Genomic DNA, 112,872 nt, shown 5'->3' on the forward strand with positions numbered 1-112,872 from the left:
GGTCAGCAGGTTGTGCGCAACCATCAGCCTCAACGACAGCCATGCATCTTTGCGGCTCAGTCCATCAAAGGTCATCGCCATATCCTTGTCTCGACTTCGTATAAGTCGATAGAGCGTCAGATAACGAGCGTGAGCCGAGAGAGCACCGTTTTGAGCAACGGTTCTGGTCTCAGCCAAAACACCTTGGCAAAAACGGTCCAAAGCAAGTTTTCGTAATTCTTTGTACTTTTTCCAGTCACTTTCGGAAATCGACATGAACCTCACCTCTCCCATATTCAAGTGAGACCGGGTAACTGATTACTTCATTGAGATAATCAGCAGAACTACCGACAACAATCCAATATAGACCCACGCATGCACCCGATCCGGTATCCGCCCGATCCACGGCGTGGCCAGTCGAATCCCCAGCATCGAGCCCAGCGTCAGCACCGCAAACGCCAGCAGATCCACATACCCGATAAACCATGGCCCGAGTTCAGTCTCGCTGAACCCCGCCATCAGCATGTACGTCAGCGTCCCCGCCAGCGCCACCGGCACACTCAACGGGTTGGCCATGGATGTGGCTTGGGACATGCTCAACCCGCAACGCCGTAACAACGGCACGGTCATGACGCTTCCTCCTACACCGAGAAAGGTTGCGATGGCGCCAATGCCTACACCGCCGCCAGACGTTTCCAGTGTTCCCAATCGACGTGGGATGACGCCTTCGGACTGCGTAAGAAATCCGCGTCGCAGCAGGCAATCGACAATCGTCACGCCGAGGTAGGCGATGAAGGCATAACGGATGACTTCGCCGCTGACCCACACCGCTGCGATTGCGCCAACGACCGCGCCTAATCCGATGAACCCGCCCAAGGGCCACAGGTAAGCACGGATAAGGTTGCCGGCGCGGCGATGTTTGTCGGTGGCGACCAGGGCGTTGACGATCATCACGCAGGTCGAGGTGGCGACGGCGATATGCATCGAGGATTGGCTGATCGGGTCGTCGGCGCCGTGGCTGGCGGTGAGCATGCGGTACAGCAGCGGCACGACGACGAAGCCGCCGCCGAATCCGAAGAGCACGGCGGTGACGCCGGTCAGGCAGCCGAAGAGTGTCAGCAGGAGGTAGAACATGGTGCGTCGTCCGTTGTTTGGGAGCGGTCGACGATAGAGCGGCGGCGCTTGGCCTGCTTCAGCAAGTCAGTCAATAATGTTTGCGTTTACGCCAATTGCCGGGTGCCGCTCGATGCGCAATGTTTCGATCAATCTGCTGGATGACACGCCGCGCCCGGTGGTGGCGATCGGTACGGATTATTCCCACGGCTATCTGTTGCCACGTCATACGCATCGGCGGGCGCAATTGTTGTACGGCGCGACCGGGGTGATGCAGGTCAGCACGCATGATGGCAACTGGGTGGTGCCGCCGCAGCGGGCAGTGTGGATTCCGCCGGGGGTGGCGCATGAGGTGTTGATGCTGGGGGTCAGCACTCGCAGTTTGTATATCGAGCCGGGGGCGGTGGATCTGGGTGAGCGTTGTCAGGTGATCAGTGTGTCGCCGTTGATGCGGCACTTGCTGATGGAAGCCGTGGAGCTGCCGCTGACTTATGACCTGACCGGGCGTGACGGCGTGCTGATCGATCTGTTGCTGCATGAATTGGTGCGCAGCGCACCGTTGCCGTTGCATATCCCGCTGCCATCTGACGGAAGACTGCTCGAACTGTGTCAGACCTTTCTGCATCAGCCGAATGCCCACCAATCCCCCCAGCATTGGGCCGATCAGCTACACGTAAGCTTACGCACCTTCAACAGACTGTTTCGTCAGCAGACCGGCCTGAGTTTCAGTCAATGGCGCCAGCGCGCCTGCGTGGTATTGGCGCTGGCACGACTGGCGGCGGGTGAAGCGGTGACGCGGATTGCCCTGGATTTCGGCTATGACAGTCCGGCGGCGTTCTCGACGATGTTCCGTCGGATCCTCGGTCAGGCACCGTCCGTCTGGTTGGAGGCGGCGAACTAGGGCAAATCAAAAAATGCGTTTGATCGCGGCCGAAAACAACTGTACAAAAACACAGTGCATTTTCCATCAGCACTCTCGAGCCCGGAGCACACAATGGCCTCTTCAGCGATGAACCTCATCCTCGAACGTATCGCCCTCTTCCAGTTCACCCCGACGCATTGCGCCCAGGCCCGAGGGATGTTGGGCTGGAGCATTGAACAGTTGTCGCGAGAGGCCAAAGTTTCAGTAGACGACATTCAGCGGTTCGAAGCGCAACAGGACGTGGCGGATGAGGTGCGGCTGGCGTTGACCTATCGGTTTGAGGCGCAGGGGCTGGTGTTCTTTCCGGGGTTTGCGCCGGGGCGTGGGGGGAATATGAGGGAGTCGGGCTCTGTAGAAATACGCGGTGAATTGGCAATGGTCGAGTAATTCACCGCATAGGGTTGCCGGAGTGTGGTTGCTGCTGTGGATTGAGTTCGAAGGCTCCACTGCTCTTTGCAAGGGAGCCTTCGTGACCTGATTACTCCTTGAACCCTGGATGACGCAATTCCATCGAAGCCTGTTCGTAGCTGTATGCCATGGCAAACAACTGTGGTTCGCTCCGCTGCTGGCCGTAAAAGAACACGGAGGTCGGCGTGTCGTCATCGTTCATGCCCGAGGGCAAGGTGATTGCCGGGTAGCCTGCGGTGGCAGCGGAGAACTGGGAAAAGCCATCCGACTCGGCGAACAGGGCATCCAGATTGTGCTCACGCACCTGCTCATCAATGGCTTCCTTGAAGTTCTGGCTGATGGTTGTAATCAGCGCGCTTGCCTCCTGATGGGAAAGCGCAGACGCGTTGATGGCCTCAAGCATCTGCTGACCATACTGCTCCTCCCCGGGATTGGCTTGGTTAAAGTCGATCAGCGCCTGCAATGAATCGATTGGCAAGCCCTGGCGGCCGGCCAGATATTCGGGGAGTTCATGCTTCATCCCGCCCATCAGACCATCGAAGTAGCCACCGATGTCGGGAAAACGAACGGTCAGGGGGACGAGCGTAGCGCCTTGCTCCTCCAAAGTAGCCATGGCGGTGAGCATCTCCAGACTCGGGGTCAACACTCTACCGTTGGGGCCTACGTACGCCGTCGGATAACCAATCCGTTTGCCCAGCAGGGCTTCATTGGTGAGCAGTGCCGTGTAATCGATTCCCGTGGGGGCATCGGCGGTCGCACTGTCCGAAGCATCGATTCCTTGCAGGATGTTGAACAGCAGAGCCGCGTCCCGAACGGTTCGGGTCAGGGTGCCCGGAGTATCTTGCAGGCGGGTGATGGGCACGATCCCGGAACGGCTGAACAGCCCCAGTGACGGTTTGACGCCAACCACGCCATTGGCCGAAGCCGGGCAAGTAATAGATCCATTGGTTTCAGTACCCATGGCCAGCGGTGCAAACCCTACGGCAACTGCCGCTGCGGGGCCGGAACTGGAACCGCAGACCGTTTCGCTCAGGACATGAGGATTTTTCCCTTGGCCGCCTCGTCCGCTCCAGCCGAGTGGCAGGCTCATGTCCCGGACACCCGCCCACTCACTCATGTTGGCCTTGCCCAGCAGGATGGCACCGGAATCGCGCAGTTGTTTAACCAAAAATGCATCGTGAGCCGCCGGCTCCCCGACCATGGCCAGCGAGCCGGCACTGGTTTGCATGCTGTCGGCAGTATCGAAGTTGTCCTTCAACAGAACAGGAATGCCATGCAGCGGACCACGGAGTTTGCCTTGCGCACGCTCTTCATCCATCGCGGTCGCGATGTCGAGAGCCTGGGGGTTCATTTCGAGGATCGCGTTAAGCGTCGGGCCTTGCTTGTCCAGATCGGCAATGCGTGTGATGAGGTGTTGAACCAGTGCGACCGAGGTCAGTTCGTTGCTGACCATCATTGCACTCAGCTCGCTGGCGCTGGCGTATTCAAGTGTTGCACTGGAGGGCGCCGCGAAAGAGGCGCTGCTGGTCAGCGAAAGCAGGATGGCCTGCGCCAGCGTGTTCGCGCTGCGTTTAAAGCGGATTTTCATTTTCTAGTCCTTGTTTAAGCCAATCACGAGTGAGTCATTTCACTCGCGACCAAGCCTACCGAAGCCGCAGGAAACGGCTGTCAGCAACAAGAACCTGTTCTGGTAGGAAAACTCACCCAGCCTTGTAGCCGCTACAAACAACGCGCCCTTTTTCTGACATCTCTTGTTCCATTTCCAACCACCACGCGTCCCCACGTTGCGGTTGCATCAGGTTGAACGCCTCGCCCATTTGCGGCGTGGTAATGGAAACACTGCGCTCCCAGGCCAGCGCAAGAATGCGGTCGAACGGCTCATGCCAGGCATGCATCGCCAGGTCGAACGTGCCGTTGTGGATCGGGAACAGCCAGCGCCCCTTGAGGTCGATGTGGGCTTGCAGGGTTTCTTCCGGTTGCATGTGCACGTGGGGCCATTCGACGTTGTAGGCACCGGTTTCCATCAGCGTCAGATCGAACGGGCCGTATTGTTCGCCGATACGTTTAAAACCGTCGAAATAGCCGCTGTCACCGCTGAAGAAAATCCGCGTGTCGCCATCGATGATCACCCACGAAGCCCACAGGGTCTGGTTTCCATCGAACAGGCCCCGCCCGGAGAAGTGCTGCGACGGGGTGGCGATGAAGCGGATGCCGGCGACTTCGGTGCCCTGCCACCAGTCGAACTGGCGAATCTTGGCGGCATCGATACCCCATTTGACCAAGGTATCGCCGACGCCCAGCGGGGTAAGGAATACGTTGACCTTGTCCGCCAGTTTCAACACTGCTTCGTAGTCGAGGTGGTCGTAGTGGTTGTGCGACAGGATCACCGCTTCGATCGGCGGCAATTCATCGATGCTGATCGGTGGCTGGTGAAAGCGTTTCGGACCGGCCCATTGCACCGGCGAGGCTCGCTCGGCGAACACCGGGTCGGTGATCCAGAACTTGTCTTGCAGTTTGAGCAGCAAGGTTGAGTGACCGAGGCGATAGACGCTATGGTTGGGCGCCGCGATCAGGTCCGCGCGGGTCAACGGCTGCACCGGAATGGCCGCCGCCGGCCGGGTGTTGCGCGGCTTGTGGAAAATCATGTTCCACATGATCCGCAGCATCTTGCGCAGACCTTCGCGCTGCACTGGCGCGTGGTTGCGAAACGTCCCTTCTGACTGTCGCGAGGCTTCGGGGGATTGAATAACCGCAGAGGAAATCGATTTGGCCATGACTGAATGACTCCAGAAAAACCGCGAAATTCACGGTTTTCCACGGTGGGACGATAAAGGGCCAAAGCACGCACGCATCAGCCGGACATCTGGTTTTAGGATTCACCGATTAAGGCAACATTACACTCATCGGTGTAGTTTCTAGGTTGCATCAATCCGGATGGCAAGTAAACTGCCGAGTGTAATTTCATCCTTTTTCTGCCGAATCGAATTTATGACAGCTCCAACGCGCCTCACCGACCGCAAACGCGAAGCCATCATCCTGGCGGCCATTTCCGAATTCCGTGCCAACGGTTTCGAGGTCACCAGCATGGACAAGATCGCGGCCACCGCCGGGGTATCGAAGCGCACGGTGTACAACCATTTTCCGAGCAAGGAAGAGCTGTTCGCCGAAATTCTCAACCAGTTGTGGGCACGGATCAGCACCGAGCAAGCCGTGTCGTATCAGCCAGACCAGCCCTTGCGCGATCAATTGCGAGCAATGCTGCTGGCCAAACTGCAGATGATGGCGGACGACAATTTCATGAATCTGGCCCGCGTCGCCATTGCGGCCGCGATCCACTCGCCGGAGCGCGCGCAGAACATGGTGGCGCGCATGGGCGAACGTGAGGAAAGCGTGACCATGTGGATTCGCGCGGCTCAGGCGGACGGTCGGTTGAAACCGGTCGATCCTGAGTTCGCCGCGCATCAGGTGCAGGGGCTGTTGAAGACGTTTGCCTTCTGGCCACAGATTTCCATGGGCCAACCCTCCCTCGACAGCACTACGCAAAATGCCGTGGTCGATTCTGCGCTCGACATGTTCCTGGCCTGCTATCAGCTCTAGACAAGGCCTGCGCCACGGTAAATGGCTCACAAGGACACTGAATTTTCCCGCTGGAATAAATGACAATGTCTGTCATTGACCGATGAACGGTCGCTCTGAAGAATTACACTGCAAAGTGTTTCAGAATGAATCTGGCGCAGAACATCATGGAAAACCAACGCGGCAAAGGCTTGTCATTCGCCAGGCGCATTTACTTGCCACGGGCCATCGGATTGGGCGTCGGTTTCTTCAGTGTCGGTGCCGCGCTGTATCCGTTGAACATGCCGGGCTGGCTCTGGGCGCTGTTGCTGTTCAACGGTTTTTTCTGGCCGCACGTGGCCTATCAATGGTCGACCCGATCAGCCTTCCCCTATCACGCCGAACGCCGCAACCTGTTGTATGACTCGATGTGCGGCGGATTCTGGACGGCGTGTTTCCAGTTCAATCCACTGACCACCGTGACCATCCTGTCGATGATGACCATGAACAACGTGGCCGCCGGCGGTCAGCGTCTGTTCCTCCTCGGCGCCCTCGCCCAGGTGATCGGCGTGTTGCTGGGCTGGTCGGTGTTCGGGGTCCATTTCACCCTGACGGCCACGCAGACTCAGGTCTGGGCCTGCCTGCCGATGCTGACCCTTTACCCGCTGGCGCTGGGCATGGTCTGTTACCGGCTGGCGATCAAACTCGCCGAACACAAACGCACCTTGAGTGCACTGAGTCGCACCGACAGCCTGACTGGCCTGCTCAACCACGGTGCCTGGAAAGACCTGCTGCACCTCAAGTTCCAGCAGTGCCGCCAGCACAATTCATACGCCATTCTCGCGCTGATCGACATCGATCACTTCAAGTCGATCAACGACAGTTACGGACATATTGTCGGCGACGCCGTGTTGCAGTGTCTGAGCCGCGAACTGAAAAAGGTGCTGGATGACAGCGAGTTGGCCGGGCGATACGGCGGCGATGAATTCTGCGCAATCCTGCTCAACCTGCCGTTGAACAAGGCCGAAGCATTGATGGAGCAACTGCGCCAGGCGCTGGATCAGTACCGTCATTCCGACGTTCCCGAATTGCGGGTCAGCCTGAGTATCGGACTGGCGCGCTATCAAGCGTCCTACCCAGATGCCCTCGCCTGGTTCGACGACTCCGACAAGGCGTTGTACACCGCCAAACACACAGGACGTAACACAATCAGCGTAGCGTTGAACCGCTCCAGCGCCTGACAAAAACTTGTACAAAATGGCGAAACAATCGCCTCCTTGTACAAGTTTATGAAGTTTTGTATAAACGACTCCGTCAGCTGGATGCTGGCACACTGCTGTCAGCGATATCGGCCTGCCAGTGCGGGAACAGGGACACCTTCAAGCTTCCAGCCCTATTCCAGAGTGCAGCCAACATGTTCTTCAATCGCAATAAACCCGCCCTCGACAATCTACAGCAGACCCTCACCCAACAAGCCGGCTTGCTCGAAGCCATCGACCGCTCGATGGCGGTGATCGAATTCGATCTCGACGCCGTGGTGCTGCGCGCCAACGACAATTTCCTGAAGACCATGGGTTACACCGCCGAACAGGTGATTGGGCAGCCCCATCGCCGTTTCTGCCCGCCCGAGATTGCCCGTAGCAGCCAGTACACCGAGCTGTGGTCGAGACTCAAAAGCGGTCAGTTCCAGTCCGGCACCTTTGAACGCATCGACGCCCAGGGCCGGCCTATATGGCTTGAAGCCAGTTACAACCCGATCAAGGACGCCTCGGGCCGCGTGGTGAAAGTGGTCAAGTACGCCATGGACGTCACTGCCAAGGTGCAACAGGAAAGCGAAGCCAACGCCAAGTTGCAGGCCATCGACCGGGCCATGGCAGTAATCGAATTCGACCTGGACGGCAGCATTCTCACCGCCAATCAGAACTTTCTGACGCGCATGGGTTACACCCTTGCTGAACTCAAGGGCAAACATCACCGACTGTTCTGCACGGCGGAACTGGTCAACAGCAGTGCTTACCAGGACTTCTGGCGGCGGTTGAATCAGGGTGAGTTGTTCCAGGGTCAGTTCGAGCGCGTTGATAAACGCGGCCAAACGGTTTGGCTCGAAGCCAACTACAACCCGGTCTACGATGCCGCCGACCGCTTGTGCAAAGTGGTGAAGTTCGCCTCGGACGTCACCGCCCGCGTCGAGCAACACGAGCAGGATGCACGCAGCGCGAGCGCCGCTTATCACATCTCGGTGTCCACCCGAAAAGTCGCCGAGCAAGGCACGCAAGTGATTCAACAAGCGGCCAGTGAAATGCGCGACATCGCCGACGACATTGCCGAATCCTCGACCTTGATCGCGCAACTGGGCGAACGCTCCGAACAGATCACCGCCATCGTCAACACCATCCGCTCGATTGCCGATCAGACCAATCTGCTGGCCCTTAACGCTGCCATCGAAGCCGCCCGTGCCGGCGAGCAGGGTCGTGGCTTTGCCGTGGTAGCCGATGAAGTGCGACAGCTGGCGGCGCGCACCAGCGGTTCGACGGCAGAGATTTCCAACATGATCGGCCTGATCCAGAGTGAAACCCGTCAGGCGATCAAGAGCATGGAAGGCACCCGTGGACGCGCGGCGCAGGGCGTCGAACTGGCGGATCAGGCCGGCACGGTGATTTTGCAGATCCGCGACGGCGCCAGCGAAGCGGTAGATGCCGTGAGCATGTTCGCCAATGACCGGGCACCGGGTTAAACGCGATCACGGCAACGCCGCCACGCCCAGCCCCGCACGCACCAGCTCCGTCACGGACAGCATGCTGTTGCAGCGATAACTCGGCGTCACACCCGGCAACTGCTGGCGGCGCCAGGCGACGGTCGGGTGATCGGGCAGAAAGTCGTCCGGGGCTATCCAGGTCAGCGAGGACAAATCTGAAGCGTCGACCTTTTTCAGATAACCCGCACTGGCGCAAACCCGGTAGGAAATCTTCGCCAGCTCCCGTCCGACCAAATGCTCCGGCGGTGTACGTGTCAGGCGCAGGGCGATGTCGGCATCGCGGCGGCTGAGGTTGGCGAAGTCGTTGGAGGTGCTCAGCTCGATGGTCAGCGCCGGATAGTTCGGCATGAACTGCGCCAGCGCCGGCAGCAGCAGACCTTGCAGCACCGAGTCGGTACAAGTCAGACGCACCGTGCCGCTGACCACTTCCCCGCCCTGCTCCACTCCGACTCGCGCCGCTTCCAGTGCCTGCTCGGCACGTTCTGCCTGCTCAGCAAGGGTCTGTGCAAGGCTGGTGGGCAAATAACCGGCGCGGCTTTTTTCGAACAGTTGCTGACCGAGTGACGCTTCCAGTCGGCGTACGGCGCGAAACACCGTCGACACATCGACCTTCAACAGCTGCGCCGCCCGGGCCAGAGAGCCGCCGCGCACCAAAGCGAGGATCAGGGCCAGATCCGGAAAGTCGAGTCGATATTGCATGGCTGCATTGATCACTTGGGCAAACGCCAATTTAGAGTGCGTGAACGCCAATCTATAGTGAGCGTCATCCCTCAACAAGCACAGCGAGTACTCATGGAATCCAGAGCCCTGCGCATCGCCCTGATCGGTGATTTCGATCCGCAAGTCACCGCCCACCAGGCCATCCCGGTTGCCCTCGGACTGGCGGCGGAACACCTTCGCCGTCCGGTCGAATTCGAATGGTTGGCCACCGACCGAATCCTGCCCGAGACGCCGCTGCAAACATTCGACGGTTTCTGGTGTGTGCCGGCCAGCCCCTATAAAAGCGAAGACGGTGCCCTGCGGGCCATCCGCTTTGCCCGCGAGCAGCAGCGCCCTTTCCTCGGCACCTGCGGCGGTTTTCAGCATGCGGTGCTGGAGTTCTCCCGCAACGTGCTGGGTTGGGCCGACGCCGAACATGGCGAAACTTCGCCCGACTCCAGTCGCGCGGTGCTCTCGCCACTGACGTGTTCATTGGTGGAAGCGGTGGACAGCATTCATCTGGTGCCCGGTTCGTTGATCGCCAAGGCGTACGAAACGTCGGAGACTCACGAAGGCTACCGCTGCCGCTACGGTGTGAATCCGCAATTCGAACGGGAGTTGCTGACCCATGAACTACACGCCGTGGGTCACGATTCGGCAGGCGATCTGCGCGCCATCGAGCTGAAAAACCATGTGTTCTTTGTCGCCACGCTGTTCCAGCCGGAACGCGCGGCGCTCAAGGGGCAATTGCCGCCGCTGGTGCGGGCATTTGTTGAAGCCTGCTCGGAGCAATCTCGATGAAACCGAACACTGAGTGTTTCGCCGTGATCTTCACGTCGACCCGCACCGAGGGCGACAACGGCTATGCCGAGGCCTCCGAGCGCATGATGCAATTGGTGACCAAGCAACCGGGTTTTCTGGGCATCGATTCGATCCGGGGGGCGGACGGGGTGGGGATTACGGTTTCGTACTGGGAGAGTGAGGCGGCGATTCTCGCCTGGCGTGAGCATCCGGAGCACCGGGTGATCCAGGCGCGTGGGCGGGCCGAGTGGTATTCGGCGTTTCAGACGCGGGTGTGTCGGGTTGAGCGGGAGTATCGGTTCGGTCAGTGAGTATTGAGGTGTGCTCACTGGCCTCATCGCGAGCAAGCTCGCTCCCACAGGTAGTGCGTTGTTCTCAAGATCACGCGGTACCTGTGGGAGCGGGCTTGCCCGCGAAGAGGCCGGAACAGTCACAGCAGAACCTCAGCCCTTCACCAGACTACGCACCGCCTCAATCTCCGGCACTTCCCGTTTATTCATATAAACGCGCAACGGCTCGGTAATGTTGATCCGGTCATCGATGTTCTGGTCCAGCAGCAACTGGATCAGTTCGCGCTTGAGGGTCATGGTCTGTTCGGTGGTCGGTGCCCAGACGAATTCGCTGCACGGAATGATGCCGTCATCGGCCACGTCCATGCCGAACGAATCCTCACTGAAGCGCACGATGTACTGGCCGGTCTTGCGGTTGAGGCCGACGAAGCCTTTGAGGTCGTCGGCGGCCTGGCAGATGAGTTGCGATGTGATGCGCATGGTAAACCTCACGAAAGGATCGATGGTCTACACGCAGGGCAATGAGTGGCACGCCCTCTGCCGGGGCGGTTGCCGTGGCCAAGCGTACTGCAAACAAACGCACAAAAGTGCGGAAATTTTCGCTTTCAGTACGTTTATGTCGGTCTCGCGATAGCACGTTTTCGTTTGAGTTGCTAAAAGGTACATCTTCGAAAATACCTGCGAAAGGACCTCGACATGCCCGCCACGTTTACCAAAAGCGCACTGCTGCTGAGCCTGATGCTCGGCCTCGGTCAGGCTCACGCTGCCAGCCAGCCAACCCCTGTTGCGCTCGCTGCCTCCGAGGGCATTCCGCACCCGGCGGTGATCGCCCACCGTGGCGCGTCCTTCGATGCCCCGGAATCCACCGCCGCCTCCTACAAACTGGCGCGTGACCTGGGCGCCGATTACCTGGAAATGGACTTGCAGCGCAGCAAGGACGGCGTGCTGTTCGCCCTGCACGACGACAACCTGCAGCGCACCACCGACGTCGCCACCAAGTTCCCGGAGCGCAAGGACAGCCCGGCCAATGCCTTCACCATGGCCGAACTGAAAACCCTCGACGCCGGCAGCTGGTACAACGCCAAGTACCCGGATCGCGCGCGTCCGTCCTACGTCGGTCTGAAGATTCTGACCCTCGACGAAATCATCGACATCGCCCAGGCCAGCCCGCAGCACAAGCCGGGCCTGTACATCGAAACCAAGGAGCCGAAGCTGTTCCCGGGGATCGAGCATGACCTGAAGGAAAAACTCCAGGCCCGCGGCTGGCTGATCCCGGCTGGCGCCAAACCGGCTAAAAACGTCGCCAGCGTCGGCGAGAGCAACGGCAAGGTGATCCTGCAGACCTTCGAGAAGAGCAGCCTGGAAATGCTGCAAAAGGAAATGCCGCAGGTACCGAAAATTCTGTTGCTGTGGGTGGGCGAAGGCGGCATCGAGCCGAAATCCAAAGTGACCTTTGCCGAATCCGGCGAGAAGGACAAGAACGCGTTCTACGGCAAGCAGGAGCCGAAATCCGAAGCCGAGTTCAAGCAGTGGATCGACTACGCCAAGGCACAGGGTGCGATCGGCACCGGCCCTTCGGCGAAGCTGACCCACGGCGGCGATCAGAGCTATTCGGATCTGGTGCAGCCTTGGATGAACAAGTACACCCACGACAAGGGTCTGCTGGTGCACGTCTACACCGTGGATGAGCCGGTGGACTTCGAGAAAGTCATGGCCGCTGGTGTCGACGGCATCTTCACCAACCGCGCCAGCGAACTGCTGAAATTCTACAAACGCCCGGCCGCCGCCAGTGTGGATCAGGTGTTGAAGAACAACGGCTTCTGATGCAACCGGACACCCCGTGGACAGGCCGCCTCTGGCTGGGGCACGACCATGGCCTGATCCACGGGATGTCGGGGCGCACTGCGCCCCACTCCCACTATGCGCACCAACTGATTCTTGCCCCTGACCGCCCGGTGACTGTGCTGGTCGAGGACAAACCCGTCACCACTTCCCGCCTGCTGATTGCCTCGCAGACCAGGCATGCGATTGTCGAGGCGCAGGATCCTGTGTTCACCATTTATGCCGAACCCTTGCGGTTTGATGCCGAGACATTGCGCGATGCGCTGTTAGACATCGAGTGGTCGCTGCCGGCGCTGGATCTCGCCATAGGCCAATGCCCGCGTCGTCCTCTGAATGACCCGAGAATCGAACGGGCCCTCGCGACCGTCGACGCATCACTGTCGAGCAAGGTCGCCGCCAGCGCCGTGGCCGATTCCGCCCATGTGTCGCTGAGCCAGTTGCAGCGGTTGTTCGTCAGTCAGGTCGGTTTGCCGGTTCGGCGGCTAGTGCTGTGGCGCCGGTTACGACTGGCGATGGCTGCGATTCTGGCGGGCAGCCCGGTGACCGATGCCGCACACGCCGCCGGCTTTGCCGACTCGGCGCACTTCTCCCGCAGCCTGAAAAAACTCTTCGGCGTGACGGCGCGTCAGGCATTGCAGCGCATCGAATTGCGCCTGCTGGACTGACTCAACGCCGCAAGCCCTCCGGCGCTTTCGGTTCCTTGCCCAGCGCTGCCGGTTCGAACGGATCGAGCAACTGCGCCACGTAATCACGAGGAAAATCCGGACGACTGCCGATGCCCAGATCGCCCTCGCCGATCCGGTAATCCTCGGTGTAAAACCCAGTGCCCAACAGCCAGTCCCACAACGTGAAGAACAGCCCGAAATTGACGTCACCAGCGCGCCCGTACTTCATGTGATGGAACCGGTGCAGCGGTGCCCAGGCGAAGATCCAGCGCAACGGGCCAATACACATGTCGACGTTCGAATGCTGCAGCAACAGCTGGATCGCAATGGCGAATGCCAGCAACACCGCCACTTCGGACGGAATGCCCAACACCAGCAACGGCAACAGCCCCGCCGTCGCCTCCAGCAGTTGATGCAGCGGATGCTTCATTAAACCGTTGAACCCGTACAGCCGCTCGACACTGTGATGAATCGCGTGCAACCGCCACATCCACGGCACGCGATGGCTGGCGTAATGCATCAGGCTCACGCCCGCATCGGCGATGAAAATCGCCAGCAGCACTTGCAGCCACAACGGCCAGTTCGACGGCCACGCCCCGTCAATCGCCAGCAGCGCCACCAGCCCCGGCAATGCCAGCAGGCCGACGGCATTCAGCGCTTCGTTGATCAGCGCGTGCAGGATGTCGCGACGACGGTCACCGGCGGGGCGGTTCCAGTTCACCTCATAAGGCAGCAGCCATTCGGCGGCGAACGAGACCGCCAGCGCTAAAACGAAAAGCGGCAACAACCACAGCAACGAATACCCCGCCAACCCTATTGCGCTGCCAATAAATCCAACCCAGAACAACGGCGCATACAGCCCCGAAAAGATGCGTTTCATGTCCACCTCCATTAATCGAAGGCTGAGCATGAAAGTTGGCGCAAAACCGCAATTGAACAAACGACGCAAACCGCGTCTGGCGTTTTAAGGGTGAATTAAGTTGCGGTGATTAACCTGAACTCACTTAAACGAATCACCCAAAGGAATAACCGATGAAAACCCTGACTGCCCTGTTTACCGCTGCCGCCCTGACCCTCACCGCTGGCCTGGCCCAGGCTGACGTTCGCGTTGACCAGATCCCGCAACTGGTCAAGGAAGGAAAGATCAAGTCGTTGGAGTCGATGAACGAACAAGCGCTGAAACTGCACCCGGGCGCGACCATCACCGACACCGATCTGGATAACCACTTCAACGGTTATGAGTACGAAGTTGAACTGAAAACTGCTGATGGCAAAGAGTTCGATGTGGACTTCGACGCCACTACCGGCAAAGTGCTGAGCAACAAGCAAGACACTTGATTGACCCAACTCTCCCTGTGGGAGCGAGCTTGCTCGCGAAGGCGTCCGGTCGGCCAACCAAGAGGTTGACTGAACCACCGCCATCGCGAGCAAGCTCGCTCCCACATTTTTTATGTGTGAGTTCAGACTGAGGTGCTGACCAGCGAACCGGAAGTACTGCTGTCCGAATCCTGCAACGCCTGCAACAACGCCGCCGACGCCGTTTGCAACGACGCCGAGGTGCTGGTGACCTGAGCTTGCGCGGCGGCGACTTCGGTCATCTTGGCTTGATCACTTTCCTTTTTGGCCTGAGCCGCTTGAAGCGCCTGTTGCTCTTCCTGCAATTGCTTCTGCAGTTCGGCAATCTGCTTGCGCAGTTCTTTCACGGTATCCGATTCATCGCTGCTGGAACTGCTGTCCCCCGCTGGCGCCGCTCCACCGCCCGCCCCGACTTGGCTGGTGTCGGCCTTCACACCGGTGCTGGCCGCTGCTGTGGTTGAGGTGTCGTCGCCCGAGTCGGCAATCGAGGTTTTACTGGTGGGAGTGCTGACGGTCTGATTGATCGAAACAGACGTGATGCTGACCATGGGAAATCTCCAATGCCGGTTATAGATAACCGGGCATCGGCGGCGGTCTGCACGAATTGAGATCGACTGTGTACCGACTCGGTAACCGAACCGGTACACAGTCACTGGCCGGTCAGACGCTCAGGCGAGCAGTGACGTCGTTCAGTTGGCCGGACAGGCCGTGCAGGTTCTGGCTGGCACTTTCGGTGCGCTGCACGTTGTCGAGGTTGGTGCTGGCGATCGAGGTGATCTCGGTCAGGTTGCGCGAGATGTCTTCGGCGACCGAGGTCTGCTCTTCAGCCGCCGTGGCGATCTGACGGTTCATGTCGCGAATTGCCTCCACCGCATGGGTGATGCGCTCAAGCATCGCGCCGGCCTGGGTCACTTGCTCGACGCTTTCATCGCTGCGGGTCTGGCCGCTGTCGATGGCCTGGGCCGCGTCCACCGCACCGGTCTGCACACTGTGGATGATCTGGTTGATCTCGATGATCGACTCCGCCGTACGCTGCGCGAGGTTGCGAACTTCGTCGGCAACCACGGCAAAACCACGCCCGGCTTCACCGGCGCGGGCCGCTTCGATGGCGGCGTTGAGCGCCAGCAGGTTGGTCTGCTCGGCAATTCCGCGAATCACTTCCAGCACCTTGCCGATGCGGCCGCTGTCAGCTTCCAGGCGACGGATGACCGTGGCGGTGTTGGCGATTTCGCCACGCATCTGGGTGATGCTGTGGATGGTGCTCTGCATGACCTTTTCGCCCTGTTGCGCGGACTGGTCGGCATCGTCGGCCGCACGCGCAGCGTCAGCCGCATGACGGGCAACTTCCTGGGCGGTGGCGGACATTTCGTTCATCGCCGTGGCCACCTGATCGGTGCGGTTGAACTGCTCGTTGGTGCCGCCGGCCATCAGCGTGGCGATGGCGTTCAACTCGCCGCTGGCGCTGTCCAGATCCTTGGCGCTGCGTTGCAGATGATTGAAGGTTTCGGCGAGGAAATCGCGCAAGGTGTTGGCGGCGGCCGCCAGGTTACCCAGCTCGTCCTGACGGTCACTGGCCACGCGCTCGGCCAGCCGCCCCTTGCTCAACTGGGTGACGTAGTCGATGAGTTTGCGGATCGGCTCGACCAGGTTGCGGTTGACCAGCCACAGACTGAGCAAACCGATCAACAGACCGGACGCGAGCATCACCAGCAGCCCCAGCCATACGGTGCGATCGGCACTGGCGCTGATCTGTGCCGATTGCTCGGTGCCCTGCTTGCGCAGCTCGGCCACCAGCTCACTCATCTGGTCGCTTGCGGCACGGTCGACGCCTTTGACGGCGGCATCGCCCGCAGTCGGATCGGCACCGGCGGAGACGTAGGCATCACGCCCCTTCTGGTACGCAGCACCCAGCAGGCGGTGTTCTTCGCGCAGGCGATCAATGCGGGTTTTCAGCGCAGGCTCGAGGCCTTTCTGGTTGGCCAGCTCACCGAGGATGCCCTGCACATCACGCTGACGGTCTTCGAACTGGCCCCAGTACTTGGCCAGATCCGCCGGTTGCTTGCCGCGCAGCAGAACGTTTTTCCACTCCTGAACCTGCACCTTGAATTGCAGGTTGGCTTCGTCGATCAGTTGCGAGGTGTGCAAAGGGCCGGCGATCAACTGGCTGTAACTCTGCACGCCGTTGGACAGGAAGTGGAAGCAGGCCAGCGCGATCAACAGCATCGCCAGCAGGCTGCCGCTCAGCAGGGCGAGAATTTGCGCTCTCAGGGATTTTTGCAGCATCGCAGGTACTCGGGACAGGGATGAGGCACGTCCGTCAAGACGTGATTTTTTGGCCGGACATCCGTGTCGGCGGACCTCGGCTCTTGGCCGAAGGCGCGCAACCTAACTCATGCGTGATCGGCGTGCCAGAGCCCTTCTTGAGAAAAATCCGACCGCCGGTAACGCGTTGATTTGACGTCATTTTGCTGTCACAAAACGGTCATGTGACATTGCGATGATGCGGCTCAGGTGAATCTGCAAATCCCGCGACAGACGCCTCCTCGCAGCGAGCCTTCATGAACCACAGCCTCGATATCAGTCATCGTGATCCTGACCTGTTCGGCCTGCTTTACGGCTTTCGGTTTCGCCCCGGCGAACGCGGGCGCGAGGTGGATTCGGCAACCGCCCTGCGCTGCCTGCAAGACGAAAGCGAGGGCGATGAATTTCTCTGGCTGCACCTGAACCTGGCCCACGCCGCGTGCGAGCGCTGGATGAAAAGTCATCTGCAATTGCCCGAAGAGTTTTTCGAAGCGCTGCACGAAGGCTCGCGTTCGACCCGCATCGAGCATGTCGATTCGGCGTTGCTGGCAGTGGTCAACGACGTGGTGTTCAACCTCAGCAGCATGGTTTCTTCGGACGTATCGACGCTGTGGGTCTGCGTGCGCAGCAAACTGATCGTCAGTGCGCGTCTGCAACCGTTGCACTCGGTGGACAAGTTGCGTTCTTCGGTGAAGTCCGGCGAGTGCTTTCGTTCGCCGCTGGAACTGCTGGTGCACCTGCTGCGCGATCAGGGCGAAGTGCTGACCCAGATCGTGCGCAAGACCAGCATGAGCGTCGATCAGGTCGAGGACGAATTGCTCTCCTCGCGGCTGTCGACCAACCGCGCCGAACTCGGTGCCAACCGACGAGTGCTGGTGCGCCTGCAACGGCTGCTGGCATTGGAGCCGGGCTCGCTGCTGCGCCTGCTCAACCGGCCGCCGCCGTGGTTGCAGAAGGAAGACGTGAAGGAGTTGCGCAAGTCCACCGAGGAATTCGCGCTGATCATCAACGACCTCACGGCCCTCGGTGAGCGGATCAAGCTGTTGCAGGAAGAGATCGCCGCCAACCTCAACGAACAGAGCAACCGCACGCTGTTCACCCTGACAGTGGTGACGGTGCTGGCGCTGCCGATCAACATCATTGCCGGTTTCTTCGGCATGAACGTTGGCGGTGTGCCGCTGGCTACCGATCCGGAAGGGTTCTGGATTCTGGTGGCGCTGGTGGCGACGTTCACCGTGATTGCCGGACGCTGGGCGTTTCGCAAGCGGCGGGATTACTAAACTCCGATCTCCTGTGGGAGCGAGCTTGCTCGCGAATGCGGACACCCGGATGACATCTGCTTTGCTGACACACCGCAATCGCGAGCAAGCTCGCTCCCACAGTGTTACTGACTGAATTCGGATCAGTGGACCGGCTAAAACCCCAAACACTGATCTGTCGCAGCCTCTCTGTAATATTTAGCAACGATCATGGGCGACACTCCTTCCCCCGCTCAGGATTGTCCTCCCATGGCTACTCCCTCCCTGACCGCCAGCCCGGCCCCCGCTGCCAGTGGCAGGCCGGCCCTCTACAAGAAAACCGGCCCGTTCACCTACGTAGTGTTTTTCGCGGTGCTGGCGATGGGGCTGCTGTTCACCGCCTACAGCCTGATGCACGACATGCACGAACTCGGCACGGTGGTCACCACCTGGACGCCGTTTCTGCTGCTCGGCGTGGCGCTGTTGATTGCGCTGGGCTTCGAATTCGTCAACGGTTTCCACGACACCGCCAACGCGGTGGCGACGGTGATTTACACCCATTCGCTGCCGCCGCATTTCGCAGTGGTCTGGTCGGGCTTCTTCAACTTCCTCGGGGTGCTGCTGTCGAGTGGCGCGGTGGCGTTCGGCATCATCGCGTTGCTGCCGGTGGAGCTGATTCTGCAAGTCGGCTCGTCCGCCGGTTTCGCGATGATCTTCGCCCTGCTGATCGCGGCGATCCTGTGGAACCTCGGCACCTGGTGGCTGGGCCTGCCCGCCTCGTCATCACACACGCTGATCGGATCGATCATCGGCGTCGGCGTAGCGAATGCCCTGATGCACGGCCGCGACGGCACCAGCGGTGTGGACTGGGCGCAGGCGACCAAGATCGGTTACGCGCTGTTGCTGTCGCCGCTGGTGGGCTTCGGTTGCGCGGCGCTGTTGCTGCTGGCGCTGCGCGCGTTCGTGAAGAACCGTTCGCTGTACAAGGCGCCGGAAGGCAACACCCCGCCGCCGTGGTGGATTCGTGGTCTGCTGATCCTGACCTGCACCGGCGTGTCGTTCGCTCACGGCTCCAACGACGGCCAGAAAGGCATGGGCCTGATCATGCTGATTCTGGTCGGCACCCTACCGATGGCTTATGCGCTGAACCGCACCATGCCGGAAGAACAGTCGCTGCAATTCGCCGCTGTCGCCCAGGTGACCCAGCAAGCGCTGGTGAAAAGTGCGCCACTGCCGGCACCGACCGATCCACGCGCAGTGCTCTCCGACTACGTGCGCAGCAAGGAAGCCACGCCGCAACTGATCCCGGCCCTCGCCTCACTGACCGGACACATCGGTGAAGAAGTGAAGGGCTACGGCTCGCTGGCGAAAGTCCCGGCCGAGGCCATGGGCAACGTGCGCAACGACATGTACCTGGCCAGCGAAACCATTCGCCTGATGGACAAGAACAAGGTCGGCACCTTCGACGCCGACACCACCGGCAAGCTGCAACTGTTCAAACAACAGATCGACAACGCCACCCGGTTCATTCCGTTGTGGGTGAAGATCGCGGTGGCGATTGCGTTGGGGCTGGGCACCATGGTCGGCTGGAAGCGGATCGTGGTCACGGTCGGCGAGAAGATCGGCAAAACCCACCTGACCTACGCCCAAGGCGCTTCGGCTGAAACCGTGGCGATGCTGACCATCGGCGCCGCCGACATGTTCGGCCTGCCGGTGTCGACCACTCATGTGCTGTCCTCGGGCGTGGCCGGGACCATGGTTGCCAACGGCGGCGGCTTGCAGATGAAGACCATCCGCAATCTGCTGATGGCGTGGGTGCTGACGTTGCCGGCGGCGATTCTGCTGTCGGGCAGTCTGTATTGGCTGTTTACCCAGATCTTCTGACCCCATCAATCCTGTGGGAGCGAGCTTGCTCGCGATGGCAGCGTATCAGCCACCTCTGGGATGACTGTCCCGATGCTATCGCGAGCAAGCTCGCTCCCACATTGATTCGCTCAAGACCTTTAAAGGGTGGAGCGAATCAAATCCCCCAGCCAGTCCATGAACACCCGCACCCGCAACGGCAGATGCCGCTGCCTCGCGTACAGCAGTGAAATGCCCATCGCCGGCGCGGTGTATTGCGGCAGCACAGTGACGATCTCGCCGCTGTCCAGATAGGTGTTCATGCCGGTGCGCGGCACCTGGATCAGACCGAATCCTCCCAGGCACGCCGATTCGTAGGCATCGGTGCTGTTGACCGTCACACCGCCGGCCATCGGCACGCGGTGAACCTGCCCGTCCTGCTCGTAGACAAACCCCTCCGAACGCGAACCCAGCACACCGACGTAATGCACCAGCCGATGCTGCGCCAGATCCTCCAGAGTCTGCGGCACGCCATAGCGCTCCAGATAAGCAGGGCTGGCGCAGTTGATCATGCTGAAGTCCCCCAGATGCCGCGCCACCACCGACTGATCGGGCTGCGCGCCGATGCGCACCACGCAATCGAAACCTTCGGCGAGCAGGTCGACCCGGCGATCGGTGCTGCTGATTTCCAGTTCCAGGTTCGGATGGCGAGCCATGAATTCCGGCAGCTTCGGCATGATCAGCCGCCGCGACAGAATGTTCGGCATATCGACCCGAATCCGCCCGGTCAGCGACGTTTCGTCCTGGCGAAACAGGTTCTCGATTTCGTCCATGTGCGACAGCAGATCCTTGCTCCGCTCATACAGCGCGAGGCCGTCCTGAGTCGCCTGGACCTTGCGCGTGGTGCGTTGCAGCAGGCGCGTGCCGAGCAGGCTTTCCAGCGCCTGCACCTGCTCGGACACCGTCGAGCGCGGCAGCCCCAGACTCTCTCCCGCCATCGTGAAACTCGACAATTCACTGACCCGGACGAAGGTGCGCAGCAGTTCCAGTTTGTTCATGGGCCACCCGTTAATTGTTCGGACAATCCGACCAGTGATTCCGGTTTCAGTCTGTTTATCACCTCATGGCGGATAAATAAACTTTGCCCCATCAACCGTCACCGCCATCGAGGAAGACCCATGAACCGCAAAATCGCATTGATCACCGGTGCCAGCCGTGGCCTCGGCAAGAACGCCGCCCTGCACCTCGCCGCGCAAGGCGTGGACATCATCGGCACCTACAACAGCCGCGCCGATGAAGCCCAGGCGCTGGTGCAGGAACTGGAAACGCTCGGCGCCAAAGCCGTGATGCTGCAACTGGATGTCGGGCGCAGCGAAGGTTTTGCCGAGTTCGCCGTGCGGGTCGAGCAGGCGCTGCAACAGCTTGATCGTCCGCGCTTCGATTTCCTGATCAACAACGCCGGGATTGGTGTGCATGCCTCCTTCGCTGAAACCACGCCGGAGCAGTTCGACCTGCTGATGAACATACAGTTGAAAGGGCCGTTCTTCCTGACTCAACGACTGTTGCCGCTGATCAACGATGGCGGGCGGATCATCAACATTTCCAGCGGTCTGGCCCGTTTCACCCTGCCGGGTTATGCGGCCTACGCGGCGATGAAAGGCGCGATGGAAGTGCTGACCCGTTATCAGGCCAAGGAGCTGGGTGCACGGCAGATCGCCGTGAATATCCTGGCACCGGGCGCCATCGAAACCGACTTCGGCGGCGGCGCGGTGCGCGACAATTCGGCGCTGAACGCGATGGTCGCCAGCAACACCGCGCTGGGCCGTGCCGGGCAGCCGGATGACATTGGCGGTGCGCTGGCATTGTTGCTGTCGCCGGGCGCGCAGTGGATCAATGGTCAGCGGATTGAAGCGTCGGGCGGGATGTTTCTCTAAACCCTGCAAAATCCCGGACAAAAAAATCGCAGCCCTTACAGGCTGCGATTTTTTGTTTCAGCTCTGGCAGACGCTGCGCATCACCAGCCGCTCGCGCACCACGTCATACCCCCAGTGGTAGACGTAGGTGTACGGCAGGAAGAACAGCAGCACGCCGATGTCGAGCAGGAACGCCTGCCACAGGCTGACCGACAACCACCAGGCAATCAGCGGCACGCCCATCACGATCAACCCGCCCTCGAACAGCAGCGCGTGCAGAACCCGCACCCAGGCGTTGTGAGCGATGTTCCAGCGTTTGAGCATACGGTCGAAGAAGCCGTTGAACACCACGTTCCAGCCCAGGGCCAGCATCGCGATGGCGATCGTGACGGCGCCCATTTCAACCAGCGGTTTGCCCATGATCCACGCCAGCAACGGGGTACAGATCAGGATCGCCAGCAATTCGAAACCGATGGCCTGGAAGATACGTTCAGTGATGGATTTGTTGGCAGTCATGGCCGAACTCCTCTGTGAAGATGGTTGCCATGATCCAGCACCGCACCGATACTTCATAACCAATAACCATCGATCAAGGCGATAGTTCATGGCCTCTCAGGAAGTGTTGCTGGCGTTTGTCCAGGCGGCGACTCAAGGCTCGTTTTCAGCGGCAGCGCGCAAACTCGGGCGCAGTCAGTCGACGGTGAGCGCGGCGGTGGCCAGTTTGGAGATCGATCTGGATTTGATCCTGTTCGACCGCAGCAGCCGCAAACCGACGCTGACCCCGGCCGGCCACGTAATGCTGCAACGGGCCGAAGCGATTCTGTCCGCCACCAGCCGTCTGGAAATGACCGCCCGACAATTGGCCCAGGGCGTCGAGCCGAAACTCACGGTGGCGATTTCCGACACTTATCAGTCCGACCGTTTCGAAGCGGCACTGGTGGGGTTCGAGCAGCGCTATCCGGATCTGGAATTGGAATGCCTGATCGCCGAGTGCGATGACCTGGTCGAACTGGTACAGCGCGGTCGGGCGCATCTGGCATTCGCCGAGATGCAGGACAACTACCCGCCGGACCTGGCGACCGCGACCGTCGCCGAGCGCACTGAAATCGCCCTGTTCGTCGGCCGCAATCATCCGTTGGCGACTCAGGAATCCATCGATCAAACGGTTCTTGAACAGCATCGCGAGCTGCGCCTGGCCACCATCGTCAATCCCTATGACAGTCGCGGCAAAGGCCGGGTGTGGTCGGCGCCGAGTTATCTGATGTTGCTGGAGATGGCCGAAAAAGGCTTCGGCTGGGCACCGTTGCCGCGCTGGCTGGTGGAGCGTTTCGGCAATGACTTGCTGGTTGAACTGAAAGTGCGTGGCTGGCCGAAACCGGTGTTCGTCGATGCGCTGTGGTCGCGGCTGTACCCGCCGGGGCCGGCGGGGAGCTGGTTGCTCAGCAAAATGCTGGAATAGCGGCGCCGCCATCGCGAGCAAGCTCGCTCCCACAGGGATCTCTGCTGGAGCAAAAATTCGCGCCAGACACAGAAGACTGTAGAAGCCCGACTTGCCCGCCATCGCTCCAACTCTGTCAAGTCATGCCGCCGAGACTTCCTGCGGCCGATTGTGCTGGAAGTACTCGTGCAACCCGCGCATCGTCGGCAACTCCAGCGCCTGCGCCGCGTAACACAATCCCACCCGCCGGGTCGGCGCCGGCAAGTGCAGCGCTCGCACGACGATGCGTTCATGCCCGCTGACCAGCGACTGCGGCAACATCGCCACACCGACACCCGCGGCCACCATGTGCAACGCCTGTTGCAATGAACCGGCATGTCCCGCCACCGCTTCCGGCGAGCGTCCATACAACGCCATCAGCCGCTGATGAGACGGATGCTGCGGGCAGGTGATCCAGTCCTCGATCGGCGCCCAGCCGGCCTGCGCGTTGGCCATCGGATGATCGAGAGGCAGCGCCATCACATAGGGCTCTTCCCACAGCGGCAGGAACAGTTCGTCCTCGCAGCACATTTCCTCGACCGCCAATCGACCGTCGCCATGACAACCTTCCTCCAGAGTCAGCAGCAGATTGGGCAGCGCCTGATGAGCCATGCGCACAAAGGCCTCGATGTGGCTGGCGGCGATGTCGCCTTCGATGCCGAGGGTCAGCGGTGCACGGTTTTCGCGGCCGCGAAACATCCGGCTCAGCGCCTCGGATTCGGCCACCATTCGTCGTGCCTGCGGGTACAGCAAGCGCGCTTCGTCGCTGACTTCCACACCACGGGGCTGTCGCACGAACAGCGTCGCGCCGAGTTCTTCTTCCAACTGTTTGATGGTCACCGACAACGTGGGCTGACTGATGAACAGCCGTTGCGCGGCAGCGGTGATGTTGCGTTCCTCGAACACCGCGAGAAAGGCTTTGAGATGGCGGATATCCATAGGAGATTCCGATAGCAGACAGAGGAATAAGGCATTTTTCAGCCTCCAGCAGGCTAAATATACTGCGTCACGAATCTGGTTATTTGTTTTTCTTATCTCAGGAGTTCAACCATGAGCAAGCCACTGATCATCATCACCGGCGCCAGCTCGGGCATCGGCGAAGCCACCGCCCGCCGCTTGAGCGCTGCCGGCCATCCTCTGCTGTTGCTGGCTCGACGCATCGAACGCCTTGAAGCACTGGCCCTGCCGAACACCCTCAGCCGCCGCGTCGACATCACCGACCGCGCCGCCTTGCTGGCCGCTGTGGCCGAGGCGGAAGCGCAGTTCGGCCCGGCCGATGCGCTGATCAACAACGCCGGGGTGATGCTGCTGGGCGAGATGAGCAAACAGGACCCGGCGCAGTGGGACCAGATGCTCGACGTCAACGTGAAAGGCCTGCTCAACGGCGTGCACGCGGTGGTCGCCGGGATGATCGAGCGCAAGCACGGCACGATCATCAACGTCAGCTCGGTGGCCGGGCGCAAGACGTTCCCGAACCATGTGGCGTATGTCGGGACCAAGTTTGCGGTGCACGGGTTGTCCGAGAATCTGCGTGAAGAGTTGTCGCCGCATAACGTGCGGGTGACCACGATTGCACCGGGTGCGGTGGAGACCGAGTTGTTGAGCCATACCACGGATGAGGCGATCAAGACCGGGTATCAGGCGTGGAAGCAGGACATGGGTGGGACGGTGCTGAGTGCCGAGGATGTGGCGACGGCGATTGCCTATGCGTATGGGCAGCCGCAGGGGGTTTGTATTCGGGAGATTGTGATGGCTGCTACGCGCCAGCAAGCCTGATCCATTGTTACAGACCTTAATGGCCCCTTCGCGGGCAAGCCCGCTCCCACATTTGATCGCATTCCAATTGTGGGAGCGGGCTTGCCCGCGAAGAGGCCAATATTGCCAACGATCCTTTCGGATCAGTCCAGTGCTTCAAGCCGCCCCTCGATAAACCGCCGCTCCGGCTCCTGCCGCGTCAACTCCAGCGCCCGGGAATACGCTGTCCGCGCCTCTTCCACCCGCCCCAATTGCCGACAAAACTCCGCCCGCGCCGAATGCGCCAAGTGGTAATCCTGCAACTCCCCGCGCTGCAGAATCCCTTCGATCAAGGTCAATCCCGCCAACGCCCCATCACGCTTGGCCACCGCCACCGCCCGGTTCAACTCGATCACTGGCGACGGCACCGCCCGCAGCAACACGTCATACAGCCCGACGATCTGCTCCCAGTCCGTCTCCCCTGCCGTCGGCGCTTCGGCATGCACCGCCGCAATCGCTGCCTGCAGGCAGTAAGGCCCGAAACGTCCCGTGGTCAGCGCTTTTTCCACCAGATCGCAGCCTTCGGCAATCAGCTCGGCACTCCACAATCCGCGATCCTGATCATCCAGCAGAATCAGTTCTCCATCAGCCGTGGACCGCGCCGACCGCCGCGACTCATGCAACAACATCAACGCCAGCAGCCCCATGACCTCCGGATCCGGCAACAACTCCAGCAACAACCGCCCGAGACGGATCGCCTCGCGGGTCAGGTCTTCGCGGGTCACCTGGGCGCCACCGGACGCCGAATAACCCTCGTTGAACACCAGATAAATCACCCGCAACACACTGTCGAGGCGCTCGGGCAATTCGCTCAGGCTCGGGACTTGATAAGGGATTTTCGCGTCGCGAATCTTCGCCTTGGCGCGCACAATGCGCTGGGCAATTGCCGCCGGGGCCGAGAGGAATGCGCGGGCGATTTCTTCGGTGGTGAGGTCGCAGACTTCACGCAGGGTCAGCGGCACTTGCGCGTCCGCCGCCAGCGCCGGGTGGCAGCAGGTGAAGATCAGGCGCAGGCGATCGTCTTCCACGTCTTCAGCGTCCCATTCGGACTGTTCCAGTTCTTCCAGCTGCGCCAGCAATAACGGCTGCGAGGCCTTGAACCGTGCGCGACGGCGCAACACATCGATCGCCTTGAAGCGCCCGGTGGATACCAGCCAGGTTCGCGGATTGTCCGGCACGCCGTCGCGCTGCCAGCGTTCGACCGCGACGAAGAACGCCTCGTGCAAGGCTTCTTCGGCGAGGTCGAAATCGCCGAGCAGGCGGATCAGGGTCGCGAGGATCCGCCGCGAGTCTTCGCGATAGACCTGCTCGACCCGCGCCCTGACCTCAGACATTCAACTGGCGCACGGGACGCACTTCGACGCTGCCGACCCGGGCCGCCGGAATGTTGCCGGCGACCTGAATCGCTTCGTTGAGGTCCCGCGCGTCGATCAGGTAGAAACCGGCCAGTTGCTCCTTGGTCTCGGCGAACGGGCCGTCGGTGATCGACAGCTTGCCGTTGCGCATGCGCACCGTGGTGGCGGTCTGCACCGACTCCAGCGCCTCGGCGGCGACCATCCGGCCGCTGCCCTGGATCGACTCGGCGTAGGCCCAGCATTCCGCATCTTCCGGGCTGTCGGGCGACGAATGCAGCAGGCGCTCATCGCTGTAGACCAGGCATAAATACTTCATGGCGTTCTCCTGAATCGGACGGATCAACTATGGCTGAAGATCAGGGTTTCACATCAAACAGGGTCGCGCCGCTCATCGGGTCGAACGGTGCCGACCAGTGTTCGTGGGCGATCTTCCACGCCCCGCCAACCTGCCGGTAGCACGCGGTGACGCGCATCCAGCAACTCTGGGTTTCGCCCTTTTCATTGGTGCCGCCGCAGTTGGCGACCCAGTGGGCGAACGCGATGTTGTCGGCGGTCTCGATGGCGATTTCGTGGAATTCGAAGATGTGCGGGCCGGGGCACATTTCCATGCAATCCACCCAGTGCGCGCGGTAGGCCGGTTTGCCCTTGAATTGCAGGGCCTTGATCGCATCGAAGGAAACGATGTCGTCGGCGTACAGGGCCATGACCTTTTCCACGTCCTTGGTCATCACCGCCTCGCGGTAGGTGTCGATCAGGCTTTGAATCTGCGCTTGCGTACTCATGGGGTTTCTCCCTGGTTTTTTGTTGTGAAGACACCCTTAGTCGTTCGGCGATTTACCGGATCGACAACCGAAACAAAAAATTTCCGAAGAAGACAAACTCGCTAGAATCCGAGGCTCATCTTTGTAGGAAAAAGGAAATTCCCGTGTCAGCCCGACTCGTGCCTTACGAAAGCCTGAACGCCACCCAACGCCAACAGGTCGAGGCCATTGAAATCCACGCCGAGCAGATCAAGTTCTCCGGCGACATCCACGGTGCGTTGCATACCTTGCTGTCGAAACCCGGCCCCGGCGTGAAGGGTTTTGCGCTGCTGGCCGAGGAAGTACCGGTAGCGTTCCTGCTGCTCAAGCGCCCGCCGGTGTTGCCGGAATGGGCCGATCAACACAGCGCCACTCTGCATGCGTTGCAGGTCGATCACCGCGCACAGGGCAAGGGTTACGGCAGGGCCTGCCTGCTGGCGTTGCCGGAGGTTGCGCGTCAAGCCTGGCCGGAAATCAAAGGGCTGGAACTGTCGGTGGACGCCGACAACGACGCCGCGATTGCGCTGTACGCCAAGTACGGTTTCGTCGACAGCGGCGAAGCGTACAAGGGTCGCATCGGTTACGAGCGGCGCATGGGGCTGTTCTTCTAATCGTCGAGGGAGCAACGATGATCGATTCAATCGAAGCACTGGAAGCCATTTACGGACGGCCCCACGAGCGGGCGGTGCGCAAGCAGATCGATTTTCTCAACGAGGACTATCAGGCGATGGTCCGGGTCTCGCCGCTGGTGATTGTCAGCTCGGTCGGCGCCGACGGCATCGACGGTTCGCCGCGTGGCGATGCGCCGGGGTTTGTGCGGATCATCGACGAGCGCACCCTGGCCCTGCCGGATCGTCCGGGCAACAACCGCATCGATACCCTGCGCAACGTGCTGCACGATCCGCGGGTGTCGCTGCTGTTCATCATTCCGGGGATTGGAGAGACGTTGCGGGTCAACGGCACCGCGACCATCAGCGCTGATCCCGAGTTGCTGGAAAGCTTCGCGGTGAATGGCAAACCAGCGCGCACGGTGTTGCTGGTGACGGTGGAGGCGGCGTTTTTTCATTGCTCGAAAGCGTTTGTGCGTTCGGATGCGTGGAATCCGCAAACCCACCTGCCACGCTCGGCGCTGCCGACGGCGGGCGCGTTTCACAAGCGTCTGAATGATGGGCAGTTTGATGCCGAGGCCTATGATCGCGAGGCTCCGACGCGGGTGCTCGACACGCTGTACTGACCAAAACTTGCAAACACCATTCTCCCTTGTGGGAGCGGGCTTGCTCGCGAAGGCGGTGGGTCAGTCAAACTAAATATCGACTGACACGACGCCTTCGCGGGCAAGCCCGCTCCCACAGGGGATTTGCAGTGTTCTTCAGAGGGTCAGAATCATCTCGTGCCACGCCATCCCGCCGTGGTCGGACTCGGACGGTTTGATGTAGGCAAAACCGAATCCGGCGTACAGCGGGATGTGCCGTTCCTTGCACATCAGGTGAATCGTCGCCTTGCCCTGCTCGCGCATGCGCACGATGAATTCGCCCAGCAAGCACTTGGCCAGACCCTGGCCCTGATAGTCCGGATGCACCACCACCGACATGATCACCACGTTCGGCCCGGCCGGGTCGTGGCCGATCAGTTCCTTGAACGCCTCGTCCGACATCTGCACATCAAACGCCGCGCCGGAGTTGATGAAGCCGGCCACCTGCCCATCCACCTCGGCGACGATGAAACCGTCCGGCCAGGTGGCAATGCGCGTGGCGATCTTCTCGCGGGTCGCGGCTTCGTCACCCTCGTAAGCGAGGGTTTCGATGGCATAGCAGCGGTCCAGGTCGGCGGCGGTGACGTGGCGGATGACGGTGTTCATGGCGGCTCGAAATCAGTGGAAACAAGAGCGCCAAGGATAAAGGAATAAGGTGTTCATATCGATCCGCGCAGGGGGCGTAAAACCTGCGTATAAGCGCTTTTCTTCGGATTCGGGACGGTCTATTTCTGACGTCTGTCTCTGATCACCCGAGGAGGGAACCGTTTATGAGCAGCGTGGAAATCGGTTTGTTGATGGTGTTGGGCATCAGCTTCTTCGGCTTCATTACCCTGGGCATCGACCTGTTGCGGGCACGACGGATCAAGGGCAAGTAAGGCTCGACCGGCAGCGCGAAGCGGGTTCGCGCTGCCGGTTGCCGATCAGGTTTTCTTTTCCACCGGGACGCAGATTTCCAGCTTTCCGGTATTGGTTTTCGGATTGAAATCGGCGCTGTAGCGTTCCAGCTCCGGGGCGTTAAGGCCCTTGTATTCGGAGGCCGGCAGCCAGGTTTTGTAGATGTACTCAATGGTCTGCGGCAGAAGATCCAGCGAACCCTTGTGTTCGAACACCGCGTACTGGCGTGGCAGGATTTCGATCCACGGATATTTTTCCTGCGGGAAGTCATCCAGCTTGCGGATTTCGACTCCGGCCATGTAATCGAAGCCGCCGTTGCCGTCGAAATTGCTGCAAACGCCGTAGGTCACTTCGCCCTTCTGCCCCGGAATATTTCCGATGTGCGGGATCAGTTTTTCCCACAGCGCAGGGATGTCCTGAACGGTCTCTTGGGTGAAACGATCGCGAAATCCTGCAATCAGCAGGAAGTGTCCATGTTCGAAGCGAGGTTCAGCCACTTCGACGCGTTTTTGCTCATCCATGACTCGACTCCTTGAACGAAAAAAGTGGGTTCGGCTGGGAGTATAGAAGCCAAACCCGATTCGCACATTTACAGCGTATGCAGGGCTTCGGCGGCACCGGAACCGACGAACTCGTTATAGCCGGATACAATCACGTAGACCGCGAAATAGCAGAAGATCGCTGCAGATGCCATGTAGGAATAGCGCAACAGTTTGTCGCCCAGTAACTTGCCGCCATGGCTCGCGGCGAAACACAGGCCTGCCGACCACAACAGCCCGGCGCACAAGAAACCGCCGAGGAACAGCGCCGAGCTCACAGGACCGCCGCCACCGGAACGGGCGATCAACGTGCCGCCCACTGCCGCGAACCAGAGGATGGCGCTCGGCGACGACATGGCGAGAAAGATCCCACGGAAGAATTCCTTGCGATGGGAGTTCTGGCCGACCTCGGCGGTCGCCGCCAATTGCGCCTCGTGGTGGATCGCCGAATAGATCATCTTCGCCGCGAAGTAGATCAACAGCGCCGAACCGCCGATCCACAGCACCCAGCGCACGGTTTCGTATTGCAGCAGAACGGTCATCCCGGCCAGCGCCAGCACCGCGTAGATCAGGTCGCCGACGCAGGTGCCGAGGCCCAGCGCGAAGCCCTGAAAATAGCCGCGCTGCATCGCCAGGGTGATCATCGCGATGTTGGCCACGCCGATATCCAGGCACAGCGAAAGGCTCAACAAGAAGCCGCTGGTGAATTCCATCTACCGATTTCCTTGGGAAAAATTGTTTGTACTCAGGGGCTGGACAGTCCGCCATCGCTGCCCTTATCTTCCGCCACAGGTCACCGCAGTGACCAGCGTCGCTCGGACGGTTCCGGGCGCTTACGTTATCCGAGGCAACAATGGCTGAACAAGGTTCGCCGCGCCGCTTTGCGCGCATAGATCGACTCCCCCCTTACGTTTTCAACATCACTGCCGAGCTGAAGATGGCCGCCCGACGTCGTGGCGAAGACATCATCGACTTGAGCATGGGCAACCCCGACGGCGCCACGCCGCCGCACATCGTTGAAAAACTGGTGCAGGTTGCACAGCGCGAAGACACTCACGGTTACTCCACGTCCAAGGGCATTCCGCGCCTGCGTCGGGCGATTTCCAACTGGTACAAGGAACGCTACGAGGTCGAGATCGACCCGGAAAGCGAAGCCATCGTCACCATCGGTTCCAAGGAAGGCCTGGCGCACCTGATGCTGGCGACCCTGGACCAGGGGGACACCGTGCTGGTGCCGAACCCGAGCTACCCGATTCACATCTACGGTGCCGTGATTGCCGGCGCCCAGGTACGGTCGGTACCGCTGGTGCCGGGCGTGGATTTCTTCGCCGAGCTGGAACGGGCGATTCGCGGCTCGATCCCGAAACCGAAGATGATGATCCTCGGCTTCCCGTCCAACCCCACCGCGCAGTGCGTTGAGCTGGATTTCTTCGAGCGGGTGATCGCCCTCGCCAAACAGTACGACGTGCTGGTGGTGCACGATCTGGCCTACGCCGACATCGTCTACGACGGCTGGAAGGCCCCGTCGATCATGCAGGTGCCGGGCGCCAAGGACATTGCGGTGGAGTTCTTCACCCTGTCCAAGAGCTACAACATGGCGGGCTGGCGCATCGGCTTCATGGTCGGCAACCCGGAACTGGTCAGCGCCCTGGCGCGGATCAAGAGCTACCACGATTACGGCACGTTCACCCCGCTGCAGGTGGCCGCGATTGCTGCGCTGGAAGGCGATCAGCAATGCGTGCGCGACATCGCCGAGCAATATCGCCAGCGCCGCAACGTGCTGGTCAAAGGCTTGCATGAACTGGGCTGGATGGTCGAGAACCCGAAAGCCTCGATGTACGTCTGGGCGAAGATTCCCGACGCCTACGCGCACCTCGGCTCGCTGGAGTTCGCCAAGAAGCTGCTGGCCGAGGCCAAGGTCTGCGTCTCGCCGGGTGTCGGCTTCGGTGAGTACGGCGACGATCACGTGCGCTTCGCATTGATCGAAAACCAGGACCGGATTCGTCAGGCGGTACGCGGGATTCGCGGGATGTTCCGGGCGGATGGCCTGGGCACGAAAACAAGCGGTTGACGCAAAACCTGTGGGAGCGAGCTTGCTCGCGATGAGGCCGTCACTGCAACAAAGATGTCGACTGGACCACCGCTATCGCGAGCAAGCTCGCTCCCACAAAGATTTGTGGATTCCGTGAAAAGTCATCGCCCACAAAAAAACCGCATCGCTGCGGTTTTTTTGTGCCTGCATCTTCTTAAACGAAGAGCCCCTTAGACGAACAGCGACAACAACAGAATAAAGCCCAAACCCACCACCGACAGGATGGTTTCCATCGCGGTCCAGGTCTTGAAGGTCTCGGCCACGGTCATGTTGAAGTACTGCTTCACCAGCCAGAAACCGGCGTCGTTGACGTGGGACAGGATCAGGGAACCGGCACCGGTGGCCAGCACCAGCAGCTCACGGTTCACGCCCGGGATCATCCCGACCACCGGTACCACAATGCCTGCGCCAGTAATGGTCGCCACGGTGGCCGAACCGGTCGCGATACGGATCACCGCCGCCACCAGCCACGCCAGCAGGATCGGCGAGATCTGCGCGCTGACCGCCATGTGGCCGATCACGTCACCCACACCACTGGTCACCAGCATCTGCTTGAAGCCACCGCCGGCACCGATGATCAGGATGATCGCGGCAGTCGGCGCCAGGCTCGCGTCCAGCCACTTGAGCATCTGCTGAGAACCGATGCCCTGCTTGTAGCCGAAGGTGTACAGCGACAGCAGCAATGCCAGCAGCAGTGCCGAGATCGGGTGACCGATCATGTCCATCCAGGTGCGGAAGAAATGACCGTCCGGCAGCGCCACGTCAGCAAAGGTTTTCAGCAGCATCAGGAACACCGGTAGCAGCACGGTGACCAGGGTGATGCCGAAGCTTGGCAGATCCTGCGAGTCCGACTCACGGGCCAGTTGATCAACCAGTTCCTGATTCGGTGTACCGGGAATGTGCTTGGCGATGAACGTACCGAAGATCGGGCCGGCGATGATGGCGGTCGGCAGCGCGACGATCAGACCGTACAGAATGGTCTTGCCGATGTCGGCACCAAACACGCCGATGGCCAGCAGCGGGCCCGGGTGCGGTGGCACCAGGCCGTGCACGGCGGACAGGCCGGCGAGCAGCGGGATACCGATCTTGATGATCGACACGCCTGTGCGGCGAGCAACGATGAACACCAGCGGAATCAGCAACACGAAGCCGATTTCGAAGAACAGCGGAATGCCCACCAGGAACGCGGCGAACATCATCGCCCACTGCACCTTGTCCTTGCCGAACGCACGAATCAGGGTCTGGGCGATCTGATCGGCACCGCCGGATTCGGCCATCATCTTGCCGAGCATCGTGCCCAGCGCCAGGATGATGCCGACGAAACCGAGCACGCCACCGAAGCCGTCCTGGAACGCCTTGATGATGGTGCCGATCGGCATGCCGGACGTCAGGCCGAGGAACGCGGCAGCGATGGTCAGGGCAATGAAGGGGTGAATCTTGAATTTGGTGATCAGGACGATGAGTCCGATCACCGTGACCACTGCATCTAGCAGCAGGTAGGCGTCATGGGACATGCCAAACATGAGGGGGTGTCTCCTGGTTTGTTGTTGTTATTAAAGCGGGTTAATCAGAAGCCGTAAGGACAGCGCTATCTTCGCAATCACGCTCATACCGCCTGTTTCAGGCCATGGGCCTGCCACCAGACGTGGGCTTGCGAGGCCAGTTCTTCAACGCTGTGGATCGAAGCATTCAGGGCCAGGGTCAACGGCTCGCCCTTGGGCGATTCGAGGGTGGCGAACTGGCTTTCGATCAAGGTGGCCGGCATGAAGTGACCCGGACGGTGGGACACACGTTCGGCGGCCACTTGCGGCGTCAATTCGAGGAACACGAAGCCCAGGCCCGGCAAGGCGCTGCGCAGACGTTCGCGATAAATGTGCTTGAGGGCCGAGCAGGTCAGCACCGGGCGTTCGCCCAGGGCATCGACGCGACGCAGTTCATCGCACAGGCTGTCGAGCCAGCCGGCACGGTCTTCGTCGTTCAGGGGGATCCCCGCGCTCATCTTTTCGATGTTCGCGGCCGGATGGAAAGTATCGCCTTCAATGGCAGTGGCGCCGCTCAATTGGCACAGGGCCTCGCTGACGCACGTCTTGCCGCAACCGGCAACGCCCATGATGACCAGGGCGGTGATGGGATGATTCATGTAACACCTCAGCGCGCAGACAGCGCTACCTTTGCTAGCTATGACTCTAGTGCACAGGCAGAAGTTGCCGACGCCTTCTTGTCGTTTTTTTGGGTTGCAGCAGGTTTGTTCCCGACGCCAAAAAGCGAGGATCAGGCAGGACCTCGCTTACGCATTTGCAGCTGCATAAGGACAGCGCTACCTTAGTGCCTTGATTTTTGTTTGGCAAGCCGCCCGATGACCACCCCTAAAAACGATAAAAACACCCGCACCACCGGCCGTCCCACCCTTAATGAAGTCGCCCGTCTGGCCGGCGTCAGCCCGATTACCGCCTCCCGCGCCCTGCGAGGGGTCAGCACGGTTGCCACTGAATTGGTGGAAAAAGTCCAGAAAGCCGCGCTGGAACTCAACTACGTGGTCAACCCCGCCGCCCGCGCCCTGGCCTCGGCCCAGAGCCATTCGGTGGTGGTTCTGGTGCCGTCGCTGTCCAACCTTTTATTTATCGACACCCTGGAAGCCATTCATCGGGTACTGACGCCCAAAGGCTTCGAAGTGCTGATCGGCAACTTCCACTATTCCCGCGATGAAGAAGAAAACCTGCTGCGCAACTACATGGCCTATCAGCCACGCGGCTTGTTGCTGACCGGCTTCGACCGCACCGAAAGTTCGCGAAGGATGATCGAGGCCAGCAACATTCCCTGCGTATACATGATGGAACTGGACAGCGCCGCCGGGGTGAACTGCGTCGGTTTCTCCCAGCTCAGCGCCGGCGAAACGGCTGCCGAACATTTACTGTCCCGTGGTCGCAAGCGTCTGGCGTACATCGGTGCGCAGCTCGATCAGCGCACCCTGCTGCGCGGTGAGGGCTTTCGCAAGGCGCTGCAAAAGGCCGGTCGCTACGACCCGGATCTGGAAGTGCTGACCCCGCGCGCATCGTCCGTGGGCCTGGGCGGCGAGTTGTTCCTGCAACTGCTGGCGGCGCATCCGGATGTCGATGCGATCTTCTTCGGCAACGACGATCTGGCTCAGGGCGCCCTGCTCGAAGCGCTGCGCAACGGGATCAGGATCCCCGAGCAAGTGGCGATCCTCGGCTTCAACGACCTGCCGATGTCGGAGCATATGGTGCCGCGCCTGAGCAGCATCAACACGCCTCGCGAAGCGATCGGCAAGCGTGCGGCGGAGCAGATGCTGACGCTAATGGCCGGCAACAGCGTGGCGCGGCCGGTGGAGGACATGGGGTTCGAGCTGAAGATTCGCGAGAGCACCTGACCCCGCACGCCAATAACCTGTGGGAGCGAGCCTGCTCGCGATGGCGTCGTGTCAGGCTGCTCAATTGTCACAGACACACCGTAATCGCGAGCAGGCTCGCTCCCACAGGGTCTTGGTGCGGGCTCAACGGCCGAGTATTTCAACCAATGCCAGCGCGCCCTTCTGTAGCGGCTGGCTCTTGAGCCACACCGCGTGCACCGGCAGCACCAGACCGTTTTCGATGTTGCGGAAATTCAGTCGTTTCAATCGTCCGCTAGCGAGCCACGGCTGCACCACCGACAGCGGAAAATTGCCCCAGCCCAACCCTGCCTCGACCATTTCCAGCGCTGTCTCCAAATTGTCGGTGCGCCAGTGGGACTCGGCCACCAGCGGCCGGGTTTCGCTGATCGGCAAGTCGCGACTGCCGACGACGATCTGCCGCACATGCACCAGATCCTCGAGAAACAGATCCTGCCCCTGCAACAACGGACTGTCCGCCGCCAGCGTGGCGATCATCCGTTCACTGCCGACAAACTGAAACCGCTCCAGCACGCTCACGCTCAACCCGGCGAACGCCAGGCACACGCTGACCCGGCCGCTGTGGAGCATCGCCAGCACATCATCCTGCGGCGCGGTCAGCACTTCGATGTCGAGCAGCGGATGGCGCTCGCTGAGGTCCTTGATCGCCGCCAGTAACCGTCGGCGATCGATATCCGCCGCCACGCCGATCGACAACTTGCTCTCCAGCCCCAGCGACAACTGCACCGCGTGCACCTGCAATTGCTTGAGCTGATCGGCGATCAGCCGCGCATGGGGCACCAGCGACAATGCCATCGCCGTGGGCTGGGGTTCGCGATGACTGCGGTCGAACAACGCATATCCGAGTTCCGCCTCCAGATTGCCGATGGCCATGCTCACCGCCGACGGGACTTTGCCCAATGCCCTGGCCGCGGCGGAAAAAGAGCCGCGCTCGATCACGGTGAGAAACAGCTCGATGCTTTCACTGTTGAAATTCACTTCGCACACCTATCAATAAAACTGAAAGCTACTGACTTTTTCTGTCACCTCCATTGAAGCTATCTTTCGTCGCCTTCGCCAGCCCCACTGGCGACAAGTCGCAAGAAAGAGGCAATTCCCCATGCAAGGCGTCAAACGCAAACTGGTCTATGTGTCGCTCTATGAAGTGATCGGCATGACCTTCTCGGCCCTCGGCCTGACCCTGTTGTCCGGCACGTCGCCCGGCAGCACCGGCCCGCTGGCGGTGATCATCACCACCATCGCTGTGACCTGGAATTTCATCTACACCTCGCTGTTCGAGCGCTGGGAAAGCCGCCAGGTGTCACGCACCCGCACGGTGAAACGGCGCATCGCCCACGCCGTCGGCTTTCAGCTGACACTGATCGTGTTTCTGATTCCGCTGATCGCCTGGTGGATGAACATCAGTCTGGTGCAGGCCTTTCTGCTGGATCTGGCACTGATCGTGTTCATCCCTTGCTACACCTTCGCGTTCAACTGGCTGTTCGATAAGGTGTTCGGCCTTCCGGCCTCGGCATTACCGGATCCACAGCCCGCGACATAAATCGTTAATAGGTAAGCAGATATTGCAAGAAATCGGCGGTTTTCCCGTGCCAACCGCCGATATAAACAATCCTTGATTTCCGATAGCAGGCTAAGCTTTTCCATCAATAAAAAATGGATCAGCCCATGACTGCACACACCCCCGCCGCGCAACGCGACGGCATCGACCCGATACGCGCCGCCGAGATTTCCGCCCGCATCGACCGCCTCCCGGCAGTCGCCACGATCTGGCGGCTGGTGGCGCTGCTGTCGATCGGTGGTTTCTTCGAACTCTACGACCTGTTCCAGACCGCCTATATCAGCCCCGGGCTGATCCGCGACGGCATCTTCGCCACCGGCAATCAGGGCGTGTTCGGTTTCTCCGATCAGGCCGCGTTCGCCTCGGCGACGTTCCTCGGTCTGTTTCTCGGCGCGAGCCTGCTGAGCCCGATGGCGGATCGGTTTGGACGGCGCGCGATCTTCACTTTCGCGCTGGTCTGGTACACCGTGGCCACGGTGCTAATGGGCGTGCAGAGTTCGGCGCTGGGGATCATCTGCATGCGTTTCCTGGTGGGCATCGGCCTCGGCATCGAGCTGGTGACCATCGACGCCTACCTCTCGGAACTGGTGCCCAAACGCATGCGCAGTTCGGCGTTCGCTTTCGCGTTTTTTGTGCAGTTTTTGTCGGTGCCGGCGGTGGCACTGATGTCCTGGTGGCTGGTGCCGCAGGCGCCGTTCGGGGTGTCCGGCTGGCGTTGGGTGGTGCTGGCGAGTGCGGTGTTTGCGCTGTTCATCTGGTGGCTGCGCAAACGTCTGCCGGAGTCGCCTCGCTGGTTGGCGCAGCACGGCCGTTTCGATGAGGCGAACCGGATTCTCGATAACATCGAGGCGCGCTGCGAGAAAGATCACCGCCAGCCACTGGACGCGCCGGAAGCCGTGGCTGTCGACGTCGAAGGCAAGGGCCGTTTCGCCGACATCTGGCAACCGCCCTACCGCCGCCGCGCACTGATGCTGATCGTCTTCCACATCTTCCAGGCCATCGGTTTCTTCGGCTTCGGCAACTGGTTGCCGGCGCTGCTTTCCGGTCAGGGCGTGAGTGTCACTCACAGCCTGATGTACGCGTTCATCATCACCCTCGCCTACCCGCTCGGGCCGCTGCTGTTCGTGAAATTCGCCAACCGTTTCGAGAACAAGTGGCAGATCGTCGGCTCGGCTCTCGGCGCCATGACCTTCGGCACCTTGTTCGCGTTGCAGACCAGCGCCTTCGGCCTCATCTTCTGCGGTGTGATGATCACCTTCTGTAACGCCTGGCTGAGCTTCAGCTATCACTCCTATCAGAGCGAACTGTTCCCCACCAATATCCGCGCCCGGGCGGTAGGGTTCTGCTATTCGTTCAGTCGATTGTCGACGGTGTTCAGCAGCCTGTTGATCGGTTTGTTCCTCGATCATTTCGGCACACCGGGTGTATTGGCGTTCATCGTCGCCAGCATGTTGATCGTGATGCTGACCATCGGCTACTTCGGCCCCCGCACACGTAACCTGGCGCTGGAAAACATTGCCCATCGTTGACAGGCAACGGTCATCCTCTGCCGCCCTCCGGCAAGGGATGACCGCTTCATCTGGTTATGCTTGAACTCAAGTCACTGAAATCAAACGACATCTTAGAAAGGCACGATATTTGCTGCCGTAGGGCTGACAGTCATTACCTACAGGTTTACCCATCATGTTGGTCAGTGCAAAACAACAGCAAATCATCCATCTGCCCAAGCACCTGAATGATGATGCAACCACCACCGCCGCTGCCGGCCTGCAAGGCGGGTTGCATGGCGCAATGCTGCAAACCCTGCAAGCCCAGACCCAGGCGCAAACCGCTGAAGCCACCGCCAAGGCGCAAGAGTCGGCCACCCAGCTCGCCACTCAGCAAGTCAGCGAAGCCACGCGCATCAGCGACAACGTCGACGAAGCCTTTGCCAAGACCCGTGTCGCCCTGCAAACCTCCGACACTTCGCCGACCAAATCCTCAGGTTCATCGGCCCTGGACGAGTTCAAGGACTACATGAGCAAAACGCCGGAACAGCGTCTGCGCGACAGTATCCTGAAAGAGATGGGCCTGACCGAGGACGACATCAAAGCCATGCCGCCGGAGAAACAACTGGCCATCGGCAAAGAAATCGCCGAGCGCCTGCAGGACAAGATGAAGCTGGCCGAAGCCGAGAAGCAGAACAAACAAGACGCCAACTCGGCGAAGATCAGCGACGAGTCGGCAGACAAGTTCCTCGCCGCACTCTGACTGCTGCCGCTTGTATCGGATTAAACACTGACACCTGTGGGAGCGGGCTTGCCCGCGATAGCGGTGGTCCAATCAACACTAATGTTGAATGTGCTGACGCCATCGCGGGCAAGCCCGCTCCCACAAGTTTTCGGATGTTGCGTAAAGTCAGTTCAACTGCAACGTCTCGTTGAACTGGCTGATCGCATCCACCACATGCCGCGAGCCCTGCTGAATCTCGCGGATCGCGTCCCCCGCCTCGTTCGCCAGTTCCACCCCGAGCCCGGTGCGGCTCAGGCTCGACTGCATGCTCGACACTGCACTCAATGACAGCTCATGGTTCTTGCGCACCACATCGACAATTTCCAGGGTCGCCTGACTGGTCCGCGCCGCGAGGCTACGCACTTCGTCCGCCACCACCGCAAAACCGCGTCCGTGCTCACCCGCCCGCGCCGCTTCGATGGCCGCGTTGAGCGCCAGCAGGTTGGTCTGGTCGGCGATCCCGCGAATGGTCTGGACGATGGTGCCGATGATGTCCGACTGCTTGCTGACCGCATCGATGCTCAGCGCCGCTTCGTTGAGGTCGCGGGAAATGTCCTGAATGATCTGCACCGTTTGCTGCACGACCTGTGAGCCTTTTTGCGCACAGGCGTCGTTTTGTACCGAAGTGCTGTGGGCCGATTCCGCAGCAGTCTGCAAGGTGGTCATCTGGTGAGTGATATCGCTGGCAAACTTCACCACTTTGTACAACCGGCCCTTGGCGTCGAACAGCGGGTTGTACGAGGCTTCCAGATAAACCGTCTGCCCGGACTTGTTCTTGCGCTCGAACCGGTGCGAGTGATATTCGCCGCGATTGAGCGAAGCCCAGAACGCCTTGTACTGCGCGGACTCGGCTTCGACCCGGTGACAGAACAGACTGTGGTGATGGCCGACGATTTCGTTGAGCGAGTACTGCATGGTGTTAAGGAAGTTTTCGTTGGCGCTGATCACATTGCCTTCCGGAGTGAATTCGATCACTGCCATCGAGCGACCGATCGCGGCCAGCATGCTTTCCTCTTCGTGCTCCTTGTTCACCCTCGCCGTGATATCCGAAGCCACTTTGATCACGCTCCGGACTTGTTTGTCCGGGCCATACACCGGCATGTAACTGGCTTCGAGCCAGATCTCCTGACCGCGCTTGTTCAAGCGCAGGAATGTCCCGCTGAGCGGTTCACCACGGGCCAGGTCACGCCACAACCTGGCGTATTCCTCGCTGCGGTAGAACGCTTCTTCACAAAAGATCCGGTGATGTTTGCCACGCACTTCTTCGGCGCTGTAGCCCATGGTCTTGCAGAAATTGTCATTGGCATCCAGAACGATGCCGTCAGGGGTGAACTCGATCATCGCCATCGAACGGCTGATCGCCGCCAACTTCGCATTGGCTTCAGTCAATGCACAACTGAAGCGCTCGATTTCCTGCAGGTCAGCCTTGTGATGTAGGTTGAACATGTTTCTATCACCTTCCGCGCGGTTCTTTGATTTGATGAAAGTTCAGGTCTTTCAGAATCCACCACTACGTTCCATGGAACAGGCACACGCATTCCTCCAGGGGAGGAAGTTGTCAGGTGATAAACGATGGTCAATCGGAGAGTCCGTGCAGCAACGCTCTAATCAAGACATCCTTCTCTTGATAGCCCGCAGGCGGGCCATTCCTAACGTGTAGAAGAACTTCCATTTAAAAACAGCTCCTTGTCGGTCAAGTGTCGGTGCCTTGAATTGCGCACTCTGGCAGCTTTGAAATCGGTAACCGCTAGCGGTCGAAGCGCATTGGGTCGCGTTCGACATAGTTAGTTATGAATGAGCATAGACAGCACAAGGCCTTGCGCAAGGCCACTAGTCGGCCAGCACTGAGGGAATTCGGACAGGAAGCGGACGAGAAACGGTTCAGCGAATTCGGCTTGTTTGATCTATCGCTTTCGCGAGCAGGCTCGCTCCCACAGGGTCCTGCGCAATATTCAAAGTGGCGCAACACCTGTGGGAGCGAGCCTGCTCGCGAAGACGGAGTAACAGCCGCTACAGGAATATCAGGAATAATTACAGACTGCCGCTCACCTTGTTCGCCACCTCTCCCGGCACCCAGGGACTCCACACTTGCGGTTGATCGCGCAGAAACGCTTCGGCCACCTGACGTGGTTGCTGGCGCTTCTCGCTCATCCCGGCCAGGGTCTGGTTCAGCAGATCAATCGGCAAATCGACTTTCTCAAAGAACGTCACCAACTCCGGGTACTGCGCCTTGAACGGCGCCGACACACCAATCGCCAGGCTCGCCGGCATCGAGCGCGTGCCTTTCGGATTGGGATTGTTGGCATCGGCCAGGGTTTTCCAGGCTTCGGCATCGAACGGCGGCTCTTCCAGCTTCACCAGTTTGAAGCGACCGAGCAGCGGCGTCGGCGACCAGTAGTAGAACAGCACCGGTTTGCCGCGCTTGATCGACGACGCCACCTCGGCATCCAGCGCCGCGCCGGAGCCGGTGCGGAAGTTGACGAAGCTGTCGTTCAGCGCATAGGCCTTGAGCTTCTGGCTGTTGACGATTTCCGAAGTCCAGCCGGTCGGGCTGTTGAGGAAACGCCCACGGCTCGGGTCTTCCGGGTCCTTGAACACGTCCTTGTAGCGCGGCAGGTCGGCCACAGATTTAAGCTCCGGCGCCAGCGGTTTGATCCCGCGCTCCGGGTCGCCCTTGATCACGTATTCCGGCACCCACCAGCCTTCGGTGGCGCCCTTCACGGTGTCGCCGAGGCCGAACACCTTGCCCTCGGCGGCAGCCTTGACCCACGCCGGACTGCGCCCGGCCCACTCTTCGCCGATCACTTGAATATCGTTTTTCGCCAGCGCCGCTTCGAGGCTGACGGTGCTGCCCGGCAGCGTATCGGTCGGGTAGCCGTAGCCTTTTTCGACGATCAGACGCAGCACTTCGGTGATGAAACTGCCGCTTTCCCAGGTGATGTCGCCGAAGTGGATCGGCGCTTTTGTTTCCGAGGCGACAACATGCCCGGCAGTCAGGGTCAGGGCCAGCAGCGAACTGCCGAGCAGGGTTTTGATCGATCTCATGCGGACCTCTTGTTCTGGGAGGAAATCAGGGTTTGGTTGGCGCTGTGGCGGTTGCAAAGGGCCTGGGAGCGGGTCATGTACATGCTCACCGAACGCTGGGAGATGCCCAGTTCGGCAGCGATTTGCGGGTAGGTCAGGCCGTCGATGCGGGCCAGCAGAAAGGTCGAGCGCACCTTGCCCGGCAGGCGCTGGAGCGTCCGGTCCAGTTGCTTGAGGCTCTGCGACAGGTCGGCGAGTTCTTCGGGAGACGGCGCGTGATCGAGGTCGCCCTGTTGCAATTGATGCAGATGCCGACGCTCCAGATCGCCCCGCCGCCAGCGCTCATACAGCAGGCGTTGGGCGATGGTGGTGAGCAACGCGCGGGGTTCGCGAATGGCGGTCAGCCCCGGCGCTTCGAGCAGTTGCGCGAAGGTTTCGGCGGCAATGTCTTCGGCGGTGGCCGCATCATTCGATTGCCGACGCAGACGTGTGCACAACCACTGGTAATGGTCGCGAAACAACGTGTTCACATGATTGCAATGGGATGAGTCGGCGCCGGACATGGGGGCTCCTTGGTAAAGGGTCGCTGAATGTCCGGTCGTCCGGTGGCGCGATCCTAGCAAGGTGCCTTATGCGTTAAAAATACTTAAAAAGAATTTTTATATTCCATTAGTGAATTACAAGAAGTCGCTAGCGCAAGCGGACATAACCCAGTTCCTCGGCCTCGCGCTGGTAATCCAGCAGAACGAGGTAATCGCTTTCGCTGGCGGGCAGCACTTCGGACAAGCCGAGGATGCGGGCCACCTCGGGCAAGTCTTGAAGGCTGCGGTTCATGGCCCGGCGCAGGTGTTCGATCTGCTGGTCCGTCGTGCTGGCCGCAGTGATGAAGGGTAAGGTCGGGCTGAACGCACTGCGCGCCACCACCCTCAATCCGCTGACCTCTGCGGTGGCGTACTGCGCCAGATACGCAAAGGTCACGCTGTCGATGGCCGCCAGATCGGCAAGGTCTTCACGCAACCAGCGCAGGCTTTCGCGATGACCGCCACTGATGCCGACCGAAGCGAAAAACCGGCCGTCCCGGTGCAACGGCGCCAGACGCTGACGCAACAGGTTCATGCCGCTGTTGGAGTCTTCGCTGTTGATCACCCCGCGACTGTCGAAGAACTCCGCCAGATTGCGACGCCGATCATCGGTGCGGGCGAGGATCAGGCTGCAATGATTGCCGGCGCTGGCGTCCGGCAATTCGTAGCGCGGACGGCCGACAATCCTGACCTGCCCGCGTAGAGCGGTCATCAGTGGATAGCCGCAAGTCTGGGTCAGCAACAACTCAGGTGAGCGCCAGAGTTCAAGCAACGACAAGCCGTCGGCATCGAGCCGCGAACGGCCGAGGTGTTCGAGGATCCGCGCCAGCCACTGCTCATTCGCCGCGCGAATCGGCTCGGGTGCGATGTACATCAACAGCTCTGCGTAACCTGACGTCATGCTGGCCTCAAATAAACGGATGCTGCGGGCTGTCGATCGGCTTGATGCCGTGCCGGCGCCACAATTGTCCATAACCTTGCACCAGAAATCCGCCGCTGCGCGCCACCCATTGCTCCCGGCGCATGCGGTAGGCCTCGGGCAAGTCGTACCACGAAAGCTTCGGCAAATCGTGGTGCACCAGATGGAAATTCAGGTTCAGGAACAGCCAGCGCCACGGCCATCCGGCTTCGTTGAGCACCGTGCGCTGCTCCGGTTGCGTGTGCGGCCGGTGTTCATAGTAGGAGCGAACCATCGCGATCGACAGCGACGGGACGCTGATCAGAAACAGGTAATGCCAGATCGGTAACACGCTGTAGCGGGCGATGAAAAACAGCATCAGCACGGTCAGCGCGCCGTGGGTCAGCCACATCAGCCAGGCCTGGCGCTCGCCGTTTTTCAGGCGTTGCAGTTCTTCGCCGGCCAGCGCCAGCAACGCCAGCGGTGCGCCAAGAACGAATCGGCCCAATACGGTTTTGTTCAGCCAGTGCAGGCTGCGCTCAAACAGCGAACTGCCCTGCCAGCGTTCGGCGCTCAGGTAACGGCTCTCGGGATCGACACCGGGAATCGTAAGGTCTTCATCGCGATGGTGCTGCAAATGGCTGTCGCGATAGAGCGTGTAGGGATACCACACGGCGAACGGTGCATAACCGAGGAATTTGTTGACGAAGGTCCAGCGGGTCGGATGGCCGTGAAGCAGTTCGTGCTGCACCGACAGCCACAGCACCAGCAACGGAATCAGCAGCAGCGTGCTCCACCAGATACCGAGCCATTCGCTGCCCAGCACAATCGCGAACCAGCCGCCGTACACGCCGATCAGCAGCAGCCAGGTCGGCCACTCGGTGCGGGCGGTGAAGCGCTGGCGCAGAGTTTCGATTTGCTGACGATGCTGATCGTCAAAGTAATGGGCCATGGCGTTGCTCGGAAAAGGAGTCCATTCCTTCTGTGCAACGACAACGGAGATTCTTGCAGTTTATTTTTGCAGGCTGTTTTCAAGGACAAGACAGGAGCCCGGATCCGGGCTCCTGAACGGCGTGATCAATGGCCAAAGATGTCGACTTTTTTCGCCCTTTTCTCGTGACGCTTCTCGATGGCGGTCTTGGCCGGTTTCTTCTTCGCAGCTTTCTTCGCATCCATACCTTTGGACATGATGCGTACTCCACTCAGAGGGAATGTGAGATCAGGTATACACCTATCCCGGCGGGCACGTTGTTTTATAATCCGCGACTTTTTCACCGGCAGTCCGATTCATGACCGACATCCGTTACAGCCAGCTCGACGACCTGTCCTGGCCCTTGATGAACAAGTTCTACCGCCAGCATCAATCGTCGATGAAAGCGGTGCGCGAGGCGCAATTGTGGGTGGCACGGCGGGAGGAAATCGTGGCGGCGCTGTGTCTGCGGCCGGTGTCTGGCGGGCATTGGTTGACCGGGTTGTTTGTCGATCCGGCCTGCCGCGAGCAAGGCATTGCCGCGCAGTTGATCGCCGAAGCGGTGAAGGGCGTCGAGGCGCCGGTGTGGCTGTTCTGCCATCCGGACTTGCGTGGTTTCTACGAACGACGCGGCTTCACTTTCAACCCCACCCTGCCCCAGGCCATGGCCGAGCGCTTGAGCCGTTATGCGCGGAGCAAGCCGATGATTGCCATGGAGCTTTTTGAAAGCCGGTGATCCCCCTGTGGGAGCGAGCTTGCTCGCGAATGCGGTCCATCAGCTGCGAATAAATTGACTGACATTCCGCTATCGTCGGAACGCCGCCCGGAGCAAGCTCGCTCCCACAGGTTCAGTCGTCAGTGTTGGGATCGAGGTCCGGAAACATCACTTCGGTGAAACCGAACTTGCTGAAATCGGTAATGCGCGACGGGTACAGGCGCCCGATCAGGTGATCGCATTCATGCTGCACCACCCGTGCATGGAACCCCGAGGCCATGCGCACAATCGGCTCGCCCTTGGGGTCGACGCCTTCGTAACGGATCTGCTGGTAACGATCCACCGCGCCACGCAGGCCGGGCACCGACAGGCAACCTTCAAAACCCTCTTCCATCAGCGGACTGAGCGGCGTGATCAACGGATTGATCAGGATCGTCTGCGGCACGGCTTCGGCGTCCGGGTAACGCTCGCTGTGCTCGAAACCGAAGATCACCAGTTGCAGGTCGACACCGATCTGCGGCGCGGCCAGGCCAACACCGCCGACGCTTTCCATGGTCTGGAACATGTCGTCGATCAGTTGCCACAGTTCCGGGCTGTCGAGCATTTCGTCGGGTACTGGCGGGGCGATGCGCAGCAGGCGTTCATCGCCCATCTTCAGGATTTCACGGATCATGATCAGGCTTCGTCAGTGTCCGGTTTGAGCGAGTGATCGCGCCCGAGGCCGGAAACGTGTTGTTTGGGATGTTCATCGAGTTCGCCGGGGACTTTCTCGCCCGGATCCTTGCCCTCGCTGGACATGTGTTCGATCACCGCATTCATCTCCGCACCGAGCAACAACACGGCGGCGGAAATGTAGAAATACAGCAACAGCACGATGATCGCACCGATGCTGCCATACATGGCGTTGTAGTTGGCGAATGTCTTGACGTAGAACGCGAAGCCCAGAGACGCGATGATCCACACCACCACCGCCAGCACCGAGCCCGGCGTGATGAAGCGAAACTCCTGTTTCACGTCTGGCATCACGTAGTAGATCACAGCCACGGCAACCATCATCAGGATCACGATCACCGGCCAGCGGGCGATCGTCCACACCGTAACAATGAAGTCCTCCAGCCCGACCTGGCCAGCGATCCAGCCCATCACCTGCGGCCCCAGCACCATCAGTGCGGCGGCGGCCAGCAACATGCCGGCGATGCCGACGGTATAGAAAATCGATAGCGGGAAGCGCTTCCAGATGGGCCGCCCCTCAACCACGTCATAGGCGGCGTTCATCGCGCTCATCATCAGGCGCACGCCGGCGGACGCGGTGTACAAGGCAATGACGATACCCACCGAAAGCAGGCCGCCCTTGGATTGCTGCAGTTGATCGATCACCGGGTTGACCTGCTCCAGCGCCTGGGGCGGCAGGACCAGCTCAGATTGCAGGCGCAGCCAGGAGAAGAAGTCCGGCAGGTGCAGGAAGCCGATCAGGGCAATCAGGAACAGGATGAACGGGAACAGCGAGAACAGCATCTGGTAGGCCAGTGCCGAGGCATAGGTCGACATCTCGTCTTCCATGAACTCGGTGACGGTGCGCACGATGACCCGGTGCAGGGGCAGACCTTTCATGTCGGGGAAAATCATTCGCGTCTCCTTTCGCCGCAAAACAGGTTGAAGTCGTGGCGACTCAGGGGCCGTTTTTCTCTCATCAAAGTAGCTTACCTGGCGACTTTGAAACACTGGGATCCGTGACTTGATGTGAACAGGATACAGAAACGGCCATCCTTGGATGGCCGGTTCGCTGTTTCGTTCAAGGCTCGATCAAGCCTTGTCGACGCCTTTCTTGATCGCATCCTTGGCTTTGCCCACCGCCTGCTGGGCCTCACCTTTCTTTTCCTGCAGTTTGCCTTCGGCTTGCAGCTTCTGGTTGTCGGTGGCCTTGCCGACACCTTGCTTGACGTTGCCGACCGCTTCATTGGCCATGCCTTTCACTTTATCGCTCGTGCTACCCATGGTGATTCTCCTTGGAACATTAACGGGGAAAGTCAGTACGTAATGATTGACTGGCCCGGTTTGCGCCAAGTTTCATTTATTTTCGGGGCTTCATTTCGTCGCGGCGTGCAGGTTGGGCTTTATGTTTGCGAGCGTACCCCCGAGAATGCCCACCATAAGGGCGCCATGCGCCACAGATCCGATCCCGCAGGAATGTTATGAAACTCGATAAAAAGCAGGCCATCGCCCGTCGCAACCAGGAACTGGGCGGTGCCGTGCTCGGCACCAACAACTGCCACTTCGCCGAACTGAACCGCAACCGCAACATCTGGTGGTTCGACTTGCCGGTGTCGCGCCTGGCGATCGGTCAGTACGAGTGGATTCACCTGTTGATGCACACCCCGGCCACCGACGAACTGCTGCACCTGAAAGTGCCGACCGTGTTCCTGCGCGAAAAACTCGAAGGCCTGGTGATCCGCAACGAAGGCAAGCGCAAAGCAGCCCTGAGCTTGGAACTGAGCGCCGACAAGGACTCGTATCTGCAGGACATGCGCCCGGCGGGCACCAATGTGAACTTCGCGCCGTTCCGCCAGTAAACCTTCTACGCTGACCGACGCTGATCGTTCCCACGCTGCGTGGGAACGATCAAAGCGCTGAAGCCCTGCACCAACAAAAAGCCCCGCATCTGCGGGGCTTTGTTTTATGCGGCGCTTTTCGCCTTGATCTTCTTCAGCTCTTCGTCGCGCAGTTCGCGACGCAGGATCTTGCCGACGTTGGTGGTCGGCAGCGCATCGCGGAACTCCACCGAACGCGGCACCTTGTAGCCGGTGACGTTGGCGCGCATGTGCTCCATCACCTGTTCCTTGGTCAGCGTGACGCCCGGTTTGGCGACGATGAAGATCTTGATCGCCTCGCCGGATTTTTCGTCCGGAATACCGATGGCCGCGCACTGCAACACGCCCGGCAAGGCCGCCAGCACGTCTTCCAGCTCGTTCGGGTACACGTTGAAACCGGAGACCAGAATCATGTCTTTCTTGCGATCGACGATGCGCATGTAGCCGTCCGGCTGGATCAGCGCGATGTCACCGGTCTTCAGCCAGCCTTCGCTGTCGAGCATCTCGTCGGTGGCTTCCTGACGCTGCCAGTAACCCTTCATCACTTGCGGGCCCTTGACGCACAGCTCACCGATTTCACCCAGCGGCTGCTCGACACCGGCATCGTCGATGACTTTGCACAGGGTCGATGGCACCGGAATGCCGATGGTGCCGATCTGGATGTTCTGGATCGGGTTGACCGTGGCCACCGGGCTGGTTTCGGTCATGCCGTAACCTTCGCAGATCGGGCAACCGGTGACTGCTTTCCAGCGCTCGGCCGCGGCCAGTTGCAGGGCCATGCCGCCGGACAGGGTGACTTTCAGCGCCGAGAAATCCAGCTTGCGGAAACCTTCGTTGTTGCACAGGGCCACGAACAGCGTGTTGAGGCCGACGAAACCGCTGAACTTCCACTTCGACAGTTCCTTGACCATCGCCGGCAGGTCGCGCGGGTTGCTGATCAGGATGTTGTGGTTGCCGATCAGCATCATCGCCATGCAATGAAAGGTGAACGCATAGATGTGATACAGCGGCAGCGGGGTGATCAGGATCTCGCAACCTTCATTGAGGTTGGAGCCCATCAGCGCCTTGCACTGCAGCATGTTGGCGACAAGGTTGCGATGGGTGAGCATCGCGCCCTTGGCCACGCCGGTGGTGCCGCCGGTGTATTGCAGCACTGCGACATCGCCGCTGTCCGGGTTGGCTTCGGCAACCGGCTGACCCTGGCCCTTGCTCAGCACGTCGTTGAACTTGACGGCTTTTGGCAGGTGATAGGCCGGGACCATTTTCTTCACGTACTTGATGACGCTGTTGATCAGCAGGCGCTTGATCGGCGGCAGCAAGTCTGCGACTTCGGTGACGATGACGTGTTTGACGCCGGTTTTCGGCACCACGGCTTCGGCCAGGTGCGCCATGTTCGCCAGGCACACCAGCGCCTTGGCACCCGAGTCGTTGAATTGGTGTTCCATTTCCCGCGCGGTGTACAGCGGGTTGGTATTGACCACGATCAGCCCGGCACGGATGGCACCGAAGACGGCGACCGGGTACTGCAACACATTGGGCAGTTGCACGGCGATTCGATCACCGGGCTGCAAATCGGTATGCTGTTGCAGATAAGCGGCAAACGCACCGGACAATTCGTACAGTTCACCGTAGGTGATGGTCTTGCCCAGGTTGCTGAACGCCGGTTTGTCGGCGAAGCGTTGGCAGGATTGCTTCAACACTGCCTGAATATTCGGGTACTCGTCTGGATTGATGTCGGCAGCAATTCCAGCGGGGTACTTATCCTTCCAAAAGTCTTCGATCATGGAAGCCCACTCCTCAGCAACGCGAATTCAGCACCGCATTTGATGCGATTATTATTGGTGTTTGTTTATTGGTGAGTCTGGCTTTTTACAAGGCCGAGAAGTCACAAAGCGCGCCGAGAGTAGCAGCTTTGCCAAGGGTCGACTAGAGCCAAAAGCGGCCCCTACAGTCATTTTCATGACTCAAGAACTACTGGCAGTCATTTTAGAGCAAAAATCCTATAACACCTTGAAAGTCCCGGTTTTCGGGGTCCTGAAACAAAAATCGCGAGCAGGCTCGCTCCCACAGGATCATCGATAACCCTGTGGGAGCGAGCCTGCTCGCGATTGCGCTAAGCGCGGTCTATTTATGCGATATCGCGCAACTCCCTCCGCAGGATTTTCCCGACAGGCGTCATCGGCAACGACTCACGCAGCACAATGTGTTTCGGCACCTTGTACGCCGTGAAATTCTCTTTGCAGTAGGCCTTCAGCTCTTCCAGGCTCACGCCGGTTTCCCGCGCCACCACAAACAACTTTACCGCCTCGCCGGAACGTTCGTCCGGCACGCCGATCACCGCGCAGTTGGCGACTTTCGGGTGAGCCATCACCACGTCTTCGATTTCATTCGGGTACACGTTGAAACCGGAGACGATGATCATGTCTTTCTTGCGGTCGACAATACGCACGAACCCGTCCGGATCGATCACCGCGATGTCGCCGGACTTGAACCAGCCCTCGGCATCCAGCACCTCGGCCGTGGCCTCGGGTTTCTGCCAGTAGCCCTTCATGATCTGCGGGCCCTTGATGCACAGCTCACCGCGCTCGCCCAGAGGCTGCTCGACGCCATCGTCATTGATGACTTTCAACCGGGTGCCTGGCACCGGCAGACCGACCGTGCCGATCCGCGACAGCTCGCCATACGGGTTGGTGCAGGCCACCGGCGAGGTTTCGGTCAGGCCATAGCCTTCGGTGATCCGGCAACCGGTGATCTGCTCCCAACGCTCGGCGGTGGCCTTGACCAGCGCAGTACCGCCGGAGTTGGTGAGCTTGAGGGTGGAGAAATCCAGGGTCTTGAAGTCCGGATGATCCATCAGCGCGACAAACAGCGTGTTGAGCCCCAGCAGCGCCGAGAACTTCCAGTTCTTCAGCTCCTTGATGAAGCCGCCGATGTCACGCGGGTTGGTGATCAGCACGTTGTGGTTGCCCGACACCATCATGCACATGCAATTCGCGGTGAAGGCATAGATGTGGTACAGCGGCAGCGGCGCGATCATCACTTCCTGACCTTCGCGCAGCAGCGGCTGGCCGTCGCTGCCGAACTGGCCGAGACAGGCGCGCACCTGCTGCATGTTGGCAACCAGATTGCCGTGGGTGAGCATCGCGCCCTTGGCCAGGCCGGTGGTGCCGCCGGTGTATTGCAGGACAGCGATGTCGTCCAGACCGACCTTCAGTGGCTTGATGCCCAGGCCCCGGCCCATGCGCAACGCGCTTTTGAAGGAAATCGCCTGGGGCAGCGAGTACGCCGGGACCATTTTCTTCACTTTGCTGACCACGGTGTTGACCAGCCAGCCCTTGGCGGTGGGCATCAGGTCACCCATCTTCGCTTCGATCAGGTATTGAATGTCGGTGTCCGGCAGCACTTCCTGAACCTTCTGGCCGAACATGTTCAGGTACACCAGCGCCCGGGCGCCGGAGTCCTTGAACTGGTGACGCATCTCGCGCGCGGTGTACAGCGGGTTGGTGTTGACCACGATCAGCCCGGCACGGAGGGCACCGAACACGGCAATCGGATAATGCAGGACGTTGGGCATCTGCACCGCGATGCGATCCCCCGGTGCCAGATCGGTGTGGGCTTGCAGATAACCGGCGAACGCGGCGCTCTGGCGCTCCAGCTCGGCGTAGGTCAGGGTCACGCCCATGTTGCTGAACGCCGGGCGATCAGCGAATTTCTTGCAGGAACGCTCGAACACCTCGATCACCGACTTGAATTCACCCGCGTCGATGTCCAGGGGTACGCCCGCCGGGCGTTTGTCATTCCAGAAATCAGGTTGCATTGTTCTTGTCCTCTTTACCTGAGCCGATCCGGGGCCGCTTCGCTGTCATTTCTTTCTGTCCCTGAAAAAGCCGAGAGCAAAAAGCGGGGCTTCACGGACACTAGCAGCTATGGTCAATCAGGCAAATATGGGCAAGGTCGTCATTGATCGTGTGAATCTTCCTGCCGTGGCGTGAGCAGATCGGACGCGCTATACAATGCAACCTCTGCAAGACGCTTGAGCAAAAACAGGCCGCAAAAGGAATCGCCATGATCCACGACACCTTCTGGCTGGACGCGAGTGACCGCAGCCGCCTCTTCGTCAACCAGTGGCTGCCGAACGCGCCGCTGAAGGCGGTGATTCTGCTGGCCCACGGCATGGCGGAACACAGCGCCCGTTACGCACGACTGGCAGAAGCGTTCTGCGCCGAAGGCTACGGTGTGTACGCACCCGATCAGCGCGGCCATGGCAAAACTGCCGATCATGGGACGCTCGGGCATTTCGCCGATGACGATGGCTGGTGCAAGGTGGTTGGCGATATCGCGAGCCTCAACCAGTTCCTGGGCCAGCGTCATCCGAGGGTGCCGATCGTGCTGCTCGGGCACAGCATGGGCAGTTACATTGCCCAGGCTTATTTACTGCATCACAGCGCCAGCCTGCATGGTGCGATTCTCAGCGGCTCGAATTTCCAGCCGGTTGCGCTGTACCGAGCGGCCCGGCAGATCGCCCGTTTCGAAAAGCTGCGCCAGGGCGCCAAAGGCCGCAGCGCACTGATCGAATGGCTGTCGTTCGGCTCGTTCAACAATAAATTCAAACCGGCGCGCACCGCGTTCGACTGGCTGAGTCGCGACCCGGCCGAGGTCGACAAGTACGCCACCGACCCGCTGTGTGGCTTTCGCTGCACCAATCAACTGTGGATCGACCTGCTCGGCGGGTTGCAGCAAATCAGCAAAGCGTCCAATCTCGCCCAGATCGATCCGGGCCTGCCGCTGCTGGTGATCGGCGGCGAATGTGATCCGGTGAGCGAAGGCAAGCGTCTGACTGATCTGGCCAACGCCTTGCGCGCGGCCGGCAGCCAGAACCTGCAACTCAAGATCTACCCGCAGGCGCGGCACGAATTGTTCAACGAGAGCAACCGCGACGAAGTGACCGCCGATGTACTGGCCTGGATCGACCAGGCCCTGAGCCATCGCCGGCCGCACCGCAGCGAATAATTTTTTGTGGATTCATTTCATCCGTCACAGGAATTCAGACCCATGACCCAGGTTACCAACATCCCTTACGAAGCCCTCGAAGTGGGCCAGACCGCGAGCTACAGCAAGACTGTCGAGGAACGCGACATTCAGCTGTTCGCCGCGATGTCCGGTGACCACAACCCGGTACACCTGGACGCCGAGTTCGCCGCTGCCAGCATGTTCAAGGAACGCATCGCCCACGGCATGTTCAGCGGCGCGCTGATCAGTGCGGCAGTGGCTTGCGAGCTGCCTGGGCCGGGCACTATCTATATTGGCCAGCAGATGAGTTTCCAGAAGCCGGTGAAGATTGGCGACACCCTGACCGTGCGCCTGGAAATCCTCGAGAAACTGCCGAAATTCCGTGTGCGCATTGCCACTCGCGTGTTCAACCAGCGCGATGAGCTGGTGGTGGACGGCGAGGCCGAGATCCTGGCGCCGCGCAAGCAACAGACCGTTACCCTGCCGACCTTGCCGGCCATCAGCATCGGCTGATCGTCCTCGGTTAAATCCGGACACAAAAAAACGCCAGACCATCTGGCGTTTTTTTGTGGGCCTCGAACGCTTACGAGCGTGCGCGAGCCTGGTTACGCAGTGCCTTCACCTGATCGTGATTGCGTTGCACGCCGTGGTACTGGCGTTCGACCAGATCACGAATGCCGACCAGGTTGTGCTTGTTGATCTTCTCGATCGCTTCACGGTAAGCCTTCAGGGCGTGATCTTCACCGCGCTCGGCTTCGTTGAGCACGGCTTCTTCGTCCTTGCCGGTGAACATGGCTTTGACGTCGACCCAGCGACGGTGCAAATCACCGCTGACACTGGTCGAGGTTTCCGGATCGCCGCCCATCGAACGCACCGCCGCTTGCAACTCGGCCGCCGCAGTGGCGCAGTCAGCAGAGCGGGTTACGAACAGGGTTTTCAGTTCCGGATGCTTGATGTCTTCAGCGCAGGTCTTGAACCCTTCCTGACCGTCCTTGCTGGTTTCGATCAGGTCGTTGAGGACGGAGATGGCTTCTTTATTCATGTCAGTCATTTTTCAATTCCTTGCGTGGGTGAAAGATGCAAGGAGTGTTGCAGCGGTCGTGCCAGCTTCTCTCAAAGAATTTAATCTTTAATTTTCAATAAGTTACAAATACAACGAGAATCTGTATGCCTGTTATTTGCATGATCTGTCATTTGGCCTGCATGCAGAATGCCTGTATTTTCCGAAGTGTTTTCAAAGCCAGACGATTCCAACGATGAACCCTGAAAAGCTCGAACTGCTGATCACCCGCGAAATGCCCTTCGGCAAGTACAAGGGACGGATCATCGCCGACCTCCCTGGCCCGTACCTGAACTGGTTCGCTCGGGAAGGTTTTCCCCACGGCGAACTCGGAGGCCTGTTGGCGCTGATGCAGGAAATCGATCACAACGGCCTGTCGGAACTGCTCGAACCGTTGCGCGCCAAACACGGCAAGCCCGCCCCGCGCCACTGAGGCGTCATACTGATCCGAGGCGACCATGCCCGATAACACCCGCCGCGCCCGAGACGAAGCCTTCTGGCAAACCTTTGCCGACCGTTACGACCGCCACCCCGGCCCAGTGAACCTGGAAAACGGCTATTTCGGGCGCATGTCGCGCACCGTGGTCGAGGAGTACCAGCGCAACATCGAGCTGATCAACAACAGCAACTCGATCTACGTGCGCCAGCGTTTCGAACAGCACGACAGCCTCGACATCCGCGCGCAACTGGCCGAGCTGATCGGCGTACGCGCGCAAAGCGTAGCGTTCACCCACAACGCCACTGCCGGCCTGCAATCGCTGATCCGCAACTACAACCGCCTGCAGCCTGGCGACCAGGTGCTGATCTGCGATCTGGAATACGACACGGTCAAGGGCGCCATGCGCTGGCTGGGAAAGCATCGCGGGGTCGAGGTGATCGAGATCGAGCATGCCCACCCGGCCACTTTCGACAGCCTGCTGGCCACGTACCGCGAAGCTTTCATCCGCTATCCGAAGCTCAAGTTGATGGCCTTGACTCACGTCACCCACCGCACCGGGCTGGTGATGCCGGTGCAGGCCATCGCCACGCTGGCCAAGGAACACGGCGTCGATATCATCCTTGATGGTGCCCATGCCCTTGGTCAGATCGAGTTCGACCTGGAAGCACTGGGCATCGCCTTCGCCGGTTACAACCTGCACAAGTGGATCGGCTCGCCGCTGACCCTCGGTTTTCTCTACATTGCTCCGCAGCGTCTGGCCGACATTGACCCGGACATGGGCGAGATGCATTTTTCGGCTGGCGATATCCGCTCACGCACGCCCTACAGCACACCGAACATTCCGGCGTTGATGACACTGCCTTTGGTGTTCGAGGAACACCGTTCACTGGGTGGCGCGGCGGCCAAAGGCGCGCGGGTGAATTACCTGCGCAACCTGTGGGTCAGCGCCGTGCGTAACCTGCCGGGCATCGAAGTCACGACCCCGGACGATCCGCGTCTGTATTGCGGCATTACCTCGATGCGTTTTACCCGGCATACCGATCAGCAGGCGATGGTCGAACGCCTGCTCAACGACTACAACCTGTTCACCGTGGTGCGCAACGGCGCAGCCTGCGGGCCGTGCATCCGAGTCACGCCGTCTCTGACCACCACGGCGGCGGAAATCCAACAGTTGGTTCAGGCGCTGAACGAACTGCGTTAAACCGTGTACTTGTCGAAGTCCTCGGGCTTGATCTGCGACGACACCGCAAAGGTGTCGATGCCGATCGTGAGGTGACCGAAGTAACCGTCTTCGTGGGATTCGCGACCGATCGGCCAGACAGTCAAGGTCGAAGCGTCTCCGCCCATATCGGTGTAATAGCTGTCCTGGGCGTTGCACAGCGGCAGCGAGCCGCGCCCGCGATAGGCCTTGGCATTAAGCACGCCACGGGAAACGACCTCCGGGAAATACAGCTGCCCGACCCACGCCACATTACGTTCCTCAAGGTACTCGTTGCCTGAGACGATGCGCACCGCCACATGAATGTGCAGCGCGCGTCCCGCGTAAAAACCCGGATAGATCGTGGTGAAGCGGACCCTGCCCTTGTGGTCGCTGAACTGGCCGCCGCGCAGATAGGTGTCATCGTCGGTGCGCGGGATCGAACCGATGTCCTCGACGTCGACTTCCAGATCCGGATTGATCCGACTCCAGCCCGAATAGGCGCCACGCGCGTTGCAATGCCAGATGTCCACCAGCGCACCGCTGACCGGCTCGGCCGTCATGGCATCGACGATGGTCAGGCGTAGCAGCAAAGGCAACCCATCGGTGCCTTCGCTGATGTTGCGGCGCAGCAGTTTCGGATTACGAAAGTAAGGCCCGGCGACTTGCTCGGGGGCCAACTGATACACCGATGAAGTTGAAGACTGGTTATCCATGACACGTTCTCTCTTCCATAAGATGAACGCAGGTTAACGTCACGGCCCCACCGTCGTGCGGTAACTGTGTATCGCGCGATGTCCCGCTTCACTTTTTCTTCAGACAAAAAAAACGGTGCACCGACCAAGCGCACCGTAAAGCCGTAGAACACACAACGAAGTGTCGGGTAAAGATCAGTCCAGCAGCGCCAACGCTTCGGCGGTGCATTCCTGAATGCGGGCCCAGTCGCCGTTCTTGATCCACTCAGGATCAAGCATCCAGCTACCGCCCACGCACATGACGTTTTTCAGCGCCATGTAGCTCTTGATGTTGGCAGGGCCGACCCCGCCGGTCGGGCAGAACTTCACTTCGCCGAACGGGCCGCCGAGTGCCTTGATTGCCGCCACACCACCGCTGACTTCAGCCGGGAACAGCTTGAAGCGGCGATAACCCAGGCCATAGCCTTCCATGATGCCGGAGGCATTGCTGATGCCCGGCAGCAGCGGGATCGGGCTCTCAACGCTGGCTTCCAGCAGGTCACGAGTGATGCCCGGGGTGACGATGAATTGCGAACCGGCCGCTTCGGCCGCGGCCAGCATGTTGCGGTCGAGCACGGTGCCAGCACCGGTCACCAGTTCCGGGCGCTGTTCGCGCAGGATCTGGATCGCCTTGAGGCCGAACTGCGAACGCAGGGTCACTTCCAGCGCGGTCAGACCACCGGCGGCCAGGGCGTCGGCCAGCGGCAGCACGTCCTGTTCACGGGCGATGGTGATCACCGGCAGGATCCGCGCCTTGGCGCAGAGGCTGTCGATCAGGGCAACTTTGTCCGCCATGGAAACGGTCGGGGATGGGGTTGTCATAGCGGCTGTTCCTTGGCTCATGGGCACCAGTAAATCTCTAACGTAGGTTGCAGAAACGCGCGAACCGGCATGGCGGCGACGTCGTTGGATGCCAGTGCGGCATTCAGGGTGGTCAGTTTCGACTGACCGGAAATCGACAGTATCTTGTGCCGGGCCGAGGCCAGCAGGGCGCGACTCATGGTCAGGCGCTGACGCGGCACGCTTGGCGCGAGCATCGGCCAGCAGCGACGGGTGCCGTCGGCTTGCAGGGCTTCGGCCAGGTTCGGGCTGTCCGGGAACAGCGACGCGGTGTGGCCGTCATCGCCCATGCCCAGTACCAGCACGTCGATGGGCGGCAACTCGGCGAGCAAACGATCGGCCTGCTCCGCAGCCTGCTCGACGTTGGCCGCCGCGCTGTAAAGGCTGAGGAACTGTGCCTTCGCCGCCGGCCCCTTGAGCAGGTACTGCTTGAGCAGACCGGCGTTGCTGTCGGCGTGTTCGACCGGCACCCAGCGTTCGTCGGCGAGGGTCACGACGACCTTCGACCAGTCCAGTTCCTGCTTGGCCAGGTGCTGGAAAAACGCCACCGGACTGCGACCGCCGGACACCACCAGCACGGCGTTGCCGCGCGCTGCCAGTGCTTCGCTCAACTGTTTGGCGACATTCAGCGCCAGGCCCTCGGCGAGCAGCACCGGGCTCTTGAATTCGTGGGCATTCACGCCCTCGGGCAGTTTCACATCAGATATCGCCATACCACGACCTCCCGTCCCGCGTGATCAATGCAATGGAGCTCATCGGCCCCCACGACCCGGCCGCATACGGCTTGGGCGCGTCACCGGATTTTTTCCACCCGGCGATCAACTGGTCACACCATTTCCACGCGGCTTCGATTTCATCTTTACGGACAAACAGGTTCTGATTGCCGTTCATCACTTCCAGCAACAACCGCTCGTAGGCATCGGGGATCCGAGCGCTGCGCCAGGTGTCGGAAAAATTCAGTTGCAGCGGGCCGCTGCGCAGTTGCATGCCCTTGTCCAGGCCTTGCTCCTTGGTCATCACGCGCAAGGAAATGCCTTCGTCCGGTTGCAGGCGGATGATCAGTTTGTTGCTGATCTGCAGGCGCTGCTCGGGGGCGAAAATGTAGTGCGACGGTTCCTTGAAGTGGATGACGATCTGCGACAGTTTCTGCGGCATGCGCTTGCCGGTGCGCAGGTAGAACGGCACGCCGGCCCAGCGCCAGTTGCGGATGTCGGCACGCAGGGCGACGAAGGTTTCGGTGTCGCTCTGGGCGTTGGAATTCGGCTCTTCAAGGTAGCCCGGCACGGATTTGCCTTCGCTGTGCCCGGCGATGTACTGGCCGCGCACCACTTGCGTGGTCAGGCCTTCCGGACTGATCGGCGCCAGAGCCTTGAGCACCTTGACCTTCTCGTCGCGGATGCTGTCGGCGGACAGGTCGGCCGGCGGGTCCATGGCGATCAGGCAGAGCAGTTGCAGCAGGTGGTTCTGAATCATGTCCCGCAGCTGACCGGCCTTGTCGAAGTAACCCCAACGGCCTTCGATACCGACCTTCTCGGCCACGGTGATTTCCACGTGGGAGATGTAGTTCTGGTTCCACTGGGTTTCGAACAGGCTGTTGGCGAAACGCAGGGCGATCAGGTTCTGGACGGTTTCTTTGCCCAGGTAGTGGTCGATGCGGTAGGTGCGGTTCTCCGGGAAGAACTGCGCCACGGCGTCGTTGACCTTGCGCGAGGATTCCAGGTCGGAGCCGATCGGTTTTTCCAGCACCACGCGGGTATTTTCCGCCAGACCGACTTTCGCCAGGTTCTCGCAGATCGCACCGTACACCGCCGCCGGAGTGGCGAAGTAGGCAATCATGCGTTGCGTGCTGCCGGCCAGTTCGGCCAGCGCCACATAATCTTCAGCCTTGAGGAAGTCGACGTGCAGGTAGGTCAGGCGTGCCAGAAAGCGCTCGGCCACCGCCTCGTCCAGCTCTTTACCCACGTAACGGCGCAGCTCGGCGGCGATGAACGCCAGGTGCTGCTGCTCGGTGCCCGCCTCACGGGCCAGTGCGATAATGCGCGTGTCCTCGTGCAGCAGGCCGGCGCCGTCAAGGTGATAAAGGGCAGGAAACAGCTTGCGCAGGGCCAGATCGCCCAAGGCGCCGAACAAGGCGAAGGTGCACGGTTCAACCGTAATCGAAGGCATGATGTTTGTTCTTTTATCAAGTTAAGCTACAAATACCTTTTTTCAAGGCATCACTCAAGGGAAAATGTAGTAATAACCACAACATTTTCGCAAAATACAGATTCCGAGTGGTGGTCGGTCGGAGCCATCAGTAGGATAGGCCACCGTCACGGGCCACATCAAAGGCCCAATTTGCATAGCCGCGCGCTTATCGGCGCCGGTGAATCTAGGAATTCTTATGGACCGCGTGCGAAATTTACTGGAACAGATCCAGAGTCGCCTTGAAGAGCTGAACAAGGCCGAACGCAAAGTCGCCGAAGTGATCCTGCTCAACCCACAGCAGGCCACCCGCTTCAGCATCGCCGCCCTCGCCCAGGCGGCGTCGGTCAGTGAACCGACGGTCAACCGTTTCTGCCGTTCGTTCGGCGTCAGCGGCTACCCCGAACTCAAGCTGCAACTGGCCCAGAGCCTGGCCAGCGGTGCGGCGTATGTCAGCCGCGCAGTAGAAGCCGACGACAATCCCGAGGCTTACACGCAGAAGATTTTCGGCAGTGCGATCGCGTCGCTGGACAGCGCTTGCCAGGCGCTGGACCCGAACCTGATCAGCCGCGCCGTCGACCTGTTGATCCAGGCCCGGCAGATCCACTTCTTCGGCCTCGGGGCTTCGGCTCCGGTGGCGCTGGATGCGCAGCACAAGTTCTTCCGCTTCAACCTGGCGGTCACTGCCCATGCCGATGTGCTGATGCAACGGATGATTGCTTCGGTGGCGCACACCGGCGAGCTGTTCGTGATCATTTCCTACACCGGCCGCACCCGCGAACTGGTGGAAGTGGCGCGCATCGCCCGGGAGAACGGCGCTTCGGTACTCGGCCTGACAGCAGAGAATTCGCCGCTGGCCAAGGCCAGTACGCTGAGCCTGAACATTCCACTGCCGGAAGACACCGACATCTACATGCCGATGACCTCGCGGATCATTCAGTTGACCGTGCTGGATGTGCTGGCGACCGGCATGACCTTGCGTCGTGGAGTCGATTTCCAGCCGCATCTGCGCAAGATCAAAGAGAGTTTGAATGCGAGCCGGTATCCGGTGGGTGACGAGTTCAATTGATCCTGAATCCCGGCTGACTGATCCACCCTCTTCGCGAGCAGGCTCGCTCCCACATTTGGAATGTATTTCCCTGTGGGAGCGAGCCTGCTCGCGATGGGGCCGCAAGCTTCATCAAAGATCTAAGCGCCAGCCCATGCCTGCAAACTCAAATGCGCCTTCTCCCCCGGCGCCAGATGCAGACTGTCGGTCCCGCCCGCCGCCGCTTCGACACAGACAAATTCCGAGATCTCATCCCAAGTCACGCCCAGCAACGGCCGCGCCCCCGGGTGCCACACCACGGTGTCCGCACTGTCACCGGTATCGATGCACAACTCGCGCTGCCAGGCGTGATCCTTGAGCTGCAATTCACCGTCGTGCTGGAACACTCGCTGACAGCCACCATCAACCCGCAACTCGCCTTCCTGCTGGCAAACCTCACGGTTCAACTGGTCGTAACCCTGCGCCCCTTCGAGCCCAGACAGCGCTATCTCACTCACATCACCAATACGCCAGTAAGCGTGCAAAGCCTGGCTCAACTGACACGGCATGTCGTCCTGATGCTCGGTGCTCAGGCGCAATTCCATGCGTTCGCCCAGGTGCGCGTGCAGGTCCACCTGCCAGTCGCACAACTGCAATTGCCAATGCAGGCGCACGCCGTCATCGCCGGTGCTGCTGTCGAGCAGTTTCCAGTCCAGCAGTCGCGCCCAGCCATGGGACGGCCACGCGTTTTCGCTCGGGTGGCGGCCATACCACGGCCAGCACACCGGCACGCCGCCGCGAATCGCGCCGACATGCGGCCACTTCGCCGCGCACCACAACCACGGTTTTTGCCCGCGTGGCTGAAAGTGCAGCAACTGCGCACCCTGACGACTGAACACCGCCTGACACAGCGGATGATCGATCACCAGCACATCGCGCATCTGATAGCGCTCCCAGGCGAACACCGGTCGTTCGCGCAGGGATTTGAAGAAGCGTTGCAGCGGATGCTCATGCATGGGCCACGGTTCCAGAATCAACTTTCATGGGCTGCGACACCCCTTTCCAAAAAAAAGCGGACAGCCTGGGCTGTCCGCAAATATGCGCACATAGAGAGGAGCTTATCGCAGACGCGTCAGAACGTAGACTGAATTTTCAGGCCAGCGACCAAAGCGTTATCCACTTCATCCACACCGCCCGGATGAGTGATGTATTGCAGGTTCGGGCGCACGGTCAGCCAGTTGGTCACGTGGAAGCCGTAGTTGATCTCGTAGTTGTATTCGGTTTCACGAATCGGCGAGAACACCGGATTGTCGTAGTCCGAAACACCGTTGGAGACGTTGAGCAGTTCGGCGTTTTTCTTCACGTCATTGTTGACGTGAATGCGTGCAGCACCGATACCGAAGTCATCCTTCGGACGTGCATCGAACAGACCTTTGTACACAAACATCACGGACTGGTAGTTGTCGATGAAGTTAGTGTCCTTGTCGTGGAACGTGGCGTTGGCAGCGATGCTCAGACCACGGCTCTTGTCACCGTTGTGGCTGGTGAGCTGTTGCTGTGCAACGAACCAGTAACCGTGCTTGCTGCTGTGGGTACGGTAGGCATCACCGGTGGTTGCCGCATCGAAACCGTTGACGTCTTCGCGAACGTCGTCGGCATCGGCCGTGCTCTTGTAGTAACCGACACGATATTCGCCCGGCAGGCTGTTCGGGTTAGGCGACCAGACCAGTTCCACTGGCAATACGGTGCCTTTGGTGCCGCTGCCGCTCAGCTTGAAGCCGTTGCCGTGTTCCAGTTGCGACGGGTTCTGGTTGTACGCACCGATCTGCGCATACAGCTCGTCGTTGATGTTGTATTTGACGCGAATGGCCGCCTGGCTGACCGGCCAGTTGTACCAGATGTTGGTTGCCCAGTTACCCACTTGCGAACCGCAGAACGCCAGGTTCTGGAACTCGCACGGGAAGGTGTTGAAGTCTTCGCCTTCACCGAAGTAACCGGCCTTGACGTCGAGTTTGTTGTCGAAGAACTGGTGTTTGATCCACAACTGGGTCAGACGCACCATGTGACCACGACCGTAGACTTCCTGCGAGGAGCTCAGAGTGCCGGCACGCGGATCGCCAACGCGGTCGTTGGAAATGTTTTCGCCATTACGGTTGGTCAGCTGGATCTTGGCCTGGGTGTTGTCCCAGCCCCACAGCTTTTGCAGGTCCAGCGCTACGCCCAGACCGAACTGGTCGGAGTAACGCGCCGTCTTGTCGTCGTTGAAACCGCCGTGAAGGTTGCCGCCCACCTCACCGACGTAGTCCATCTTGATGTCGATACCCTGCTCGATCAGCTTGGTACGTTCACCACCCCAGTCCCCGGTCATCCACTCCGAATCGGAGCTGAACGCGTCAGCTGCGTGGACGCTACCGGCCAGCATCATTGCCGCAACCGCTGACAACTGGCCGATTCGCTGAGCGTTGTTGTTCTTCTTCATCCCTACATCCTCGTTTTATTGTTATTAACTGTTCTTCTTATCTAACGCGGTTTACATCTGATGCGGCGCGCGACAGGCCACGCACCGCGTGCTCCCTGCGGAAACGGGCGAGCCCGCTCCCGCATTTGTTGATCAGCGACCCTTGAACTGGGCCACGTTTGCGCTGTGCGACTCGGTCTTCGGCAGGCCCGCAACCCCCAGGCGCTCGCCGGACTTGGCGTCGAACAGCAGCACTTTCGACGGATCGAATTGCAGGGTCAGGGTTTCGCCCACCTGCGGCGCCACGTCCGGCGCCAGGCGGCAGCAGACCTTGGTGTCGTTGAGGTTGACGAACACCAGGGTGTCCGGACCGGTCGGTTCGGTGACCTGCACTTCAGCCTTGATGCTCGGCAGGCCGCTGCCCTCGCCGTTCGCCAGCGCAATCTGCTCCGGACGCAGGCCGAGGATCACTTCGCGGTCTTCGAGACCGGCGTCCTGCATCGCCATCGGCAATTCGCAGCGGGCTTGGCCGCTGTCGAGCAGCGCCACCAGACGGCCGTCCTTGCGTTGCAGGCGCAGCGGGATGAAGTTCATTGGCGGCGAACCGATGAAGCTCGCCACGAACAGATTGGCCGGGTCGTTGTAGATCTCTTTCGGCGTACCGAACTGCTGGATGATCCCATCCTTCATCACCGCCACTTTGTCGCCCAGGGTCATTGCTTCGATCTGGTCGTGGGTCACGTAGACCGTGGTCGTTTTCAGGCGCTGGTGCATCAGTTTCATTTCGGTGCGCATCTCGACGCGCAGCTTGGCGTCGAGGTTGGACAGCGGCTCGTCGAACAGATAAATCTTCGGCCGACGCGCCAGGGCGCGGCCCATCGCCACGCGCTGTTGCTGACCGCCGGAGAGCTGGCCCGGCTTGCGATTGAGCAGGTGCTCGATCTGCAGCAGCTTGGCCACGCGGGCGACTTCTTCGTCGATGGCCGACTGGCTCATCTTGCGGATCTTCAGACCGAACTCGATGTTCTCGCGCACGCTCATGGTCGGGTACAGCGCGTAGGACTGGAACACCATGGCGATGTCGCGATCTTTCGGGCTCATGCCGCTGACGTCCTGGTCACCGATCATGATCGCGCCGCCGGTGATGGTTTCCAGGCCGGCGATGCAGTTCATCAGGGTCGACTTGCCGCAGCCCGAAGGCCCGACGAGAATCAGGAACTCACCGTCCTTGATCGACAGTTCGATGTTCTTCAGGGTGTCCGGCAGGCCGGCACCGTAGGTCTTGTTTACATTGCGAAGTTCGAGCGTAGCCATGATTACCCCTTGACTGCGCCGGCCGTCAGCCCGCGCACGAAATACTTGCCTGCGACCACATAGACCAGCAGGGTCGGCAGCCCGGCGATCATCGCCGCCGCCATATCCACGTTGTATTCCTTGGCCCCGGTGCTGGTGTTGACCAGGTTGTTCAGCGCCACCGTGATCGGTTGCGAATCACCGCTGGAGAACACCACGCCGAACAGGAAGTCGTTCCAGATCTGGGTGAACTGCCAGATCAGGCAGACCATGATGATCGGCGTCGACATCGGCAGGATGATCTGGCGGAAGATCGTGAAGAACCCCGCACCATCGAGACGCGCCGCCTTGATCAGCGCATCCGGAATGCTCACGTAGTAGTTACGGAAAAACAGCGTGGTGAACGCCAGGCCGTAGACCACATGGATGAACACCAGGCCCGTGGTGGTGCTCGCCAGGCCCATCTTGCCGAGGGTGAACGACGCCGGCAGCAGCACGGTCTGGAACGGCAGGAAGCAGCCGAACAGCAACAGACCGAAGAACAGCTGCGAACCGCGGAAGCGCCAGAACGACAGCACATACCCGTTCAACGCACCGATGGCGGTGGAGATGATCACGGCCGGAACGGTGATCTTGATCGAGTTCCAGAAGTAGCCGTCAACGGTGGCCCAGGCTTTCACCCAGCCGATGCCGCTGACCACGGTCGGCCAGCTCAGCAGGTTGCCGGTGGAGATGTCTTCCGGGGTCTTGAAGCTGGTCAGCAGCATGACCACCAGCGGTACCAGATACAGCAGGACCGCGAGGATCAGCACCGCGTAGATCGCGATGCGACTCAGGCTGATGGCCGGTTTGGAGGCGAGACTAGTCATGACGCTTGGTCCTCAGCTCGGAGTACAGGTAAGGCACGATGATCGCGAGGATCGCACCGAGCATCAGGATTGCACTGGCCGAGCCCATGCCCATCTGCCCACGACTGAAGGTGAACGAGTACATGAACATCGCCGGCAAATCGGAGGAATAACCCGGGCCGCCGGCCGTCATGGCCGCCACCAGGTCGAAGCTCTTGATCGCGATGTGCGCCAGGATCATCACCGCACTGAAGAACACCGGACGCAGGCTTGGCAGCACCACCTTCCAGTAGATGCGCGGCATGCTCGCGCCGTCGATCTGGGCGGCACGGATGATCGATTGATCGACGCCACGCAGACCGGCGAGGAACATCGCCATGATGAAGCCCGAGGCTTGCCAGACCGCCGCGATCACCAGGCAATACACCACGCGATCCGGGTCGATCAGCCAGTCGAGACGGAAGCCTTCCCAGCCCCAGTCCCGCAGCAATTTGTCCAGGCCCATGCCCGGGTTGAGCAGCCATTTCCACGCAGTACCGGTGACGATCATCGAGAGCGCCATCGGGTACAGGTAAATGGTGCGGATAAAGCCTTCGCGACGGATTTTCTGGTCGAGGAAAATCGCCAGTGTCACGCCGATTACGAGGGTGATGCCGATGAACATGCCGCCGAACACGGCCAGGTTCTTGCTCGCCACCCACCAGCGATCGTTGTCGAACAACCGCGCGTATTGCGCCAGGCCTGCCCACTTGTAGTTCGGCAGGAAGGTCGACGTGGTGAACGACAGGACAAACGTCCAGAGGATATAGCCATAGAAGCCCACCAGAACGATGAACATGCTCGGCGCCAGCACCAGTTTCGGTAGCCAGCGCTGCAATGCGTCGAACGGCGAGGCCTTGCTGAACACAGCAACAGAACTCATGGGAAGATCCAGTAGAAGGATTAAGAATTACGGATGCGATCCCTGTGGGAGCCAGCCTGCTGGCGAATGCGTTGTGTCAGTTCACACTTTCGGTGGCTGACAGTCCGCTATCGCGAGCAGGCTCGTTCCTACAGGCCAAGCATTACTTGGCAGCCTTGATGGCGGTGCCGAGTTTCTTGGCAGCGTCGGCCGGGTCGGCTTTCGGGTCGTTGATGTAGTTGGTCACGACATCAAAGAACGCACCCTGCACGGCCAGCGTAGTCGCCATGTTGTGCGCCATGCTCGGTTGCAGGCCACCGTTCTTGGCGTCTGCCAGGAAGTCCTTGGCAGCGGTCTGGGCGCAGGAATCGAAACCGTACTTGCCCATGTCGGCGAGCATGTCGTTACGCACCGGGATCGAGCCCTTGTTGATGCTGAAGACTTTCTGGAAGTTTTCACCCAGCACGACTTTGGCGATGTCCTGCTGACCGGCCGCGGTGCCCGCGTCCTTCTGCTTGAACACGGCCAGCGAGTCGATGTTGTAGGTGAACGCCTTGTCGGTGCCCGGGAACGCTACGCACTCGTAGTCCTTGCCGGCGACTTTCTTGGCGGCGGTCCATTCGGACTTGGCCCAGTCACCCATGATCTGCATGCCGGCCTTGCCGTTGATGACCTTGGCCGCTTCCAGGTTCCAGTCCTGGCCTTTGCCGTCCTGGTCCATGTAGGTCGCGACTTTCTTCAGCTCGGTCAGGGCCTTGACCATTTCCGGGCCGGTCAGGGCAGCGTTGTCCAGGTCGACCAGGGCTTTCTTGTAACCATCAACGCCCATCACCGACAACACGACCGCTTCGAACACGGTGCTGTCCTGCCATGGCTGACCGCCGTGAGCCAGCGGGATGAAGCCCGCAGCTTTCAGTTTGTCGCCGGCGGCGTAGAATTCTTCGAGGGTGGTCGGGGCTTTTTCGATACCGGCTTTCTTGAAGACTTCCGGGTTGATCCACAGCCAGTTCACGCGGTGAATGTTCACCGGTACGGCCACGTAATCACCTTCGAACTTCACAGTGTCGGAGACTTTCTTGTCGAGCAGGCTGTCCCACTTCTCGGACTTGGAAACGTCTTTCAGGACGTCAGTGTCGAGCAGGCCGGTCGACGCCCATTCCTGGATGTCCGGGCCTTTGATCTGGGCAACGCCCGGCGGGTTGCCAGCTACCGCGCGGCTTTTCAGCACGGTCATGGCAGTCGCACCGCCACCGCCGGCGACAGCGCCGTCTTTCCAGGTGAAACCGTCTTTCTCGACTTGTGCCTTGAGCACATCGACGGCAGCTTTTTCGCCACCGGACGTCCACCAATGCACGACTTCCACCGAACCTTTGGATTCGGCAGCGGAAACACTCAGGGGCAGCACAGCGAGCGGGAACAGGGAGGCGACAGAAATGACAGTAGCGAGGCGAGAAATCGCATTCATCTGAGATGTACCTTTCTTGTTGTTATGCATGCAAGTCTGGTGCTTGCGCTGCACACGAGTTTAAACAGAGCGTTTCCCTCGCAGGTAACGAAGGGACGCGCGAATGTCACCACATGGTTACACAGGAACGCTTCGGGACAGGTGTGCCAGAGCACTGGCCATACTCGGCGCCAGCGGCAGACGCGGAATCAGCACGGCCTGCCAGGCGTGATACAGATCCGGTTTACCCGCCCAGATATCGGCACTTGGGCGGTTTTGCGGATCGAGTTCGTGGTGCCAGCTGCCGTCGCAGCGGTCGATGAAATGCGTTTCGCAAAATTCCCAGAACAGGCGATACCAGGTTTCGTACTGCACATCGCCGGTGCGTTTGAGCAAGGCACTGGCGGCAGCGCTGGCCTCGGCGTGCGTCCAGTGCAGGCGATGGCGTACGACGGCTTTGTTGTTCCAGTCGAGGGTATAGACGATGCCCGGCGCACCATCGACGTCCCAGCCATACCGGCAGTTGTTCTCGAACAGCTTTTGCGCGTCAGTGGCCAGCCAGCCTGGCGTGAGCATGCCGGCCTGGACCCGCGCTGCTTCGAGGTGCAGTAACAGCCGCGCCCACTCGAAACCATGGCCCGGTGTCGTGCCGTAGGGACGGAAACCGTCAGCGGGATTGTCATGGTTGTATTCGCGCAGCGGCTGCCAGTCGCGGTCGAAATGCTCGATCACCAGGTAATCGTTGGCGGCGGCGTGCCCGTGAATCACCCGCTCGACGATGCGCTGCGCACGTACCAGCCAGCGCGGGTCTTCGGTGACATCGGCCAGCGCGAGGAAGGCTTCGGTGGCGTGCATGTTGCTGTTGGCGCCGCGATAGGCTTCTTCTTCGCGCCAGTCGCGATTGAAGAATTCGCGCATGGCGCCCTCTTCTTCGCTCCAGAAATAGGTGTCGATGATGTCGATGGCGTCATCCAGCAACGCCTGCGCACCAGGGCGTTGCGCGACCACCGCGGAACTCGCCGCGAGGGCGACGAAGGCGTGCAGATAGGCGTTCTTGCCGGTGTTGCCGTCACGGTGTTCGGCGACAGCGAACCAGCCGCCGTGCAGCGCATCGCGCAACGGGCCGCGCAGGGCCGCAATGCCGTGGTCGACCAGCTCGGCGAATCCAGGCAGGCCCTGAATGTGGGCCATGGCGAAGCTGTGGGTCATGCGCGCGGTGTTCATGGTTTCGGCTTGCGCGCCGGCCTGAAGCTGGCCGCGCTCATCGAGATTGCCGAAGCCTTCAGGCAACCGTGACGCCTTGGCAAACGCCAGCAGGCGAAGGCCTTCATCGGCGAGCCATTGCTGGTGGGCAGGGGCGCTCAGCCAACTGCTGAAGCCCGGATTGAAGTGATCCATGGGTGGCCTTTTTTGTTGTTATGACTGCGGGCAGTCTAAACAACGGGCCGGGAGGGGCTTGTAACGAAGGGGGCGGGTTTTGTCACCGACCGGTGACATTCAGATCAATCCGCCGAACGCGGCAACTGCAGGGTCACGCGCAACCCACCCTCACGAAGGTTCTGCAACGTCACTTCCCCTCCATGACTATGAGCAATGTTGCGGGCGATCCCCAAACCAAGCCCATACCCCTGCTGCTGCCCCGCCAAGCGAAAATGCGGCTCAAACACCTGCTCCAACCGCTGCTCCGGCACACCCGGCCCTTCATCGTCGACATGCAGCACAAACGCGCTGTCGTCGTCATCGATGTGCAAGTGCGCGTTCTGCCCGTACTTCAACGCGTTGTCGATCAGGTTGCCAATGCAGCGCTTGAGCGCTAATGGCTTGCCCGGATACGCGGCCAGCGCCCGCCCCTGCTGGGTCACGCGACCGTTGCCGTTGGGCGCCAGATACGGTTCCACCAGGCAGTCGAGCACATGGTTGAGATCGACCGGCTCGATGTTCTCGTGAATGTCGGTGTCCTTCACGCATTGCAGAGCGCCCTTGACCAACAGCTCCAGCTCGTCCAGATCGCGGCCGAACTTGGTCTGCAGCGTTTCGTCTTCCAGCAGTTCGACCCGCAGTCGCAAGCGAGTGATCGGTGTACGCAGGTCATGGGAAATCGCGCTGAACAGCTGGCTGCGCTCGGTCAGGTAACGGCTGATCCGCTCGCGCATGGTGTTGAACGCGCGGCCCACTTCGACCACTTCGCTGCCGCCACCCTCGGCCACCGGCTCGACGTCGGCGCCCAGTGACAAGTCCCGCGCGGCCCGCGCCAGACGCTTGAGCGGCCGGCTCTGCCAGTGCACCAGCAGGCCGATGAACAACAACAGAAAACCGCTGGTGAAGACGATGAACCACACCTGCTGAGTCGGAAGGCCTTGTTCTTCAAGACTGGTGTAGGGCTCGGGCAGCAGCGAGGCGATGTACAGCCATTCACCCGGCGCCAACTGAATCTGGGTCACCAGCACCGGTGGATTCACCGGTTCCAGGGTCAAGGCGTAATGCGCCCAGGAACGTGGCAGCTCATCGAGCTTCAACCCGGCGTTGAAGATCCGTAAGTCATCGGGACTGACGAAGGTCACCAGAATGTCGGTGTCCTGGCCCAGCGACTGACGCAGCACTTCATCCACCGCTTTCAACACTGCCGCCTTGCGCGGTGTCACCGGCAGCACTTCCATGCCCAGCGGCTTGTCATTCAGCGTCACCACAAAACGCGTGCCGCCCATGCTGCGCAATTGGTCGAGCACCAGCGGCCGATAGGCCACCGGCAACGAGCGGAAGTAACTGACGCTGGCGGTCATCGAATGGGCGAGGCTGCGGGCGCTGGTGACCAGACCTTCGAGCTGGGTCGCGCGCAATTGGGACACCCAGATCACGCTGGACAGGGTCTGGGCGAACAACACCGCGAGCAACGTCAGCAGCAGCATCCGCCCGAGCAGCGAACGCGGCATAGGCACTTTGCGCGCGCCGGTGCGCAGGAACTCAGTGACCATTGCCGGCAACCACATTGGCTGCCAGCTGGTAGCCGCTGCCGCGCACGGTGCGGATCAGCCGTGGCGGCTTTTCGGTGTCACGCAGACGCTGGCGCAAACGGCTGACGGCCATGTCGACGATGCGATCGAGGGGCATCAGGTCGCGGCCACGGGTGGCGTTGCCGATGGTGTCGCGGTCGAGGATTTGCTGAGGGTGATCAAGGAACAGTTTCAGCAGGGCGAAGTCGGCGCCGGACAGAATCACTTCCTCGCCGTCAGTGTGAAACAGTCGATGGCTGACCATGTCCAGCCGCCATTCATCGAACGCCAGCACTTCACTGCCGCTGCGTTCCTGGCCGAATTGGGCGCGGCGCAGCAGAGCCTTGATCCGGGCTTGCAGTTCGCGGGGGCTGAAAGGTTTGCCGAGGTAATCGTCGGCGCCCAGCTCCAGACCGATCACCCGATCGGCTTCGTCGGAACTGGCGGTGAGCATGATGATCGGCACCTGGGCCTGGCGCGGATGCTGGCGCACCCAGCGGCACAGGCTGAAGCCGTCTTCATCGGGCAGCATCACATCAAGGATCACCAGATCGCTCGGCGCCTCGTTCAGCGCCTGACGAAAACCGGCGCCATCCGCCGTGGCCCGTACCTGAAAACCCGCGCGGGTCAGGTAGGTTTCCAGCAACTCGCGTATCTCCTGGTCGTCATCGACCAACAAAATCGACTTGTTGACTGAGCTCACTTCGAAGGCATCCTTGTTGTTGGAATTGGGCGGATTATGCCTGATGTGTCGAGGGTTCCCACGCTCGGCGTGGGAATGATCATTTACCGGATTGTTCGAGCGCCACTCCTGCACCGACAAGGCCCGAGTACGGCGCCGTCACCAGCCACACCGGAATCCCCTTGAAGTAATCGCTCATGCAGCCCTTGTCGGCGAAGCTACGGGCGAAACCGCTTTCGAGGAAGAAATCGGCAAAACGCGGAATCACGCCACCCACGATGTACACCCCGCCACGGCCGCCAGTGGTCAGCACGTTGTTGCCGGCCACGCGACCGAGCCAGCAGCAGAACTGCTCCAGCACTTCCAGGGCAATCGGGTCGCCTGCAAGTCCTGCCGCAGTGATCGCTTCCGGCGTGTCGAGCTTGGGTTCATGACCATCCACCGCGCAGATCGCCCGGTAGACCCGCGGCAAGCCACCGCCGCTCAACGCGGTTTCCGCGCTGACGTGGCCGATCTCGTTGTAGATGTGTTGCCACAATTGGGTTTCACGCGGACTGCTCAGCGGCAGATCGACATGACCGCCCTCTCCCGGCAACGCGGCAAACCGCCCTTCACCGAGATCGAGCAACGTGCCTACGCCCAGACCTGTGCCCGGGCCGATCACCACCGCCGGGCGCAATGGCTCCGGCGTGCCTTCGCAGACCACGCGAAACTCGCCGGGCTGCAAACGGGTCATGCCCAGGGCCATGGCCGAGAAATCATTGACCAGCAACAACTGCTCGACTTGCAAGGTCTGGCAGAACGCCTTGCGGCTCAGGCGCCAGTGGTTGTTGGTGAACTTGAATTCATCGCCGCTCACCGGCCCCGCCACCGACAGGCACACCGAACCGATGGCGCCCGGCGCCAGACCGAGCCCGCTCAGGTAGAGGCTGATCGCCTCCTCCGGGCTGGCATGGTCGGCCGTGGCCAGCACCTGAACCGATTCGAGCTGCTGATCTTTCCACAACGCAAACCGCGCGTTGGTGCCTCCGATGTCACCGACCAAAGCCAGTTTCAATTAAGCGTCTCCAGGGCAGAAGTGAAGGCGCTGGCGCCCTGCTCCGCCGAGCTGAAGGCCAAACGCATGAAGCCAAACAGTTCGCGTCCGCTGCCGATGTTGTTGCCCAACAGGCCTTTGGCAGGTTCGCGCGCTGCGAATTCGGCGGCGTCCACCTTGAGTTCCAAAGTGCCTTTGACGCCATCGACGCGGATGATATCGCCCTCTTGCACGCGCGCCAAAGCGCCGCCGACATAAGCCTCGGGGCTGACGTGAATCGCCGCCGGGATTTTCCCCGACGCGCCGGACATGCGCCCGTCCGTCACCAGCGCCACTTTGAAGCCACGATCCTGCAGCACGCCGAGGAACGGCGTCATCTTGTGCAGCTCCGGCATGCCGTTGGAACGCGGGCCCTGGAAGCGCATCACCGCGACAAAGTCCTTCTCCAGCAGACCGGCCTTGAAAGCGTCCGCCAGATCCTGCTGATCCTGGAACACCATGGCCGGCGCTTCGACGATCTGGTTTTCCAGCGCCACGGCGGACACTTTCATCACGCCACGACCGAGGTTGCCCTCCATCACGCGCAAGCCGCCCTCTGCCGAGAACGCGCGAGCCACCGGACGCAGGATGTTTTCGTCGAGGCTTTCGGTCGGGCCTTCGCGCCACACCAGTTTGCCGTTATCGAGGAACGGCTCTTTGGTGTACTGACTCAGGCCGTGGCCGAGCACAGTGTTGACGTCTTCGTGCAGCAGGCCGGCTTCGAGCAGTTCGCGGATCAGGAACGACATGCCGCCCGCCGCCTGGAAGTGGTTGATGTCAGCCTTGCCGTTCGGATAGACGTGGCTCAGGGTCGGCACGACTTCGGAGAGGTCGGCCATGTCCTGCCAGGTCAGTTGAATGCCCGCCGCCATGGCGATGGCCGGCATGTGCAGGGTGTGGTTGGTCGAACCGCCGGTGGCGTGCAGCGCGACGATCGAATTGACCAGGGCCTTCTCGTCGACGATTTCGCCGATCGGCAGGAAGTTGCCGTTCTGTTTGGTCAGGCGGGTGACCTGATGCGCAGCTTCGCGGGTCAGGGCTTCACGCAGCGGCGTGTTCGGGTTGACGAAAGAGGCGCCCGGCAAGTGCAGGCCCATGACTTCCATCAGCAACTGGTTGGTGTTGGCGGTGCCGTAGAAAGTGCAAGTGCCGGGGCTGTGGTAGGACTTCATTTCCGATTCCAGCAGCTCTTCGCGGGTCGCCTTGCCTTCGGCGTACTTCTGCCGCACGTCGGCTTTTTCCTTGTTGGAAATCCCCGAGACCATCGGCCCGCCCGGCACGAAAATCGTCGGCAGGTGACCGAAACGCAGCGAGCCCATCATCAGGCCGGGCACGATCTTGTCGCAGATGCCGAGCATCAGCGCGCCGTCGAACATGTTGTGGGACAGCGCCACCGCCGTCGACATCGCGATCACTTCGCGGCTCGGCAGGCTCAGTTCCATACCCGGCTCGCCCTGGGTCACGCCGTCGCACATCGCAGGCGTACCGCCGGCGAACTGGCCGACCGAGCCGATTTCGCGCAGGGCGTTCTTGATCTGTTCCGGGAAGACTTCGTACGGCTGGTGCGCCGAGAGCATGTCGTTATATGACGAAACAATCGCGATGTTCGCCGAGTTCATCATCCGCAGGCTGTGCTTGTCTTCGCTGCCACACCCGGCCACGCCGTGGGCGAAGTTGGCGCATTGCAGTTTGCCGCGCATCGGCCCGTCAGTTGCAGCGCCGCGAATCAGCGCAAGGTAAGCCTGACGCGTGGCGCGGCTGCGGGCGATAAGCCGTTCGGTGACCTCAAGAACGCGGGGATGCATGTGTAGAACTCCAGGCTAACGGATGTGGCGACCTGATTGTCTATGCTGATCAAAGAGCCCGCACGCATGGGATGACGGGCGGTTTTCTTGATCATTCGGACCAGTTGATTCAGGTCACTCGTTGTAGATAAAACAAAATATTGCCACTAAAAAGGCTTGTTTTCTATTTTTATGCGAATAATCTTGTAATTCCAACAACAAAACGACGGCGGCGCTGTTCAATGACTCTTCGAATCGCAATCAATGGTTTTGGCCGCATCGGCCGTAATGTCCTGCGCGCACTGTATACCCAAGGCTATCGTCAGGATTTGCAGATCGTCGCCATCAACGATCTGGGCGACAGCGCGATCAATGCGCATCTGCTCAAGTACGACACCGTTCATGGCACATTCGACGCCGAAGTGGCTCATGACAACGAGAGCCTGACCGTCAACGGCGACCGCATTTCGGTCAGCGCCATCCGCAACCCGGCCGACCTGCCATGGGCCGCGGAAAAGATTGATGTGGTGTTCGAATGCACCGGTCTGTTCACCGACCGGGCCAAAGCCGCTGCGCATATTACCGCCGGCGCACGCAAAGTGATTATCTCGGCCCCGGCCAAAGGCGCCGATGCCACCGTCGTTTATGGTGTGAACCACGACATCCTGCGCCAGTCGCACCAGATCATTTCCAACGCTTCGTGCACCACCAACTGCCTGGCCCCGGTGGCCCAGGTGCTGCACCGCGAACTGGGCATCGAAAGCGGTCTGATGACCACGATTCACGCCTACACCAACGACCAGAACCTGACCGACGTCTATCACACTGATCCGTACCGCGCCCGCTCCGCCACCCAGAACATGATCCCGAGCAAGACCGGCGCCGCTGAAGCCGTAGGCCTGGTGCTGCCGGAACTGGCCGGCAAACTGACCGGCATGGCCGTGCGCGTGCCGGTGATCAATGTGTCGCTGGTGGACCTGACCGTGCAGTTGAAGCGCGAAGCGTCGGCCGATGAAGTGAATGCACTGATGAAAGCCGCGAGCCAGCATTCGAAGATCCTCGGCTACAACACCCTGCCGCTGGTATCGAGCGACTTCAATCACAACCCGCTGTCGTCGATCTTCGACGCCAACCACACCAAATCCAGCGGTAAACTGCTGAAAGTGCTGGCCTGGTACGACAACGAGTGGGGCTTCTCCAACCGCATGCTGGATAACTGCCTGGCGCTGTGCAACGCGGAATAAAACCGCAATCCCTGTGGGAGCGAGCCTGCTCGCGAAAGCGGTGTATCAGCCAGCATCAATGTTGAACGACACATCGTATTCGCGAGCAGGCTCGCTCCCACAGGTTTTCGATTTCAATTTGAAATCAGGGCTTGACCACTCGACTAGATGATAAGCATTATCATTCGCTCGAAATGGATCAGGTTCCCCCGTGAGTCAATCACACTTCAATCACGTCTTCCTCGCCCAGCGCACATCGCTGCTGCGGACCCTGGAACGGATGGTCAACAACCACAGCACCGCCGAAGACCTGCTGCAGGAAACCTACCTGCGCGTCACCCGGGCGCTGAGCGAACGGGCCATCGATCACCTTGAACCCTTTGTCTTCCAGACCGCGCGCAATCTGGCGCTGGACCATTTGCGTGCGCGCAAGATTCATTCACGCACCATGGTCGACGATGTCCCGCAGGACGTGGTGCACAGCGTCGCCGCCCCCGCCAGCAGCGCCGAAGACGCCGCCCACGCCGAACAATTGCTGGAGCGCCTGAACGTGAGCCTCGGTGAACTCAGCCCCCGCCAACAGCAAATCTTCATCCTCAGCCGCCTGCACGGGCACAGCTACCAGGAAATCGCTGAAGAACTCAGCGTCTCCCTCAGCACGGTTCAGAAAGAACTCAAACTGATCATGACCATTTGCATCGGTGTCGCCGAACGCTTGAATGGCGACTGATGCTGTAGGGCTTTTCTGTAAGTATCAGGATCGACTGCACTGATCATCGGGCTTTGTTACCCTTGCCCGACTTTTACGCTTCACTAAAAAAACAGCCGTGCACAGACACTGCCGAGGAAACACCGTGACGGACACCCACCGCCCCCCTTCGCCTTCATCGGCGCAGGACGCCGCAAGCGCAATGGACCAGGCTCTGGACTGGCTCATCGTGCTCGGCAGTCCGGACGAGGAGCAGACCCGGCAATTCCATGCCTGGCTGGCGGCCGATCCGTTGAATGCCGAGGCGTTCGCCAAGGCCCAGGCGATCTGGGATGGCCCGCAGATCGCCCAGTGCGCGCAGAACCTCGCCGCCAAACCGAAGAAAGTCACCGCCCTCACACGCCTGCGTCCGCACTGGAAACCGCTGGCCACCGCCGCCGTGCTGCTGCTCGGGCTGTTCAGTTTCAGCAACCTGCCGATGCGTCTGCAGGCCGATCACCTGACCGTGGTCGGCGAACGCCAGCGCTTGCAGCTTGAGGACGGCTCGAAAGTCCTGCTCAACACCAATTCCGCGTTCTCCAGCACCATCAACGATCAGCAGCGAGTCGCACGGTTGTATCAGGGCGAAGCGTTTTTCGAGATCCCGGCCAGCCGTAGCCAGCCGCTGGAAATCGATGCTGGTCCGGTGAAAGCCAGCGTGCGCGACACCGCATTCGCCGTGCGTTATCTGGACGGCGTGGCGCAGGTGCGGGTGCAGCGTGGTGATGTCGACCTGCGTGCAACCCGCGACGATGCGCGGGTGCGGCTGTCCGCCGGGGAAAGCATCCGCATCGGCCCGAATGGTTTCGACCGTCCGGCCAAGGTCGACGCCGCCACCGATCTGGCCTGGGTGCAGGGTCGGCTGATCTTCGAAAACTGCCCGCTGAACCAGGTGTTGGCGGAACTGCGCCGCTACTATCCGGGTTTCATCATCAACACCAACGAGCAGTTGGCCGATGTGGCCGTCACCGGCAATTACCGTCTCGACCAGCCGCTGGACGTGGTGCGTTCGCTCGCTCACATCACCTCGGCCAAGCTTCAGGAATTCCCGGCGCTGGTGATTTTGAACTAAATGAGAATTATTTTTACTCGATAGCCAAAGGTCGTTCGTCTCGTTATAGCCAATGCAATTGATTCGCATCTCGCGATATCAATCAGCACCTATAAAGATTCGTGCGACACGGAGCGCTATCGATGTCCTCTCGCCTTACCCGCCAGACTTCTTCCCCTTCCCGCGTGCTGTCGCTGCTGACCGCCGCCATCCTGATGGCCGGCACTGCGCCGCTGATGGCCGCCACCGAACAGCCGACGCGCAACATGGGCGACTACTCGTTCGCCATCGGCCAGCAGCCGCTGGTGTCGGCGCTCAATGCGTTCACCGCTGTCACGGGCTGGCAGGTCGGTTTGCCGGCGCAACTGGGTCAAGACGTTTCGTCGCCGGGCGTGCGCGGTTCGCTGCCACCGGAAAAAGCCCTGGAGCGCCTGTTGGTGGGGACCAACCTGAGCTTCCGCAAACTGAGCAACAACAACGTCGTGCTGGAAAAACGCGCCAGCAGCGGCGCACTCAATCTTGATCAGGTGACCATCAGCGCCACCCGCCAGGAACAGTCGATCAACAGCGTGCCGGCCACCGTCACCGTGCAGACCCGTCAGGATCTGGATCGCAACAACGTCAACACCATCAAGGATCTGGTGCGCTACGAGCCAGGCGTATCCGTCGGCGGCGCCGGCCAGCGCGGCGGGATCAGCGGCTACAACATTCGCGGCATCGACGGCGACCGGATTCTGACTCAGGTCGACGGCGTCGAAGTGCCGGACGGTTTCTTCAACGGCCCGTACGCCAAGACTCAACGCAACTACGTTGACCCGGAAATCGTCAAACGTGTCGAAATCCTTCGCGGCCCGGCCTCGGTGCTGTACGGCAGCAACGCCATCGGTGGCGCGGTCAGCTACTACACCCTCGACCCGGACGACATTATCAAGCCCGGCAAAGACGTCGGCGCCCGCCTGAAAACCGGCTACAGCTCCGCCGACGAGAGCTGGCTGAAATCCGCCACCGTCGCCGGTCGCGCCGACCAGTTCGACGGTTTGCTGCACTACAGCCAGCGCGACGGTCATGAAACAGACTCCTACGGCAGCAACAACGGCACCGGCCTTGAGCGCACCGCTGCCAACCCGGAAGACGTGAAAGCCACCAACGTGCTGGCCAAGATCGGCTGGAACTACAACGAAGGTTCGCGCCTGGGCCTGACCTACGAAAAGTACAAGGATGATCGCGACACCGATCAGAAAAGCGCCTACGGCGGCCCGTACTTCAACGGCGCACCGACCATCCCGGACAGCGTGCTGCCCGGCGGCATGTACCAGTGGCGTACCGGCAACGACACCATCACCCGCGAGCGTTTCGGCCTGGAGCACAGCTTCGAGCTCGACAGCCTGCTGGCGGACAACGTGAAGTGGAGCCTCAACCACCAGACGGCCAAGACCGACCAGAGCACCGAAGAGTTCTACTACCCGATCACCCGTAAAGTGCTGCGTACCCGCGACACCATCTACGAAGAAAAACAGTGGGTCTTCGATGCGCAACTGGACAAGGCTTTCACCATCGGCGCCACCGATCACGTCCTGACTTACGGCACCACGATCAAGCAGCAGGAAGTCACCGGCTCGCGCAGCGGCGACGGCAAGTGCCTGGCGGTCGGTCGCGGCTGCACCGCCATCGGCGCCACCAGCGCGACCGACGTGCTGAAGAAGTCCAGCGACTTCCCGGACCCGACCATCAACACCTACAGCCTGTTCGCCCAGGATCAGATCAGCTGGAACAACTGGACCTTCCTGCCGGGCCTGCGCTACGACTACACCCAGCTCAAGCCGCACATCACCCAGGAATTCCTCAACACCGTGGCCGCCGACGGCCAAGGCACGGTCAGCGACGAGAACAAGACCTGGCATAAAGTCTCGCCCAAATTCGGCCTGACCTACGCCCTGACCGAAAACTACACCTGGTACGGTCAGTACGCCGAAGGCTTCCGCACCCCGACCGCGAAAGCGCTGTACGGTCGCTTCGAGAACAGCACCACCGGCTACAACGTGGCGCCAAATCCCGATCTGGAACCGGAAAAGAGCAAAAGCTATGAAACCGGCCTGCGCGGCAACTTCGAGCAAGGCTCGTTCGACGTGGCAGTGTTCTATAACAAGTACCGCGACTTCATCAACGAAGACGCCGTCACCCCGGGCTACAGCGAGCTGACGTTCCAGACCAACAACATCAAGCACGCCACCATCAAGGGTGCGGAAGTCAAAGGTCGTCTGAACCTGGACTCGTTCGGCGCGCCGCAAGGCCTGTACACCCAGGGCTCGATTGCCTACGCCTACGGTCGCAACAACGACACCGGCGAGCCGCTCAACAGCGTCAACCCGCTGACCGGCGTGTTCGGCCTCGGTTACGACCAGGACAACTACGGCGGCCTGCTGAGCTGGACCGTGGTCAAGAAGAAGGATCGCGTCGACGACAGCAACTTCAAGTCGCCGGACGGCGTCAGCAGCCAGTTCAAGTCGCCGGGCTTCGGCATTCTCGATCTGACCGGGTTCTACAAAGTCACCGACGACGTCACTGTCAGCGGCGGCATCTACAACCTGACCGACAAGAAGTACTGGCTGTGGGATGACGTGCGCGGTTACGACAGCGTCGGCGAAGCCGCCGTGCTGAGCCCGGCCAACCTCGATCGCCTGACCCAGCCGGGTCGCAACTTCGCGATCAATCTGGTCTGGGATATCTGATCCGGATGACCTCACGGCGCGTGTGCATCGTCGCGCCCTGAGGTTTTTTTACTGTCCGGCGCTTGCCCGTACGTCTCGTTATCAAGCGCCTCTTCTTTTCAAGGACATCTCATGAGCACCCCGGAAAAAGCCCTGCGTTCACAACGCCTGAACCAGATCACCCACGAGCCGCACAGCAAGCTCGATGCACTGGTCAAGGCTCACGCGCCGTTCGAGACCCGCGCCAACTTCGCCCGTTTCGTGGTCGCGCAGTACCTGTTCCAGTCGGAACTGGTGTCGCTGTACAACGATGCCGAACTGACCGCCATCGTCCCTGACCTGCCGGCCCGCTGCCGCGCCGAAGCGGCCAAAGCCGACCTTGCTGACCTGGACACCGAAGTGCCTGCGCCAGTCGCCGGCGCCGTGAAAAACCCGAGCAAGGCCCGCGCCCTGGGCTGGATCTTCGTTTCTGAAGGCTCCAAGCTCGGCGCTGCGTTTCTGATCAAACGTGCTGTCGCGCTGGACCTGAGCGAAACCTTCGGCGCGCGTCACCTGGGCGAGCCTGAAGGTGGTCGCGCCGAAGGCTGGAAGAGCTTTGTGCGCACCCTCGATTCGCTGCAGTTCAGTGCTGAAGAAGAAGCCGAAGTGGAGCAAGGCGCGATCGATGCATTCAACCGCTTCACCGTGCTGCTGGAACAGGCTTACGCCACAGAAGCCGAGCCGGCCTGAAGCGACACCGACCGCCCATTGTGGGAGCGAGCTTGCTCGCGAAGAGGCCGTCAGATTCAACATCATCGTTGACTGACGTACCGCTTTCGCGAGCAAGCTCGCTCCCACAGGGAACTGCACAAGTCTGTAAGATTGCCATTTCGCCTCACGCATTCCCCCGAGCCCATGCCCCAACCCGCCTCCTCCCGACTCGCCCGCCTGCTGTTCGGCCTGCTCGCCTATGTCAGCCTCGGCATCGGCCTGATCGCCATCGTCGTGCCCGGCCTGCCGACCACCGAATTCATCCTGCTCGCTGCCTGGGCCGCGACCCGCAGCTCGCCGCGCCTGAGTGCCTGGCTGGAAAACCATCGGCTGTTCGGCCCGATCCTGAGCAACTGGCGCAACGGCAAGATCATCGCCCGCAAGGCCAAGGTCAGCGCCACCGTCAGCATGCTGCTGTGCGCCACGCTGATGCTGGTGATGCTCGATCACGGCTGGCCGATCTATCTGGCGATTGCAGGGATGACGATGGGCAACCTGTGGATCTGGTCACGACCGGAAGCGTTGCCGAAGATTTCCTGATTTTTCCCTTGTTTTCAGGGCTTTTACCCGCGCAAACGTTTAGCCATGACCGTTCGTCGGCATGCCGCTCATGCGCCCTCGCCCCGCGCCGATGAGCATTGAATGGCGCTGAATGGATTTGGCGAACCGGGCACCTCCCTGCCCCGTAGCCAACAGTTCATTCATTCGCGAGAACGTCCCATGTTCGACTCTCTGTCCATTCGCCTGAAAATCGTCCTGCTGTCCGGCCTGTGCCTGCTCGGCGTGGTTGCGCTGATCGTCGGCATCAATATCTACCAGACCAACCAGAACGACGAACTGGTCAGCACTTCCAGCAGCAAGATGCTCACCGCCAGTGTGCAGGACCTGTTGCAGGCCAAGGCCGCCGAACAGGCGGTGCGGGTGCAGAAAACCTTCGGCGAAAGCCTGCTGGTGATCACCGCGCTGGCCGACCAGATCAAGGACATGCGGGTGATGGCTGCGAAGCGTTCGCTGGACGCCGGCGCCTTGCGTGAAGAGTTGAACCTGAGTCTGAAAACCGCGTTCGAGCGCAACGAAAAAGTGCTCGGTATCTGGCTGGCGTTCGAGCCCAACGGCCTCGACGGCAAGGACAGCGAGTTCGTCAACGACGCTGCTCGCCAGTCTAACGAAGCCGGGCGTTTCGCGACTTACTGGAGCCGCGCCGCCGGTTCTGCGCTGAACACGATCATGGTCGAAGAAGACATGACCAAGACCACCCTCAGCCTCAGCGGCACGCCCTATAACAGTTGGTACACCTGCCCTCGCGACAACAAGCGCACCTGCCTGCTCGATCCTTACGCCGATACCGTGGGCGGCAAGGAAATGCTCATGACCACCATTTCCGTGCCGCTGCTGGTGGACGGCAAGGCCATCGGCGTGGTCGGTATCGACATCGCTCTCGATGCGCTGCAAGCGGCGGCCGTGGGTTCCCAGCGCGAACTGTTCAACGGTGCAGGGCACATGCTGATTGTCTCCGGCAGCGGCGTGTTGGGTGCCTACAGCACCGACGCGACCAAGGTCGGCAAAGGCATCGCTGAAACCCTCGGCGCCGAAGGCAAGGACATCCTGCAACTGCTGAGCGCCGGCACGCCGAAGATTTTGGAACAGGGCGACCTGATCCGCGCCGTGTACCCGGTCGATCCGATCGGCAATTCCCGGGCCTGGGGCGTTGTCATCGACCTGCCGAAACAAGTGCTGCTGGCCGACTCGGTCAAGCTGCAAGCGGTACTCGACGATGCTCAGGAAACCGGCACGATTACCGCCCTCGCCGTTGCAGTGATCGCCGGTCTGATCGGCCTGGTGCTGATCTGGCTCACCGCCTCCGGCGTGACCCGTCCGATCAACAGCGTCGCCGAAATGCTGAAGAACATCGCCAGCGGCGAAGGCGACCTGACCCAGCGCCTGAACTACACCAAGAAAGATGAACTGGGTGAACTGGTGAACTGGTTCAACCGCTTCCTCGACAAGCTGCAACCGACCATCGCCCAGATCAAACAGAGCATCACCGAAGCCCGTGGCACCGCCGATCAGTCGTCGGAAATCGCCCGCCAGACCAGCGAAGGCATGCAGGTGCAGTTCCGCGAGATCGATCAGGTGGCGACCGCCTCCAACGAAATGAGCGCCACCGCCCACGACGTCGCCAACAGCGCCTCGAATGCGGCCAACGCGGCGAAAGGCGCCGACCAGTCGGCCAAGGACGGGATGTCGATCATCGAGCGCAGCACCCGCGACATCAATCAACTGGCCGACGAAGTCAGCAAAGCGGTGACCGAGGTCGAAGAGCTGGCGGTCAACAGCGAGCAGATCGGTTCGGTGCTGGAAGTGATCCGCAGCATCGCCGAACAGACCAACCTGCTGGCACTGAACGCTGCGATCGAAGCAGCCCGTGCCGGTGAAAGCGGTCGTGGTTTTGCGGTGGTGGCCGACGAAGTCCGTAACCTCGCCAAGCGCACCCAGGATTCGGTGGAAGAAATCCGCGTGGTGATCGAGCGCATTCAGACCGGCACCCGTGGTGTGGTCGCGACCATGCATTCGAGCCAGACCCAGGCCCACAACAACGCCGGGCAGATCCGCCAGGCCGTGGACGCCCTCGGCAAGATCAGCGACGCGGTCACCGTGATCAGCGACATGAACCTGCAGATCGCCAGCGCCGCCGAACAGCAAAGCGCCGTCGCCGAAGAGGTCAACCGCAACGTCTCGGCGATCCGTACCGTCACCGAAACCCTGACCGAACAGGCCACCGAATCGGCGGCGATCAGCAGCCAGCTCAACGCCCTCGCCAGCCAGCAGATGAAATTGATGGATCAGTTCCGCGTCTAGAACATCACTGTCATCCCTTGTGGGAGCTTGCCTGCAAGCGATGTCGGTGGATCAGTCGATACATCTGTCGGCAGACACTGCCGCTATCGCTTGCAGGCAAGCTCCCACAGGGATTTGTGTTGACCAGGGAGATTAGGGTTTTCATCTAACTCGATATTCTTTTGCACTATGATCAGGCCCTCTTCCGGAGGGCCTTCGATGACTGATCTGCTCACGTCCATTCAAGCCGCGCTCGGCTTGTGCCGCACGCCGATTCCGTTCACCGGCGAGGGCGCCTTGCCTTCGGCGTTTGCCGTCACCGACCTTGCCTGCGCGAGCATTGCCGCTGCCGGACAAGCCGTCGCTGAACTTCTTCAGCAGCAAACCGGCGACTTGCCCACTGTAGAAGTCGACCGGCGTCTTGCGTCGTTCTGGTTCGCCACTTCACTGCGGCCGATCGGCTGGAAAGTGCCGCCGCTGTGGGATCCAGTGGCCGGCGACTACGCAACCCGAGACGGCTGGATCCGCCTGCACACCAACGCCCCGCATCACCGCTCCGCCGCCGAAAGCGTACTCGGCGCCTGTGCCGACCGCCCGGCGATGGCAGCGAAAGTCGTGCAATGGGCCAGTGCCGATCTGGAGCAAGCGGTGGTCGAGGCCAAGGGTTGTGCGGCTGAAATGCGTAGTTGGGAACAGTGGCAGAAACATCCGCAAGGGTTGGCGGTGAATGCCGAACCCTTGGTGCAATTCAGTGACGGGAAAGAAGAAAGTCATCAACCTTGGCAAGGCTCGATGACGCAACCGCTGGCCGGGCTCAAGGTGCTCGACCTGACTCGTGTACTGGCCGGCCCGACTGCAAGTCGTTTTCTTGCAGGGCTGGGCGCAAACGTCCTGCGCATTGACCCGCCGACCTGGAACGAACCCGGCGTGGTGCCGGAAGTGACCCTCGGCAAACGTTGTGCGCGACTGGATCTGCATGAGCCGGCAGATCGCGCAGTGTTCGAAAGTCTGCTCAAGGATGCCGACATTCTTCTGCACGGCTATCGCGCCGACGCCCTTGAACATCTCGGCTTCGGCGTCGAGCGTCGCCGGCAACTGGCGCCGGGGCTGATCGATGTCTGCCTGAATGCCTACGGCTGGAGCGGTCCGTGGCAGAACCGTCGGGGCTTCGACAGTCTGGTGCAAATGAGCAGCGGCATTGCCGAGGCCGGACAGCGCTGGAAGCAGTCGGACAAGCCGACGCCGTTGCCGGTGCAGGCGCTGGATCATGCGACGGGGTATCTGATGGCGGCGAGTGTGATTCGGTTGCTGACTGAACGGTTACGCAGTGGTCGAGGTGGATCGACGCGGTTGTCGCTGGCGCGGACGGCGAAGTTGTTGGTTGAGCATGGGACTGGGACGGATGAAGCGTTGCGTCCGGAGGATGCAAAGGATCAGAGTTTGAAGATGGAATACACACCATGGGGGCCGGCGCATCGGCTACATGCACCGCTTCTTATTGCTGGAACGCCGTTGCAGTGGTCTTTGCCAGCGAGTGAATTGGGGTCGCATCGAGCGCAGTGGTGATCTTTCCACCGCTTTCGCGAGCAAGCTCGCTCCCACAGTGGATCGGGGGCGCCACACTTCTGGACTGATCGCCAATCCTTGTGGGAGCGAGCTTGCTCGCGAAGAGGCCAGAACTTACAAACCAGAATCAGGGTCAATCCGCACGACTCAAGGATGTCCACAACACCTGCGCCGCATACCCCCGATACGGCCGCCAGGCTTCAGCGCGGGCAGACAATTCCCGCGCCGTCATCCGTTCCCCCTCCAGCACTTCCAGTGCCCGCAGCAACCCCACATCCCCGGTCGGAAACCCGTCCATATCCCGCAACTGCCGCAGGGCAATGTACTGCGCCGTCCAGTCACCGATCCCGTGCAGCGCCAGCAAACGCGCCGTCCCGGACTCGAACAGCTGCGGGTCATCCAGCAGCGCCTGTGCCACGCCGGACAGGGTGCGACCGCGAGTTTTCGGCATACCCAGCGCTGCCAGATCAGCGTTCGCCAAAACCTTTGCCTGAGGAAAGACGTGAGTCAGCCCCGGCACCGAAGAACGCAAAGGCTCGCCGTACTGCGCCACCAGTTTTCCCGCCAGCCGAATCGCCGCAACCACGGTGATCTGCTGCCCCAGCACCGCCCGAAACGCCAGCTCCAACCCATCCCATGTCCCCGGCACGCGCAACCCCGGGCGCTCGGCAATCAATGGCGCCAGCAGCGGATCCACCGCCAGATACCGCTGCATGGTCGGCAGATCCGCATCCAGATCAAACATCCGTCGCAAGCGCGCAACGATCTCGGGCAACACCGACGGATCCGGGAAATCCAGTTCCACCTCCAGCGCATCACCATCACCGGGCCAGACCGAAACCGTACCGTGAAGCCCGTTCAAGCCGATGCTGCGCGAATACACACCATCGACCACCGTCTCCATCCCCGTCACCGCCCGCGCCGCGAGAAACCCGAGCATCGCCGGCCAGTCGTAAGATCCCCGAGAGCCGAGCCGCAATCTCACAGTGACAACACGCCGCTGTACAACCCATAAGCCGCCAGCCCCGCCCCGGCGATCACGCAGGTGAAAATCCCCTTCTCGAGCGTGGTGAACAGCGGCTCGCCCTGCTCATGCTTGGCCTTGGCGAACAAGATCACCCCCGGCGCATACAACAGCGCCGACAACAGCAGGTATTTCACCCCGCCGGCATACAACAACCAGACCGCATAACACAGGGCGATACCGCCGATCAGCAGATCCTTGGTGCGTTCGGCGGAAGCATGTTCATAAGTTTCACCCCGTCCGCTGAGCAATACGGCGTAGGCCGCCGACCACAGATACGGCACCAGAATCATCGACGACGCGAGGTAGATCAGGCTGGTGTAGGTTCCGGCTGAAAACAGCGTGATCAGCAGGAAAATCTGGATCATCACGTTAGTCAGCCACAACGCATTGACCGGCACATGGTTGGCGTTTTCCTTTTTCAGGAACGCCGGCATCGTATTGTCCTTGGCGGTAGCAAACAGGATCTCCGCGCACAACAGTGCCCACGACAACAGCGCACCGAGCAACGAAATGGCCAGGCCCACGCTGATCAGCAGCGCGCCCCATGGCCCGACAATGTGTTCCAGCACCGCCGCCAGCGACGGGTTCTGCAAGGTCGCCAGCTCCGGCTGACTCATGATCCCCAGCGACAGCACATTGACCAGCACCAGCAACGCCAGCACGCCGAGAAAACCGATCACCGTGGCCCGGCCAACATCCGTGCGCTTCTCAGCCCGCGCCGAGTAAACGCTGGCGCCTTCGATGCCGATGAACACGAACACGGTGACCAGCATCATGTTGCGCACCTGATCCATCACCCCACCGAAATTCGGGTTGCTGCGGCCCCAGATGTCGCGGGTAAAAATGTCGGCCTTGAACGCCACGGCGGCAATCACCACGAACATGATCAGCGGAATGATCTTGGCCACGGTGGTCAACTGATTGATCAGCGCCGCCTCCTTGATTCCGCGCATCACCAGAAAGTGCACGGCCCACAGCAGCACCGAGGCGCAGCCAATGGCAATCGGCGTGTTGCCCTGGCCGAAGACCGGAAAGAAGTAACCGAGGGTGCTGAACAGCAACACGAAATACCCGACGTTACCCAGCCAGGCGCTGATCCAGTACCCCCACGCGGAAGAAAAACCCATGTAGTCGCCGAACCCGGCCTTGGCGTAGGCATACACGCCCGAGTCCAGTTCCGGTTTGCGGTTGGCCAGGGTCTGGAACACGAAGGCCAGAGTGAGCATGCCGATCGCCGTGATGCCCCAGCCGATCAGGATGGCGCCGGCATCGGCCCGGGCCGCCATGTTCTGCGGCAAAGAAAAAATCCCCCCGCCGATCATCGAACCCACCACCAGGGCGATCAGTGCGCCAAGGCGCAGCTTTTGCGTCGGTTGCGACATTCCAGCGTCTCCAAGTTCCAGAGCGGCGAATGCCGCGAAACCGTTATGCAACCGGTTTTAACTAAATGGATAAAGCGTAATGACGTTTATTGAATAACGCCAACTTTCGCCCTTTATATATAGCCATTGGCGCTAACGCCCTAGCACGCTCAGACAATTTTGTGCGCGAATCCTAATAAATCAATTCTGTACTGAAAACAGCGTTGAAAAATTTGCCAAAACCGGAAAAGCAACTAGCGTGATAATTCGAAAGTAATAGGATCCATTCTTAACCACTTTGGACTAAAGGCCTCTAGGACGGGCCTTCCAGGCAATAGCTTTATGCCTCCAGACGTTTCATAAGTCATTCATTAACAATGGAATGTGACTATGCACTGATCTAAGTCAGCTGTTTGAAAAGCCAACAGAACTACGCTGTGAACTCTTCTCTCCTGCAATGGAGTCATGCAATGTCTGAAGCTCCCGGAAAACTGCGACTAGGTGCACTGGTTGCACTGGTAGTCGGTTCAATGATCGGTGGCGGGATATTCTCTTTGCCACAAAACATGGCCGCCAGTGCCGACGTCGGCGCGGTACTGATCGGCTGGGCCATCACCGCTGTCGGCATGCTCACCCTCGCTTTCGTCTTTCAAACCCTCGCCAATCGCAAGCCTGACCTGGACGGCGGTGTCTACGCCTACGCCAAGGCCGGTTTTGGCGACTACATGGGTTTTTCGTCCGCCTGGGGCTACTGGATCAGTGCCTGGCTAGGCAACGTCGGTTACTTCGTTCTGCTCTTCAGTACCCTCGGCTATTTCTTCCCGGTGTTCGGTGAAGGCAACACGGTTGCGGCCGTGATTGGCGCCTCGGTCCTGTTGTGGGCCGTGCACTTTCTGGTACTGCGCGGGATCAAGGAAGCGGCGTTCATCAACCTGGTGACCACCGTCGCCAAGGTCGTGCCGCTGCTGCTGTTCGTGCTGATCGCAATCTTCGCCTTCAAACTGGACATCTTCACCGCCGACATCTGGGGCGTGAAAAACCCGGATCTGGGCAGCGTGATGAACCAGGTGCGCAACATGATGCTGGTCACCGTGTGGGTGTTCATCGGCATCGAAGGCGCGAGCATCTTCTCGGCCCGGGCAGAAAAACGTTCGGACGTCGGCAAGGCGACCGTGATCGGTTTCATCACCGTGCTGCTGTTCCTGGTGCTGGTGAACGTGCTGTCGCTGGGCATCATGACTCAGCCGGAACTGGCCAAACTGCAGAACCCGTCGATGGCCGCCGTGCTTGAGCACGTGGTCGGCCACTGGGGCGCGGTGCTGATCAGCGTCGGTCTGATCATCTCGCTGCTCGGGGCGTTGCTGTCGTGGGTGCTGCTGTGTGCGGAGATCATGTTCGCCGCCGCCAAGGACCACACCATGCCGGAGTTCCTGCGCAAGGAGAACGTCAACCATGTGCCGGTCAACGCCCTGTGGCTGACCAACGCGATGGTGCAGCTGTTCCTGATCATCACCCTGTTCTCGGCCAGTACTTACCTGTCGCTGATCTACCTCGCCACTTCGATGATTCTGGTGCCATACCTGTGGTCGGCGGCCTACGCCCTGCTGCTGGCGGTGCGCGGCGAAAGCTATGAAGGCTTCGCGGCCGAACGGTGCAAGGACCTGATCATCGGCGCCATCGCCCTGATCTACGCGGTGTGGCTGCTCTACGCCGGTGGCGTGAAGTACCTGCTGCTCTCGGCCCTGCTCTACGCCCCCGGCGCGATCCTGTTCGCCAAGGCCAAGCTCGAACTCAAACAACCGGTTTTCACCAACGTCGAGAAGCTGATTTTCGCCGCAGTGGTCGTGGGTGCCCTCGTGGCGGCCTACGGACTGTACGACGGCTTCCTGACTCTGTAATTGCCCAACGTTTTCTCTCTGGAGGATCACTGAAATGACCACGGAAAAAGTTAAGTACGGCGTCCATTCCGAAGCCGGCAAACTGCGCAAAGTCATGGTTTGCTCCCCAGGTCTGGCCCATCAGCGGCTGACCCCGAACAATTGCGATGAACTGCTGTTCGACGACGTGCTGTGGGTCGCCCAGGCCAAGCGCGACCACTTCGACTTCGTGACCAAGATGCGTGAGCGCGGGATCGAAGTGCTGGAAATGCACAACCTGCTGACCGATATCGTCGCCATCCCTGAAGCGCTGGACTGGATCCTCGAGCGCAAGGTCACCGCCGACTCGGTAGGCCTGGGCCTGATCAACGAAGTCAAATCCTGGCTGAAAAGCCTGGAGCCGCGACACATCGCCGAATTCCTGATCGGCGGCGTGTCCGCCGATGACCTGCCGGACAGTTTCGGCGGCAAGACCATCCAGATGTTCCGCGACTTCCTCGGCCACTCCAGCTTCATTCTGCCGCCGTTGCCGAACACCCAGTTCACCCGCGACACCACCTGCTGGATCTACGGTGGCGTGACGCTGAACCCGATGTACTGGCCGGCGCGTCGTCAGGAAACCCTGCTGGCCACCGCCATCTACAAATTCCACCCACAATTCACCAACGCCGATTTCGAAATCTGGTACGGCGACCCGGACAAGGATCACGGCAGCTCGACCCTCGAAGGCGGCGACGTGATGCCGATCGGCAACGGCGTAGTGCTGATCGGTATGGGCGAGCGCTCGTCGCGTCAGGCCATCGGCCAACTGGCGCTGAACCTGTTCAAGAACAAGGCCGTGGAAAAAGTCATCGTCGCCGGCCTGCCGAAGTCCCGCGCCGCGATGCACTTGGACACCGTGTTCAGCTTCTGCGACCGCGACCTCGTCACGATCTTCCCGGAAGTGGTCAATCAGATCGTTGCCTTCACCCTGCGCCCTGACGAAAGCAAACAGGGCGGCATCGACATCCGTCGCGAAGAAGGCACGTTCCTCGACGTCGTGGCCAAAGCCCTCAACCTGCCGAAACTGCGCGTCGTCGAAACCGGCGGCAACAGCTTCGCCGCCGAACGCGAGCAATGGGATGACGGCAACAACGTGGTGGCCGTGGAGCCGGGCGTGGTCATCGGCTACGACCGCAACACCTACACCAACACCCTGCTGCGCAAGGCCGGGGTCGAGGTCATCACCATCAGCGCCGGCGAACTGGGCCGTGGCCGTGGCGGCGGCCACTGCATGACCTGCCCGATCGTGCGCGACCCGATCGACTACTAAACGACCATCTCCCCGGCCGCACTGACCCTGTCGCGGCCGGGCCGATTACCGAATCCAAGGAGAATCATCATGGCGTTCAACATCCACAACCGTAACCTGCTCAGCCTGGAACACCACACCCCACGTGAGCTGCGTTACCTGCTCGACCTGTCCCGCGACCTCAAGCGCGCCAAGTACACCGGCACCGAGCAGCAACATCTGAAGGGCAACAACATCGCCCTGATCTTCGAAAAAACCTCGACCCGCACCCGCTGCGCGTTCGAAGTCGCCGCTTATGACCAGGGCGCCAACGTCACCTACATCGACCCGAACTCTTCGCAGATCGGCCACAAGGAAAGCATGAAAGACACAGCCCGCGTGCTGGGTCGCATGTACGACGCCATCGAGTACCGTGGCTTCAAGCAGGAAATCGTCGAAGAACTGGCCAAGTTCGCTGGCGTGCCGGTGTTCAACGGCCTGACCGATGAATATCACCCAACGCAAATGATCGCCGACGTGCTGACCATGCGTGAGCACGCCGACAAGCCGATCCATGAGATCAGCTACGCCTACCTGGGCGACGCGCGCAACAACATGGGCAACTCGCTGCTGCTGGTCGGCTCCAAGCTGGGTATGGACGTGCGCATCTGCGCGCCGAAAGCCCTGTGGCCACACGACGATCTGGTGGACCGCTGCAAGAAATACGCTGAGGAAAGCGGCGCCCGCATCACCCTGACCGAAGATCCGAAAGCCGCCGTCAAAGGCGTGGACTTCATCCACACCGATGTCTGGGTATCGATGGGCGAGCCGGTTGAAGCCTGGGCCGAGCGTATCCAGCAACTGCTGCCGTATCAGGTCAACGCCGAGCTGATGAAAGCCACCGGCAACCCGCGTACCAAGTTCATGCACTGCCTGCCGGCGTTCCACAACAGCGATACCAAGGTCGGCAAACAGATTGCCGAACAGTATCCGCACCTGAAAAACGGCATCGAAGTGACCGACGACGTGTTCGAGTCGCCTGCCTGCATCGCCTTCGAGCAAGCGGAAAACCGCATGCACACCATCAAGGCGATTCTGGTGTCGACTTTGGCTGATCTGTAACCACCACCCCGTTCCCACTGAAGGACCTGGAACCCAATGTGGGAGCGAGCTTGCTCGCGAAGGCGGCGCGCCAGTCGCCAAAGATGTTGCCTGACACAACGCTTTCGCGAGCAAGCTCGCTCCCACAGGTGCCCAGTACCGACAGTGTGATCGAGTCGTTTGCCATTCCTCTGTACAAGAAGGACATGCACCATGCGTATCGTCGTAGCTCTGGGCGGTAACGCCCTGCTCCGCCGTGGTGAGCCGATGACCGCTGACAACCAGCGCGCCAACATCCGCATCGCCACCGAGCAAATCGCCAAGATCCATCCCGGCAATCAACTGGTCATCGCCCACGGCAATGGCCCGCAAGTCGGCCTGCTGTCGTTGCAGGGCCTCTCCTACAAACCCGATGAAGCCTATCCTCTGGATGTACTCGGTGCCGAAACCGAGGGCATGATCGGCTACATCATCGAACAGGAACTGGGCAACCTGCTGGACTTCGAAGTCCCGTTCGCCACCCTGCTCACCCAGGTCGAAGTCGATCCCAAGGACCCGGCCTTCAAGGACCCGACCAAGTTCATCGGCCCGGTCTACGCCAAGGACGAAGCTGAGCGCCTGGCCAAGGAAAAAGGCTGGGTGGTCAAGGCCGACGGTGACAAGTACCGCCGCGTGGTTGCCAGTCCGAAACCCAAGCGCATCTTCGAAATCCGTCCGATCAAGTGGCTGCTGGACAAGGGCAGCATCGTGATCTGCGCGGGCGGCGGCGGCATCCCGACCATGTATGACGAGCAGCGCAATCTCAAAGGCATCGAGGCCGTCATCGACAAGGATCTGTGCTCGTCGCTGCTCGCTGAACAACTGGAAGCCGATCTCTTGGTGATCGCCACCGACGTCAATGCGGCCTACATCGACTTCAACAAGCCAACCCAGAAAGCCATCGCCCAGGCTCACCCGGATGAACTGGAGCGTCTGGGCTTCGCCGCCGGTTCCATGGGGCCGAAGGTGCAGGCAGCCTGTGAATTTGCGCGCCATACTGGCAAAGTCGCGGTGATCGGTTCGCTGGCGGACATCGAAGCCATCGTCCAGGGCACTGCCGGTACGCGGGTCAGCACGGCCGCGCCGGGGATCACCTACCGATAAAAAGAAACTCCGGGGGCAGACCTCTGGTCTGCCCTTCTCCCATGCCTTGAAAGGAGAAAACCATGGCCCAGTTCGAACCCGGTCATTTGCATATTGAGCGGCATGCGTTGACCCAAGATGACGTCAACTACAACATCCGCCTCGAATACGAAGTGTCGCAGGATCCGCAAAAAGGCAAAGGGATACAATTCCGGCTGGTTGGAACCATCCAGGGCAAAGAGGTCAACGAGCCCTTCTTCCTGCCCAAGGAAGAGGCCTACAACTTCGCTCGCAACGTGACGCAGATTGCCGAAAAATACGGCATCCCCAAGAGCCACAGCCAAATAGGCTCGGTCCACAAACATTACGATTTGATGTTTGAAGACATACGTACGCAGCTGAATATGAAATCCGGGGATCCGGTCAATCCCGAGCATTTCGAGTAACCCGAACTCACCACATTCCCCCTGTGGGAGCGAGCTTGCTCGCGAAAGCGCTCTGTCAGTCCATATCTTCAATGCTGATACACCGCATTCGCGAGCAAGCTCGCTCCCACATGGGTATGTATCCAGCGGAAGTGCGCGTCCGGTTTCACCATTTCCCCGCCCCAAGGCATACTTGCCCCCCTCCGCACTCCAGAACCCAGAACCGCCCCATGCGTATCCACGTCAGCTTCATCGACCGCGTCGGCATCACCCAGGAAGTCCTGGCCCTGCTCGGTGGGCGCAACCTCAATCTGGATGCGGTGGAAATGGTCCCGCCGAATGTCTACATCGACGCCCCGACCCTCAGCCCGCAAGTGCTCGAAGAACTCAAAGATGCGTTGTTCCGGGTGCGTGGCGTGGAGGCCGTGGTGGTGGTCGACATCCTCCCCGGCCAGCGTCGGCACTTGCAGCTCGACGCCTTGCTCGCAGCAATGACCGACCCGGTATTGGCGCTGGACAGCGCCGGCAAGGTGCTGCTGGCCAACCCGGCGCTGATCGCCTTGTATGGTCGCGAACCGGCGGGCGAAAGCGTCTCGGAACTGTTCAACGATCCGGGCCTGCTCGAAACCCTGCTCGAACAAGGCTTCCGCTTGCCGCTGCGGGAAATCACCGTCAACGGTCAGACGCTGTTGCTCGACGCCACACCGATCACCGACGCCGGCGCCCTGCTCACCCTGTATCAACCGAACCGCATCGGCGAACAGCTCTCGGCGCTGCATCATGATCACGCCGAAGGTTTCGATGCGCTGCTCGGCGAATCGCCGCCGATCCGCACCCTCAAGGCACGCGCCCAACGCGTCGCCGCCCTCGATGCGCCGCTGTTGATCCAGGGCGAAACCGGCACCGGCAAGGAACTGGTGGCCCGCGCCTGTCACGCCATCAGCGCCCGGCACAGCGCACCATTCCTGGCACTGAACTGCGCGGCCCTGCCGGAGAACCTCGCCGAGAGCGAGCTGTTCGGCTACGCCCCCGGCGCCTTCACCGGCGCACAACGGGGTGGAAAACCGGGGCTGATGGAACTGGCCAACCAGGGCACGGTGTTTCTCGACGAGATCGGCGAGATGTCGCCGTACTTGCAGGCCAAACTGCTGCGCTTTCTCAACGACGGCAGCTTCCGCCGGGTCGGTGGCGATCGTGAGGTGAAGGTCAACGTGCGGATCCTCAGCGCGACCCACCGCGACCTGGAAAAAATGGTCAGCGAAGGCCTGTTCCGCGAAGACCTGTTCTACCGCCTCAACGTGCTCAACGTCGAAGTACCGCCACTGCGCGAACGCGGCCAGGACATTCTGCTGCTCGCCCGCTACTTCATGCAGCAGGCCTGCGCGCAGATCCAGCGCCCGGTCTGCCGCCTCGCCCCCGGCACTTATCCGGCGCTGCTGGGCAATCGCTGGCCAGGCAATGTTCGGCAACTGCAAAACGTGATCTTCCGCGCCGCCGCGATCTGCGAAAGCAGCCTGGTGGACATCGGCGACCTCGACATCGCCGGCACCTCGGTGGCACGCCAGACCGACACCGACGTCGACAGCCTCGAAGAAGCCGTCGAAGCCTTCGAGAAATCGCTGCTGGAAAAGCTCTACGTCAGCTACCCCTCGACCCGCCAACTGGCCAGCCGCCTGCACACCTCGCATACGGCGATTGCCCATCGGCTGCGCAAGTACGGCATCCCCAACAAACCCTGAGGCGAAACCCCGAATAAACTGTGGGAGCGAGCTTGCTCGCGATGAGGGCGTGTCAGTCGACAGTTTTTTCAATGTCACACCGCCATCGCGAGCAAGCTCGCTCCCACAGGGTTTTCCATCCAGCCGGCTCTCCATCCAGAGTGTCCGAGCCCAAAAGCGACCTCCATCTGTACTGAAAGCGCTACAGCGGAACGATATCGCTACACCCTCCTCCGATCACCGCTGTGCAAGGCTTTGATCCGGTTCAGCTTTTTTCTTCGCCTCGCACTGTAGCGATTTCGCTACAGCCAACGTGATGACGCCTGCCCACAAATCAATCAAGTCATTGATTAATAACGATATTTTTACGTTGGCCGCGTTCTTGCTAAGTAACCGCTCATAAAATCAGGGCATTGCCGCCCGAGTATTCCACCGCGTCCACCAGACGAGTCTGGCCCCTAGGAGATTCCATGAGCGAGTTGCGTTTTACTGAAGATCACGAATGGCTGCGCGCCGAAGCCGATGGTTCTGTCACCGTTGGCATCACCGCTTTCGCGCAGAACGCCCTGGGCGACGTGGTGTTCGTGCAACTGCCTGAATTGCAGGCTTACGAGAAAGGCGCCGAAGCCGCCACCGTGGAATCGGTAAAAGCCGCCAGCGGCGTTTACATGCCGCTGGACGGTGAAGTCCTGGCCACCAACCCGGCCCTGGAAGACAGCCCTGAACTGGTCAACGAAGATCCGCTGGGTGAAGGCTGGTTCTTCCGCTTCAAGCCAGCCGACGCTTCCGCCGTCGCCAAGCTGCTGGATCAGGACGCTTACGACCGCCTGATCAAAGCCCAAGCCGAAGCCTGAGGAACCTGACATGACCCAAGTAAATCTCGGCACCGCCAACGAGTTCATCGCCCGTCACATCGGCCCGCGCGCCGGTGACGAGCAAGCCATGCTCAACAGCCTCGGCTTCGACTCACTCGAAGCCCTGAGTGCCAGCGTCATCCCGGAAAGCATCAAGGGCACCAGCGTGCTCGGCCTCGATGATGGCCTGAGCGAAGCCGATGCCCTGGCAATGATCAAAGGCATCGCCGGCAAGAACCAGTTGTTCAAGACCTACATCGGCCAGGGCTACTACAACTGCCACACGCCATCGCCGATCCTGCGCAACCTGCTGGAAAATCCGGCCTGGTACACCGCTTACACCCCGTACCAGCCAGAAATTTCCCAAGGCCGTCTCGAAGCGCTGTTGAACTTCCAGACCCTGATCAGCGACCTCACCGGCCTGCCGATCGCCAACGCTTCCCTGCTCGACGAAGCCACCGCCGCTGCCGAAGCCATGACCTTCTGCAAACGCCTGAGCAAGAACAAGGGCAGCCACCAGTTCTTCGCCTCGGTCCACAGCCACCCGCAAACCCTCGACGTGCTGCGCACCCGCGCCGAGCCGCTGGGTATTGACGTGGTCGTGGGCGATGAGCGCGAACTGACCGACGTGACGCCGTTCTTCGGCGCGCTGCTGCAATACCCGGCCAGCAACGGTGATGTATTCGACTACCGCGAGCTGACCGAGCGCTTCCACGCGGCCAACGCACTGGTGGCCGTGGCCGCTGACCTGCTGGCCCTGACCCTGCTGACCCCGCCGGGCGAGTTCGGTGCGGACGTGGCCATCGGCAGCGCGCAACGTTTCGGCGTTCCGCTGGGCTTCGGTGGCCCGCACGCGGCTTACTTCTCCACCAAAGATGCGTTCAAGCGCGACATGCCGGGCCGTCTGGTCGGTGTTTCGGTTGACCGTTTCGGCAAACCGGCCCTGCGTCTGGCGATGCAGACCCGCGAGCAACACATCCGCCGCGAGAAAGCCACGTCGAACATCTGCACCGCACAAGTGCTGCTGGCCAACATCGCCAGCATGTACGCCGTGTATCACGGCCCTAAAGGCCTGACCCAGATCGCCAACCGCGTGCATCACCTGACCGCGATCCTGGCCAAGGGCTTGAGCGCACTGGGCGTGACCGTCGAGCAAGCCAGCTTCTTCGACACCCTGACCCTGGCCACCGGCGCGCAAACTGCTGCGCTGCATGACAAGGCTCGCGCCCAACAGATCAACCTGCGTGTGATCGACGCTCAGCGTCTGGGTCTGTCGGTCGACGAAACCACCACCCAGGCCGACATCGAAACCCTGTGGAGTCTGTTCGCCGACGGCAAGACCCTGCCGGATTTCGCTGCCCTCGCCGCTGCAGCGCAAAGCACGATTCCAGCCGCGCTGGTTCGCCAGTCGCCGATCCTCAGCCACCCGGTGTTCAACCGTTATCACTCGGAAACCGAGCTGATGCGCTACCTGCGCAAACTGGCGGACAAGGACCTGGCGCTGGATCGCACCATGATCCCGTTGGGCTCGTGCACCATGAAACTCAACGCCGCCAGCGAAATGATTCCGGTGACCTGGGCCGAATTCGGCGCCCTGCACCCGTTCGCCCCGGCCGAGCAAAGCGCCGGTTACCAGCAACTGACCGACGAACTGGAAGCGATGCTCTGCGCCGCCACCGGTTACGACTCGATCTCGCTGCAACCGAACGCCGGCTCCCAGGGTGAGTACGCAGGTCTGCTGGCGATCCGCGCCTACCACCAGAGCCGTGGCGAAGACCGTCGCGACATCTGCCTGATCCCGTCGTCCGCCCACGGCACCAACCCGGCGACCGCCAACATGGCCGGCATGCGCGTGGTCGTGACCGCGTGCGACGCCCGTGGCAACGTGGACATCGAAGACCTGCGCGCCAAGGCCATCGAGCACCGCGAACACCTCGCGGCGCTGATGATCACCTACCCGTCGACCCACGGCGTGTTCGAAGAAGGCATCCGCGAGATCTGCGGCATCATTCACGACAACGGCGGCCAGGTGTACATCGACGGCGCCAACATGAACGCGATGGTCGGCCTCTGCGCACCGGGCAAGTTCGGCGGCGACGTGTCGCACCTGAACCTGCACAAAACCTTCTGCATTCCGCACGGCGGTGGCGGCCCGGGCGTCGGCCCGATCGGCGTCAAGTCGCACCTGACCCCGTTCCTGCCAGGCCACGGCCACATGGAGCGCAAGGAAGGTGCGGTCTGCGCAGCACCGTTTGGCAGCGCGAGCATTCTGCCGATCACCTGGATGTACATTCGCATGATGGGCGGCGCAGGTCTCAAGCGCGCTTCGCAGTTGGCGATCCTCAATGCCAACTACATTTCCCGTCGCCTGGAAGAGCACTACCCAGTGCTGTACACCGGCAGCAACGGTCTGGTGGCGCACGAGTGCATCCTCGATCTGCGCCCGTTGAAAGACAGCAGCGGCATCAGCGTCGATGACGTCGCCAAGCGCCTGATCGACTTCGGCTTCCACGCCCCGACCATGTCGTTCCCGGTGGCCGGCACGCTGATGATCGAGCCGACCGAAAGCGAATCCAAGGAAGAGCTGGACCGCTTCTGCGACGCCATGATCCGCATCCGCGAAGAAATCCGCGCGGTGGAAAACGGCACCCTGGACAAGGACGACAACCCGCTGAAGAACGCTCCGCACACCGCTGCTGAGCTGGTCGGCGAGTGGACTCATCCGTACAGCCGCGAGCAAGCGGTGTACCCGGTGGCTTCGTTGGTCGAAGGCAAATACTGGCCGCCGGTCGGTCGCGTCGACAACGTGTTCGGCGACCGCAACCTGGTCTGCGCCTGCCCGTCGATCGAAAGCTACGCTTAAACGAATGAGGGGCAGGTAAACCTGCCCCTTTTTCCAGAACACCACAAAACCCTGTGGGAGCGAGCTTGCTCGCGATAGCGGTAGATCAGCCAACATTGATGGTGACTGACACTCCGCTTTCGCGAGCAAGCTCGCTCCCACAAGGACATGCATCAAGCCTGATATTCCGCCAATTCCTATAACAAGAAACCGGAGAACAACTCATGTCGTTAAGCGTGTTCGACCTGTTCAAGATTGGCATCGGCCCCTCCAGCTCCCACACCGTCGGCCCGATGCGCGCTGCTGCGCGCTTCGTCGAAGGCCTGCGCCGGGAAAACCTGTTGTCGGCCACCGCCAGCGTCAGGGTCGAGTTGTATGGATCCCTCGGCGCCACCGGCAAGGGCCACGGCAGCGACAAGGCCGTGTTGCTGGGCCTGGAAGGTGAACACCCGGACACCGTGGATACCGAAACCGTCGCCGCCCGTCTCGCGGAGATTCGTGGCAACGGGCGTTTGAACCTGCTCGGCGAACACAGCATTGCGTTCAACGAGAAAGAACACCTGGCCATGATCCGCAAGCCCTTGGCCTATCACCCCAACGGCATGATCTTCCGCGCCTTCGATGCGGCGGGATTGCAGATCCGCAGCCGCGAGTATTACTCGGTCGGCGGTGGCTTTGTGGTTGACGAAGATGCGGCCGGAGCCGACCGCATTGTCGAAGACGCCACCCCGCTGACCTTCCCGTTCAAGAGTGCCAAGGACTTGCTCGGTCACTGCGCCACCTATGGTCTGTCGATCAGCCAGGTGATGCTGACCAACGAAAGCGCCTGGCGCCCGGAAGCGGAAACCCGCGCCGGCCTGCTGAAAATCTGGCAAGTGATGCAGGACTGCGTGGCCGCCGGCTGTCGCAACGAAGGCATTCTGCCAGGTGGCCTGAAGGTCAAGCGGCGGGCAGCGGCGTTGCACCGGCAACTGTGCAAGAACCCGGAATCGTCACTGCGCGATCCGCTGTCGGTGCTGGACTGGGTCAACCTCTACGCTCTGGCCGTCAACGAAGAAAACGCCAACGGCGGGCGCGTGGTCACGGCACCGACCAATGGCGCGGCGGGGATCATCCCTGCGGTGCTGCATTACTACATGCGCTTCATTCCCGGCGCGAACGATGACGGCGTGGTCCGCTTCCTGCTCACCGCCGCGGCCATCGGCATTCTGTACAAGGAAAACGCCTCGATCTCCGGCGCCGAAGTCGGCTGTCAGGGCGAGGTCGGCGTGGCCTGTTCGATGGCGGCCGGCGCGTTGTGCGAAGTCCTCGGCGGCAGCGTGCAGCAAGTGGAAAACGCCGCTGAAATCGGCATGGAACACAACCTGGGCCTGACCTGCGACCCGATTGGCGGGCTGGTTCAGGTGCCGTGCATCGAGCGCAACGCCATGGGCTCGGTCAAGGCGATCAATGCCGTGCGCATGGCCATGCGCGGAGACGGGCAGCACTTCGTCTCCCTCGACAAGGTCATCCGCACCATGCGCCAGACCGGCGCCGACATGAAAAGCAAATACAAGGAGACCGCCCGTGGCGGTCTGGCGGTCAACATTATCGAGTGCTGATCGCGCCATAAACTCGCTCTCCCCTTGGGAGAGAACACAAAACTGGCCCCCTCTCCCTCCGGGAGAGGGTTGGTGTGAATCAAGGAGTCACGCATGTCCACCGAACAACTGTCGAAAACCCCGCTGCACGCTCTGCACATCGAACTCGGCGCCCGCATGGTGCCGTTCGCCGGCTACGACATGCCGGTGCAATACCCGCTGGGCGTGATGAAAGAACACCAGCACACCCGTGAGCAGGCCGGGCTGTTCGATGTCTCGCACATGGGCCAGATCCGCCTGACCGGCGCCAATGCTGCCAAAGCCCTGGAAACCCTGGTGCCGGTGGACATCATCGACCTGCCGGTGGGCATGCAGCGCTATGCGATGTTCACCAACGAAACCGGCGGCATCCTTGATGACCTGATGGTCGCCAACCTCGGCAATGACGAGCTGTTCCTGGTGGTCAACGCCGCGTGCAAGGACCAGGACCTGGCGCATCTGCAAAAACACATCGGCGATCAATGCACCATTACCGAGCTTTTCGAAGCACGCGCCCTGCTCGCCTTGCAAGGCCCGGCCGCCGTGACCGTGCTGGCACGCCTGGCGCCGGAAGTGGCGAAGATGACCTTCATGCAATTCACCCGCGTGAAGCTGCTGGGCGTCGACTGCTTTGTCAGCCGTTCGGGCTACACCGGTGAAGACGGTTTCGAAATCTCGGTTCCGGCAGCCGACGCGGAAAAACTCGCCCGCGCTTTGCTGGCCGAACCGGAAGTGGCCGCCATCGGCCTCGGTGCCCGTGACTCGCTGCGCCTGGAAGCCGGCCTGTGCCTGTACGGCCACGACATGAACACCGAGACCACCCCGATCGAAGCCAGCCTGCTGTGGGCAATCTCCAAGCCTAGGCGTGCCGACGGTGCGCGTGCCGGTGGTTTCCCGGGGGCGGAACAAGTCTTCGCTCAACAGCAGAACGGTGTTCAGCGCAAACGCGTCGGCCTCCTGCCGCAAGAGCGCACGCCGGTCCGTGAAGGTGCAGAGATCGTCAACGAAGCGGGCGAGATCATCGGCAGCGTGTGCAGCGGCGGTTTCGGTCCGACTCTGGGCGGCCCGCTGGCCATGGGTTACCTGGACAGTGCCTACGTCGCACTCGACACGCCAGTCTGGGCGATTGTTCGTGGGAAAAAGGTGCCATTGCTTGTAAGCAAAATGCCATTTGTTCCACAACGCTACTATCGCGGTTGATTGACTGTTTCTATAAGTAACGCGATTGCGTTATGTGTGCACTAATGTGTAACGCAATCGCCATAAAACAGTGCACTCTGTTTACACTCGATTCGAATATGAACTTGGCTTATAACGTTCGAAAACAATTGAACAAGCCAATCGAATAAGCCCGACTAGTGGACCGACTAAGTGCCAGCAAGCGCAGGAAAACCGGGGTCTTCACGGGGCTTGTTTTTCCTCCCGTAGTTGGCGTAGAGTTTGTCCACTGTGTTTGCATGGGTCAGCTTGGAATCGTGACCTGGGCAGTAGCCTACAAGTTAGCTACATCCCGTTCGACGTCTTCTTACTCTCCTGCAACCAGCCCCAGTACTCTTTCATGAGAAAGAGACTGTCATCAATTTTTGCGTCAAAGGAAATAAGAAATGTCCACACGTCAGAGCGGCACCGTCAAGTGGTTTAACGACGAGAAAGGTTTTGGTTTTATCACTCCAGAAAGCGGTCCGGATCTGTTCGTGCATTTCCGCGCCATTCAGGGCAACGGCTTCAAGAGCCTGAAAGAAGGCCAGAAAGTGACCTTCGTTGCTGTGCAAGGCCAGAAAGGCATGCAAGCTGATGAAGTCATCGCAGAAGCCTGATTTTCTGTAACGAAAAAGCCCCTGATATTGATATCAGGGGCTTTTTTGTGGGCGCAAATCCGTAAAATGGCGCTTCACTTTCCATCCAGAGGCTGCCATGTCGAAACACCTGCTCACTCCCCAGGGCGACTTCCCCACCGTCGGCCTGGGCCGTCGTCTGGCAGCGATGTTCTATGACTTTCTGCTGTGCACTGCCCTGCTGATCGTGACGGGTGGCGTCTACAAGATGATCCAGGCCGCGATCATCGGCGAGGAGCGCTTGCGGGTTCTGACCGACGCCGGGCAACTGGATGGCGATCCGCTGTACTCCACGGTGCTGCTGTTGGTGCTGTTTGGCTTCTTCGCCAAGTTCTGGACCCACGCCGGGCAGACCCTGGGCATGCAGGTCTGGGGCATTCGCGTGCAGAACGTCGATGGCACTGCGATCAGCCTGTGGCAGGCGTTGCTGCGGTTCATGGTGTCGATTGCGTCGTGGCTTTGCCTGGGCATTGGTTTCTTCTGGTCGCTGTTCGACAAACAGAAACGCGCTTGGCATGACATCTACTCCGACACACAGCTCGTGCGAATCCCGAAGAAAGCCAAATAATTTCCGGACACCACAAACCAATGTGGGAGCGAGCTTGCTCGCGAAGGCGTCATGTCAGTCGATTTCAATGGTGACTGATACACGCCTTTCGCGAGCAAGCTCGCTCCCACAGGTTTTGTGTTGTTTCTGAAAGACCTTAAGCGTTGCCGGCCAGTTTCATGCGCGCGGCCTGAGTGAAATCGAGCATGCGCTTGAGCGGGCGAATCGCCTGAGGAATGAGAGCCGGGTCGACGAAGATCTCGTTCGAGCCCTCCTTCAGGCACTTGAGCGTGCGTTCAAGGGTATTCATGGCCATCCACGGGCAATGTGCGCAACTGCGGCATGCCGCGCCGTTACCGGCGGTTGGCGCCTCGATGAAGACCTTGTCCGGGCACAGCTGCTGCATCTTGTAGAAAATGCCGCGATCAGTGGCGACGATCAGGGTCTTGTTCGGCAGCGATTGCGCGGCGGCAATCAGCTGACTGGTGGAACCGACGGCGTCCGCCAGCTCGATCACCGACGTTGGTGACTCCGGGTGCACCAGAATGGCCGCGTCCGGGTACAGCGCTTTCATGTCTTCCAGCTGCTTGGACTTGAATTCTTCATGGACGATGCAGGCACCGTCCCACAGCAGCATGTCGGCGCCGGTCTGGCGCTGGATGTAGGTGCCCAGGTGTTTGTCCGGGCCCCAGATAATGGTCTCACCGTTGTCCATCAGGCTTTCGACGATTTCCAGTGCGCAGCTGGAGGTCACCACCCAGTCGGCCCGGGCTTTGACGGCAGCCGAGGTGTTCGCATACACCACCACCGTGCGTTCCGGATGCTGATCGCAGAACGCCGAGAACTCATCCACCGGGCAACCCAGATCCAGCGAGCAGGTCGCTTCCAGGGTCGGCATCAGCACGCGCTTTTCAGGGTTGAGAATCTTCGCGGTCTCGCCCATGAATTTCACGCCGGCGACCACCACGGTCTTGGCCGGATGGGCATTGCCGAAGCGGGCCATTTCCAGGGAGTCGGAAACGCAACCGCCGGTTTCTTCGGCAAGGGCCTGGATGATCGGATCGCAATAAAAGTGAGCAACCAGCACCGCGTCCTGAGCCTTGAGCTCGGCGGCGATGGCGGAACGGTAGTAAGCCTCTTCCTCGGCCGTCAGCGGCTTGGGCTGCTTGGCGTCGAGGTGGGCTTGTACCAGAAGGCGTTCGGAAATCTGCGTCATGTTCGCAAGACCTGCAGGCGCATTCGCGCGAAAGTCGAGTATACACCCGGCTCCGGACCGCTTGAGGGTACCGCCGGGAGAGTGAGTATTATCAGGCACGGACAGCATTGAAGCTGCGCAAGGCTACAGAATATCCCGTTGATACAAAAGATGATTCTGACCTGCGTCACGGCGGGAAGAAGCGAAGGGAGGGATGCCCGAACCGCAGGCAAAAAAAAACCCGGAAATCCTCACTTTCGTGGGCCTTCCGGATTTTCTAAACCGCCAAATATGGTGGGTCGTGTGGGATTCGAACCTACGACCAATTGGTTAAAAGCCAACTGCTCTACCAACTGAGCTAACGACCCGCTGTGTGGTGGCGCGTATAATACTGATTTTTAAGGACTATTCAACACCTAATTTGAAAATAATCAAAAATAAGGTGTCGGGTCGCTGATTCCGGCCGCCGCGAAGCCTTCTGCACGCAGTCGGCAGCTGTCGCATTTGCCGCAAGCACGGCCATCATCGTCCGCCTGATAGCAGGAAACGGTCAGCCCGTAATCAACGCCAAGCTTCACCCCCGCCTGGACGATCTGCGCCTTGCTCAGGTTCTGCAGCGGTGCCTGGATGCGGAAACCGTTGCCTTCGACGCCAGCCTTGGTTGCCAGGTTGGCCATGCGCTCGAACGACTCGATGAACTCTGGACGGCAATCCGGATAACCGGAGTAATCCACTGCGTTGACGCCGATAAAGATGTCACGGGCGCCGAGCACTTCTGCCCAGCCGAGAGCCAGCGACAGGAAAACCGTGTTGCGCGCCGGTACGTAAGTCACCGGAATGCCCTCGCCCAGCTCTTCCGGAATATCGATGCTGGTGTCGGTCAGGGCCGAACCGCCCATGCCGTTCAGGTTCAGGCCAATCACCTTGTGCTCGACCACACCCAGGTCGCGGGCAACACGAGCAGCGGCATGCAGCTCGGCGTGGGAACGCTGACCGTAATCGAAACTCATGGTGTAGCAGGCGTAACCTTCAGCGCGGGCCATCGCCACGACAGTGGCCGAGTCCAGACCACCCGACAGCAGGATTACCGCACGTTTCTGGCTAGTGTTCAGTTGTTCAGTCATCTCAGCGCCCCGGCTCATCATTCCATAGATATTTATGCAGCTGCAGTTGCAGGCGCACTGGCAGGTTATCCGCCACCACCCAATCCGCCAGATCCCGAGCGTTCAGGTCGTGGTGACTTGGGGAAAACAGCACTTCACCTGCACGTCGCTCGAGACCGTACTGGATCAGCTTCGATACCGCCCAGTCATAGTCCTCCCGCGAGCAGATAACAAACTTCACCTGATCGTTGGGCGTCAGCAGTTCGATGTTCTCGTAACGGTTGCGATGGGCTTCTTTCGAGTCAGGCGTCTTCAGGTCGACCACCCGACTGACCCGCGGATCGACCGCCGAGATGTCGAGGGCGCCGCTGGTTTCCAGCGAGACTTCGTAGCCCGCATCGCACAACTGCTTGAGCAAAGGAATGGCATTGGGCTGTGCCAACGGCTCACCGCCCGTGACACAGACATAGCGCGGGCGAAAGCCGGCCACTTGCTCAAGGATGTCGTCGAGGGTACGGATAGTGCCACCGCTGAACGCGTAGGCGCTGTCGCAGTATTGGCAACGCAATGGGCAACCGGTCAGGCGCACAAAAACAGTGGGCAGCCCGGCAGTCCGCGTTTCCCCCTGCAACGAGTAGAAAACTTCGGTGATTCTCAATGTGTCTTGCATAGTCGCCACGGGCGTAACAGCTAAACAGGCTGTCCGCCTCCGTCAGGCACTTCAGGCAACCCCGCCAACGCGTAGATCACCAGAAGCGTGTTTCATAAAAGGGCGTGAATTCTAACGAAAAAACCCGCGACAAGCGCGGGTTTCTTCCAAACGGGTCAAAGCTGTTACATGCGTTGCAGATCACGCTGGGCCAACTGAGCGGCGGACGTGCCCGGATACTGGGCCACCACCTGCTGCAGAATGCCTTTGACCTTGTCGGTATGACCGAGGCGGCGCTCTACGTCAGCCAGCTTGTACAGCGAATCCGGCACTTTGGCGTGCTTGGGATACAGCTGCGAAACCTTGGCGAAAGCCTGACCTGCACCTTGCAGATCGCCTTTGGCCAGGTTCACTTCACCCAGCCAGTACTGGGCGTTGCCCGCGTATTGGCTGTTCGGGTATTTACGCAGGAAAGCGGCAAACGCCTGGCTGGCCTTGTCGAAATCCTTGGCCTTGATCAGGTCGAAAGCGGCATCGTAATACAGCTTTTCCTTGGCCGGATCAGCTGGTTCGCCACCGGAGGCAGGTGCCTGGGCGGCAGCAGCGGCACCGGCTCCAGCGGCGGCACCGGCAGCAGCACTTGCATCGCCACCGGCAGGAGAATTCTCGGGAGTCGCGGCAGGTGCAACGCCGGATCCTATGCGCCGATCAAGATCCTGGTATCGCTCCAGGGATTCCTGCTTCATGCGCGAAACTTGGTTCTGCAGTTCCTCGATCACGCCTTGCTGGCGCGACAGCTGATCCTGCATTTGTTGCAGTTGGTTGAACAGCATGCCTTGTGCCGAGGCAGGGGCCGAAGCCGCTCCCCCGGCATAGGCGCCGTTCGTACCGTAACCTGCAGGCGGATAACTGCTCCCGCTATTGTTATAACCGGAGTTGTCATCGACCACAGGAACCGCAGCCCACGCCGCAAGCGGCGCGAGGCTGAGAGCCAGAACAGTTACAGCACGACGGCACGTTCGCATATCGAATTACTTACGCAGTTCGACGCGACGGTTTTGAGCCCAGGACTGCTCGTCGTTGCCGGTAGCAACTGGACGCTCTTCGCCGTAGGAAACCAGTTCCAGCTGAGCTGGGGAAACACCTTGCAGTACCAGGTAGCGCTGAACGGCTTTCGCACGACGCTCGCCCAGTGCCATGTTGTACTCACGAGTACCACGTTCGTCGGTGTTGCCTTCCAGAACAACGCGAGCGCCGTTTGCTTTCAGGTCTTTGGCGTGAACGTCCAGAGCGCGCATGGCTTCTGGCTTCAGGTCCGAGCTGTCGTATTCGAAGTAGAAGGTGGTGATTGCGCGCAGAGCAGCTTCTTCGCTCAGGGAACCGTCAACTGCACCAGTGTTTGCGCCGTAACCAGCGTTTGGATCAACAGCGCCTTCTCCGGCGTTGTCGCCGCCTTTGGACGAGCAACCTACAGCTACAGCCATGGCCAGAGCCAGCGCAGCAAATTTACCAAACTTCAGCATTTCCATCGTGAAACTCCTAATGAACCCCAGTGTGTTAAGTAAAACGTAAAGCGCCGCGTCAGTTCAGGTAAGGGGACCAGGACGGTTCTCTGACTTCGCCTTGAGCGGTAGGAAGCGGGAGCCTCACGCGTCCATTAATGGACACGAGCATCAAGACTCCCCGGCCCTGCTGGCGGGTGGCGTAGATTACCATGGTGCCGTTGGGCGCAACAGTAGGCGACTCGTCCAGAGTGCTATCAGTGAGGATTTTTACACTTCCGCGCTGCAAATCCTGGGCCGCCACTTTGAAATTGGTGAAACCGTCCTGACGATGGATCATCACCAGGGTCTTTTCATCCGCCGAAAGCTTGGGGTTGGCGTTGTAGTTGCCCACGAACGTCACACGCTCGGCACCGCCGCCACCGGCACTGGTCTTGTAGATCTGCGGCTTGCCGCCACGGTCGGAGGTGAAGTAGATGGTCGAACCATCCTTGCCCCAGTACGGTTCGGTGTTGATGCCTGGGCCTGCGGTCACGCGGGTGATCTGACGCGAACCGAGGTTCATCACGTAGATGTCCGGGTTACCGTCTTTCGACAGCACGAACGCCAGGCGATTGCCGTCCGGCGACCAGGCTGGCGCGCCGTTCAGGCCTTCGAAGTTGGTGATCTGCTCGCGGCGACCGGTGTCGATGTTCTGCATGAAGATGCGCGGACGCTTCTGTTCGAACGACACGTAGGCGATACGCTTGCCGTCCGGTGCAAAACGCGGCGACAGGATCGGCTCGCGCGATTGCAGCAGGGTCACGGCGCGGGCGCCGTCATAGTCCGAACGCTGCAGGGTGTAACGGGTGTTCTTCTCGGAGAAACGCTCGGCTGTGACGTACAGCAGGCGAGTCGAGAATGCACCTTTAATGCCGGTCAGTTTTTCGAACGACTGATCGGAGATGTAGTGCGCCATGTCGCGCAGCTGTTCGGTGGTACCGGACACACTGCCGTCAGCCACTTTTTGTTCGGTGGCGACGTTGAACAGAGCCCACTGCACCTGCAGACGGCCACCGGCCGGCACGATGCTGCCGACCATCATGTATTGCGCGCCCACCGCCTTCCAGTCACGGAAGATGATTTCGCTCGGCTGGCTTGGCTGGCTGATCATGTTTTGCTTTGGAATCGGCGAGTAATAGCCCGAGTTGCGCAAATCATTACCAATGATTTCAGCCATGTCATCCGGCAGGACGGCACCGCCCTGGAAACCGAACGGTACGACGGCAATCGGAGTCGCCCGATCGCTGCCGCTGGTGACCAGAATGTTCTTTTCATCCGCCATCGCGATCCCTGCCATGCAGCAGATCACGACCAGCATTCCTCGAAGAAGGTTTCTCACAAGGCTAGATCCTCAGGTGTGAATGTCATCTTGAATGAACGATACGGAGCGAAATCGCTCGGCTTCATTCCCTGCATTTCCGTCAAACGTCCAATATTCTTGACCGCTGCCACTGCCGACGCATCGAACGGACCGTCGCCACTGGACTTGGCCACGCTGACCGAAGTCACCGTACCGTCCGGCAACATGCCGATCTGCAGTACAACCGTCATGCCTTTGCGTGCCGAAGGTGGACGTGCCCAGCCTTCCGCTGCCCGCGCACGAATCAGGTCATCGAAACTGCCCGCGACTTCATCGCCCTGCTCATCGGCCAAGGCCTGCTGGCGCTGCGGCGTGTCGGAAAGCAAATCTGCCAGGGCCTGAGCCTTTTTGTCTTCGGCGGATTTACGTGCCGCGTCCTGCGCTTTCTTCTTCGCAGCATCGGCAGCAGCTTTCTTCTTCGCGTCTTCGGCGACTTTCTTCTTCGCCTCTTCAGCTTCAGCTTTCTTCTTGGCGTCTTCGGCGGCTTTCTTCTTCGCGTCTTCGACGATCTTCTTCTTGGCTTCTTCAGCGGCCGCTTTCTTGGCCTCTTCTTCAGCAGCCTTCTTGGCTTCTTCTTCGGCTTTCTTCTTGGCTATATCAGCCAATTGTTTCTCTTCTGCCTTCTTGGCTTCGGCGGCTTTCTTCGCGTCGTCGGCTTTCTTGGCTTCATCAGCCTTCTTCGCCTCGTCCGCTTTCTTCGCCTCATCGGCCTTCTTGGCTTCCTCGGCCTTTTGAGCCGCTTCTTCTTTCTTTTGTTCCGCAGCCTTCACCGCTTCCTGCTCGACCTTTTTCTGCTCCATCTGCTCGACTTCGGTCTGGCGCGCGGCGGATTTCTTCGCCTCACCCGCAATCTTCTGATTGGTCTGGGTGGTTGCCTGACTTTTCGATTTCAGCTGGTACAGGGTCGCCTGGACAATCGGCTTGGCCGGCGGCAGCTCCGGGGTCAGGGCGAAACTGACGAACAGCATGCCGAACACCAGCACGTGCAAGCCAATCGCCCAGACACTAGGCCAGAAGTAGCTTTCCGAGGCGGACGGCTCTCGCTGTTGCTGCATCAGGGCGCCTCGGTGATCAAGCCAACGTTACCGACCCCGGCTTTCTGCAACCCGCCCATGGCGCCCATGACGGAGCCATAATCGACGGACTTGTCGCCACGGATGAAGACCTGGGTACGTTTGCCGCCTTCAGTGCCGGCGCGAATGATCTTGGTCACCGCGTCGGTCATCTGTGGCAGGGTCATGGCCCGGTCCTGCTGCTTCTCGGTGTCGACTTCGCTGCCAAGGTTCCAGTAGTAGGTCTTGTCCGACTTGATCGAAATGGTCAGCACCTGGGTGTTGTTGTCCTGCGGCAAGGCTTCGCTGGAAACCTTGGGCAGATCCACTTTCACGCCCTGATTGAGCATCGGCGCAGTCACCATGAAGATGACCAGCAGCACCAGCATCACGTCGATGTAAGGCACTACGTTCATCTCGGCGACCGGCTTGCGCTTGTGTCGGGCTCGAGTGATTAAAGCCATCGGGAAATACCTGCTTATTCTTCGCTGGTGTGCACTTTGCGGTGCAGGATCGCCTGGAATTCATCGGCGAAGGTGTAGTAGCGGCTCAGCAAGGTTTCGCTGCGGGCAGAGAAACGGTTGTAAGCGATAACGGCCGGGATCGCGGCGAACAGACCGATCGCAGTGGCGATCAGGGCTTCGGCGATACCCGGTGCCACGGTAGCCAGGGTTGCTTGTTGAGCGCTGGCCAGACCACGAAAGGAGTTCATGATCCCCCAGACGGTACCGAACAGACCGATGTACGGGCTGACGGAACCTACGGTGGCGAGGAACGGCAGGCTCTGCTCGAGCTTTTCTTCTTCGCGGGAGATGGCGACGCGCATGGCACGGGCCACACCTTCCATCACCGCTTCAGGGTCGACGCCTGGCTGCTGACGCAGACGGGAGAACTCCTTGAAGCCGGCACGGAAGATCTGCTCGACACCCGAATCCGGGTCCGGGTTGCTGCCGGCCTGACGGTAGAGTTTGGACAGGTCGATACCCGACCAGAAGCGCTCCTCGAAGCTCTCCAGGGCACGTCGACCGGCGCGCAGCAGGTTGCTGCGCTGAAAGATCATGATCCATGAGGTCACCGATGCGGCTACCAGGGTCAACATTACCAACTGCACCACGATGCTGGCATTGCTGACCAGGCTCCACATGGAGGAATGGTCGACGACGTTAGCTTCCACGCTTTATCTCCTGCTTTGAGTGTGTACCCGTGCCGACCGCGTCGGCAAAGGCCGCACGCAGGTCTTCGGGAAGGGCCCGGGGTTTCAAACTGTTAGTGCGCACACAGGCCACCAGAAACTGCCCTTCGCAGAGCAGCACATTATCCGTTGCCCGCCTGACCTGCTGTCGAAAGCGCAGGCTGGCACGGTTCAATTCGATTACATCAGCGCTTACCAGAAGCTCGTCGTCCAGTCGCGCCGGCGCGTGATAACGCGCTTCGCTGGAATGCACGACGAACAACAGGTCCTCCCCTGCCAGCGCCGACTGGGCAAAGCCCAGCTCCCGGAGCCGCTCGGTTCGAGCCCGTTCCATAAACTTGAGGTAATTAACGTAATACACGATGCCGCCCGCATCGGTGTCCTCGTAATAAACGCGACAACGATGTGCGAACGGCTCAAGCCCGTTTTGCGCGCGCATACTCTAGTGCTTACTCCTCGGGTTGCCAATCCGGCCAGGCAACTGTTTTTCATTGTTCAAAGGCTTTACCGCAAAAGTACCGTCCTGAGACAGTACAAATGCTGAATAAATCGCCAAAAAATGTGTATCAATCGTCCACGGCATCGAGAAACTCGTCTACCACGGGCATCTCGCCCATTCGTGTCGGAATGTTTAAACCAAAATGCAGGTAAGCGTGGCGGGTAACCACCCTGCCCCGCGGTGTCCGCATGATGTAACCCTGCTGAATCAGGTACGGCTCGAGCACGTCTTCAATGGTGTGGCGTTCTTCGCTGATCGCCGCCGCCAGACTGTCGATGCCCACCGGGCCGCCATCGAACTTCTCGATCATGGTCAACAGCAGACGTCGGTCCTGATGATCGAAACCATGCTCGTCGACATCCAGCAGATTCAGCGCCAGGTCGGCAACGGATTTGGTGATGTGCCCCTTGGCCCGGACTTCGGCAAAGTCCCGCACCCGGCGCAATAGCCGGTTGGCGATCCGCGGCGTGCCCCGGGCGCGGCGGGCGATCTCGAAAGAGCCTTCCGGATCGAGCGGCAGGCCCAGAATATTGGCCGAGCGGCTGACGATCGTCGCCAGATCAGCAGTGCTGTAGAACTCGAGACGCTGGACGATACCGAAACGGTCGCGCAACGGGTTGGTCAGCATGCCAGCCCGCGTAGTAGCGCCAACCAGCGTGAACGGCGGCAAATCGAGCTTGATCGAACGCGCCGCCGGCCCCTCACCGATCATGATATCGAGCTGGAAATCTTCCATCGCCGGGTACAGCACTTCTTCCACGATTGGCGACAGACGATGGATTTCATCGATAAACAGCACATCGTGCGGCTCAAGATTGGTCAACAGCGCCGCCAGATCCCCCGGACGTTCCAGCACCGGACCGGAAGTGCTCTTGATCGACACACCCATTTCCTGGGCGATGATATTCGCCAGCGTGGTTTTACCCAGCCCCGGCGGACCGAAGATCAGGGTGTGGTCGAGGGATTCGCTACGGCCACGGGCGGCCTGGATAAATAGTTCCATCTGCTCGCGAACGGTCGGCTGGCCGATGTATTCGGCCAGGCTGACGGGACGTATCGCCCGATCCTGGACTTCTTCGCGCTCACGCGGACTGTGCGTGGCGGCGATCAGACGATCAGCTTCAATCACTTAAATCATTCCCTTCAGGGCGCGTCGAATCATGTCTTCGCTGCTCAGGCCTTTCTCTTTGATCGCGGAAATTGCCTTGCTCGCTTCCTGTGGCTTGTAGCCCAGGGAAATCAGCGCGCTGACCGCATCGTTCTCGGCGGTGTTGACCGGCGCCGGGCCGTCCGGCTGGTTTGGTACCAGGGCGAACATGGCCGGCGAGGTTTCCCAGGCCTTGAAGCGATCCTTGAGTTCGACCAGCAGGCGCTCGGCAGTTTTCTTGCCCACACCCGGCACCTTGGTCAGCGCCGAGGTGTCCTGGGATTGCACGCAGCGAATCAGTTCGTCGACTTCCAGACTCGACATCAAGGCCAGGGCCAGTTTCGGCCCCACACCATTGAGACGGATCAACTCGCGAAAAAAGTCTCGCTCACGCTTGCCGGCAAAACCATAGAGTAACTGCGCGTCTTCACGTACGACCAAATGGGTGTGCAGGGTCAGCGGTTCACCGACCGACGGCAGACGATAAAGGGTGGTCATGGGCACTTCCAGCTCATACCCGAGGCCGTTTACATCCAGAATCAGGTGCGGCGGCTGTTTCTCAGCCAGAGTGCCGCGCAAGCGTCCAATCACGTTTCAGATCCTTGAGCGTTGGCCAGCCGTGGGCTGGCGACCGACAAAACATGGATTTACGGCCGACGACCCAGGCGCGAAATCCACATTCCGTGAAATTGACTGCTGATGCTATCAGAGACGCAGGCGCCCGCCACGACTGCGTGCCGTTCCCAAGCCGTGCGGCAACAGACTGGAGCGTGTGTGGGCGTGACA

109 protein-coding genes, 1 tRNA gene and 6 pseudogenes (1 of these 116 only partly in view) are annotated in these 112,872 nt (G+C 60.4%); 51 read left to right on the top strand and 65 right to left on the bottom strand.

Annotated features, from left to right (window positions below; genetic code table 11):
• A partial coding sequence (locus N8H71_RS17275) for a hypothetical protein (RefSeq protein ID WP_262194919.1) occupies window positions 1-255 on the bottom strand: 255 nt, incomplete at its 3' end.
• Between the two features lie 42 nt (window positions 256-297).
• Window positions 298-1,113, bottom strand: a complete 816-nt coding sequence (locus N8H71_RS17280; protein WP_262194920.1) for a sulfite exporter TauE/SafE family protein — start codon at window positions 1,111-1,113, stop codon at window positions 298-300.
• 112 nt (window positions 1,114-1,225) lie between these two features.
• On the opposite strand from N8H71_RS17280, the gene N8H71_RS17285 reads away from it, so the two are divergent.
• Window positions 1,226-1,993, top strand: coding sequence for an AraC family transcriptional regulator (locus N8H71_RS17285; protein ID WP_262194921.1), 768 nt, complete (start codon window positions 1,226-1,228; stop codon window positions 1,991-1,993).
• A gap of 93 nt (window positions 1,994-2,086) precedes the next feature.
• Window positions 2,087-2,401 (top strand): XRE family transcriptional regulator, encoded by a 315-nt coding sequence (locus N8H71_RS17290; RefSeq protein ID WP_262194922.1) that lies wholly within the window; start codon window positions 2,087-2,089, stop codon window positions 2,399-2,401.
• A gap of 91 nt (window positions 2,402-2,492) precedes the next feature.
• Here N8H71_RS17290 and N8H71_RS17295 read toward each other — a convergent pair whose 3' ends face one another.
• Together N8H71_RS17295 and N8H71_RS17300 are read right to left on the bottom strand one after the other, a co-directional pair.
• Window positions 2,493-4,010, bottom strand: a complete 1,518-nt coding sequence (locus N8H71_RS17295) for an amidase family protein (RefSeq protein ID WP_262194923.1) — start codon at window positions 4,008-4,010, stop codon at window positions 2,493-2,495.
• A gap of 112 nt (window positions 4,011-4,122) precedes the next feature.
• Window positions 4,123-5,196 (bottom strand): MBL fold metallo-hydrolase, encoded by a 1,074-nt coding sequence (locus N8H71_RS17300; RefSeq protein ID WP_262194924.1) that lies wholly within the window; start codon window positions 5,194-5,196, stop codon window positions 4,123-4,125.
• Between the two features lie 214 nt (window positions 5,197-5,410).
• On the opposite strand from N8H71_RS17300, the gene N8H71_RS17305 reads away from it, so the two are divergent.
• The 4 genes and pseudogenes from N8H71_RS17305 to N8H71_RS28880 form a co-directional block, all read left to right on the top strand.
• Complete coding sequence (locus N8H71_RS17305) at window positions 5,411-6,019, top strand: TetR/AcrR family transcriptional regulator (RefSeq protein ID WP_262194925.1); 609 nt, start codon at window positions 5,411-5,413, stop codon at window positions 6,017-6,019.
• A 146-nt stretch (window positions 6,020-6,165) separates the two neighbouring features.
• Window positions 6,166-7,218 (top strand): diguanylate cyclase, encoded by a 1,053-nt coding sequence (locus tag N8H71_RS17310; RefSeq protein WP_262195025.1) that lies wholly within the window; start codon window positions 6,166-6,168, stop codon window positions 7,216-7,218.
• Window positions 7,219-7,481: 263 nt separating this feature from the next.
• Window positions 7,482-8,165: pseudogene (locus N8H71_RS28875) on the top strand (PAS domain-containing protein); the annotation flags it as partial.
• A gap of 108 nt (window positions 8,166-8,273) precedes the next feature.
• A pseudogene (locus N8H71_RS28880) lies at window positions 8,274-8,711 on the top strand (methyl-accepting chemotaxis protein); the annotation flags it as partial.
• A gap of 9 nt (window positions 8,712-8,720) precedes the next feature.
• Here the strand turns inward: N8H71_RS28880 and N8H71_RS17320 are convergent.
• Window positions 8,721-9,509, bottom strand: a pseudogene (locus N8H71_RS17320) (LysR family transcriptional regulator); the annotation flags it as partial.
• Between the two features lie 15 nt (window positions 9,510-9,524).
• Here N8H71_RS17320 and N8H71_RS17325 point away from each other — a divergent pair.
• Together N8H71_RS17325 and N8H71_RS17330 are read left to right on the top strand one after the other, a co-directional pair.
• Window positions 9,525-10,232, top strand: a complete 708-nt coding sequence (locus tag N8H71_RS17325; protein WP_262194928.1) for a CTP synthase C-terminal region-related (seleno)protein — start codon at window positions 9,525-9,527, stop codon at window positions 10,230-10,232.
• Window positions 10,229-10,543, top strand: coding sequence for an antibiotic biosynthesis monooxygenase family protein (locus N8H71_RS17330; RefSeq protein WP_262194929.1), 315 nt, complete (start codon window positions 10,229-10,231; stop codon window positions 10,541-10,543). Before N8H71_RS17325 ends, N8H71_RS17330 begins: the two co-directional genes overlap by 4 nt.
• Window positions 10,544-10,675: 132 nt before the next feature.
• Here N8H71_RS17330 and N8H71_RS17335 read toward each other — a convergent pair whose 3' ends face one another.
• Window positions 10,676-11,002 carry a DUF2025 family protein gene (locus tag N8H71_RS17335; protein WP_007951085.1) on the bottom strand — a complete coding sequence of 109 codons (327 nt, stop codon included), beginning with the start codon at window positions 11,000-11,002 and terminating at the stop codon, window positions 10,676-10,678.
• Between the two features lie 216 nt (window positions 11,003-11,218).
• On the opposite strand from N8H71_RS17335, the gene N8H71_RS17340 reads away from it, so the two are divergent.
• Together N8H71_RS17340 and N8H71_RS17345 are read left to right on the top strand one after the other, a co-directional pair.
• Window positions 11,219-12,346: a glycerophosphodiester phosphodiesterase gene (locus tag N8H71_RS17340; RefSeq protein ID WP_262194930.1), complete on the top strand. Its 1,128-nt coding sequence runs from the start codon at window positions 11,219-11,221 to the stop codon at window positions 12,344-12,346.
• On the top strand, window positions 12,346-13,029 hold the full coding sequence (locus tag N8H71_RS17345; protein ID WP_262194931.1) for a helix-turn-helix transcriptional regulator: 684 nt from the start codon (window positions 12,346-12,348) through the stop codon (window positions 13,027-13,029). Before N8H71_RS17340 ends, N8H71_RS17345 begins: the two co-directional genes overlap by 1 nt.
• Before the next feature lies 1 nt (window position 13,030).
• Here N8H71_RS17345 and N8H71_RS17350 read toward each other — a convergent pair whose 3' ends face one another.
• On the bottom strand, window positions 13,031-13,909 hold the full coding sequence (locus N8H71_RS17350) for a sterol desaturase family protein (protein WP_262194932.1): 879 nt from the start codon (window positions 13,907-13,909) through the stop codon (window positions 13,031-13,033).
• A 152-nt stretch (window positions 13,910-14,061) separates the two neighbouring features.
• Between N8H71_RS17350 and N8H71_RS17355 the strand changes: the two genes are divergently transcribed.
• On the top strand, window positions 14,062-14,367 hold the full coding sequence (locus N8H71_RS17355; protein WP_236177857.1) for a PepSY domain-containing protein: 306 nt from the start codon (window positions 14,062-14,064) through the stop codon (window positions 14,365-14,367).
• Window positions 14,368-14,489: 122 nt separating this feature from the next.
• Here N8H71_RS17355 and N8H71_RS17360 read toward each other — a convergent pair whose 3' ends face one another.
• The 3 genes and pseudogenes from N8H71_RS17360 to N8H71_RS28890 form a co-directional block, all read right to left on the bottom strand.
• Window positions 14,490-14,933 carry a hypothetical protein gene (locus N8H71_RS17360; RefSeq protein WP_262194933.1) on the bottom strand — a complete coding sequence of 148 codons (444 nt, stop codon included), beginning with the start codon at window positions 14,931-14,933 and terminating at the stop codon, window positions 14,490-14,492.
• Between the two features lie 112 nt (window positions 14,934-15,045).
• Window positions 15,046-15,813 carry a methyl-accepting chemotaxis protein gene (locus N8H71_RS28885; protein ID WP_371924007.1) on the bottom strand — a complete coding sequence of 256 codons (768 nt, stop codon included), beginning with the start codon at window positions 15,811-15,813 and terminating at the stop codon, window positions 15,046-15,048.
• A 165-nt stretch (window positions 15,814-15,978) separates the two neighbouring features.
• Window positions 15,979-16,668: pseudogene (locus N8H71_RS28890) on the bottom strand (methyl-accepting chemotaxis protein); the annotation flags it as partial.
• A gap of 275 nt (window positions 16,669-16,943) precedes the next feature.
• Here N8H71_RS28890 and N8H71_RS17370 point away from each other — a divergent pair.
• Together N8H71_RS17370 and N8H71_RS17375 are read left to right on the top strand one after the other, a co-directional pair.
• Entirely contained in the window at window positions 16,944-17,966 is a 1,023-nt protein-coding gene (locus N8H71_RS17370) for a transporter (protein ID WP_262194935.1), read from the top strand.
• 228 nt (window positions 17,967-18,194) lie between these two features.
• Window positions 18,195-19,808: an inorganic phosphate transporter gene (locus tag N8H71_RS17375; protein WP_262194936.1), complete on the top strand. Its 1,614-nt coding sequence runs from the start codon at window positions 18,195-18,197 to the stop codon at window positions 19,806-19,808.
• 119 nt (window positions 19,809-19,927) lie between these two features.
• Here N8H71_RS17375 and N8H71_RS17380 read toward each other — a convergent pair whose 3' ends face one another.
• The gene (locus tag N8H71_RS17380) at window positions 19,928-20,824 is read right to left on the bottom strand and encodes a LysR family transcriptional regulator (protein WP_262194938.1); all 897 of its coding nucleotides are present in this window, start codon (window positions 20,822-20,824) and stop codon (window positions 19,928-19,930) included.
• Between the two features lie 120 nt (window positions 20,825-20,944).
• Here N8H71_RS17380 and N8H71_RS17385 point away from each other — a divergent pair, with 120 nt between their 5' ends.
• Window positions 20,945-21,700 (top strand): SDR family NAD(P)-dependent oxidoreductase, encoded by a 756-nt coding sequence (locus N8H71_RS17385; protein WP_262194939.1) that lies wholly within the window; start codon window positions 20,945-20,947, stop codon window positions 21,698-21,700.
• A gap of 57 nt (window positions 21,701-21,757) precedes the next feature.
• Here the strand turns inward: N8H71_RS17385 and N8H71_RS17390 are convergent, their stop codons facing one another.
• A complete protein-coding gene (locus N8H71_RS17390) occupies window positions 21,758-22,195 on the bottom strand; it encodes a multidrug/biocide efflux PACE transporter (RefSeq protein WP_262158627.1) in 438 nt (145 codons plus the stop codon).
• A gap of 88 nt (window positions 22,196-22,283) precedes the next feature.
• Here N8H71_RS17390 and N8H71_RS17395 point away from each other — a divergent pair, with 88 nt between their 5' ends.
• Entirely contained in the window at window positions 22,284-23,138 is an 855-nt protein-coding gene (locus tag N8H71_RS17395) for a LysR family transcriptional regulator (RefSeq protein WP_262194940.1), read from the top strand.
• Window positions 23,139-23,258: 120 nt separating this feature from the next.
• On the opposite strand, the gene N8H71_RS17400 is transcribed toward N8H71_RS17395, so the two are convergent.
• Window positions 23,259-24,095 carry a LysR family transcriptional regulator gene (locus tag N8H71_RS17400; protein ID WP_262194941.1) on the bottom strand — a complete coding sequence of 279 codons (837 nt, stop codon included), beginning with the start codon at window positions 24,093-24,095 and terminating at the stop codon, window positions 23,259-23,261.
• Between the two features lie 111 nt (window positions 24,096-24,206).
• On the opposite strand from N8H71_RS17400, the gene N8H71_RS17405 reads away from it, so the two are divergent.
• Window positions 24,207-24,932 carry an SDR family oxidoreductase gene (locus tag N8H71_RS17405; protein WP_011335572.1) on the top strand — a complete coding sequence of 242 codons (726 nt, stop codon included), beginning with the start codon at window positions 24,207-24,209 and terminating at the stop codon, window positions 24,930-24,932.
• A 122-nt stretch (window positions 24,933-25,054) separates the two neighbouring features.
• Here N8H71_RS17405 and N8H71_RS17410 read toward each other — a convergent pair whose 3' ends face one another.
• From N8H71_RS17410 to N8H71_RS17420, 3 genes are read right to left on the bottom strand one after another with little or no spacing between them, the layout of a single operon-like run.
• Window positions 25,055-26,284 carry an RNA polymerase sigma factor gene (locus tag N8H71_RS17410; RefSeq protein WP_262194943.1) on the bottom strand — a complete coding sequence of 410 codons (1,230 nt, stop codon included), beginning with the start codon at window positions 26,282-26,284 and terminating at the stop codon, window positions 25,055-25,057.
• Window positions 26,277-26,621, bottom strand: coding sequence for a YciI family protein (locus N8H71_RS17415; protein ID WP_007951101.1), 345 nt, complete (start codon window positions 26,619-26,621; stop codon window positions 26,277-26,279). The genes N8H71_RS17410 and N8H71_RS17415 overlap by 8 nt, the downstream gene beginning before the upstream one ends.
• A 40-nt stretch (window positions 26,622-26,661) precedes the next feature.
• Window positions 26,662-27,087 carry a YybH family protein gene (locus tag N8H71_RS17420; protein ID WP_085606525.1) on the bottom strand — a complete coding sequence of 142 codons (426 nt, stop codon included), beginning with the start codon at window positions 27,085-27,087 and terminating at the stop codon, window positions 26,662-26,664.
• A gap of 143 nt (window positions 27,088-27,230) precedes the next feature.
• On the opposite strand from N8H71_RS17420, the gene N8H71_RS17425 reads away from it, so the two are divergent.
• Both N8H71_RS17425 and N8H71_RS17430 read left to right on the top strand, forming a co-directional pair.
• Entirely contained in the window at window positions 27,231-27,716 is a 486-nt protein-coding gene (locus N8H71_RS17425) for a GNAT family N-acetyltransferase (protein WP_262194944.1), read from the top strand.
• A 17-nt stretch (window positions 27,717-27,733) separates the two neighbouring features.
• Window positions 27,734-28,339, top strand: a complete 606-nt coding sequence (locus N8H71_RS17430; protein WP_262194945.1) for a pyridoxamine 5'-phosphate oxidase family protein — start codon at window positions 27,734-27,736, stop codon at window positions 28,337-28,339.
• A 135-nt stretch (window positions 28,340-28,474) separates the two neighbouring features.
• Here N8H71_RS17430 and N8H71_RS17435 read toward each other — a convergent pair whose 3' ends face one another.
• From N8H71_RS17435 to N8H71_RS17445, 3 genes are all read right to left on the bottom strand, one after another.
• A complete protein-coding gene (locus tag N8H71_RS17435; RefSeq protein ID WP_262194946.1) occupies window positions 28,475-28,963 on the bottom strand; it encodes a GNAT family N-acetyltransferase in 489 nt (162 codons plus the stop codon).
• Window positions 28,964-29,280: 317 nt separating this feature from the next.
• Window positions 29,281-29,775, bottom strand: coding sequence for a GyrI-like domain-containing protein (locus N8H71_RS17440; RefSeq protein WP_262194948.1), 495 nt, complete (start codon window positions 29,773-29,775; stop codon window positions 29,281-29,283).
• 68 nt (window positions 29,776-29,843) lie between these two features.
• Window positions 29,844-30,506 (bottom strand): LysE family translocator, encoded by a 663-nt coding sequence (locus tag N8H71_RS17445; protein WP_262194949.1) that lies wholly within the window; start codon window positions 30,504-30,506, stop codon window positions 29,844-29,846.
• Between the two features lie 140 nt (window positions 30,507-30,646).
• Between N8H71_RS17445 and alaC the strand changes: the two genes are divergently transcribed.
• Complete coding sequence (alaC, locus tag N8H71_RS17450; protein ID WP_262194950.1) at window positions 30,647-31,864, top strand: alanine transaminase; 1,218 nt, start codon at window positions 30,647-30,649, stop codon at window positions 31,862-31,864.
• 191 nt (window positions 31,865-32,055) lie between these two features.
• Here the strand turns inward: alaC and N8H71_RS17455 are convergent, their stop codons facing one another.
• Window positions 32,056-33,408, bottom strand: coding sequence for a GntP family permease (locus N8H71_RS17455; RefSeq protein ID WP_085745164.1), 1,353 nt, complete (start codon window positions 33,406-33,408; stop codon window positions 32,056-32,058).
• 83 nt (window positions 33,409-33,491) lie between these two features.
• Window positions 33,492-34,025: a gluconokinase gene (locus tag N8H71_RS17460; RefSeq protein WP_262194951.1), complete on the bottom strand. Its 534-nt coding sequence runs from the start codon at window positions 34,023-34,025 to the stop codon at window positions 33,492-33,494.
• A gap of 216 nt (window positions 34,026-34,241) precedes the next feature.
• Between N8H71_RS17460 and N8H71_RS17465 the strand changes: the two genes are divergently transcribed.
• Complete coding sequence (locus tag N8H71_RS17465) at window positions 34,242-35,273, top strand: LacI family DNA-binding transcriptional regulator (protein ID WP_108563054.1); 1,032 nt, start codon at window positions 34,242-34,244, stop codon at window positions 35,271-35,273.
• 123 nt (window positions 35,274-35,396) lie between these two features.
• Here N8H71_RS17465 and N8H71_RS17470 read toward each other — a convergent pair whose 3' ends face one another.
• On the bottom strand, window positions 35,397-36,269 hold the full coding sequence (locus N8H71_RS17470) for a LysR family transcriptional regulator (protein WP_262194952.1): 873 nt from the start codon (window positions 36,267-36,269) through the stop codon (window positions 35,397-35,399).
• A 121-nt stretch (window positions 36,270-36,390) separates the two neighbouring features.
• Here N8H71_RS17470 and N8H71_RS17475 point away from each other — a divergent pair, with 121 nt between their 5' ends.
• The 3 genes from N8H71_RS17475 to N8H71_RS17485 all read left to right on the top strand — a co-directional run bounded on the left by N8H71_RS17475 (window position 36,391) and on the right by N8H71_RS17485 (window position 39,099).
• Window positions 36,391-36,831: a PACE efflux transporter gene (locus tag N8H71_RS17475; RefSeq protein WP_262194953.1), complete on the top strand. Its 441-nt coding sequence runs from the start codon at window positions 36,391-36,393 to the stop codon at window positions 36,829-36,831.
• 125 nt (window positions 36,832-36,956) lie between these two features.
• Window positions 36,957-38,378: an MFS transporter gene (locus N8H71_RS17480; RefSeq protein WP_262194954.1), complete on the top strand. Its 1,422-nt coding sequence runs from the start codon at window positions 36,957-36,959 to the stop codon at window positions 38,376-38,378.
• A 154-nt stretch (window positions 38,379-38,532) separates the two neighbouring features.
• Entirely contained in the window at window positions 38,533-39,099 is a 567-nt protein-coding gene (locus tag N8H71_RS17485; protein WP_262194955.1) for a hypothetical protein, read from the top strand.
• 147 nt (window positions 39,100-39,246) lie between these two features.
• Here the strand turns inward: N8H71_RS17485 and N8H71_RS28895 are convergent, their stop codons facing one another.
• The 6 genes and pseudogenes from N8H71_RS28895 to N8H71_RS17510 form a co-directional block, all read right to left on the bottom strand.
• Window positions 39,247-39,786 carry a methyl-accepting chemotaxis protein gene (locus tag N8H71_RS28895; protein WP_371320920.1) on the bottom strand — a complete coding sequence of 180 codons (540 nt, stop codon included), beginning with the start codon at window positions 39,784-39,786 and terminating at the stop codon, window positions 39,247-39,249.
• 9 nt (window positions 39,787-39,795) lie between these two features.
• Window positions 39,796-40,566, bottom strand: a pseudogene (locus N8H71_RS28900) (PAS domain-containing protein); the annotation flags it as partial.
• A gap of 585 nt (window positions 40,567-41,151) precedes the next feature.
• A complete protein-coding gene (locus N8H71_RS17495; RefSeq protein WP_262194957.1) occupies window positions 41,152-42,165 on the bottom strand; it encodes an ABC transporter substrate-binding protein in 1,014 nt (337 codons plus the stop codon).
• Window positions 42,162-42,707 (bottom strand): sigma-70 family RNA polymerase sigma factor, encoded by a 546-nt coding sequence (locus N8H71_RS17500; protein WP_262194958.1) that lies wholly within the window; start codon window positions 42,705-42,707, stop codon window positions 42,162-42,164. Before N8H71_RS17500 ends, N8H71_RS17495 begins: the two co-directional genes overlap by 4 nt.
• Before the next feature lie 127 nt (window positions 42,708-42,834).
• Window positions 42,835-43,626: a phosphate/phosphite/phosphonate ABC transporter substrate-binding protein gene (locus tag N8H71_RS17505; RefSeq protein WP_262194959.1), complete on the bottom strand. Its 792-nt coding sequence runs from the start codon at window positions 43,624-43,626 to the stop codon at window positions 42,835-42,837.
• A 7-nt stretch (window positions 43,627-43,633) separates the two neighbouring features.
• Window positions 43,634-44,575, bottom strand: a complete 942-nt coding sequence (locus N8H71_RS17510) for a fatty acid desaturase (RefSeq protein WP_262194960.1) — start codon at window positions 44,573-44,575, stop codon at window positions 43,634-43,636.
• A gap of 337 nt (window positions 44,576-44,912) precedes the next feature.
• Between N8H71_RS17510 and N8H71_RS17515 the strand changes: the two genes are divergently transcribed.
• Window positions 44,913-45,329 (top strand): GNAT family N-acetyltransferase, encoded by a 417-nt coding sequence (locus N8H71_RS17515; RefSeq protein WP_262194961.1) that lies wholly within the window; start codon window positions 44,913-44,915, stop codon window positions 45,327-45,329.
• A 112-nt stretch (window positions 45,330-45,441) separates the two neighbouring features.
• Here N8H71_RS17515 and def read toward each other — a convergent pair whose 3' ends face one another.
• From def to N8H71_RS17530, 3 genes are all read right to left on the bottom strand, one after another.
• Window positions 45,442-45,981 (bottom strand): peptide deformylase, encoded by a 540-nt coding sequence (gene def, locus N8H71_RS17520; protein ID WP_262194962.1) that lies wholly within the window; start codon window positions 45,979-45,981, stop codon window positions 45,442-45,444.
• 2 nt (window positions 45,982-45,983) lie between these two features.
• Window positions 45,984-46,934, bottom strand: a complete 951-nt coding sequence (locus tag N8H71_RS17525; RefSeq protein ID WP_262194963.1) for a YihY/virulence factor BrkB family protein — start codon at window positions 46,932-46,934, stop codon at window positions 45,984-45,986.
• Between the two features lie 177 nt (window positions 46,935-47,111).
• Window positions 47,112-47,303 (bottom strand): CsbD family protein, encoded by a 192-nt coding sequence (locus N8H71_RS17530; protein ID WP_230733079.1) that lies wholly within the window; start codon window positions 47,301-47,303, stop codon window positions 47,112-47,114.
• A 197-nt stretch (window positions 47,304-47,500) separates the two neighbouring features.
• Here N8H71_RS17530 and N8H71_RS17535 point away from each other — a divergent pair, with 197 nt between their 5' ends.
• Window positions 47,501-47,878 carry a hypothetical protein gene (locus tag N8H71_RS17535; protein ID WP_007951149.1) on the top strand — a complete coding sequence of 126 codons (378 nt, stop codon included), beginning with the start codon at window positions 47,501-47,503 and terminating at the stop codon, window positions 47,876-47,878.
• 104 nt (window positions 47,879-47,982) lie between these two features.
• Here N8H71_RS17535 and fadD1 read toward each other — a convergent pair whose 3' ends face one another.
• Window positions 47,983-49,680 carry a long-chain-fatty-acid--CoA ligase FadD1 gene (gene fadD1 / locus N8H71_RS17540; protein WP_085606558.1) on the bottom strand — a complete coding sequence of 566 codons (1,698 nt, stop codon included), beginning with the start codon at window positions 49,678-49,680 and terminating at the stop codon, window positions 47,983-47,985.
• A 344-nt stretch (window positions 49,681-50,024) separates the two neighbouring features.
• The gene (gene fadD2 / locus N8H71_RS17545) at window positions 50,025-51,713 is read right to left on the bottom strand and encodes a long-chain-fatty-acid--CoA ligase FadD2 (protein WP_085745177.1); all 1,689 of its coding nucleotides are present in this window, start codon (window positions 51,711-51,713) and stop codon (window positions 50,025-50,027) included.
• A 248-nt stretch (window positions 51,714-51,961) separates the two neighbouring features.
• Here fadD2 and N8H71_RS17550 point away from each other — a divergent pair, with 248 nt between their 5' ends.
• Together N8H71_RS17550 and N8H71_RS17555 are read left to right on the top strand one after the other, a co-directional pair.
• Window positions 51,962-52,906, top strand: a complete 945-nt coding sequence (locus tag N8H71_RS17550; RefSeq protein WP_262194964.1) for an alpha/beta hydrolase — start codon at window positions 51,962-51,964, stop codon at window positions 52,904-52,906.
• A 42-nt stretch (window positions 52,907-52,948) separates the two neighbouring features.
• A complete protein-coding gene (locus N8H71_RS17555) occupies window positions 52,949-53,419 on the top strand; it encodes a MaoC family dehydratase (RefSeq protein ID WP_003227420.1) in 471 nt (156 codons plus the stop codon).
• 70 nt (window positions 53,420-53,489) lie between these two features.
• On the opposite strand, the gene N8H71_RS17560 is transcribed toward N8H71_RS17555, so the two are convergent.
• Complete coding sequence (locus N8H71_RS17560) at window positions 53,490-53,957, bottom strand: PA2169 family four-helix-bundle protein (RefSeq protein WP_129395188.1); 468 nt, start codon at window positions 53,955-53,957, stop codon at window positions 53,490-53,492.
• A 205-nt stretch (window positions 53,958-54,162) separates the two neighbouring features.
• Here N8H71_RS17560 and N8H71_RS17565 point away from each other — a divergent pair, with 205 nt between their 5' ends.
• Complete coding sequence (locus N8H71_RS17565; RefSeq protein WP_003213031.1) at window positions 54,163-54,399, top strand: DUF3820 family protein; 237 nt, start codon at window positions 54,163-54,165, stop codon at window positions 54,397-54,399.
• Between the two features lie 25 nt (window positions 54,400-54,424).
• Window positions 54,425-55,606: an aminotransferase class V-fold PLP-dependent enzyme gene (locus N8H71_RS17570; RefSeq protein WP_262194965.1), complete on the top strand. Its 1,182-nt coding sequence runs from the start codon at window positions 54,425-54,427 to the stop codon at window positions 55,604-55,606.
• Here the strand turns inward: N8H71_RS17570 and N8H71_RS17575 are convergent.
• From N8H71_RS17575 to zwf, 4 genes are all read right to left on the bottom strand, one after another.
• Entirely contained in the window at window positions 55,603-56,319 is a 717-nt protein-coding gene (locus N8H71_RS17575) for an intradiol ring-cleavage dioxygenase (RefSeq protein ID WP_262194966.1), read from the bottom strand. The two genes, N8H71_RS17570 and N8H71_RS17575, sit on opposite strands and share 4 nt — an antisense overlap.
• 174 nt (window positions 56,320-56,493) lie before the next feature.
• The gene (locus N8H71_RS17580; protein ID WP_011335602.1) at window positions 56,494-57,159 is read right to left on the bottom strand and encodes a bifunctional 4-hydroxy-2-oxoglutarate aldolase/2-dehydro-3-deoxy-phosphogluconate aldolase; all 666 of its coding nucleotides are present in this window, start codon (window positions 57,157-57,159) and stop codon (window positions 56,494-56,496) included.
• A 17-nt stretch (window positions 57,160-57,176) separates the two neighbouring features.
• Window positions 57,177-57,890 (bottom strand): 6-phosphogluconolactonase, encoded by a 714-nt coding sequence (pgl, locus tag N8H71_RS17585; RefSeq protein ID WP_064383725.1) that lies wholly within the window; start codon window positions 57,888-57,890, stop codon window positions 57,177-57,179.
• Entirely contained in the window at window positions 57,877-59,343 is a 1,467-nt protein-coding gene (zwf, locus tag N8H71_RS17590; RefSeq protein WP_007951158.1) for a glucose-6-phosphate dehydrogenase, read from the bottom strand. Before zwf ends, pgl begins: the two co-directional genes overlap by 14 nt.
• 226 nt (window positions 59,344-59,569) lie before the next feature.
• Here zwf and N8H71_RS17595 point away from each other — a divergent pair, with 226 nt between their 5' ends.
• The gene (locus tag N8H71_RS17595) at window positions 59,570-60,430 is read left to right on the top strand and encodes a MurR/RpiR family transcriptional regulator (RefSeq protein ID WP_169842436.1); all 861 of its coding nucleotides are present in this window, start codon (window positions 59,570-59,572) and stop codon (window positions 60,428-60,430) included.
• A 119-nt stretch (window positions 60,431-60,549) separates the two neighbouring features.
• Here N8H71_RS17595 and N8H71_RS17600 read toward each other — a convergent pair whose 3' ends face one another.
• From N8H71_RS17600 to edd, 11 genes are all read right to left on the bottom strand, one after another.
• Entirely contained in the window at window positions 60,550-61,404 is an 855-nt protein-coding gene (locus N8H71_RS17600) for a D-hexose-6-phosphate mutarotase (RefSeq protein WP_102687270.1), read from the bottom strand.
• A 116-nt stretch (window positions 61,405-61,520) separates the two neighbouring features.
• Entirely contained in the window at window positions 61,521-62,867 is a 1,347-nt protein-coding gene (locus tag N8H71_RS17605) for a carbohydrate porin (RefSeq protein ID WP_262194968.1), read from the bottom strand.
• Between the two features lie 132 nt (window positions 62,868-62,999).
• Window positions 63,000-64,160, bottom strand: coding sequence for an ABC transporter ATP-binding protein (locus tag N8H71_RS17610; RefSeq protein WP_262194969.1), 1,161 nt, complete (start codon window positions 64,158-64,160; stop codon window positions 63,000-63,002).
• A 2-nt stretch (window positions 64,161-64,162) separates the two neighbouring features.
• Window positions 64,163-65,008: a carbohydrate ABC transporter permease gene (locus N8H71_RS17615; protein ID WP_007951164.1), complete on the bottom strand. Its 846-nt coding sequence runs from the start codon at window positions 65,006-65,008 to the stop codon at window positions 64,163-64,165.
• Complete coding sequence (locus tag N8H71_RS17620) at window positions 65,001-65,909, bottom strand: carbohydrate ABC transporter permease (protein ID WP_085697145.1); 909 nt, start codon at window positions 65,907-65,909, stop codon at window positions 65,001-65,003. The genes N8H71_RS17615 and N8H71_RS17620 overlap by 8 nt, the downstream gene beginning before the upstream one ends.
• A gap of 142 nt (window positions 65,910-66,051) precedes the next feature.
• Window positions 66,052-67,353: an ABC transporter substrate-binding protein gene (locus N8H71_RS17625; protein ID WP_007951167.1), complete on the bottom strand. Its 1,302-nt coding sequence runs from the start codon at window positions 67,351-67,353 to the stop codon at window positions 66,052-66,054.
• A gap of 117 nt (window positions 67,354-67,470) precedes the next feature.
• A complete protein-coding gene (locus N8H71_RS17630; RefSeq protein ID WP_262194970.1) occupies window positions 67,471-68,730 on the bottom strand; it encodes an AGE family epimerase/isomerase in 1,260 nt (419 codons plus the stop codon).
• A gap of 104 nt (window positions 68,731-68,834) precedes the next feature.
• Window positions 68,835-70,262: an ATP-binding protein gene (locus N8H71_RS17635; protein ID WP_207986257.1), complete on the bottom strand. Its 1,428-nt coding sequence runs from the start codon at window positions 70,260-70,262 to the stop codon at window positions 68,835-68,837.
• 31 nt (window positions 70,263-70,293) lie between these two features.
• Complete coding sequence (locus tag N8H71_RS17640; protein ID WP_262194971.1) at window positions 70,294-71,025, bottom strand: response regulator; 732 nt, start codon at window positions 71,023-71,025, stop codon at window positions 70,294-70,296.
• Window positions 71,026-71,104: 79 nt separating this feature from the next.
• On the bottom strand, window positions 71,105-72,061 hold the full coding sequence (locus N8H71_RS17645; protein ID WP_262194972.1) for a glucokinase: 957 nt from the start codon (window positions 72,059-72,061) through the stop codon (window positions 71,105-71,107).
• Window positions 72,058-73,884, bottom strand: a complete 1,827-nt coding sequence (gene edd, locus N8H71_RS17650) for a phosphogluconate dehydratase (RefSeq protein WP_011335614.1) — start codon at window positions 73,882-73,884, stop codon at window positions 72,058-72,060. The genes N8H71_RS17645 and edd overlap by 4 nt, the downstream gene beginning before the upstream one ends.
• 221 nt (window positions 73,885-74,105) lie before the next feature.
• Here edd and gap point away from each other — a divergent pair, with 221 nt between their 5' ends.
• The 9 genes and pseudogenes from gap to N8H71_RS17690 all read left to right on the top strand — a co-directional run bounded on the left by gap (window position 74,106) and on the right by N8H71_RS17690 (window position 84,747).
• Window positions 74,106-75,107, top strand: coding sequence for a type I glyceraldehyde-3-phosphate dehydrogenase (gap, locus tag N8H71_RS17655; RefSeq protein WP_007951174.1), 1,002 nt, complete (start codon window positions 74,106-74,108; stop codon window positions 75,105-75,107).
• 190 nt (window positions 75,108-75,297) lie between these two features.
• The gene (locus tag N8H71_RS17660; RefSeq protein WP_007951175.1) at window positions 75,298-75,816 is read left to right on the top strand and encodes an RNA polymerase sigma factor; all 519 of its coding nucleotides are present in this window, start codon (window positions 75,298-75,300) and stop codon (window positions 75,814-75,816) included.
• A 124-nt stretch (window positions 75,817-75,940) separates the two neighbouring features.
• The gene (locus N8H71_RS17665) at window positions 75,941-76,906 is read left to right on the top strand and encodes a FecR family protein (protein WP_262194973.1); all 966 of its coding nucleotides are present in this window, start codon (window positions 75,941-75,943) and stop codon (window positions 76,904-76,906) included.
• Window positions 76,907-77,028: 122 nt separating this feature from the next.
• The gene (locus tag N8H71_RS17670; protein WP_262194974.1) at window positions 77,029-79,614 is read left to right on the top strand and encodes a TonB-dependent receptor; all 2,586 of its coding nucleotides are present in this window, start codon (window positions 77,029-77,031) and stop codon (window positions 79,612-79,614) included.
• 111 nt (window positions 79,615-79,725) lie between these two features.
• The gene (locus N8H71_RS17675) at window positions 79,726-80,322 is read left to right on the top strand and encodes a biliverdin-producing heme oxygenase (RefSeq protein ID WP_085667956.1); all 597 of its coding nucleotides are present in this window, start codon (window positions 79,726-79,728) and stop codon (window positions 80,320-80,322) included.
• A 165-nt stretch (window positions 80,323-80,487) separates the two neighbouring features.
• The gene (locus N8H71_RS17680; RefSeq protein ID WP_085606588.1) at window positions 80,488-80,883 is read left to right on the top strand and encodes a YbaN family protein; all 396 of its coding nucleotides are present in this window, start codon (window positions 80,488-80,490) and stop codon (window positions 80,881-80,883) included.
• Between the two features lie 453 nt (window positions 80,884-81,336).
• Window positions 81,337-82,344, top strand: a pseudogene (locus N8H71_RS28905) (HAMP domain-containing protein); the annotation flags it as partial.
• Window positions 82,345-82,446: 102 nt separating this feature from the next.
• Entirely contained in the window at window positions 82,447-83,202 is a 756-nt protein-coding gene (locus N8H71_RS28910) for a methyl-accepting chemotaxis protein (protein ID WP_371320921.1), read from the top strand.
• A gap of 198 nt (window positions 83,203-83,400) precedes the next feature.
• Window positions 83,401-84,747 (top strand): CoA transferase, encoded by a 1,347-nt coding sequence (locus N8H71_RS17690; RefSeq protein ID WP_262194976.1) that lies wholly within the window; start codon window positions 83,401-83,403, stop codon window positions 84,745-84,747.
• A gap of 133 nt (window positions 84,748-84,880) precedes the next feature.
• On the opposite strand, the gene N8H71_RS17695 is transcribed toward N8H71_RS17690, so the two are convergent.
• Entirely contained in the window at window positions 84,881-85,732 is an 852-nt protein-coding gene (locus N8H71_RS17695) for a DNA-3-methyladenine glycosylase family protein (protein ID WP_262194978.1), read from the bottom strand.
• Complete coding sequence (gene arcD, locus N8H71_RS17700) at window positions 85,729-87,156, bottom strand: arginine-ornithine antiporter (RefSeq protein ID WP_262194979.1); 1,428 nt, start codon at window positions 87,154-87,156, stop codon at window positions 85,729-85,731. Before arcD (N8H71_RS17700) ends, N8H71_RS17695 begins: the two co-directional genes overlap by 4 nt.
• Before the next feature lie 449 nt (window positions 87,157-87,605).
• Here arcD (N8H71_RS17700) and arcD (N8H71_RS17705) point away from each other — a divergent pair, with 449 nt between their 5' ends.
• The 12 genes from arcD (N8H71_RS17705) to N8H71_RS17765 all read left to right on the top strand — a co-directional run bounded on the left by arcD (N8H71_RS17705) (window position 87,606) and on the right by N8H71_RS17765 (window position 102,366).
• Window positions 87,606-89,033 (top strand): arginine-ornithine antiporter, encoded by a 1,428-nt coding sequence (gene arcD / locus N8H71_RS17705; protein ID WP_262194980.1) that lies wholly within the window; start codon window positions 87,606-87,608, stop codon window positions 89,031-89,033.
• Window positions 89,034-89,067: 34 nt separating this feature from the next.
• The gene (gene arcA, locus N8H71_RS17710) at window positions 89,068-90,324 is read left to right on the top strand and encodes an arginine deiminase (protein ID WP_262194981.1); all 1,257 of its coding nucleotides are present in this window, start codon (window positions 89,068-89,070) and stop codon (window positions 90,322-90,324) included.
• 69 nt (window positions 90,325-90,393) lie between these two features.
• Window positions 90,394-91,404 (top strand): ornithine carbamoyltransferase, encoded by a 1,011-nt coding sequence (locus N8H71_RS17715; RefSeq protein ID WP_039766039.1) that lies wholly within the window; start codon window positions 90,394-90,396, stop codon window positions 91,402-91,404.
• A 192-nt stretch (window positions 91,405-91,596) separates the two neighbouring features.
• Complete coding sequence (gene arcC / locus N8H71_RS17720) at window positions 91,597-92,526, top strand: carbamate kinase (protein WP_085689373.1); 930 nt, start codon at window positions 91,597-91,599, stop codon at window positions 92,524-92,526.
• 62 nt (window positions 92,527-92,588) lie between these two features.
• Window positions 92,589-92,951 (top strand): DUF5064 family protein, encoded by a 363-nt coding sequence (locus N8H71_RS17725; protein ID WP_262194982.1) that lies wholly within the window; start codon window positions 92,589-92,591, stop codon window positions 92,949-92,951.
• Between the two features lie 209 nt (window positions 92,952-93,160).
• Window positions 93,161-94,669 (top strand): sigma-54-dependent transcriptional regulator, encoded by a 1,509-nt coding sequence (locus N8H71_RS17730; RefSeq protein ID WP_262194984.1) that lies wholly within the window; start codon window positions 93,161-93,163, stop codon window positions 94,667-94,669.
• A gap of 449 nt (window positions 94,670-95,118) precedes the next feature.
• Window positions 95,119-95,502 (top strand): glycine cleavage system protein GcvH, encoded by a 384-nt coding sequence (gene gcvH, locus N8H71_RS17735; protein WP_007951190.1) that lies wholly within the window; start codon window positions 95,119-95,121, stop codon window positions 95,500-95,502.
• A gap of 10 nt (window positions 95,503-95,512) precedes the next feature.
• Entirely contained in the window at window positions 95,513-98,365 is a 2,853-nt protein-coding gene (gene gcvP, locus N8H71_RS17740) for an aminomethyl-transferring glycine dehydrogenase (RefSeq protein ID WP_262194985.1), read from the top strand.
• 203 nt (window positions 98,366-98,568) lie between these two features.
• Window positions 98,569-99,945, top strand: a complete 1,377-nt coding sequence (locus N8H71_RS17750) for an L-serine ammonia-lyase (RefSeq protein WP_262194986.1) — start codon at window positions 98,569-98,571, stop codon at window positions 99,943-99,945.
• 93 nt (window positions 99,946-100,038) lie between these two features.
• Window positions 100,039-101,163: a glycine cleavage system aminomethyltransferase GcvT gene (gene gcvT / locus N8H71_RS17755; RefSeq protein WP_262194987.1), complete on the top strand. Its 1,125-nt coding sequence runs from the start codon at window positions 100,039-100,041 to the stop codon at window positions 101,161-101,163.
• 404 nt (window positions 101,164-101,567) lie between these two features.
• Window positions 101,568-101,780, top strand: a complete 213-nt coding sequence (locus N8H71_RS17760; protein ID WP_007951194.1) for a cold-shock protein — start codon at window positions 101,568-101,570, stop codon at window positions 101,778-101,780.
• Between the two features lie 97 nt (window positions 101,781-101,877).
• On the top strand, window positions 101,878-102,366 hold the full coding sequence (locus tag N8H71_RS17765) for an RDD family protein (RefSeq protein WP_262194988.1): 489 nt from the start codon (window positions 101,878-101,880) through the stop codon (window positions 102,364-102,366).
• A gap of 136 nt (window positions 102,367-102,502) precedes the next feature.
• Here the strand turns inward: N8H71_RS17765 and nadA are convergent, their stop codons facing one another.
• From nadA to ruvC, 14 genes are all read right to left on the bottom strand, one after another.
• On the bottom strand, window positions 102,503-103,561 hold the full coding sequence (gene nadA / locus N8H71_RS17770; protein ID WP_039766022.1) for a quinolinate synthase NadA: 1,059 nt from the start codon (window positions 103,559-103,561) through the stop codon (window positions 102,503-102,505).
• Window positions 103,562-103,832: 271 nt separating this feature from the next.
• Window positions 103,833-103,908, bottom strand: a tRNA-Lys gene (locus tag N8H71_RS17775).
• A gap of 63 nt (window positions 103,909-103,971) precedes the next feature.
• Window positions 103,972-104,664 carry a 7-cyano-7-deazaguanine synthase QueC gene (gene queC / locus N8H71_RS17780; protein WP_007951197.1) on the bottom strand — a complete coding sequence of 231 codons (693 nt, stop codon included), beginning with the start codon at window positions 104,662-104,664 and terminating at the stop codon, window positions 103,972-103,974.
• 1 nt (window position 104,665) lies between these two features.
• A complete protein-coding gene (gene queE, locus N8H71_RS17785; protein WP_007951198.1) occupies window positions 104,666-105,313 on the bottom strand; it encodes a 7-carboxy-7-deazaguanine synthase QueE in 648 nt (215 codons plus the stop codon).
• A 164-nt stretch (window positions 105,314-105,477) separates the two neighbouring features.
• Entirely contained in the window at window positions 105,478-106,317 is an 840-nt protein-coding gene (gene ybgF, locus N8H71_RS17790) for a tol-pal system protein YbgF (RefSeq protein ID WP_262194989.1), read from the bottom strand.
• A gap of 6 nt (window positions 106,318-106,323) precedes the next feature.
• Window positions 106,324-106,821: a peptidoglycan-associated lipoprotein Pal gene (gene pal / locus N8H71_RS17795; protein ID WP_003178634.1), complete on the bottom strand. Its 498-nt coding sequence runs from the start codon at window positions 106,819-106,821 to the stop codon at window positions 106,324-106,326.
• Window positions 106,822-106,873: 52 nt separating this feature from the next.
• Window positions 106,874-108,154, bottom strand: a complete 1,281-nt coding sequence (tolB, locus tag N8H71_RS17800) for a Tol-Pal system beta propeller repeat protein TolB (protein WP_166742344.1) — start codon at window positions 108,152-108,154, stop codon at window positions 106,874-106,876.
• A gap of 17 nt (window positions 108,155-108,171) precedes the next feature.
• Window positions 108,172-109,251 (bottom strand): cell envelope integrity protein TolA, encoded by a 1,080-nt coding sequence (tolA, locus tag N8H71_RS17805; protein ID WP_011335641.1) that lies wholly within the window; start codon window positions 109,249-109,251, stop codon window positions 108,172-108,174.
• Window positions 109,251-109,703: a protein TolR gene (tolR, locus tag N8H71_RS17810; protein ID WP_162130475.1), complete on the bottom strand. Its 453-nt coding sequence runs from the start codon at window positions 109,701-109,703 to the stop codon at window positions 109,251-109,253. Before tolR ends, tolA begins: the two co-directional genes overlap by 1 nt.
• A 23-nt stretch (window positions 109,704-109,726) precedes the next feature.
• Window positions 109,727-110,422 (bottom strand): protein TolQ, encoded by a 696-nt coding sequence (tolQ, locus tag N8H71_RS17815; protein WP_007912733.1) that lies wholly within the window; start codon window positions 110,420-110,422, stop codon window positions 109,727-109,729.
• Window positions 110,412-110,879 carry a tol-pal system-associated acyl-CoA thioesterase gene (ybgC, locus tag N8H71_RS17820; RefSeq protein WP_007951203.1) on the bottom strand — a complete coding sequence of 156 codons (468 nt, stop codon included), beginning with the start codon at window positions 110,877-110,879 and terminating at the stop codon, window positions 110,412-110,414. Before ybgC ends, tolQ begins: the two co-directional genes overlap by 11 nt.
• A 127-nt stretch (window positions 110,880-111,006) precedes the next feature.
• Entirely contained in the window at window positions 111,007-112,068 is a 1,062-nt protein-coding gene (gene ruvB, locus N8H71_RS17825) for a Holliday junction branch migration DNA helicase RuvB (RefSeq protein WP_011335643.1), read from the bottom strand.
• The gene (gene ruvA, locus N8H71_RS17830) at window positions 112,069-112,677 is read right to left on the bottom strand and encodes a Holliday junction branch migration protein RuvA (protein ID WP_007951205.1); all 609 of its coding nucleotides are present in this window, start codon (window positions 112,675-112,677) and stop codon (window positions 112,069-112,071) included.
• A 114-nt stretch (window positions 112,678-112,791) separates the two neighbouring features.
• On the bottom strand, window positions 112,792-112,872 hold the 3' end of the coding sequence (gene ruvC / locus N8H71_RS17835; protein WP_065258525.1) for a crossover junction endodeoxyribonuclease RuvC. The gene runs 444 nt beyond the window's last position; only the last 81 of its 525 coding nucleotides appear in the window; its start codon lies off the right edge, out of view — the gene reads right to left on this strand; it ends in the stop codon at window positions 112,792-112,794.

The organism is Pseudomonas koreensis, assembly GCF_025447595.1.
Classification (GTDB): domain Bacteria; phylum Pseudomonadota; class Gammaproteobacteria; order Pseudomonadales; family Pseudomonadaceae; genus Aquipseudomonas; species Aquipseudomonas koreensis_H.

Coding starts and splice junctions, on each gene's coding strand:
- N8H71_RS17280 (WP_262194920.1), bottom strand. CDS start 1,113: ATGTTCTACCTCCTGCTGACACTCTTCGGCTGCCTGACCGGCGTCACC.
- N8H71_RS17285 (WP_262194921.1), top strand. CDS start 1,226: ATGCGCAATGTTTCGATCAATCTGCTGGATGACACGCCGCGCCCGGTG.
- N8H71_RS17290 (WP_262194922.1), top strand. CDS start 2,087: ATGGCCTCTTCAGCGATGAACCTCATCCTCGAACGTATCGCCCTCTTC.
- N8H71_RS17295 (WP_262194923.1), bottom strand. CDS start 4,010: ATGAAAATCCGCTTTAAACGCAGCGCGAACACGCTGGCGCAGGCCATC.
- N8H71_RS17300 (WP_262194924.1), bottom strand. CDS start 5,196: ATGGCCAAATCGATTTCCTCTGCGGTTATTCAATCCCCCGAAGCCTCG.
- N8H71_RS17305 (WP_262194925.1), top strand. CDS start 5,411: ATGACAGCTCCAACGCGCCTCACCGACCGCAAACGCGAAGCCATCATC.
- N8H71_RS17310 (WP_262195025.1), top strand. CDS start 6,166: ATGGAAAACCAACGCGGCAAAGGCTTGTCATTCGCCAGGCGCATTTAC.
- N8H71_RS17325 (WP_262194928.1), top strand. CDS start 9,525: ATGGAATCCAGAGCCCTGCGCATCGCCCTGATCGGTGATTTCGATCCG.
- N8H71_RS17330 (WP_262194929.1), top strand. CDS start 10,229: ATGAAACCGAACACTGAGTGTTTCGCCGTGATCTTCACGTCGACCCGC.
- N8H71_RS17335 (WP_007951085.1), bottom strand. CDS start 11,002: ATGCGCATCACATCGCAACTCATCTGCCAGGCCGCCGACGACCTCAAA.
- N8H71_RS17340 (WP_262194930.1), top strand. CDS start 11,219: ATGCCCGCCACGTTTACCAAAAGCGCACTGCTGCTGAGCCTGATGCTC.
- N8H71_RS17345 (WP_262194931.1), top strand. CDS start 12,346: ATGCAACCGGACACCCCGTGGACAGGCCGCCTCTGGCTGGGGCACGAC.
- N8H71_RS17350 (WP_262194932.1), bottom strand. CDS start 13,909: ATGAAACGCATCTTTTCGGGGCTGTATGCGCCGTTGTTCTGGGTTGGA.
- N8H71_RS17355 (WP_236177857.1), top strand. CDS start 14,062: ATGAAAACCCTGACTGCCCTGTTTACCGCTGCCGCCCTGACCCTCACC.
- N8H71_RS17360 (WP_262194933.1), bottom strand. CDS start 14,933: ATGGTCAGCATCACGTCTGTTTCGATCAATCAGACCGTCAGCACTCCC.
- N8H71_RS28885 (WP_371924007.1), bottom strand. CDS start 15,813: ATGGCCGGCGGCACCAACGAGCAGTTCAACCGCACCGATCAGGTGGCC.
- N8H71_RS17370 (WP_262194935.1), top strand. CDS start 16,944: ATGAACCACAGCCTCGATATCAGTCATCGTGATCCTGACCTGTTCGGC.
- N8H71_RS17375 (WP_262194936.1), top strand. CDS start 18,195: ATGGCTACTCCCTCCCTGACCGCCAGCCCGGCCCCCGCTGCCAGTGGC.
- N8H71_RS17380 (WP_262194938.1), bottom strand. CDS start 20,824: ATGAACAAACTGGAACTGCTGCGCACCTTCGTCCGGGTCAGTGAATTG.
- N8H71_RS17385 (WP_262194939.1), top strand. CDS start 20,945: ATGAACCGCAAAATCGCATTGATCACCGGTGCCAGCCGTGGCCTCGGC.
- N8H71_RS17390 (WP_262158627.1), bottom strand. CDS start 22,195: ATGACTGCCAACAAATCCATCACTGAACGTATCTTCCAGGCCATCGGT.
- N8H71_RS17395 (WP_262194940.1), top strand. CDS start 22,284: ATGGCCTCTCAGGAAGTGTTGCTGGCGTTTGTCCAGGCGGCGACTCAA.
- N8H71_RS17400 (WP_262194941.1), bottom strand. CDS start 24,095: ATGGATATCCGCCATCTCAAAGCCTTTCTCGCGGTGTTCGAGGAACGC.
- N8H71_RS17405 (WP_011335572.1), top strand. CDS start 24,207: ATGAGCAAGCCACTGATCATCATCACCGGCGCCAGCTCGGGCATCGGC.
- N8H71_RS17410 (WP_262194943.1), bottom strand. CDS start 26,284: ATGTCTGAGGTCAGGGCGCGGGTCGAGCAGGTCTATCGCGAAGACTCG.
- N8H71_RS17415 (WP_007951101.1), bottom strand. CDS start 26,621: ATGAAGTATTTATGCCTGGTCTACAGCGATGAGCGCCTGCTGCATTCG.
- N8H71_RS17420 (WP_085606525.1), bottom strand. CDS start 27,087: ATGAGTACGCAAGCGCAGATTCAAAGCCTGATCGACACCTACCGCGAG.
- N8H71_RS17430 (WP_262194945.1), top strand. CDS start 27,734: ATGATCGATTCAATCGAAGCACTGGAAGCCATTTACGGACGGCCCCAC.
- N8H71_RS17435 (WP_262194946.1), bottom strand. CDS start 28,963: ATGAACACCGTCATCCGCCACGTCACCGCCGCCGACCTGGACCGCTGC.
- N8H71_RS17440 (WP_262194948.1), bottom strand. CDS start 29,775: ATGGATGAGCAAAAACGCGTCGAAGTGGCTGAACCTCGCTTCGAACAT.
- N8H71_RS17445 (WP_262194949.1), bottom strand. CDS start 30,506: ATGGAATTCACCAGCGGCTTCTTGTTGAGCCTTTCGCTGTGCCTGGAT.
- alaC (WP_262194950.1), top strand. CDS start 30,647: ATGGCTGAACAAGGTTCGCCGCGCCGCTTTGCGCGCATAGATCGACTC.
- N8H71_RS17455 (WP_085745164.1), bottom strand. CDS start 33,408: ATGTTTGGCATGTCCCATGACGCCTACCTGCTGCTAGATGCAGTGGTC.
- N8H71_RS17460 (WP_262194951.1), bottom strand. CDS start 34,025: ATGAATCATCCCATCACCGCCCTGGTCATCATGGGCGTTGCCGGTTGC.
- N8H71_RS17465 (WP_108563054.1), top strand. CDS start 34,242: ATGACCACCCCTAAAAACGATAAAAACACCCGCACCACCGGCCGTCCC.
- N8H71_RS17475 (WP_262194953.1), top strand. CDS start 36,391: ATGCAAGGCGTCAAACGCAAACTGGTCTATGTGTCGCTCTATGAAGTG.
- N8H71_RS17480 (WP_262194954.1), top strand. CDS start 36,957: ATGACTGCACACACCCCCGCCGCGCAACGCGACGGCATCGACCCGATA.
- N8H71_RS17485 (WP_262194955.1), top strand. CDS start 38,533: ATGTTGGTCAGTGCAAAACAACAGCAAATCATCCATCTGCCCAAGCAC.
- N8H71_RS28895 (WP_371320920.1), bottom strand. CDS start 39,786: ATGACCACCTTGCAGACTGCTGCGGAATCGGCCCACAGCACTTCGGTA.
- N8H71_RS17495 (WP_262194957.1), bottom strand. CDS start 42,165: ATGAGATCGATCAAAACCCTGCTCGGCAGTTCGCTGCTGGCCCTGACC.
- N8H71_RS17500 (WP_262194958.1), bottom strand. CDS start 42,707: ATGTCCGGCGCCGACTCATCCCATTGCAATCATGTGAACACGTTGTTT.
- N8H71_RS17505 (WP_262194959.1), bottom strand. CDS start 43,626: ATGACGTCAGGTTACGCAGAGCTGTTGATGTACATCGCACCCGAGCCG.
- N8H71_RS17510 (WP_262194960.1), bottom strand. CDS start 44,575: ATGGCCCATTACTTTGACGATCAGCATCGTCAGCAAATCGAAACTCTG.
- N8H71_RS17515 (WP_262194961.1), top strand. CDS start 44,913: ATGACCGACATCCGTTACAGCCAGCTCGACGACCTGTCCTGGCCCTTG.
- def (WP_262194962.1), bottom strand. CDS start 45,981: ATGATCCGTGAAATCCTGAAGATGGGCGATGAACGCCTGCTGCGCATC.
- N8H71_RS17525 (WP_262194963.1), bottom strand. CDS start 46,934: ATGATTTTCCCCGACATGAAAGGTCTGCCCCTGCACCGGGTCATCGTG.
- N8H71_RS17530 (WP_230733079.1), bottom strand. CDS start 47,303: ATGGGTAGCACGAGCGATAAAGTGAAAGGCATGGCCAATGAAGCGGTC.
- N8H71_RS17535 (WP_007951149.1), top strand. CDS start 47,501: ATGAAACTCGATAAAAAGCAGGCCATCGCCCGTCGCAACCAGGAACTG.
- fadD1 (WP_085606558.1), bottom strand. CDS start 49,680: ATGATCGAAGACTTTTGGAAGGATAAGTACCCCGCTGGAATTGCTGCC.
- fadD2 (WP_085745177.1), bottom strand. CDS start 51,713: ATGCAACCTGATTTCTGGAATGACAAACGCCCGGCGGGCGTACCCCTG.
- N8H71_RS17550 (WP_262194964.1), top strand. CDS start 51,962: ATGATCCACGACACCTTCTGGCTGGACGCGAGTGACCGCAGCCGCCTC.
- N8H71_RS17555 (WP_003227420.1), top strand. CDS start 52,949: ATGACCCAGGTTACCAACATCCCTTACGAAGCCCTCGAAGTGGGCCAG.
- N8H71_RS17560 (WP_129395188.1), bottom strand. CDS start 53,957: ATGACTGACATGAATAAAGAAGCCATCTCCGTCCTCAACGACCTGATC.
- N8H71_RS17565 (WP_003213031.1), top strand. CDS start 54,163: ATGAACCCTGAAAAGCTCGAACTGCTGATCACCCGCGAAATGCCCTTC.
- N8H71_RS17570 (WP_262194965.1), top strand. CDS start 54,425: ATGCCCGATAACACCCGCCGCGCCCGAGACGAAGCCTTCTGGCAAACC.
- N8H71_RS17575 (WP_262194966.1), bottom strand. CDS start 56,319: ATGGATAACCAGTCTTCAACTTCATCGGTGTATCAGTTGGCCCCCGAG.
- N8H71_RS17580 (WP_011335602.1), bottom strand. CDS start 57,159: ATGACAACCCCATCCCCGACCGTTTCCATGGCGGACAAAGTTGCCCTG.
- pgl (WP_064383725.1), bottom strand. CDS start 57,890: ATGGCGATATCTGATGTGAAACTGCCCGAGGGCGTGAATGCCCACGAA.
- zwf (WP_007951158.1), bottom strand. CDS start 59,343: ATGCCTTCGATTACGGTTGAACCGTGCACCTTCGCCTTGTTCGGCGCC.
- N8H71_RS17600 (WP_102687270.1), bottom strand. CDS start 61,404: ATGCATGAGCATCCGCTGCAACGCTTCTTCAAATCCCTGCGCGAACGA.
- N8H71_RS17605 (WP_262194968.1), bottom strand. CDS start 62,867: ATGAAGAAGAACAACAACGCTCAGCGAATCGGCCAGTTGTCAGCGGTT.
- N8H71_RS17610 (WP_262194969.1), bottom strand. CDS start 64,160: ATGGCTACGCTCGAACTTCGCAATGTAAACAAGACCTACGGTGCCGGC.
- N8H71_RS17615 (WP_007951164.1), bottom strand. CDS start 65,008: ATGACTAGTCTCGCCTCCAAACCGGCCATCAGCCTGAGTCGCATCGCG.
- N8H71_RS17620 (WP_085697145.1), bottom strand. CDS start 65,909: ATGAGTTCTGTTGCTGTGTTCAGCAAGGCCTCGCCGTTCGACGCATTG.
- N8H71_RS17625 (WP_007951167.1), bottom strand. CDS start 67,353: ATGAATGCGATTTCTCGCCTCGCTACTGTCATTTCTGTCGCCTCCCTG.
- N8H71_RS17630 (WP_262194970.1), bottom strand. CDS start 68,730: ATGGATCACTTCAATCCGGGCTTCAGCAGTTGGCTGAGCGCCCCTGCC.
- N8H71_RS17635 (WP_207986257.1), bottom strand. CDS start 70,262: ATGCCGCGTTCGCTGCTCGGGCGGATGCTGCTGCTGACGTTGCTCGCG.
- edd (WP_011335614.1), bottom strand. CDS start 73,884: ATGCATCCCCGCGTTCTTGAGGTCACCGAACGGCTTATCGCCCGCAGC.
- gap (WP_007951174.1), top strand. CDS start 74,106: ATGACTCTTCGAATCGCAATCAATGGTTTTGGCCGCATCGGCCGTAAT.
- N8H71_RS17670 (WP_262194974.1), top strand. CDS start 77,029: ATGTCCTCTCGCCTTACCCGCCAGACTTCTTCCCCTTCCCGCGTGCTG.
- N8H71_RS17675 (WP_085667956.1), top strand. CDS start 79,726: ATGAGCACCCCGGAAAAAGCCCTGCGTTCACAACGCCTGAACCAGATC.
- N8H71_RS17680 (WP_085606588.1), top strand. CDS start 80,488: ATGCCCCAACCCGCCTCCTCCCGACTCGCCCGCCTGCTGTTCGGCCTG.
- N8H71_RS28910 (WP_371320921.1), top strand. CDS start 82,447: ATGCAGGTGCAGTTCCGCGAGATCGATCAGGTGGCGACCGCCTCCAAC.
- N8H71_RS17690 (WP_262194976.1), top strand. CDS start 83,401: ATGACTGATCTGCTCACGTCCATTCAAGCCGCGCTCGGCTTGTGCCGC.
- arcD (WP_262194979.1), bottom strand. CDS start 87,156: ATGTCGCAACCGACGCAAAAGCTGCGCCTTGGCGCACTGATCGCCCTG.
- arcD (WP_262194980.1), top strand. CDS start 87,606: ATGTCTGAAGCTCCCGGAAAACTGCGACTAGGTGCACTGGTTGCACTG.
- arcA (WP_262194981.1), top strand. CDS start 89,068: ATGACCACGGAAAAAGTTAAGTACGGCGTCCATTCCGAAGCCGGCAAA.
- N8H71_RS17715 (WP_039766039.1), top strand. CDS start 90,394: ATGGCGTTCAACATCCACAACCGTAACCTGCTCAGCCTGGAACACCAC.
- arcC (WP_085689373.1), top strand. CDS start 91,597: ATGCGTATCGTCGTAGCTCTGGGCGGTAACGCCCTGCTCCGCCGTGGT.
- N8H71_RS17725 (WP_262194982.1), top strand. CDS start 92,589: ATGGCCCAGTTCGAACCCGGTCATTTGCATATTGAGCGGCATGCGTTG.
- N8H71_RS17730 (WP_262194984.1), top strand. CDS start 93,161: ATGCGTATCCACGTCAGCTTCATCGACCGCGTCGGCATCACCCAGGAA.
- gcvH (WP_007951190.1), top strand. CDS start 95,119: ATGAGCGAGTTGCGTTTTACTGAAGATCACGAATGGCTGCGCGCCGAA.
- gcvP (WP_262194985.1), top strand. CDS start 95,513: ATGACCCAAGTAAATCTCGGCACCGCCAACGAGTTCATCGCCCGTCAC.
- N8H71_RS17750 (WP_262194986.1), top strand. CDS start 98,569: ATGTCGTTAAGCGTGTTCGACCTGTTCAAGATTGGCATCGGCCCCTCC.
- gcvT (WP_262194987.1), top strand. CDS start 100,039: ATGTCCACCGAACAACTGTCGAAAACCCCGCTGCACGCTCTGCACATC.
- N8H71_RS17760 (WP_007951194.1), top strand. CDS start 101,568: ATGTCCACACGTCAGAGCGGCACCGTCAAGTGGTTTAACGACGAGAAA.
- N8H71_RS17765 (WP_262194988.1), top strand. CDS start 101,878: ATGTCGAAACACCTGCTCACTCCCCAGGGCGACTTCCCCACCGTCGGC.
- nadA (WP_039766022.1), bottom strand. CDS start 103,561: ATGACGCAGATTTCCGAACGCCTTCTGGTACAAGCCCACCTCGACGCC.
- queC (WP_007951197.1), bottom strand. CDS start 104,664: ATGACTGAACAACTGAACACTAGCCAGAAACGTGCGGTAATCCTGCTG.
- queE (WP_007951198.1), bottom strand. CDS start 105,313: ATGCAAGACACATTGAGAATCACCGAAGTTTTCTACTCGTTGCAGGGG.
- ybgF (WP_262194989.1), bottom strand. CDS start 106,317: ATGCGAACGTGCCGTCGTGCTGTAACTGTTCTGGCTCTCAGCCTCGCG.
- pal (WP_003178634.1), bottom strand. CDS start 106,821: ATGGAAATGCTGAAGTTTGGTAAATTTGCTGCGCTGGCTCTGGCCATG.
- tolB (WP_166742344.1), bottom strand. CDS start 108,154: ATGCTGGTCGTGATCTGCTGCATGGCAGGGATCGCGATGGCGGATGAA.
- tolA (WP_011335641.1), bottom strand. CDS start 109,251: ATGCAGCAACAGCGAGAGCCGTCCGCCTCGGAAAGCTACTTCTGGCCT.
- ybgC (WP_007951203.1), bottom strand. CDS start 110,879: ATGCGCGCGCAAAACGGGCTTGAGCCGTTCGCACATCGTTGTCGCGTT.